This is a genomic window from Enhygromyxa salina, from assembly GCF_000737335.2.
In the GTDB taxonomy this organism is placed as follows: Bacteria; Myxococcota_A; Polyangia; order Nannocystales; family Nannocystaceae; genus Plesiocystis; species Plesiocystis salina_C.
In genome coordinates this window covers 1-115,343 of the sequence record NZ_JMCC02000014.1, presented here as the reverse complement: position 1 = coordinate 115,343, position 115,343 = coordinate 1, and the positions used below count along the sequence as shown (strand labels likewise).

General features: G+C 68.2%; 94 protein-coding genes (1 of these 94 running past the window's edge). 75 read left to right on the top strand and 19 right to left on the bottom strand.

Annotation, left to right across the window (positions count from 1 at the left end; translation table 11 throughout):
• Positions 1-49 carry the final stretch of an AgmX/PglI C-terminal domain-containing protein gene (locus DB30_RS07495; RefSeq protein WP_146658232.1) on the top strand. It extends 335 nt beyond the left edge of the window, so the window shows 49 of its 384 coding nt (coding positions 336-384); its start codon lies beyond the left edge, outside the window; its stop codon occupies positions 47-49.
• An 87-nt stretch (positions 50-136) separates the two neighbouring features.
• Here the strand turns inward: DB30_RS07495 and DB30_RS07490 are convergent, their stop codons facing one another.
• Entirely contained in the window at positions 137-1,129 is a 993-nt protein-coding gene (locus DB30_RS07490) for an NADP-dependent oxidoreductase (protein ID WP_146658231.1), read from the bottom strand.
• Between the two features lie 90 nt (positions 1,130-1,219).
• Here DB30_RS07490 and DB30_RS07485 point away from each other — a divergent pair, with 90 nt between their 5' ends.
• Both DB30_RS07485 and DB30_RS07480 read left to right on the top strand, forming a co-directional pair.
• Positions 1,220-2,959: a peptide-N-glycosidase F-related protein gene (locus DB30_RS07485; protein ID WP_052547295.1), complete on the top strand. Its 1,740-nt coding sequence runs from the start codon at positions 1,220-1,222 to the stop codon at positions 2,957-2,959.
• A 169-nt stretch (positions 2,960-3,128) separates the two neighbouring features.
• Positions 3,129-4,385 carry a hypothetical protein gene (locus DB30_RS07480; protein WP_146658230.1) on the top strand — a complete coding sequence of 419 codons (1,257 nt, stop codon included), beginning with the start codon at positions 3,129-3,131 and terminating at the stop codon, positions 4,383-4,385.
• A gap of 159 nt (positions 4,386-4,544) precedes the next feature.
• On the opposite strand, the gene DB30_RS07475 is transcribed toward DB30_RS07480, so the two are convergent.
• The 8 genes from DB30_RS07475 to DB30_RS07440 form a co-directional block, all read right to left on the bottom strand.
• Positions 4,545-5,729: a cystathionine gamma-synthase gene (locus tag DB30_RS07475; protein WP_052547293.1), complete on the bottom strand. Its 1,185-nt coding sequence runs from the start codon at positions 5,727-5,729 to the stop codon at positions 4,545-4,547.
• Positions 5,729-7,141 (bottom strand): cystathionine beta-synthase, encoded by a 1,413-nt coding sequence (locus DB30_RS07470; RefSeq protein ID WP_146658229.1) that lies wholly within the window; start codon positions 7,139-7,141, stop codon positions 5,729-5,731. Before DB30_RS07470 ends, DB30_RS07475 begins: the two co-directional genes overlap by 1 nt.
• A gap of 196 nt (positions 7,142-7,337) precedes the next feature.
• The gene (locus DB30_RS07465; protein ID WP_146658228.1) at positions 7,338-8,285 is read right to left on the bottom strand and encodes a hypothetical protein; all 948 of its coding nucleotides are present in this window, start codon (positions 8,283-8,285) and stop codon (positions 7,338-7,340) included.
• Between the two features lie 128 nt (positions 8,286-8,413).
• A complete protein-coding gene (locus DB30_RS07460) occupies positions 8,414-9,346 on the bottom strand; it encodes a UbiA-like polyprenyltransferase (protein WP_052547290.1) in 933 nt (310 codons plus the stop codon).
• A gap of 175 nt (positions 9,347-9,521) precedes the next feature.
• The gene (gene ung, locus DB30_RS07455; RefSeq protein WP_052547289.1) at positions 9,522-10,217 is read right to left on the bottom strand and encodes a uracil-DNA glycosylase; all 696 of its coding nucleotides are present in this window, start codon (positions 10,215-10,217) and stop codon (positions 9,522-9,524) included.
• Positions 10,218-11,156 (bottom strand): NAD-dependent epimerase/dehydratase family protein, encoded by a 939-nt coding sequence (locus DB30_RS07450; protein WP_052547288.1) that lies wholly within the window; start codon positions 11,154-11,156, stop codon positions 10,218-10,220. It lies immediately after the preceding gene.
• 52 nt (positions 11,157-11,208) lie between these two features.
• The gene (locus DB30_RS07445; RefSeq protein ID WP_240480184.1) at positions 11,209-12,102 is read right to left on the bottom strand and encodes a lysophospholipid acyltransferase family protein; all 894 of its coding nucleotides are present in this window, start codon (positions 12,100-12,102) and stop codon (positions 11,209-11,211) included.
• Complete coding sequence (locus DB30_RS07440; protein WP_052547286.1) at positions 12,095-12,601, bottom strand: Lrp/AsnC family transcriptional regulator; 507 nt, start codon at positions 12,599-12,601, stop codon at positions 12,095-12,097. Before DB30_RS07440 ends, DB30_RS07445 begins: the two co-directional genes overlap by 8 nt.
• A gap of 87 nt (positions 12,602-12,688) precedes the next feature.
• Between DB30_RS07440 and DB30_RS07435 the strand changes: the two genes are divergently transcribed.
• Genes DB30_RS07435 through holA form a run of 5 tightly spaced genes read left to right on the top strand, consistent with a single transcriptional unit; the run spans position 12,689 to position 18,394 of the window.
• Positions 12,689-13,948, top strand: coding sequence for a threonine/serine exporter family protein (locus DB30_RS07435; RefSeq protein ID WP_052547285.1), 1,260 nt, complete (start codon positions 12,689-12,691; stop codon positions 13,946-13,948).
• Between the two features lie 57 nt (positions 13,949-14,005).
• The gene (locus tag DB30_RS07430) at positions 14,006-15,193 is read left to right on the top strand and encodes a hypothetical protein (protein WP_052547284.1); all 1,188 of its coding nucleotides are present in this window, start codon (positions 14,006-14,008) and stop codon (positions 15,191-15,193) included.
• Between the two features lie 4 nt (positions 15,194-15,197).
• Complete coding sequence (locus DB30_RS07425) at positions 15,198-15,923, top strand: DUF434 domain-containing protein (RefSeq protein ID WP_052547283.1); 726 nt, start codon at positions 15,198-15,200, stop codon at positions 15,921-15,923.
• A 12-nt stretch (positions 15,924-15,935) separates the two neighbouring features.
• A complete protein-coding gene (locus DB30_RS07420; protein WP_052547282.1) occupies positions 15,936-17,291 on the top strand; it encodes a class I SAM-dependent RNA methyltransferase in 1,356 nt (451 codons plus the stop codon).
• Positions 17,288-18,394, top strand: a complete 1,107-nt coding sequence (gene holA / locus DB30_RS07415; RefSeq protein WP_052547281.1) for a DNA polymerase III subunit delta — start codon at positions 17,288-17,290, stop codon at positions 18,392-18,394. Before DB30_RS07420 ends, holA begins: the two co-directional genes overlap by 4 nt.
• Positions 18,395-18,503: 109 nt before the next feature.
• Here holA and rpsT read toward each other — a convergent pair whose 3' ends face one another.
• Positions 18,504-18,785 carry a 30S ribosomal protein S20 gene (gene rpsT, locus DB30_RS07410; protein ID WP_052547280.1) on the bottom strand — a complete coding sequence of 94 codons (282 nt, stop codon included), beginning with the start codon at positions 18,783-18,785 and terminating at the stop codon, positions 18,504-18,506.
• A gap of 117 nt (positions 18,786-18,902) precedes the next feature.
• On the opposite strand from rpsT, the gene DB30_RS07405 reads away from it, so the two are divergent.
• Both DB30_RS07405 and DB30_RS07400 read left to right on the top strand, forming a co-directional pair.
• Entirely contained in the window at positions 18,903-19,832 is a 930-nt protein-coding gene (locus DB30_RS07405) for a peptidylprolyl isomerase (protein ID WP_240480183.1), read from the top strand.
• 459 nt (positions 19,833-20,291) lie between these two features.
• On the top strand, positions 20,292-22,820 hold the full coding sequence (locus tag DB30_RS07400) for a serine/threonine-protein kinase (protein ID WP_052547279.1): 2,529 nt from the start codon (positions 20,292-20,294) through the stop codon (positions 22,818-22,820).
• Positions 22,821-22,844: 24 nt separating this feature from the next.
• On the opposite strand, the gene DB30_RS07395 is transcribed toward DB30_RS07400, so the two are convergent.
• Together DB30_RS07395 and DB30_RS07390 are read right to left on the bottom strand one after the other, a co-directional pair.
• The gene (locus DB30_RS07395; protein WP_052547278.1) at positions 22,845-23,318 is read right to left on the bottom strand and encodes a hypothetical protein; all 474 of its coding nucleotides are present in this window, start codon (positions 23,316-23,318) and stop codon (positions 22,845-22,847) included.
• Positions 23,319-23,668: 350 nt separating this feature from the next.
• Entirely contained in the window at positions 23,669-27,463 is a 3,795-nt protein-coding gene (locus DB30_RS07390) for a hypothetical protein (RefSeq protein ID WP_052547277.1), read from the bottom strand.
• 342 nt (positions 27,464-27,805) lie between these two features.
• Between DB30_RS07390 and DB30_RS07385 the strand changes: the two genes are divergently transcribed.
• The 17 genes from DB30_RS07385 to DB30_RS07305 all read left to right on the top strand — a co-directional run bounded on the left by DB30_RS07385 (position 27,806) and on the right by DB30_RS07305 (position 46,167).
• The gene (locus DB30_RS07385) at positions 27,806-28,543 is read left to right on the top strand and encodes a YceD family protein (protein WP_052547276.1); all 738 of its coding nucleotides are present in this window, start codon (positions 27,806-27,808) and stop codon (positions 28,541-28,543) included.
• Positions 28,544-28,616: 73 nt separating this feature from the next.
• Positions 28,617-28,802, top strand: coding sequence for a 50S ribosomal protein L32 (rpmF, locus tag DB30_RS07380; RefSeq protein ID WP_052547275.1), 186 nt, complete (start codon positions 28,617-28,619; stop codon positions 28,800-28,802).
• Positions 28,803-29,298: 496 nt separating this feature from the next.
• Positions 29,299-30,381 carry a phosphate acyltransferase PlsX gene (plsX, locus tag DB30_RS07375; RefSeq protein WP_052547274.1) on the top strand — a complete coding sequence of 361 codons (1,083 nt, stop codon included), beginning with the start codon at positions 29,299-29,301 and terminating at the stop codon, positions 30,379-30,381.
• Positions 30,382-30,385: 4 nt separating this feature from the next.
• A complete protein-coding gene (gene fabD / locus DB30_RS07370; RefSeq protein ID WP_052547273.1) occupies positions 30,386-31,330 on the top strand; it encodes an ACP S-malonyltransferase in 945 nt (314 codons plus the stop codon).
• A gap of 272 nt (positions 31,331-31,602) precedes the next feature.
• Positions 31,603-32,394 carry a 3-oxoacyl-ACP reductase family protein gene (locus DB30_RS07365; RefSeq protein ID WP_052547310.1) on the top strand — a complete coding sequence of 264 codons (792 nt, stop codon included), beginning with the start codon at positions 31,603-31,605 and terminating at the stop codon, positions 32,392-32,394.
• Positions 32,395-32,444: 50 nt separating this feature from the next.
• On the top strand, positions 32,445-32,699 hold the full coding sequence (acpP, locus tag DB30_RS07360; RefSeq protein ID WP_052547272.1) for an acyl carrier protein: 255 nt from the start codon (positions 32,445-32,447) through the stop codon (positions 32,697-32,699).
• A gap of 133 nt (positions 32,700-32,832) precedes the next feature.
• Positions 32,833-34,074 carry a beta-ketoacyl-ACP synthase II gene (gene fabF, locus DB30_RS07355; protein ID WP_146658223.1) on the top strand — a complete coding sequence of 414 codons (1,242 nt, stop codon included), beginning with the start codon at positions 32,833-32,835 and terminating at the stop codon, positions 34,072-34,074.
• A 110-nt stretch (positions 34,075-34,184) separates the two neighbouring features.
• Positions 34,185-34,661 (top strand): ribose 5-phosphate isomerase B, encoded by a 477-nt coding sequence (gene rpiB / locus DB30_RS07350; protein WP_052547270.1) that lies wholly within the window; start codon positions 34,185-34,187, stop codon positions 34,659-34,661.
• Between the two features lie 6 nt (positions 34,662-34,667).
• On the top strand, positions 34,668-35,300 hold the full coding sequence (gene nrdR / locus DB30_RS07345; protein WP_052547269.1) for a transcriptional regulator NrdR: 633 nt from the start codon (positions 34,668-34,670) through the stop codon (positions 35,298-35,300).
• Between the two features lie 2 nt (positions 35,301-35,302).
• Positions 35,303-36,385, top strand: coding sequence for a bifunctional diaminohydroxyphosphoribosylaminopyrimidine deaminase/5-amino-6-(5-phosphoribosylamino)uracil reductase RibD (gene ribD / locus DB30_RS07340; protein WP_052547268.1), 1,083 nt, complete (start codon positions 35,303-35,305; stop codon positions 36,383-36,385).
• Between the two features lie 100 nt (positions 36,386-36,485).
• Positions 36,486-37,148 carry a riboflavin synthase gene (locus tag DB30_RS07335; protein WP_146658222.1) on the top strand — a complete coding sequence of 221 codons (663 nt, stop codon included), beginning with the start codon at positions 36,486-36,488 and terminating at the stop codon, positions 37,146-37,148.
• Positions 37,145-38,293: a 3,4-dihydroxy-2-butanone-4-phosphate synthase gene (ribB, locus tag DB30_RS07330; protein WP_052547266.1), complete on the top strand. Its 1,149-nt coding sequence runs from the start codon at positions 37,145-37,147 to the stop codon at positions 38,291-38,293. The genes DB30_RS07335 and ribB overlap by 4 nt, the downstream gene beginning before the upstream one ends.
• A gap of 253 nt (positions 38,294-38,546) precedes the next feature.
• A complete protein-coding gene (gene coaBC / locus DB30_RS07325) occupies positions 38,547-39,917 on the top strand; it encodes a bifunctional phosphopantothenoylcysteine decarboxylase/phosphopantothenate--cysteine ligase CoaBC (RefSeq protein WP_146658221.1) in 1,371 nt (456 codons plus the stop codon).
• On the top strand, positions 39,914-41,038 hold the full coding sequence (locus DB30_RS07320; RefSeq protein WP_240480182.1) for a uracil-DNA glycosylase: 1,125 nt from the start codon (positions 39,914-39,916) through the stop codon (positions 41,036-41,038). The genes coaBC and DB30_RS07320 overlap by 4 nt, the downstream gene beginning before the upstream one ends.
• 405 nt (positions 41,039-41,443) lie before the next feature.
• Positions 41,444-42,031: an HU family DNA-binding protein gene (locus DB30_RS07315; RefSeq protein WP_052547263.1), complete on the top strand. Its 588-nt coding sequence runs from the start codon at positions 41,444-41,446 to the stop codon at positions 42,029-42,031.
• Between the two features lie 183 nt (positions 42,032-42,214).
• Positions 42,215-45,007, top strand: coding sequence for an MMPL family transporter (locus DB30_RS07310; RefSeq protein WP_165703660.1), 2,793 nt, complete (start codon positions 42,215-42,217; stop codon positions 45,005-45,007).
• Positions 45,008-45,525: 518 nt separating this feature from the next.
• Complete coding sequence (locus DB30_RS07305; RefSeq protein WP_146658220.1) at positions 45,526-46,167, top strand: TetR/AcrR family transcriptional regulator; 642 nt, start codon at positions 45,526-45,528, stop codon at positions 46,165-46,167.
• 23 nt (positions 46,168-46,190) lie between these two features.
• On the opposite strand, the gene amrB is transcribed toward DB30_RS07305, so the two are convergent.
• The gene (amrB, locus tag DB30_RS07300; protein WP_052547259.1) at positions 46,191-47,426 is read right to left on the bottom strand and encodes an AmmeMemoRadiSam system protein B; all 1,236 of its coding nucleotides are present in this window, start codon (positions 47,424-47,426) and stop codon (positions 46,191-46,193) included.
• Positions 47,427-47,548: 122 nt separating this feature from the next.
• Between amrB and DB30_RS07295 the strand changes: the two genes are divergently transcribed.
• The 4 genes from DB30_RS07295 (at position 47,549) to DB30_RS07280 (ending at position 52,120) form a co-directional block, all read left to right on the top strand.
• The gene (locus tag DB30_RS07295) at positions 47,549-48,775 is read left to right on the top strand and encodes a hypothetical protein (RefSeq protein ID WP_052547258.1); all 1,227 of its coding nucleotides are present in this window, start codon (positions 47,549-47,551) and stop codon (positions 48,773-48,775) included.
• A 79-nt stretch (positions 48,776-48,854) separates the two neighbouring features.
• Positions 48,855-49,838 carry an LpxL/LpxP family acyltransferase gene (locus DB30_RS07290; RefSeq protein ID WP_165703659.1) on the top strand — a complete coding sequence of 328 codons (984 nt, stop codon included), beginning with the start codon at positions 48,855-48,857 and terminating at the stop codon, positions 49,836-49,838.
• The gene (locus DB30_RS07285; protein WP_052547256.1) at positions 49,816-51,366 is read left to right on the top strand and encodes an HAL/PAL/TAL family ammonia-lyase; all 1,551 of its coding nucleotides are present in this window, start codon (positions 49,816-49,818) and stop codon (positions 51,364-51,366) included. Before DB30_RS07290 ends, DB30_RS07285 begins: the two co-directional genes overlap by 23 nt.
• A gap of 34 nt (positions 51,367-51,400) precedes the next feature.
• Positions 51,401-52,120, top strand: coding sequence for an outer membrane lipoprotein carrier protein LolA (locus DB30_RS07280; RefSeq protein WP_146658218.1), 720 nt, complete (start codon positions 51,401-51,403; stop codon positions 52,118-52,120).
• A 3-nt stretch (positions 52,121-52,123) separates the two neighbouring features.
• Here the strand turns inward: DB30_RS07280 and DB30_RS07275 are convergent, their stop codons facing one another.
• Positions 52,124-54,040: a serine/threonine-protein kinase gene (locus DB30_RS07275; protein ID WP_205632928.1), complete on the bottom strand. Its 1,917-nt coding sequence runs from the start codon at positions 54,038-54,040 to the stop codon at positions 52,124-52,126.
• A 117-nt stretch (positions 54,041-54,157) separates the two neighbouring features.
• Between DB30_RS07275 and DB30_RS07270 the strand changes: the two genes are divergently transcribed.
• From DB30_RS07270 to recJ, 7 genes are all read left to right on the top strand, one after another.
• Entirely contained in the window at positions 54,158-56,095 is a 1,938-nt protein-coding gene (locus tag DB30_RS07270) for a Kelch repeat-containing protein (RefSeq protein ID WP_052547253.1), read from the top strand.
• A gap of 46 nt (positions 56,096-56,141) precedes the next feature.
• Positions 56,142-57,194: a tRNA preQ1(34) S-adenosylmethionine ribosyltransferase-isomerase QueA gene (queA, locus tag DB30_RS07265; RefSeq protein WP_052547309.1), complete on the top strand. Its 1,053-nt coding sequence runs from the start codon at positions 56,142-56,144 to the stop codon at positions 57,192-57,194.
• A gap of 47 nt (positions 57,195-57,241) precedes the next feature.
• A complete protein-coding gene (gene tgt / locus DB30_RS07260) occupies positions 57,242-58,507 on the top strand; it encodes a tRNA guanosine(34) transglycosylase Tgt (protein WP_052547252.1) in 1,266 nt (421 codons plus the stop codon).
• Positions 58,508-58,697: 190 nt separating this feature from the next.
• The gene (gene yajC / locus DB30_RS07255) at positions 58,698-59,159 is read left to right on the top strand and encodes a preprotein translocase subunit YajC (protein ID WP_146658215.1); all 462 of its coding nucleotides are present in this window, start codon (positions 58,698-58,700) and stop codon (positions 59,157-59,159) included.
• Between the two features lie 3 nt (positions 59,160-59,162).
• Positions 59,163-61,325, top strand: a complete 2,163-nt coding sequence (gene secD, locus DB30_RS07250) for a protein translocase subunit SecD (RefSeq protein WP_052547251.1) — start codon at positions 59,163-59,165, stop codon at positions 61,323-61,325.
• Positions 61,326-61,342: 17 nt separating this feature from the next.
• Positions 61,343-62,932, top strand: a complete 1,590-nt coding sequence (gene secF, locus DB30_RS07245) for a protein translocase subunit SecF (protein WP_052547250.1) — start codon at positions 61,343-61,345, stop codon at positions 62,930-62,932.
• A 131-nt stretch (positions 62,933-63,063) separates the two neighbouring features.
• A complete protein-coding gene (gene recJ, locus DB30_RS07240; RefSeq protein ID WP_052547249.1) occupies positions 63,064-64,860 on the top strand; it encodes a single-stranded-DNA-specific exonuclease RecJ in 1,797 nt (598 codons plus the stop codon).
• Positions 64,861-64,867: 7 nt separating this feature from the next.
• Here recJ and DB30_RS07235 read toward each other — a convergent pair whose 3' ends face one another.
• Positions 64,868-65,299, bottom strand: coding sequence for a hypothetical protein (locus tag DB30_RS07235; RefSeq protein WP_052547248.1), 432 nt, complete (start codon positions 65,297-65,299; stop codon positions 64,868-64,870).
• Between the two features lie 104 nt (positions 65,300-65,403).
• On the opposite strand from DB30_RS07235, the gene DB30_RS07230 reads away from it, so the two are divergent.
• On the top strand, positions 65,404-66,003 hold the full coding sequence (locus DB30_RS07230) for a hypothetical protein (RefSeq protein ID WP_146658214.1): 600 nt from the start codon (positions 65,404-65,406) through the stop codon (positions 66,001-66,003).
• Here DB30_RS07230 and DB30_RS07225 read toward each other — a convergent pair.
• Both DB30_RS07225 and DB30_RS07220 read right to left on the bottom strand, forming a co-directional pair.
• Positions 65,935-66,597, bottom strand: a complete 663-nt coding sequence (locus DB30_RS07225) for a hypothetical protein (protein ID WP_146658213.1) — start codon at positions 66,595-66,597, stop codon at positions 65,935-65,937. The two genes, DB30_RS07230 and DB30_RS07225, sit on opposite strands and share 69 nt — an antisense overlap.
• Entirely contained in the window at positions 66,594-67,244 is a 651-nt protein-coding gene (locus tag DB30_RS07220; RefSeq protein ID WP_146658212.1) for an RNA polymerase sigma factor, read from the bottom strand. The genes DB30_RS07225 and DB30_RS07220 overlap by 4 nt, the downstream gene beginning before the upstream one ends.
• A 389-nt stretch (positions 67,245-67,633) precedes the next feature.
• On the opposite strand from DB30_RS07220, the gene DB30_RS07215 reads away from it, so the two are divergent.
• From DB30_RS07215 to DB30_RS43030, 25 genes are all read left to right on the top strand, one after another.
• Positions 67,634-68,350, top strand: a complete 717-nt coding sequence (locus tag DB30_RS07215; RefSeq protein ID WP_052547244.1) for a ribosome maturation factor RimP — start codon at positions 67,634-67,636, stop codon at positions 68,348-68,350.
• Positions 68,351-68,387: 37 nt separating this feature from the next.
• Entirely contained in the window at positions 68,388-69,782 is a 1,395-nt protein-coding gene (gene nusA, locus DB30_RS07210; protein WP_052547243.1) for a transcription termination factor NusA, read from the top strand.
• Positions 69,783-70,391 carry a YlxR family protein gene (locus tag DB30_RS43035; RefSeq protein ID WP_052547242.1) on the top strand — a complete coding sequence of 203 codons (609 nt, stop codon included), beginning with the start codon at positions 69,783-69,785 and terminating at the stop codon, positions 70,389-70,391.
• The gene (gene infB / locus DB30_RS07200; protein WP_052547241.1) at positions 70,384-73,203 is read left to right on the top strand and encodes a translation initiation factor IF-2; all 2,820 of its coding nucleotides are present in this window, start codon (positions 70,384-70,386) and stop codon (positions 73,201-73,203) included. Before DB30_RS43035 ends, infB begins: the two co-directional genes overlap by 8 nt.
• Before the next feature lie 8 nt (positions 73,204-73,211).
• Positions 73,212-73,667: a 30S ribosome-binding factor RbfA gene (rbfA, locus tag DB30_RS07195; RefSeq protein WP_052547240.1), complete on the top strand. Its 456-nt coding sequence runs from the start codon at positions 73,212-73,214 to the stop codon at positions 73,665-73,667.
• Positions 73,660-74,766, top strand: coding sequence for a tRNA pseudouridine(55) synthase TruB (gene truB / locus DB30_RS07190; protein WP_052547239.1), 1,107 nt, complete (start codon positions 73,660-73,662; stop codon positions 74,764-74,766). Before rbfA ends, truB begins: the two co-directional genes overlap by 8 nt.
• A gap of 93 nt (positions 74,767-74,859) precedes the next feature.
• The gene (gene rpsO / locus DB30_RS07185) at positions 74,860-75,129 is read left to right on the top strand and encodes a 30S ribosomal protein S15 (RefSeq protein WP_052547238.1); all 270 of its coding nucleotides are present in this window, start codon (positions 74,860-74,862) and stop codon (positions 75,127-75,129) included.
• Positions 75,130-75,356: 227 nt separating this feature from the next.
• Positions 75,357-77,459: a polyribonucleotide nucleotidyltransferase gene (gene pnp / locus DB30_RS07180; RefSeq protein WP_052547237.1), complete on the top strand. Its 2,103-nt coding sequence runs from the start codon at positions 75,357-75,359 to the stop codon at positions 77,457-77,459.
• Positions 77,459-77,950: a dUTP diphosphatase gene (gene dut / locus DB30_RS07175; protein ID WP_052547236.1), complete on the top strand. Its 492-nt coding sequence runs from the start codon at positions 77,459-77,461 to the stop codon at positions 77,948-77,950. The genes pnp and dut overlap by 1 nt, the downstream gene beginning before the upstream one ends.
• Before the next feature lie 92 nt (positions 77,951-78,042).
• Positions 78,043-79,014, top strand: coding sequence for a phosphoribosylaminoimidazolesuccinocarboxamide synthase (locus DB30_RS07170; RefSeq protein ID WP_052547235.1), 972 nt, complete (start codon positions 78,043-78,045; stop codon positions 79,012-79,014).
• A 10-nt stretch (positions 79,015-79,024) separates the two neighbouring features.
• A complete protein-coding gene (gene purF / locus DB30_RS07165; protein WP_052547234.1) occupies positions 79,025-80,431 on the top strand; it encodes an amidophosphoribosyltransferase in 1,407 nt (468 codons plus the stop codon).
• Positions 80,432-80,547: 116 nt separating this feature from the next.
• Positions 80,548-81,676 (top strand): peptide chain release factor 2 gene (prfB, locus tag DB30_RS07160; protein WP_338082185.1). Its coding sequence is split into 2 segments (ribosomal slippage): positions 80,548-80,634 and positions 80,636-81,676, totalling 1,128 coding nucleotides; the frame shifts between segments, so codons are not numbered across the junction.
• Positions 81,677-81,684: 8 nt separating this feature from the next.
• Positions 81,685-83,922, top strand: coding sequence for an FtsX-like permease family protein (locus DB30_RS07155; RefSeq protein ID WP_146658209.1), 2,238 nt, complete (start codon positions 81,685-81,687; stop codon positions 83,920-83,922).
• A gap of 164 nt (positions 83,923-84,086) precedes the next feature.
• Positions 84,087-84,833, top strand: a complete 747-nt coding sequence (locus DB30_RS07150) for an ABC transporter ATP-binding protein (protein ID WP_420870640.1) — start codon at positions 84,087-84,089, stop codon at positions 84,831-84,833.
• A gap of 63 nt (positions 84,834-84,896) precedes the next feature.
• Positions 84,897-87,512 (top strand): outer membrane protein assembly factor BamA, encoded by a 2,616-nt coding sequence (gene bamA, locus DB30_RS07145; protein WP_205632927.1) that lies wholly within the window; start codon positions 84,897-84,899, stop codon positions 87,510-87,512.
• Positions 87,513-87,888: 376 nt separating this feature from the next.
• A complete protein-coding gene (locus tag DB30_RS07140; protein ID WP_165703657.1) occupies positions 87,889-88,461 on the top strand; it encodes an OmpH/Skp family outer membrane protein in 573 nt (190 codons plus the stop codon).
• Entirely contained in the window at positions 88,458-89,036 is a 579-nt protein-coding gene (locus DB30_RS07135; protein ID WP_052547229.1) for an OmpH/Skp family outer membrane protein, read from the top strand. The genes DB30_RS07140 and DB30_RS07135 overlap by 4 nt, the downstream gene beginning before the upstream one ends.
• Before the next feature lie 88 nt (positions 89,037-89,124).
• Entirely contained in the window at positions 89,125-89,577 is a 453-nt protein-coding gene (gene fabZ, locus DB30_RS07130) for a 3-hydroxyacyl-ACP dehydratase FabZ (RefSeq protein ID WP_052547228.1), read from the top strand.
• A 68-nt stretch (positions 89,578-89,645) separates the two neighbouring features.
• Positions 89,646-90,209, top strand: a complete 564-nt coding sequence (locus DB30_RS07125) for a hypothetical protein (RefSeq protein WP_146658207.1) — start codon at positions 89,646-89,648, stop codon at positions 90,207-90,209.
• Positions 90,210-90,902: 693 nt separating this feature from the next.
• Entirely contained in the window at positions 90,903-92,237 is a 1,335-nt protein-coding gene (locus DB30_RS07120) for a sigma 54-interacting transcriptional regulator (protein ID WP_052547225.1), read from the top strand.
• Between the two features lie 192 nt (positions 92,238-92,429).
• Positions 92,430-93,356 carry a diadenylate cyclase gene (locus DB30_RS07115; RefSeq protein ID WP_052547224.1) on the top strand — a complete coding sequence of 309 codons (927 nt, stop codon included), beginning with the start codon at positions 92,430-92,432 and terminating at the stop codon, positions 93,354-93,356.
• Positions 93,356-94,378 (top strand): CdaR family protein, encoded by a 1,023-nt coding sequence (locus DB30_RS07110; RefSeq protein ID WP_052547223.1) that lies wholly within the window; start codon positions 93,356-93,358, stop codon positions 94,376-94,378. The genes DB30_RS07115 and DB30_RS07110 overlap by 1 nt, the downstream gene beginning before the upstream one ends.
• A 41-nt stretch (positions 94,379-94,419) precedes the next feature.
• A complete protein-coding gene (gene glmM, locus DB30_RS07105; RefSeq protein WP_052547308.1) occupies positions 94,420-95,781 on the top strand; it encodes a phosphoglucosamine mutase in 1,362 nt (453 codons plus the stop codon).
• 32 nt (positions 95,782-95,813) lie between these two features.
• Positions 95,814-97,403 carry a bifunctional ADP-dependent NAD(P)H-hydrate dehydratase/NAD(P)H-hydrate epimerase gene (locus DB30_RS07100; protein WP_052547222.1) on the top strand — a complete coding sequence of 530 codons (1,590 nt, stop codon included), beginning with the start codon at positions 95,814-95,816 and terminating at the stop codon, positions 97,401-97,403.
• Positions 97,396-97,605, top strand: a complete 210-nt coding sequence (locus DB30_RS43030; RefSeq protein WP_165703656.1) for a pentapeptide repeat-containing protein — start codon at positions 97,396-97,398, stop codon at positions 97,603-97,605. The genes DB30_RS07100 and DB30_RS43030 overlap by 8 nt, the downstream gene beginning before the upstream one ends.
• On the opposite strand, the gene DB30_RS07090 is transcribed toward DB30_RS43030, so the two are convergent.
• Positions 97,563-99,236, bottom strand: a complete 1,674-nt coding sequence (locus DB30_RS07090; protein ID WP_146658206.1) for a hypothetical protein — start codon at positions 99,234-99,236, stop codon at positions 97,563-97,565. The two genes, DB30_RS43030 and DB30_RS07090, sit on opposite strands and share 43 nt — an antisense overlap.
• Positions 99,237-99,325: 89 nt before the next feature.
• On the opposite strand from DB30_RS07090, the gene DB30_RS07085 reads away from it, so the two are divergent.
• From DB30_RS07085 to DB30_RS07070, 4 genes are all read left to right on the top strand, one after another.
• The gene (locus DB30_RS07085) at positions 99,326-100,468 is read left to right on the top strand and encodes a tetratricopeptide repeat protein (RefSeq protein WP_146658205.1); all 1,143 of its coding nucleotides are present in this window, start codon (positions 99,326-99,328) and stop codon (positions 100,466-100,468) included.
• 101 nt (positions 100,469-100,569) lie between these two features.
• Positions 100,570-101,622 (top strand): ABC transporter ATP-binding protein, encoded by a 1,053-nt coding sequence (locus DB30_RS07080; RefSeq protein WP_052547219.1) that lies wholly within the window; start codon positions 100,570-100,572, stop codon positions 101,620-101,622.
• Entirely contained in the window at positions 101,619-103,856 is a 2,238-nt protein-coding gene (locus DB30_RS07075; RefSeq protein ID WP_052547218.1) for a Gldg family protein, read from the top strand. The genes DB30_RS07080 and DB30_RS07075 overlap by 4 nt, the downstream gene beginning before the upstream one ends.
• Positions 103,853-106,093: a hypothetical protein gene (locus DB30_RS07070; RefSeq protein WP_146658204.1), complete on the top strand. Its 2,241-nt coding sequence runs from the start codon at positions 103,853-103,855 to the stop codon at positions 106,091-106,093. Before DB30_RS07075 ends, DB30_RS07070 begins: the two co-directional genes overlap by 4 nt.
• A gap of 38 nt (positions 106,094-106,131) precedes the next feature.
• On the opposite strand, the gene DB30_RS07065 is transcribed toward DB30_RS07070, so the two are convergent.
• The gene (locus DB30_RS07065; protein WP_052547216.1) at positions 106,132-106,872 is read right to left on the bottom strand and encodes a hypothetical protein; all 741 of its coding nucleotides are present in this window, start codon (positions 106,870-106,872) and stop codon (positions 106,132-106,134) included.
• 100 nt (positions 106,873-106,972) lie between these two features.
• On the opposite strand from DB30_RS07065, the gene DB30_RS07060 reads away from it, so the two are divergent.
• The 7 genes from DB30_RS07060 to DB30_RS41275 form a co-directional block, all read left to right on the top strand.
• The gene (locus DB30_RS07060; RefSeq protein WP_146658203.1) at positions 106,973-108,850 is read left to right on the top strand and encodes an ABC transporter substrate-binding protein; all 1,878 of its coding nucleotides are present in this window, start codon (positions 106,973-106,975) and stop codon (positions 108,848-108,850) included.
• Positions 108,851-109,428: 578 nt separating this feature from the next.
• Positions 109,429-109,626, top strand: a complete 198-nt coding sequence (locus DB30_RS07055; protein ID WP_052547214.1) for a hypothetical protein — start codon at positions 109,429-109,431, stop codon at positions 109,624-109,626.
• Positions 109,627-109,797: 171 nt separating this feature from the next.
• Positions 109,798-110,811: a YicC family protein gene (locus DB30_RS07050; RefSeq protein WP_146658202.1), complete on the top strand. Its 1,014-nt coding sequence runs from the start codon at positions 109,798-109,800 to the stop codon at positions 110,809-110,811.
• A complete protein-coding gene (gene gmk / locus DB30_RS07045; protein ID WP_052547212.1) occupies positions 110,801-111,439 on the top strand; it encodes a guanylate kinase in 639 nt (212 codons plus the stop codon). Before DB30_RS07050 ends, gmk begins: the two co-directional genes overlap by 11 nt.
• The gene (locus tag DB30_RS07040) at positions 111,436-113,883 is read left to right on the top strand and encodes a RelA/SpoT family protein (RefSeq protein ID WP_052547211.1); all 2,448 of its coding nucleotides are present in this window, start codon (positions 111,436-111,438) and stop codon (positions 113,881-113,883) included. Before gmk ends, DB30_RS07040 begins: the two co-directional genes overlap by 4 nt.
• An 86-nt stretch (positions 113,884-113,969) precedes the next feature.
• On the top strand, positions 113,970-114,131 hold the full coding sequence (locus DB30_RS07035; RefSeq protein WP_153258250.1) for a hypothetical protein: 162 nt from the start codon (positions 113,970-113,972) through the stop codon (positions 114,129-114,131).
• A 211-nt stretch (positions 114,132-114,342) separates the two neighbouring features.
• A partial coding sequence (locus DB30_RS41275) for a protein kinase family protein (RefSeq protein ID WP_477181443.1) occupies positions 114,343-115,343 on the top strand: 1,001 nt, incomplete at its 3' end.

Here is a 115,343-nt window from a genome sequence, read left to right as displayed (position 1 = left end):
CTTCAGCTGGAAGTTCGAGGCGAAGCCCGCCGCCGCGCCGGCGAGCTGAGTTTGTTGGTGTGGGCCAGGTCGCTGGCTCACCGCAAGCGAACAGAGGGGGTGGCTTCGGCCGCCCTCTTTTTTTGATCCCTCGACGCTATTTGTGGTCGATGACGAGCTTGCCCCGGGCCTCGCCGCGCTCGCCGGCTGCGTGGGCCTGGGCGAGCTGCGCGAGACCCATGACGCCGAGCTCGTGATCGATGCGGACTTCGATTGTGCGGGCGTCGACGATCTGCGCGAGCTGTACGAGCCGCTTGTGATCCACGCGCGCGCTGACGAACTGGTAGCGGCGGCCGCGGGCGAGCTGACCCAGCAGCCGCATGGACGTGGGCGCGCCAAGCTTGATCGCGTTGACGAGGTTGAGCTCGGCGTCGGGGTCGGGCCCGGCCACGGTCACGAGCCGGCCGCCGCGACGCAGGACCGCGAACGAGCGGCGCTCGACCTCGCCGCCCACGCAGTCGATCACAGCGTCGAGCTGGTCCACCTGCGCCTCGAAGCGCTCGCTCCGGTAGTCGATCGGATCGGCGCCGAGCGAGCGCAGGTAGTCGAGGTTGCGCGCGCTGGCGGTCGCGCTGACCGCCACGCCGAGGTGCCGCAGGTACTGGACGACCAAGGCCCCGACCGCCCCGGCGCCGCCGTGGACCAGCGCCCGATCGCCGGCCCGCAGCTGCGCCGCCTCGCTGGCCTGGATCGCCGTCAACCCAACCAGCGGGACCGCTGCAGCTTCGAAGCCGTGCAGGCGTCGCGGCGCGAGGGCCAGGTTCTGCTCGGGCACGCAGATTCGATCGGCGTGGCTGCCGGGACCACGCAGCGGCGTCAGCCCAAACACCTCGTCACCCCGGGCGACGGTGGTTGCCTGGGATCCGCACTCGAGCACCACGCCGCAGAAGTCCCGGCCTGGGACGATCGGAAACGGCCGGCGCAAGACCTTGCGCAGGTTGCCTCGCCGCAGCTTCCAGTCGACGGGGTTGACCGCCGACGCGCGAACTTCGACCAGCACTTCGGTTGGGCCGGGGCGAGGCTCGGGCAGGTCCGTGCGCAGCTCGAGCACCTCGGGGCCGCCATACTGCGAATAGACCTGTGCGCGCATGCGAGCGACGACGTCCAAGACGCCGTCGATCTGAGTCTCACGGTGCCACGCTGCTCGTCAAACTGCTGGCGCTCCGCTATCGTCGCGAGCATGAGCTTGGTCCGGTTGCGTCCGTTGTTGTTGTTCGTGCCAATTGCGCTGGTGGGGTGTGGGGGCGGCGCAGCAACGGAGACGGGCCAGACGACCGAGACCACCGGCGATGGCGACGGTGATCCTGGTGACGGCGACGGTGACCCCGGTGACGGCGATGGCGACCCGGGCGACGGGGACGGCGACGGCGATGGAGATGGCGACGGTGGGCCCAGCCAGATCTGTGAGGACCTCGGGCTCCCGATCGACGTCCGGCTCGAGGGCACCGGATCCGGCTGGGGGGACGTCGCGGGCGACTTCAGCGTCGAGACCACGTTTGGCCCGTGGAGCATGGCGGACAGCTTCTCTGGGTGTGACAGCTACGTGTTTGTCAATCACCTGGCCAACGGCACCAGCGACTCCCTGCGCAACAGCTTCAACGCCGAGCTGTTCAGTCGCGCCCCGCACAACGTGCACTGGTTCTTCCTCAACAGCGACGCGGATCCAGCGGCAGGCGCCGAGATCTGGCAGACCAAGATCGGCCAGTCGCTCGCGTCGCTGGATCAGGCCGAGATCGATTTTTGGTCGGAGCGCGTGCACTTCGTGACCCAGGCGCCCAGCGCGATCACGGGCAGCCTGGGTCAGTTCTACGCCGCCAACCCGACCGCGATGGTCGCCGCGATCGATCGCTTTCAGCAGTGGGAGTACCCAAACTCGACGAGCGACACGGGCGGGGGCAGCTTCGCGCAGACGGCCCCGGTGCTGGCCTACACCCCGCGCTACTACAACTTCCGCCACGCCCAGGAGCTCGAGCTCGCGGCCCAGGCCGACGTCACCGAGGTCGCGCTGCTCGATCAGGTCGAGTTTCCGCCCGACGGACCGGGTGGCCAGGACGGACCCTTCGCCAACAATTTCAACAATCAGATCTGGACGGCGAGCTTCCCCGACGCCGCGGCCATGGACGGCTTCGACACCATGGAGATGGTCGTGACCGGCGAGTGCGGGCCGAGCCCCGGCGACGACTGCGGGCACTGGGACTACGAGGCGTTCGTGCATTGGTGCGACACCCAAGCCTGCGACGGTGAGGTCCGCGAGGTGTTCCGCTGGATCACGCCCTACGCCCGGGCGGGCGTGCGCAAGTGGGTGTTCGACACCACCCCCATGCTTGGCCTGGTGGCCGCCGGCGGGGATCAGCACTTCCGGTTTGGGATGCGCTGGAACATGAACCCCTCGACCTGGGACATGCGCTTTCGCCTGCGCAACACCGGTCGGCCGGGGGGCGCCAGCAAGACCCTGGTTCCGGCCTTCACCGGCAACAAGGGGTTCAACGACAACTACAACGACTGGCCCAGCGTCGAGTTCACGCCGCCAGCGAACGCGACCAAGGTGGAGTTTGTCGCGTTGATCTCGGGCCACGGCCAAGAGACCAGCAACTGCGCCGAGTGGTGCAACCATCAGCACGAGTTCACGGTCAACGGTGCGAGCAGCTACACGCGGGAGTTCTCGGGTGACGTCGCCAACCAGCGCTGCGGCGAGGCGGCTGACGAGGGCGTGGTCCCAGGCCAGTGGGGCAACTGGACGCCCGGGCGGGCAGGGTGGTGCCCAGGCCAGCCGGTCCAGCCGTGGATCGTCGACATCACCGACGACGTGACGCTTGGGCAGCCCAACACGCTCGACTATGTCGGCATGTTTGGCGGCGTGCCGGTCACGGGGAGCCGCGGGCGGATCTTGCTGAGCAGCTACGTCGTCTACTACGAGTGAACCAACTGCTTGGGGGTTGGGTGGGGCTTGGCTCCACTTCGCTGCACGCAACCCGCAGCGACGGGTGCCCGGGATGAGCGGCAGGTGCCCGCGTGGGGCCGCACGGGTCATCGATTGGCGGCCAAATCGATCGGTGCATGACGCTCGTGGTACGCCCATGTCACTCGCCATGACTTGCCTACGCTACGCCCCCCGTCCACTGTCGCTCCTCGCTGCGATCACCCTGCTCACCGCCTGCCCGGGCTCCGATGGCGATGACGCGGGCGACGGCGCCGAGGACACCGAGGACACCGAGGACACGGGCGAAGCGCAAGTCTGCGTCGATCCGGGCTCCGAGCTGCTGGCGAACGCCAAGCCGGCGCGGGTGCCGTTGCCGGGCGCGTCGGTGTTCACGTGCACGAACGGCTGGGGCACCGACGCACCGCAAAAAGACTCAAAGTGGACGCGCCAAGTCGGCGAGGCGATCGGGGAGTTTGGCTTCGCACCGGTCGCCCTCGCGGCGCACCCCGATGGCGGCGTCGTGGTCGCGGCCAACGCGGTGTTTGCCCGCTATGACGCGGACGGTGAGCCGATCTGGGAGGCCGAGCAAGCCACCACGATGCAGAGCCAGACCTACGTGGTCGCCGAGCCGGCCGGCACGATCGTCCTGGCCACCTATGACTGGAACACCGACGACATCGACGTGGTCCGCTACGACGCCAACGGCACAGAGATCGGGCCGATAGCGATCCCGTGGAACAGCCCGTACCCCAACATCTGGGGCCTGCGGACCTTTGGTCAGGATCTCGTGATCGGCGGCTTTGACGAAGACGCGAGCGGATCCTACGAGCAGACCCTGCTGCGACTCGACCCCGCGGGCGAGGTCGTGCTGCGCAAGTCGACCAACCAAGCCAACGGGCAGGTGCTGGCGGTCAACGACGCCGGCACCGCGGTGTTTGGCAGCTTCCCAGGGTTCTTGGTCTCGCTCGACAACGGCGCTGTGCTCGGGAACCTGAGCCCGAGCGCGGGCGGCCCGAACATGATCGTTGGCGCGGGCGACGACTTCTACATGGCCGGCAACGCGGCCGGTGATCTGACCGTTGGCCGCTACGCGGGCTCGGGCAGCGAGCAATGGCTGCAGACCTACGATCGGGCGACCGTGAACGATCAGGGCCGCGCGATCGCTGCCGGGGGCGGCGAGATCGTCGTCGTGGGCATGACCAACCTGCTCGACTCCAGCAACTCGTATTGGTTTGGCACGCAGCCGATCGTGATCGGGGTCGATGCCGACGGCAACGCGGTGTGGAGCGACCGAATCTCCGCGCACGGCGACGCGAGCGCGGTCGCGATTGGCAGCGCGGGTGAGGTCTACGTGGCAGGCATCGCCGAGAGCGACGGGCCCACGACCGACCAACCGTCACTGCTCCAGTGGCTCCGCCGGTACTGAGGTCTTCGTTTTACCCCCACATGCACCGTGGCACTTCGCCGACTGCAGCCGCTTCGCTCCTCGGGGCCGTTTGCTCGCGGGGGGCATGTGTGGCCCCCCTGGAAGCCCTGGAAGGGGTCCCCTCGAAGGGGGCTCTTCGGAGGGCTCCTCGGTTTGGCCTCAGGCGGCCGCTAGGGCGCGATCGAGATCTGCGAGCAGATCGTCGAGGTGCTCGATGCCCACGCTGACGCGCACGAAGCCGTCGGCGATCCCGAGCTTGTCGCGGTTCTCCTTGGGCACAGACGCGTGGGTCATGATCGCCGGGTGCTCGATCAGGCTCTCGACCCCGCCAAGGCTCTCGGCCAGGGTGAACACGCGGACGGTCTCCAAGAACCGGCGGGCCTGATCGAGCCCGCCGTTTAGGTAGAAGCTGACCATGCCGCCAAAGCCCGACATCTGCCGCGTCGCGAGCTCGTGCTGGGGGTGGCTGGCGAGCCCGGGATAGATCACCCGCTCGATCTTGGGGTGCGTCTCCAAGTACTTGGCGACCGCGATCGCGTTGCTGGCGTGCCGCTCCATGCGAAGCGCGAGGGTCTTGATCCCGCGCAGGGTCAAGTAGCAGTCCTGCGGCCCCGGGACCGCGCCGCACGAGTTTTGGATGAAGTGCAGCCGCTCGTGCATGTCGGCGCTGCGCATCGCTACCGCGCCACCGACCACGTCCGAGTGCCCGCCGATGTACTTGGTCGTCGAGTGCACGACCAAGTCCGCGCCGTGCTCGAAGGGCCGCTGAAACACCGGGGTCATGAAGGTGTTGTCGACCACCAGCAGCACGCCCCGGGCCTTGCACATCGCCGAGATCGCCGCGATGTCGCCAAGCTTGAGCATCGGGTTGGTCGGGGTCTCGAGCCAGACCATCTTGGTCTTGGGCTCGAACGCGGCCTCGATCGCGCTGAGATCCCGCGGGTCCACGTAGCTGAAGCGGTGGCCCCGGCGGCTCATGACCTTGTCGAACAGGCGAAAGGTCCCGCCGTAGATGTCGTCGCCCGCGATCACGTGGTCGCCCGCGTCGAGCAGCTGGATCACGGCGGTCGTGGCCGCGCAGCCCGAGGCGAACGCGAGCCCGTGGGTGCCACCCTCGAGCGCGGCGATCGAGCGCTCGAGCGCGAACCGGGTCGGGTTCTGGGTGCGGCTGTACTCGAACCCGGTGTGCTCGCCCGGAGACTTCTGCACGTAGGTCGAGGTCTGGAAGATCGGCGGCATCACGGCGCCCGTGACCGGCTCGCTGTGCTGGCCGCCGTGGATGACCAGGGTCTCGATCTTGGCCTCTGGTCCGCAGTGATCTTGGTCGCGCTTGTACTCGGCCATTAGGTGTCCTTGCCCTTTCGCATCGCGGCGGCGTCGCGCGCGAGGTAGTCGATCAGATCGATCTTGGTGAGCAGCCCTCGCAGGTTGTCGTTCTCGGTCACCAGCACGACCTTGGCGTCATTGAAGATCCGCTTGAGCAAGGTGATGCGGGTGTGCGGGGTGACGGTCGCGTAGTCGCTCTCGACCAGATCGGCGACCGGGGTGTCGAGGGCGTGGCCTTCGTGCTCGACCAAGAAATTCAGCAGGTCGATCTCGGCGACGATCCCAAAGTGGCGGCCCTTCTCGTCGAGCACGGGCAGCTGCGAGATGCCGTGCTCCTTGAGGGCGATCACGGCCTCGCGCACGGTCGCCGACGAGCTGATCGTGATGAGCTTCTGCGGCCGGCGCTTGAGGATGTGGGCGACGGTGCCCTCGTTCTCGTGCTCGTTGAGGAACCCGTTGCTGCGCATCCAGTCGTCGTTGAAGATCTTCGACAGGTACTTCTGGGCGTTGTCGGGCAACAGCACCAAGATCCGCTTGGGGGTCTGGAGGCTGCGCGCGTACTTGATCGCGCCCATGACCGCGGCGCCGCACGAGCCGCCGCAGAAGATGCCCTCGCGGCGGACCAGCTCGCGGGTCATCATGAAGCACTCGAGATCGTCGACCTGCACGATGTCGTCGAGGATGTCGAGGTTCATGGTCGAGGGCAGGAAGTCCTCGCCGATGCCCTCTACGTAGTACGAGAAGGCCTTGGTCATGCGCCCGGTCTTCACGTACTCGTAGTAGAGCGAGCCGACCGGATCGACGCCGACGATCTGCACGTCGGGGTTCTTCTCCTTGAAGTAGCGGCCGCAGCCCGACAGCGTGCCGCCGGTGCCCATGCCCGAGCAGAACACGTCGAACTGGCCCTGGGTCTGCTCCCAGATCTCGGGCCCGGTGCTGACGTAGTGGGCCTCGGGGTTGGCGGGGTTGTGATACTGGTTGGCGTAGAAGGCCCCGGGGGTCTCCTCGACCAGGCGCCGGGCGACCGAGTAGTACGAGCGCGGGTCGCTGGGCTCGACCGCGGTCGGGCAGATCACGACCTTGGCCCCGTAGGCCCGCAGCGCCGAGACCTTCTCTTGCGACATCTTGTCGGGCATCACGAAGATGCACTTGTAGCCACGGATCGCCGCGACCATCGCCAGGCCGGCGCCGGTGTTGCCCGAGGTCGCCTCGATGATCGTGCCGCCCGGGCCCAACATCCCGCGCTCTTCGGCGTCGCGGATGATGTTCAGGCCGACCCGGTCTTTCATGGACCCAGCCGGGTTCATGTACTCGACCTTGACGTAGATCTCGGACTCGATGTCCGCGGTGACCGCGTTGAGGCGGACGATCGGGGTGTTTCCGATCGCCTCGATGATCGACGGGACCGCGCCCGGCATGAGGCTTGCCATGGCCGGACCATAGACCGCGCGCGGTGCTGGGAAAAGGTCGGCGCCCGGTCAACGCGTGAGCGGGCTCGCGCGTGGCGTGTGACGGGGCGCGCGGCGCTGGTGGCAAGACTGGATCACGGTCACGCGCGGATCGAGACACCGATCGTCTGGTCGGGCCCTGGAGGAAACGGCGACGCCAGCACCAGCGTGGCCGCGCTCAGCGGCCCTGGGCTTCGGCGCGCTTGCGGGCCTTCTTCTCGCGGCGGCTCGTGCCGTCGAAGAACATCCCGGCCTGCAACCCGATGTACGGCCGCCACTTGCGTTCGTAGAACGCGTAGTGGGTGAGGTCCGACTGGACCCCCCCAAACGCGAAGCTGAAGGTCAGCGCGACCCGGTCGATCCGGCTTGTCGCGCTGAGCTCACCCATGACCACATGGTTGCGGGTGATCGTTGGTTGCTCGGCCGGGTCGTTCTGCGCCGTGGCGTGGAACACCGGCGGGATCGTCCAGTCGAAGCCATAGCCAAACGCGACGCCAATGATCCGGCTCTGAAATCCCAGGTAGCCCTGCGGAAACACGGCGAGCGGCTGGGCGTTGCGCGAGTTGGCGACGTTGCCACCCACGGCGACCGCGAGCCGGACCATCACGTACTTGAGAAACTGGGCCTGGTAGCCCAGGTCGAACATCATCGGCGCGAAGTGGTAGCGGATGACTTCGTCGGTCTCGGGGTGGGGCGCCTGGGTCAGACGAATGTGCTGCGCGTGGAGGGTGAACCGAAACCGGTGGGTTCGCGGCAGGTTGCGCACGCGGGGGTCGACCTCGCCGTGGCTGGTGTCGAACGCTCGATCCTTGGCGCGCTTGGCCACGATCGGCGGGGCGATGAAGCTGGCGGGGCCGGGGGCGATCGCAACGAACGGAGGCACGCTGAGCGCGAGCGGAGGCACGCTGAGCGCGAGGGGACCGGGCGATCCAAGCGACGCTTCGGTGTCCGCCTTCAGCAGCTCAGTGGCGTTGTCGAGCAGCGCGACGGGGCCCTCGGGAGCGGCGCTGATCGCTGCGGCGCGGGGCTCCGAGGCGCTCGCGGTCTGCGGCCCGAGCAAGGCGATCGTGAGCGCGGCCAGGGTGGCTCCAAACCCAGCTGCGATCCGGCTCGATCCGCGCGTCACCGACACAGCATCCGGGCACCCGCGGCCCCTGTCAAACCCGCGCGAGCGGTCAACGACCTTGACCCAGTCGGGGTCGGCGCGGCTGCACAAAGCGTGAAGCGAGCGCAGTCGTGCGGCCATGGACGAGGTCACCCAAGCAAGGGGACCACCAGCACGTCGACGATCATCGCCACGAAGTAGGCGATGCTGATCCAGCCGTTGAGGTCGAAGAAGGCCTTGTTGATGCGGCTCAGATCATGGGGGCGGACGATCCAGTGTTCGTAAGCCAAGATCGCGATAACGGCGATCAGCCCGACGAGGTGCGCGACGCCGAGCCCCGCGAGCAACTGTAGGGCCACGAGCGCGCTCGCGGTCAGCAGGTGCAGCACCCCCGAGACCCACAGGGCGCCGCGGACCCCGAACGCGACGGGGATCGAGTGCAGCCCGACCTGCGTGTCGTATTCGTGGTCCTGCAGGCTGTAGATCACGTCGAAGCCCGCCACCCAGGTGCCGACGGCGACCATCATCACGCCCGGGATCAAGAAGCCCTCGAGCCCGCCGGTGACGGCCACCCACGCGCCCGCCGGGCCAAGCGCCAAGGCGGCGCCCAAGATCAGGTGGGCCGCCCACGAGAACCGCTTGAACAGGCTGTAGCCGCAGATGATCAGCAGACACACGGGCGTGAACGCGAGCGCGACCGTGCCCAACGCCGCGGCGGCCCCAACAAACACCGCGGCCGCCACGATCGTCAGGGCCCAGGCCGCACCCAGGCTGATCTGGCCAGCCGGGAGCTCGCGCGAGGCCGTGCGTGGGTTCGCGGCGTCGATCTTGCGGTCGACGATCCGGTTGAAGCCCATCGCGGTCGTGCGGGCGCCCGTGAACGCGAGCACGATCCACGCGAGCTTGAGCCACGTCATCCCCACGCCGTCGCCAAGGCCCGCGTGCAAGCTGGCGCGGTGAGCCAGCACGCCTGCCGCGAGCGTGAAGGGCAGGCCGAAGATCGTGTGGCTGAGGCGAACTAGGCTGGCGTAGCGGACCAGCGTCGTCCACAGACCGGGCTTGTCGTCCGCGGGCTCGGGCATCGTGGCGAGCCTAACCGCCGCCGTGGGCCGGGTCGACCAGCGGCCCGGGTGACCCGCCAACCGGCCGGCGCCCATGGACTCGATGACATCGCTGCCGACGGTGAACCAGTCTACGAAAGCGTCCGCAAGCGGGCGAGAAGCCCTCGCCCGAGCTGAAAACAGTGGGGCGCCCGCGTCAGTCGGGGAGCGACCAGTCGATCGGCGGCTTGCCCCAGCCGCTGAGCGCGGCGTTGACCTTCGAGAACGGCTTGCTGCCAAAGAACCCGCTGCTGGCCGACAGCGGCGAGGGGTGGGCGGCGAGGATGACCTCGTGGTGGCCATGGCTAGCAGCGCGCTCGATCAGCGGGAGCTTCTTTTGCGCGGGCTTGCCCCACAGCACGAACACCAGCGGATCTTCACGGGCGGCGAGCACCTCGATCACCCGATCGCTGAAGGTCTCCCAGCCCTTCTTGCGGTGCGAGTTGGCCTTGTGGGCTTGGACCGTGAGCACGGTGTTGAGCAGCATCACCCCGCGCTCGGCCCAGGCTTGCAAGTACCCGTGGTCTGGCCCGTCGATGCCGACGTCGGTCTTCAGCTCTTTGTAGAGGTTGCGCAGCGAGGGCGGGATCTTGACCCCGCGCCGGACCGAGAAGCACAGCCCGTGGGCCTGATCGTTGTCGTGGTACGGATCCTGGCCCAGGATCATCACGCGGACCGACTCGAAGGGCGTGTGCTCGAACGCCGCGAACACCTCTTGCGCGGGCGGAAACACCTCTTGGGTGGCGCGGGCGGTGGCGACGAAGCTCTCGAGCTTGCGAAAGTAGGGCTTGGCCAGCTCGTCGCCGAGCACGGCGTGCCAGCTGGGAGGCAGTTCACCAAAGGCTTCGCTCATCTACAGACCTCGATCTTCTCGCAGGGTGTTGGCGTCGCGGAACGAAGACATCGTCGCGTGCTCGTCGTGGCTGTACTCGAACCCGGTGGCCTCGATGAAGGCGCTGTTGTCGACGACGACCGGGTGCTTGAGGTGGGCGATCGCGCCAGGCGGGAGCTTGGGCAGCCCAAACCGCCCGAGCGCGCGGGGCAAGAACGGCTCGGGCAGGTGCAGGGCCGAGCGATGGGTCGCCCGACACAGGACCGAGAGCGGTACGGGCGGCGGCCCGGCGACGTTGAACACCCCGGCGATCTCGGACTCCGCCGCGAGCACGATCGCCTTGGCGGCGTCGTCTTCGTGCATGACGTGAAACAGCGGATCGAAGCCAAGCGCCATCGGCACCCGCGGCCCCGCCAGGAAGCTCGCAAGCGTGCCGCGCCCGCTTGGGCCAAGCGCGTACACGATCCGCAGCACGGCCGTGCACATGTTCTTGCAAGACCACAGCGCGCGGCTGGCATACAGATCCGCGGCGACGAGATCCGCGAGCTCGGGGAAGGTCGAGACCGCCAGCGGTGGCTCGCTCTCGTTGCGGTACAGCGGCGCGTCGGCGGCCGCGCCGTAGATCGTGTGGCGTCCGACGAACACCGCCCTCTTGACGCCAAATTCTTCGCAGTAGCGAAACACCGCCTGGGTCCCGCGCAGGTTGACCCGGTAGCGCTGCTCGGCGCTGGCGTTGAAGTGGGTGACCGTGGCCATGTGAATGACCACGTCGGGCCGGTGCACGCGGAACACGTCGGCGGCCGGGCGCTTGCGAACGTCGGTCTGGAAGATCGTCACGCCCCGCGGCGCGCCCTGCCACGCGCGCACGTCGATCCCCAGGACCTCGTGGCCGCCGTCGACCAACCGCAGCGCGACGAGCTGCGCGTGGGCGCCTGCGATGCCGGTGATCAGGACCTTCACGAGGGTTGGATTAGGCCACGGATGAGCGGGCGAGGGAAGGGGCGGCAGCGCTCTAGGAGTCCGCCCCGTCCCACACGGGGCCCAGGTCCTCGACCAGATCCTCCGCCAGATCCGCGAGCCCCCGCGATCGCGACCCACGACCGACGGCGATCAAGTCTTCGACCCGCTCCTTCACCTGCGCGACGTATCCATTGATCACGTCGTCCGGCTCGTTGCCGGTGCCTTCGAACTTCATGGGCTCGCCGTAGTGCACCTCGCACTGCACGGGCAGCGGCACCGGCATCACATAGGGCGTGATCGGGACGTAGGGCGCGTTGAGCAGCTTGGCGAGGCCCTTGGCGTGGTAGATCGTGGGGATCGCCTCTTCGCCGCCAATGAACGCGATCGGCACGATCGGCACTCCGGTCTCGAGGGCGATCCGCATGAACCCAGTGCCGAAGCGAACCAGCTGGTAGCGATCGCGGTAGAGCTTGCCGGTCCCGCGGGCACCCTCGGGGAACACCATCAACAGGCGCCCGTCGAGTAAGAGCCGCTTGGCGTGCTCGGGCAGCCCCGGCAGCTGGCCCACGCGCGAGAACCACGGACCCATGAAGGGCATGCTCTGGGCGAATTTTTCGACCATGCCGTGGGCGAGCCGGGGCGGATCGCGATCGAAGAAGATCGAGGCGAGGATCATGCCGCCGTCGGTTGGCAGCCCCCCAGAGTGGTTGGACACGAGCATCGCCGCGCCCTTGGCCGGGACGTTCTCGACGCCGTGGGCCCGCACCCGAAAGTAGTGCTTGTGAGCCTGGCCGAGCACGGTCAGGAACAGACCCAGATGATCTTTGGAGATGCCGTAGGGATCCAAGCCCCAGCGGTTGAAGGGGAGCTCGAGCCGATCAATCCGGTCGCGCACCTCGGGGCTGATCGCTCGCCTCCACATGTAGCGCGGCAGTGTATCACTCATGCCGCCCACGGGCGGGCGGCGCGTGTTCGTGGCCGTAGTCGGGCAAGGTGGTGCTGCGGCGGTGCTGGAAGATCAGCGAGGTCTCGAGCTGGCCAAGCTCGGCCCGGCTGGCGATCTGGTCGGCGACCAGGCGGCGAAGGTGGTCCACGTCCCGCACGGCCACGTGGACCACCAGGTCGTGGGAGCCGGCGACGTCGTAGAGGTCCCGAACCTCGGGCTGCGCGGCGAGGTGGGACCACAGCGCCTGCATCAGCTCGCGCTGGTGTCGGACGATGCGGACGAACACCAGCGCCTCGAGGGTGATCCCTAGCGCCTTGGGATCCACGTCGGCGTGGAAGCCCCGAATGATCCCGTCTTGGGTCAGCCGCTTGACCCGCTCGAGGCAGCTGGACGGCGCGAGGCCGACCGACGCGGCCAGCTCCTTGTTGCTCTGCCGAGCATTGTTTTGCAGCGCCGCGAGAATCTCGTGGTCGATTCGGTCCAGGCTTCGAGTTTCCATGTGCATCCGATTTCAATTCGGTGGACGATGAGCATAACTCAGATAAATTCGACTCGGTTCGGCACCTGCCACGGATGATACGGAAAAATGCGCACATTGTCGCATAATCTTCGCCCGGAAACGCGGCATTCGCGTGCGTTTCTCGTCAGCGCGGCGAAGCACCTGCACCGACACGGGACGCCCGCCCATCGGCTCGAGGACACGCTGGTCGCCTGCGCGAAAGCGCTCGGCCTGCGCCTGCAGGTGTTGGCTACGCCGACCGCGATCGAGCTCGCGTTTGGCGGTCGGCGGGCCTACCTGATCCGCGCGGACGCGGGCGAGGCCGAGCTCGGTCGCTTGGTCGAGCTCGACGCCGTGATCTCCGAGGTCGCGTCGGGTCGGCTCGATCCGGTCGCCGGCCGGGTCGCGCTGCGCAAGGTCGCCGCGGCGCCGCCGATCTACGGTGGCGCCGCGGTGGTCGCCGCGTTTGGTCTGGCCTCGGCAGGGGCCGCCCGGTTCTTTGGGGGCAACCTCGCGGACGTGCTGATCTCGCTGGGCTTGGGGCTGGGGCTGGGTGGGCTGTCGCGCTTTGCGACCGCGCGGGCGGGGCTGGGCCGGGTGCTCACGCCGCTCGCCGCGTTCTTGGCCGCGCTCGCGTCGCTGCTGGCGGCGCGCTGGATCACCGGCGTCCACGAGCAGGTGACGATCCTGTCGGCGCTGATCGTGTTGGTGCCAGGGCTGAGCCTGACCTTGGCAATGACCGAGCTGGCGACCCGCCACTTGGTGTCTGGGACGGCGCGCCTGGCCGGTTCGCTGACCGTGTTCATGACCATGGCGTTCGGGGTCGCCGTGGCGCGGGCGATCGTGGAGGTGCTGCCGATCGGTGGCGTCCATGCGATCGCGCCGTGGCTGACCGACGCGCTCCCGGCGTGGACGCGCTTGGTCGCGCTGGGGCTGGCGCCGATCGGGTTTTGCGTGCTGTTCCAGGCCCGCCGCGCAGACATTCCGGCGATCGCGGCGACGGGGATCCTGGCGAGCGAGCTGGCTCGGTTTGCGGCTTCGGTGGTCGGCTCGGAGCTCGGCGCGTTCGCGGGGGCGTTCGCGGTCGCCCTGGCTGCCAACGGCTACGCGGCGTGGCGACGGCTCCCGGCGGCGGTGATCTTGCTGCCGTGCTTGTTGCTGTTGGTCCCCGGCGCGCTCGGGTTTCAGAGCGTGACCTCGTTCATGGCCGACGACGCGCTCGCCGGGATCGAAGCGGCGTTTCGGATGATCCTGGTCGCGGCCTCGCTCGTCGCCGGCGTGCTGGTCGCCAACACCGTCGTGCTGCCCCACGTCCGCCGGCCGGCGTCGGAGCACCGCGCGGCGTGAAGGTGCTACGGTCGGCGCAGTCGCGCAGCCGGGATGCAGGAACCTCGCAGCAAACGGGTGTCAGCCCTCTTGTGGGCCTCGCTGGTGGGGGCGCTGCCCGCTGGGGTCTGGGCCGGGCCGCCGGCTCCGAGCGGGGACTCGATCGGGGAAGCAGGGTCTGACGAGCCCGGCGAGTCCGCGCCGATGCTGCTGCTGGCCGCTGACGAGAGCGAGCTGGGGGCCGCGTCGCTGCGCGCCGTTCGAGTCGAGCTCAACGACGTCGAGGTCACGCTCGAGCGGATCGACCTGGATCCGGCGTGGGATCTGCCAACCAAGATCGCCGCGGGCGAGGCGTTGGTGCGCGCGCGTGCGGCCGTGGGCTTGGTGTGGCTCGAGCCTCGGCCCGACGGGCTGACGATCCACCTGGTCGTCGGCGACGGCGGCGTGCTGCTGCGTCCGGTGCTCGGGTTTGACGATCGTCTCGCGGCGATCGAGGCGGCCGCCGTGATCATTCGGCACCTCACCACCGATCTGATCGCCGGGCGACCGATCGGGTTGACGCGCGCCTCGGCCGGCACCGAGCGCGGCGACGCGCGCGAGGTGAAGGTCGATCTGGACCGGGCAGATCCCGTCGAGCCGCCCGACGTCGCCCCGCCGCCTCCGCTCACGCCCACGCAGCAGCTGCGCGCGCGCGGCCACGTGCGCCTGCAGGCCGCCTATATTGGGCAAGCGTGGGCCCGCGAGCGCGCCTGGGACAGCGGCGCCGAGCTCTCGCTGGGCTGGCGCTCCGCCCCTGGCGCGCACGTGGGTGCTGGGGTGGCGCTGATCCCCCGGTTCGAGCGCACGGTCAGCCACCCCACGGTCTCGGGGGTCATGACCTACCGGGTGGCCCGCTACCCGATCTCGCTGATCGCTGGCTACCAGCACGCGTGGGCGCGCTCGGGCGTGGCCCTCGACGCGCAGCTGCGGGTGGTCGCCGAGCTCCACCAGCGCCGCGCCACCGATCCGATCGGCGACATCAGCTTGCTGTTTGGCGGCTCGAAGCTGCGCGCGATCCCGGCGATCGAGCCGCGCGTGCAGCTGGACTATGTTCCGCTCGCGCAGCTGTCACTGTTCGTGGCGTTGGGCTTGCGCGTGGGCTTGGTCGATACCCGCTACTCGGTCAGCTACGCCGACGAGCTGGGGCAGCCGCTTGGCGAGACCGTGGTCTTGCAGCCAAACCTGGTCTCGCCGGTCGTGGCGGTTGGCCTGGCGGTGTACTTGTAGGGTCATGACCCGGGGGCCAGCGCACGACGACGCCGCGTTGTTCGGCGAGGCGCAGCTGCCAGCGCTGCGCACCGCGGTGGCCGAGTTCGCGTGGTTGCTCGAGCGTGGCTACCCCGAGACCGCGGCGCTCGAGCTCGTTGGCAATCGTCACGGCCTTCGAACCAGGCAGCGCACGGCGGTGCTGCGCAGCACTTGCACCGACGCCGCGCTCGCCGGGCGCAGCGACCGACGGATCGACGCCAAGGCGCTCGCCGGGCGGCCGCTTGCGATCGACGGCTTCAACGTCTTGATCTCGCTCGAGGTCGCGCTCGCTGGTGGGGTGCTGCTGCGCGGCCGCGACGGAGCGCTGCGCGATCTGGCCAGCGTCCACGGCAGCTATCGCCGCACCGCCCACACCCTCGCGGCGGCTGCGGCGATCGGCGAGCACCTCGCCGCGCTCGCGCCGGCCTCGGTCCAGTGGTGGCTCGATCGTCCCGTGTCCAACAGCGGTCGGCTCGCGCAGGCGCTGGCGGAGCTGGCCGCGAGCCACGGCTGGGCATGGGAGATCGAGCTCGACCATGATCCCGATCGTCGGTTAGCGAGCTTCGAGGGCGTCGTCGCGACGAGCGACGCGTGGATCCTCGAGCGCGCGCGCGCGCACTATGATCTGGCGGCCGCGGCCGTGGACCGGTGCTGCCCGAACGCGTGGGTGCTGGACCTCGGCCTTGCCGGCGCAGGGTCGCCGGGGTAGTACCGGCGCCTGGTGAGCAACACGACCCCCACGACCCCGTCTGGCACCACAATCGTCGAGATCCGCGATCTCGCTCATGGGGGCGAAGGCGTCGGCAAGGCGGCCGATGGCAGCGACGCCCGGGTGTGGTTCGTCGAGGGCGCGCTGCCGGGCGAGCGGGTCCGCGTTGGCGTCACGGGTGAGCACAAGCGCTGGCTGCGTGGCCACGTGGTCGAGCTGCTCGAGCGCTCGGCGCTGCGCGTGCAGCCGCCGTGTCCGGTCGCAGATCGCTGCGGCGGATGTACGTGGCAGCACGTCGATCCGGCCGCCCAAGCCCAGCTCAAGGCCGACATCGTGGCCAACCAGCTGCGCCGGCTGGAAGTGCCCACGCCGGTCGCGGTGCCGAGTCCGCAGGCGCTCGGGTATCGGCGACGCGCGCGGCTGCACTATCGGGTCACGGGGGCCGGTGGCGGCCAGGCGCTCGAGCTTGGCTTCTTTGGCCAGCGATCCCACGAGCTGGTCGACGCGGATCACTGCCCCGTGCTCGACCCCGCCCTCGACTGGGCGATGCAGCGCCTGCGCGAGTGGGCCAGCTGGCTGCCCGCGACCGGCAGCGTCCACGGAATTACCAACGGCGTGGAGGTGGTGCTTGGCCTGCCAGGTGTCCGCCCGCACCCGGAGCTCGACGCGGCGATCCGCGAGCTCATCGCCAGCTCCAGCGCGTCCGAGGACGGGCCAACCCTGGTCGGCGTCCAGCTGCGCGGGGGTCGTGAGCACGTGGGCGTGGGCCGGACCTGGCTCGAGCTCGACGGCAACGGCCCGATCCCGCCGGTCGCCCAAGGTCCGTTCACCTTCAGTCAGGCCCAGGCGCGGCAGAACGCCGCGCTGGTCGACCACGTGATGGCGATGGCCCAGCCGGCCGAGCGGCGCGTGCTCGAGCTGCACGCGGGCGTTGGCAATTTTTCACGGGCGCTGGCCCGCTCGGCCAAGCGGGTGTGGACGATCGACGGCGATCGCGAGGCAGTGGCCAACCTGCAGCGCACGGCCGAGCGCTGGGGCCTGCCGATCAACGTCAAGCGCGGCCAGGCCGAGAAGCTGCTCGGCAAGCTCGCCGCGGGCGGGCGCACCTACGAGATCGTCGTGTGTGATCCGCCGCGGGCGGGCATCGGTGTCCAGGCCGCGAAGGATCTGATCGCCGTTGCGAGCGAGCGCATTGTCTACGTGTCGTGCGATCCCGCCACGCTCGCCCGTGATCTGGCCGTGATGATCGGCGCTGGATCGCCGTTCGAGATCGCCGATCTGCGCGTGTTCGACATGATGCCCATGACCGCCGAGGTCGAGGTCGTCGTCACCCTGAAGCGGCGGGGGGCCAGGGGTGGGGCAGCGTGAGCGGCCTCGGGCAGCTCGGTGACGCGGTCGCCCGCGGGGAGCTGGCCCCGGTCTACTTGCTGTGGGGGGCAGACCAAACCTCGATCAGCTCGGCCGTCGCGGTCCTGCGCGAGGCCACGCTGCGCCCCGGTGGGGTCTCGACCGGCATGGAGGCGTTCAATCATGAGCAGTTCGACGCGCCCTATGTGCTGAGCGCGGCCGAGGTCCTCAACGCCTGCGGCCAGGTCCCCATGATGGGCGCGCGGCGGCTCGTGGAATTGTCTTCGCCAGAGGACTGGGGCCGCCACAAGCGGGCCGAAGATCTGGACGGTGACGTCAAGGCGCCGGAGTCCAAGCGCGACGACGCGATCGCGGCGCTGATCGAGTACTTCGACGCGCCCAACCCCAGCACCGTGTTGGTGGTGACCAGCTCGGGGATCAACGGGACCTCGAAGCTGGTCAAGGCGGCGAAGAAGGCCAAGCACGTGGTCGAGTGCCAGATGGCGCCAGCCGGTGAGGGCGAGGCCGCGAGCGAGCTGCTCGCCGAGGCCCAGCGCCGTCAACTCCCGCTCAGTCAGGCTGGCGCCCACGCGTTGGTCGGCGCGGTCGGGACCAGCTTGTCGGAGTTGATCCCCGCGCTCGAGCGGGCGGTGGCCTTCTCCAACGGCGCGCGGGTCGAGCGTGAGCACGTCGAGGCCGTGGTCGCTACCACCCGCGAGGCCAACGCCTTCGATCTAACCGATGCGATCGGCCGCTCCGATCACACCCAGGCCCTGGAGATCCTCGCGCGCATGTTCCACACGGGCGAGAAGGACTCGGGCCAGGCCATGAAGCTGCTCGGCTTGTTGCTGTGGCAGACGCGGCGGCTGTGCACGGTGAAGTTCGCCCGAGATCCCGCCGCGGCGCTCAACAGCAAGCCGTACGCCGTCCGCAAGCTTCAGGATCAGGCCAACAGCTTCGACGAGCAGCGCCTGCGGGCCGCGTACGCTGGCCTGGCGCGGCTCGACGCAGATCTCAAGGGCGGCTCGAAGCTGGCCTACGAGTCGCCGTACATCGCCCTGCAGCGGTGGGTCCTCGACACCTGCAGCGCGCTGCCGCTGGTCGACCCTCGCGGCGCTCGGTGACCGACATCCGCTCGGCCCGCGCCAGCTACAAACAGCAGCAGGCCCGATGCACAAACAGCAACGGCCCGCTGCGAACGCAGCAGGCCGTTGACGCGAAGCGAGTTCGGTCTCAGTCGGCGGTCGCGGTGGCGGCAGCCTTGGTGACCGCGAGGGTCAGGCGAGAGGTGTAGCGCGATGCCGTGTGACGGTGGATGACGCCCTTGGCGTTGGCCTTGCCGATCGCCCTGATCGCCACGGGGAGAGCGGTCTTGGCAGCCTCGACGTCGCCGTCGGCGATCGCCTTGCGGACCCGCTTGATATAGGTACGCATCGAGCTGACGTGCATCAGGTTGCGAGCTCGTCGCTTGATGCGCTGTCGGTTGCGTTTCTCAGCCTGCTTGTGGTTCGCCATGGTGTCTCGCTGACTCGATCTTGCTTCGCTGGCCGGCGTGGGCGCCGGAGGCCGCATGTTGTTGCCCGTAGCTTCGGGCTTGTCAAGCCGTCGGAGGCCGGTCAACCTGCGCCCCTGATGCCCCACCTTGGCGACTTTGGCGACCTCGGCGACTCGAGCATGGCTGTGGCCCAGTCGCCCGGGTCGTTGGTGGCGGTTCTCGTGCTCGCGCTCACGTCGGGTTGCGTGTTCATGCCTCCGCCCCCGTTGCCCGGCGAGGAGGACCTGCTGAGCAACGTGGTTGGCGAGCCTTCCGGGCGCGGCGGTGACTCGAGCTCCGATCGGTCGACCCTGCGCGACGGCCAGGACAGCGAGGCGCCCGGCCGGGCCGGCGATCTCTCGACCCGGTTCAAGCGCGGCCAAGAGCCCGAGGTCGGCATGACCCTCGACGAGATCCGGGCGTTCAACGCCGCCCAAGGCGATCCTGTCGACGGGCTGTTCTCGCTCGACGAGGCGCTCGCTGGGTTGCCGAGCGACGGGGAGCTGTGGGTCGAGTTCGTGACCGCGCGCGGGGTCATCGACTGCCGGCTGTTCGAAGACCTGACCCCGGTGAGCGTCGCCAACTTTGTCGGTCTCGCGCGCGGGCTCCGGCCATGGTTCGACAGCGACGCCGACACATGGGTGGAGGGGCAGCCGTACTACGACGGCACGACCTTCCACCGCGTGATCCCTGGCTTCATGATCCAAGGTGGCGACCCCACGGCGACCGGTCGCGGAAATCCTGGGTATGTGATCCCCGACGAGATTCACCCCGAGCTCGGCCACGATGGCGGGGCGCTGAGCATGGCCAACAAAGGGGCCAACACCGGCAGCGCACAGTTCTTCATCGTGCTCGAGCCGGCGGGGCACCTCGATGGTGACCACTCGGTGTTTGGCCGATGCACCAAGGCTGGGGTCGAGCTCGCCAACGAGCTCGCCAACGTCGCGGTCGGGGCCAACGACAAGCCAGTCGAGGACGAAGTCGTGCAGCAAGTTCGCATCGTTCGCCGACCGGCCCCGCGCGCGTAATCGTTGGGCCGGTGGTCCGCGGTGTTCGTCGTGGGGTCGCGAAATGCGCGCGGCCCAACTCTTGCTTGCCGATGGAACCAGACACATCGACGTGGTGCAACCATGCGGATGTTACCAAATGGGCATAGTTGAGAGTGGTATGATTATGTGCCGTATTTGATCCGGCAAATATGCAAGGTCATGTATTACTCACGTTTGAAAAAAGGAGATCTCATGTAGATCTCCGGGCAACTCGTGCTCGCGGGCGGTGGGTTTGCGGTGGCTCGCCTCGGTTTGTGAGGGGCATCTGGCACCAATCGGACGAGTCGCGCTGATCGCGATCGCGATCGACGCAGCGATCGCGATCGCGATCAGCGCCGGAATACGGAGGTGGCCCGAAACTGGGCCACTCAAAATTCATCCCCGTTCAGTTTACTTCCAGCGCAGGCTCCACTCATAATCGCCACACGAGCAATCGGGGTGGAGATTTTCAATGGCCATGATCCGCTGCGTCCCCACGCACGCGGCCCAGATACGGACGAGGACGCCAATATCGGCGATATCGGCGATATCGCCGATATCCTGGAGCCCGACGACTTGGCCATTGAACCCGTCGTGGAGTTTGGCCGCTACCAGCTGTTGCGCGTGATCGGTCGCGGCGGCATGGGGCAGGTGTTCGAGGCGTGGGACACCCAGCTCGAGCGTCGGGTCGCCATCAAAGTGCTGACGAACGGCCACTGTGATGACCTCGCCTTCCGCGAGGCCCGCTGCTTGGCTCGGGTCGCCCATCCAAACGTCGTCTCCGTTCACGACATTGGGCAGGTCGAGAGCCTGGCGTTCATCGCCATGGAGTTGGTGGACGGCCCCGACTTTGGCCGCTGGCTGCGTGCGCGCCCGCGTCGCTGGACCAGCGTGTTCGACTGCGTGATCGCGGCCGGACGTGGCCTCGTGGCCGTGCATCGGGCAGGCCTGGTCCACGGCGACGTCAAGCCTGGCAACGTGCTCGTTGGCGCAGATGGGCGGGTTCGGATCGCGGATTTCGGGCTCGCCCGGGTCGGATCCAGGGTCGCTAGCGCCGAGGTCGCCGCCGCGGTGCGCCGCGCCGCGGTGGAGGTCTCCGCCGAGCTAGAAGGTGAGCTGGAGGGGGAGCTGGAAGGTGAGCTGGAGGGCGCGCCGCCAGACCCAACGGGGCCCGGTGTGCGCAACATCTTCGCGCTCACGCCAGCCCAGGAACCTGGGGGCGGCACCAAGCCCTACATGGCCCCCGAGTGCCTCGCCGGGGTCCCACATGACCCGGCGCGCGCAGATCAATACAGCATGTGCGCGATGGCCTGGGAGGCGCTGTTTGGCGTGCGCCCCTACGCAGGCCGATGCGCCGCGACCATCCTGGGCTCGATCGCCGCCGGCCGGCTCGAGCGAGGCCGCGGCCGTCCGGTCGGCATGCCACGCGCGATCGAGGCCGCGCTGTTGCGTGGTCTGAGCGAAGTCCCCGAGCAACGCTGGCCCAGCGTCGAAGCGCTGCTCGAGGCGCTCGAGGCCAGCCGTCGTCTAGCTGCCGTGCCACGTGCCTTCCGTGGCCTGTTTCGCGGGCTGTTTCGCGGGCTCTCGGGGGGGCTCGTGGGCGGCGCGTTTGGGCTGGCGTTTGCCTGTGCCTTGATCGGCACGCTCAGCTTGCTCGGAACGAATTCGCCGTCGCCCGCCGCAGACCAGTGCACGGACGGGGCGAGCGCCATGGCCCGCGAGTGGGGGCCACGGCAGCGCGCGGCGCTCGAGCGGCGCCCAGAGCTGCGCTTCGCCAGCGCCTGGTTATCGGCCTGGACCACGAGCTGGTCGTCGCTGTGGGATCGCGCGTGCGCGGTCGATGACGCCGTGGCCAGCTGCTTGCAGCGACAGCGCGAGCGGCTCGGGGCGGTGGTGGGTCTGTTGGTCGCGCAGGACGACCCACGAGGGCAGATGTCACCCGCGATCGCGCGGGCGTTGCTGTCCGAGCTCCAACAGCCCTCTGTGTGCGTCAATCCAGCGCTTGGCGTGGCCGCATCCTCTTCGGGGGTGCTGGCGATCGCGCAGGTCGCCGAGTTCGCAAGCCTCGAGGCGCAGATTGAGCAGGCCGTGTTGGCGGGCCGCCAACACGACGCAGCCTTGATGCTCGCAACGTTCGAGGCGCGGGTTGAGCAGCTCGCCACCGGTGAGCGCGCCGACGAGCCCTTCATCGCCGCCGCGCGGGTCCGGGTCGCTCGCTGGCAGTCGCGCATGCTGATCGACGCTGGCGAGCATCAACGCGCCGCCCTGCGCCTGCGGGCGGCCCTGGCCGAAGCCAATCGGCTGGGCCTCGATTCGCTTCGCTTCCACGTGCTGCTCGAGCGGGTCCGGTTGGCGCAGGCGGTCGGCGACGACAGCCTCGATCACTTGGCGGCCGTGACCAGCTTGGCGCAGCGAGTGAACGTCGAGGCCGGCGCCCGCGCCGAGCTGGTGCTCGCACAGGCAAAGGCCGCCGAGTCATCGGGGCCTTCGCGTTCACTGCCAGAGTCGCGCGTCGTCGAAGCGCTGAAGAGCCTCGACGAGGCCCAGGTTGACGCGCCGCAGCTCAGGTTCGAGTTGATGTTGGTGCGCGCACGCGAACGCGCGCGCGAAGGTCGGTTCGACGAGGCGCTCCAGGACGTGGACGCAATGCTGGCGATCGCTGAAGGGCACAGGGGGGAAGCGCACAGGGGGTGGGCGGACCAGCTGCTGGTGCCGGCGCTGCTGTTGCGCGCACGGATCGGGGCCAGCACGGGTCGCTGCGATCTGGTGTCAGAGGCGCTCACGCGTCTCAGGGTCACGACACAGATGCATCGTGGCCCTGAGGCGCAGCTCGACAACACGGAGGTGGTCGCCGCCATCACGGAGGTCATCCACTTGTTCGAGTCGCCGCCCAGCCCGGCCTGCCGATCAACGCGGCAACTCGCCGAGGTGCTCGCCGCCAAGCTGACGACGACCAGGTCGCTGGATCATGAACATCAGGCGCCCTGAGCCTGATCCAACGTTGTCCAGCGCTCACTCTTGGTCGAAGCAGGTGACGGTGCCGTCCAGGTTGCTGACCCCGCTGTCGCACCAGTACGCGTCGCCGTAGCAGTAGATGTCAGTGGAGTCGAAGCACCCCTCCGCGTAGCAGCAGATCACCATGCTCTGTGGCTGTGGCTGAAAGCCGGCCGGACAGCTGTGATCGTCGCAGTAGCTCGGCACCTCGAACAGGCAGGTGACCTGGCCGCGCGTGTCGATCTCGGCGTGTCGGCACGAGTACTTCTGCAGGTCGTCAGGGCAGCCGGCAGTCCCGACCTCGACGCACTTCGCGCCTGAGCAGCAGACCTCGTCGTCCCACCAAGGGGCGTCGGGTCCCGTGAGCTCGCAGTAGAGCGGATACCCCACGGCGTTGACCTCCCCACACCGATCTGGCGCCTGGATGGTGCTCGTGGGGCCAGTGCCGAGGGTGAGGAACGCGAGGGAGGTGAGTATGAGTGATTTGATCATTTTCGAGTCGTCCTTTCCCGCTGATGCGGTTGACTCGATCTACAGGGACTCGGCCCGCGTATCGCGGCCTCGTTGACGATCGTCGCGGCCCCGATCTTGGCCCCAACACGACCGATCGAGCGCGACGAGAGATCCCGCGAGTGTCCCGCTACAGGCGGATGTTCTGGAGATCACCACGCATGTCACTGGCGACCGCGAACGGACGAGAGCCCGCATCCGGGCTCAGACGTGTTCGCCAGGACGGGGCGCCGCGACCGTTTCGCTGCAGGCGCACGCGCCAGCGCGAGGCGCCCAGCAGCTCGACGTGAAGTCGAGCCTGGGCACCCTCGCCCGAGCAGAGGACCGCTCGCTCAGATCGCCGCGCCGAGGTACGCGGCTTCGATCGCGTCGTTGCGCGCGGCTTCGTCGTTGGTGGACTTGTCCGGGCTGCCGCCCCGACGACCACGTTGCCGTTGCTTGCGAGGCGCGAGGGGCTTCGGCGCGAGCTTGATCTTCGCGCCGAACAGCCACAGGTAGCGCTGACCGTCCTCGTTGCCGCCGCCAACGATCCAAAACAGCGCGCGCCAGTGCAGGGCAGGGGGCTGGCCCTCGGCTTCGCGGCGCCAGGTGCCGAGCCCCGGGCCGACCATGTGCCCGACCCGATCGTCGGTCTCGCGTCGCGCATAGATGAACGGCAGGATCTGGGTCTTCGTCCCCCGCTCGGGCAGCCGCACGTCGTACCAAACGAAGCCGCCGATCGTGACGCGCCGCTTGGGGTTGTCGAAGTGCCACAGCAACGGGAACTGCACCGCGTTGTTGTGCTTTTCGTTGCGGTGCTGCAGGTACAGACCGGGCATCACCGCGGTCCAAGCCTCGCCCTTGGCCATGTTGTTGTCGCGGACGTAGAGCGGCAGCAGCCAGTGCAGGCGCCGCTGCTTGTAGCTGTCTTGCAGGAAGAACACTGGCGGCACGACGGCCGTGCTGACCTTGTGCGGGCGCTTGAACTGCCAGACCAGCAGCGTCGACTGCCACCAGCTCCGGTCCTCGTTGTGGCGACCGACGTACAGCGGGGGCAGCACCCACGTCGTGCTGATGTCCTTGTAGGGCTTGCCGTCTTGGCCCTTGCGGTAGCCCTTGTGGTAGGCGATCAGCGGCCACAAGAAAGTGGTGTGCTGCTCGTTGGTGACCTTGCGGTAGATCAACGGCGCGTACCAGCTCACCTGCTTGCCAGGCTTTTGCGCGACGCCGGCGAGCGGCGTGAAGAACTTCCAGCCGTCGGGGCTCTTGTCCCACAGGTACAGCGCCCCGGCCGAGTGGGTCGTGCGTCCGTGGCCGTCGTGGCCGTAGAAGAACAGCGGGAAGCTGCCCCACAGGGTGTAGCGATCCGCGGGGTCGTCGTCGGCCTGGAACCCGCCCTTTTGATAGCGGAACAGCAGCGGGACCACGCCGGTGAACCGGTAGTTCTTGCCGAGCCGGTGGATGTCGTAGAACAGCGGGACGGCGAGGCCGGCCTTGGTGAAGTCGTTCTTGCGGTGGACGCCGACCATGACCGGGAACGCCATCCAGACCCTGCGGTTGGCCTGCACGCGGTCGAACCAGATCGGTAGCGCGACGCTGGTGCGCGTGCGCTTGACCTTGTCCTCGAGGCTGACGATCAGCGGCGGGACCACCAGCAGCCGACGCTTGCTCGAGTCTTCCCAGTAGCTCAGCGGACCGAGCCCGGTGATCAGCTTGTCGCGCTGCAGCCGGTGATAGAACGGCCCGGCGACCAAGGTGTGGGTGTGGCGGGTGCGGTCGCGGGACCAGACGAAGAAGAAGCTCGCGTCGAGGTCGACGCCACCTGGCTGGCGCTGACCAAAGTACAGCGGCACGATCGCCAGGTTGTTGCGCGGGTTGTCGCCGCGGATCCGCCCCCGCCAGACCAGCGGCGACCAGATGTCGAGGTCGCGCTCGGGCCGACGGTCACGCAGGAACAGCGGGAACACGCTGGTCGTCGCGCCGACGAGCTTGCCGCTCGCGTCGCGGCGGTTCTCGTGGTGGATCAAGGGCAGCAAGCCGCCGCCGCTGCGCTGGATGCCGGCCTCGTCGGTTGACTCGCGCTTGAACCCGTAGGCCAGCGCGCCCAGCCACGCGGTGCCATCGGGCCCACGCAGCGCGCCGCCGAGCGGGCTCACGTGCAAGGTCCGGTCGCCACGCTCGCGCCGATAGTAAAGCGGGAACAGCACCGAGTCGCGCTGCTTCAGGGCGACCGAGCCGGGGCCCGCGTCGATCTGGCGCTGGACATCCCACGCGATCAGGCCAGCCCCGATCACCCGCGAGTCAGGTGACTTGGTCCGCACGAACAGCGGCGAGATCGTGCGTTGGGTCTGGGTCAGCTTGTCTTCGACGTGGCCGAACAACAGCCCGGGGATCACGGCGTAGCGGTAGCGCTCGTCGTTGGCGGCGAAGAACACTGGCGGCAGCCCAGCGCGAAAACCCTCGGCCCGCTTTTGCACGTACAAAGGCGGCACCACCCAGGTGTCGTGCTGGTTGGCGCTGTCGCGGTCGCGGTAGTGCCAAAACAGCGGCGTCACGACCTGATGGCTCTTGCTGCCGTCGCGGCCCGTGAACGTGAGCAGCGGCGGGATCCCAAACCGAGCGCGGTCGACGTCCTGCTCGACGCGCTTGCTGCGATAGACCAGCGGCCCAACGCCCCAGGCGCTGCGGCGCGCGATCGGATCGACGCTGCCGGTGCCCGCGGGATCGTTGTTGGCGAACCGCCAGAACAGGCCACCGAGCACGAACTGGCGACTGCGCAGCTGCGAGTGGTGGACGAAGCTCAGCAGCGGCAACGACCCGCCACCGCCGCCGCCTTCGGCCTTGTCGCGCCAGTACGAGAGCGCGAGCGTGTGAACGCTGAGCTTGGTCGGGCTGCGCTTCCAGACGGCGAGCGGGGCGATCACGTTGACGGAGGTCTTGGCGCGGCGGTCGACGAAGCGCCACCAGACCGGGGCTGCCCACGAGATCGCCTGCTGGGGATCCTGGAGGTGTCCGCCGAGCGGCGTGACCCAGGTGTTGCGGTCGCGGACCCGATCGCGGTGGTGCCAGAGCAACGGCGTCAACGCCATCAACTCACGCTCGGGGTTGCGATCGCGGAAGCTCAACAACAAGGGCAGCGCCCACGCGCTGCGGCCCCGCGCGACGTCGGTCCGACGGATCCACGGGATCGTCCACAGCTCCTTGCGGTTGCCGAACTCGCGGCTCTCCCAGTGCACAAAAGGAAGGATGGTCCGGTGGGTCAGGCCGTTCGCCAGGTTCTTGCCACCAAAGTAGAGCGGGCTGGCGTCGATCGTCTTGAGCCCGCGCTGGAACCTGAAGAAGATCGGCGCGAACACGAAGTGGCGGCGATCGTTGTCGACGGTGTCGTCGTCGAGGTTGCGGCTGCCGTACCAGGCCAAGAAGCCCGAGACTCCAAACACCTGATCGGGCGTCTTCTTGCGGAAGTGGACCGGGAACACGAACAGGTTCTTGACGTGGCGGTTGCCCCACCACCACACGAACGGAAACTGACCAAAGTTGAACTGCTCGCCGACGCGGCGGTAGCCCATCAACAAGGGCATCGCCGTCCACACCGTCTTGTGCTCCGAGAACCCGCCGAAGAACAGCACCAGCGGGTTCATCCACCGCTGCTTGCGGCGGCTCTTGGCGTAGTAGGCGATCGTCAGGCTCAGATCGACGTGCGCCAAGGTCTCGGGGTGACCGGGCTTGGGCTGGCGATGGAAGTACAGCGGCGGCAGCGTCAGCGCGGTGGTCTTGTGCGTGTTGTAGTCGCGCTCGAGCCAAAATGGCGGGATCGTTCGCTTGCTCTGCAGCTCGGGGACCGTGAGCTCGAGCGTGGCGGGATCGGTGCCGCGTCCGCGAGGTTGCTCGAGCAGGTCGTCGTCCTCGTCTTCTGCTTGCGGATCTTGCTGAGGATCTTGCTGGGGCTGGGTCGGCCTGACGGGGATCGTCGCGCCGGGGCCGGCGGCTGGCGGGGCGGCGAGCGGGACGAGCGATCCGCCCGTCGGGTTGAACGGCCCGGAGGCCGAGAGCGGGCCGCCGATGCTCAGCGGTCCGCGGGACCAGGGGGGCTCGCCAGCGCGGGCTTCGCCGGGCCACGCCACCGCGACGGCAGCGACGATCGCCACTACCAGCCCGAGCAGACGGGCTTCGAGAGTGCGGGGGGCCGCCAAAGTCGAGCCGGAATGGCCACTGGCGCGGAGGTCGGTTCGGGGGCGCTGGCTCATCGAGATGCGGGCCGCTCTGGACAGCGTTGGACGGGCAGGGCGCACCAACGGCGGCGATGGTGACGACTTGCACGACTGGCGGGGCCAGCGTGCGCTGCGATGTCCGGCTGAAGTCGCGCGAGGGTATGCGAAGCCTCGGGCCAGGGCCAGACGGGCGAGACTGGGCGCGGAAACCGCTGCGTCAGCAACCATCGCGCACCCCTTGTCGGGCGCGGACCCGTGTACTAGACACGCCCGTTCGAAATGGCCCCCCGAAAACACCAGCGAACCGGACGAGCGTCCGGTGATCCCCAGGACGGGCAGCCGGCAGCCGGCGTCGCGGCCCTGCGGATCGACCTCGAGCAACTCGAGCTCGGGCCGCAGCCGCTCGAGGCCCAGATCCCCGCAGCATGGATCGCCTCGGTGCTCGCCGAGACAGACGCGATCGTCTCAGAGACCGACGGCGGCGGGATCGCCCGGCTCGAGCTGATGTTGCAGACCGATCGCACCTTGCTCGTCCGCGGTCAGCTCGAGCTTCGCTACCTGGTCCCGTGCGCGCGCTGCCTCGAGCCCGCGCCCGTCGATGTTGGCGGCGAGCTCGGGGATCTGTGCGTGACTTTCGTCCCCGCGGACCGCGTGCGCAGCTGGGCAGAGTTCTCCGGCGAGCCCGGCCAAGAAGACGAGATCGAGCCGCTCGAGACCTCCGAACTCGACGAGATCGGCTACCAGGGCACCACGGTCGACCTGTGCGCGCTCGTGTCAGAGCAGCTCTTGCTGGCCTATCCAATGCGCGCGCTGTGTAGTCGCGGCGAGGCCTGTCGGGGCCTGTGCATGCGCTGTGGCACCGAACTCAATTCCACTGTGTCCGACAGCGAGGCCGCGGCCAGCTGTCCAAAATGTGGCCTGCGCCTGCTGCCAGACGGCAGCGCGGCCGACGACGAGACCCCGGATTCGCCATGGAAGCGGGCGTTAGCCAAGGTCAAGTCCGAAGAAGACCTGTGAGCCAACTCCGGCGCACGGGCTTTCATCTCTCCTCCAAACCATCCACACTCCGCCTCCACCTGGACTCCACGTCATGGCTGTACCGAAGAAACGCAAGTCCAAATCTCGTCGCGACATGCGTCGGGCCAATCACGATCGCCGGACTGCACCGGTGCTCTCGCCCTGTTCCAACTGTGGAGAGCTGATGCTGAGCCATCGGGTCTGCCCGGCCTGCGGGTTCTACAAGGGCCGCGAAGTCATCGCTGTCGAGCGGGATTAGTTTTTACCCCCCCGGGGCGGCTTCGCACTACGCGGTCACTCGCTGCGCTCGCTCCCAAGGGGGCAGTGTTTGCGTGGGTATGATTGGCCCCTTAGAAGGGGGCTTGGCTGGTTTTTACCCCCACAGGCGGCTTCGCACTACGCGGTCACTCGCTGCGCTCGCTCCCAAGGGGCGTTTGTATGCGGGGGTATGATTGGCCCCCTAGAAGGGGGCTTGGCTGGTTTTTACCCCCACAGGCGGCTTCGCACTACGCGGTCACTCGCTGCGCTCGCTCCCAAGGGGGCGTTTGTTTGCGGGGGCATGATTGGCCCCCTAGAAGGGGGCATGATTGGCCCCCTAGAAGGGGGCTTGGATCGTGTGCTGGCCGCTGGTTGTTACCCCCCACAGGCGGCTTCGCACTACGCGGTCACTCGCTGCGCTCGCGCCCAAGGGGCGTTTGCTTGCGGGGGGGCATTTGTTTGCAGGCATCTCGATTGGGTGACCGCGGGCGGGCGTCATGGGGCAGGGTCGACAGCTTCGCGTTGGGCTTGACGGGTTCGGATCGGACCGTCGGCCCGATCCCGAGATCGAGGCGGCGGTCCGAGCCGCCGAGGCTGGGATCGAGGTCGAGCTCGTCGGTGATCGAGCCGTCCTCGCGGCGAAGTTGTCCGAGCTGTCGACGCGCGCCGCGGGGATCCACCTCGCGCACGCGTCGACGCAGATCGAAATGGACGAGAGTCCGGCTCGGGCGGTTCGCGCCAAGCCCGACGCCTCGCTGTGTGTAGCGATCGATCGGCTCGCCGCGGGCCACGTCGACGCGGTGGTCTCGGCTGGCAACTCGGGGGCGCTGCTCGCGGCTGCGCTGATGCGGCTCGGTCGCGTCGCGGGGGTGGATCGTCCGGCGATCGCCACCAGCTTTCCCCGCGTGCCGGCTCACGCGGGGCATACGGTCCTGCTCGACGCGGGCGCCAACGTCCAGTGCAAGGTGATCAACTTGGTCCAGTTCGCGGTGATCGGCGCCGCGTTTTCACGGGTGCAAAGTGGGATCGATCGGCCCCGGGTGGGTGTGCTCGCAAACGGCACCGAGGTCGCCAAGGGCACGGCGCTCACCCGTGGGGTTCACGAGATCCTCTCGCACGATCTGGCCTCGCGGTCCGAGGCGTTCGAGTTCATCGGCTATGTCGAACCTGGCCAGCTGTTCGCGGACAGCTGCGATGTCGCGGTCACCGACGGGTGGACGGGGAACGTCGTGCTCAAGCTGGCCGAGGCGGCGATGCTCGCGTGGCCGACGATGTTGCGCGCCGAGCTGGCGGGCTCGGCGTCGGTGGACGCGGTCCAGGGTGAACGCCGGATCGCGGATGCGATCGAGCCCGCGCTGCAGGGTGTTGCGCGGCGTCTCGACCCGGAGGCTCACGGCGGCGCGCCGCTGCTTGGGGTCGACGGCGCCGTGATGATTTGCCACGGTGCTGCGACGTCGCGGGCGCTTCTCAACGCACTGCTCGCGGCCCAGCGCTTCGCCACAGGCGGCCTGACCCAGGCCGTGGCCAGCGCGATCCAAGGCCACGCCGAGCTGTTCGAACTGGCCCGCAACCTCCACTAGACCCATGAACACCGAGCAAGTCGTGAGCACCACTGCCTTCATGTTCCCCGGACAGGGCACCCAGACGCTCGGCATGGGCCGCGCGCTCGCACGCGAGTACCCCGAAGCGCGGCTCGTGTTCGAAGAGGCCGACGAGGCGCTGGGCGAGTCGCTGTCAAAGCTGTGCTTCGAGGGCCCCGAAGCTGATCTCCAGCAGACCGAACACACCCAGCCGGCGATCCTCACCACCTCGATCGCCGCCTTGCGGGTGCTCGAGGCCCGCACGGACATCCGGCCCAAGCTCGCGCTTGGCCACAGCCTGGGCGAGATCTCGGCGCTGGTCGCCGTCGGTAGCATTCGGTTTTGGACGGCCGTTCGTCTCGCTCGCCTGCGCGGCCAAGCGATGCAGGAGGCGGTGCCCACCGGCGGGTCGATGGCGGCGATCATCGGCCTGCCGATCGAGCAGGTCGAGGCCATGTGCCAGGAGGCCAGCATCAACGGCGAGATCGTCAGCCCGGCGAACTTGAACGGCGCCAACCAGATCGTGGTTGCCGGTCACCACGACGCGGTCGAGCGGATCTCGGATCTCGCCCACGACGCCGAAGGTCGCGCCATCTCGCTCAAGGTCAGCGCCCCGTTCCACTGCGCGCTGATGCAGCCCGCGGCCGAGCGGCTGACCGAGTGGCTCGAGAAGGTCGACATTGCGCCGATGCGGGCGCCGGTGATCAGCTGCGTCGACGCCGAGCCGATCAACGACACGGATCGGGTCCGTGGGTTGCTCGTGGCTCAAGTCACGCATCGGGTTCGCTGGGAGGAATCCGTGCGAAAGGCACTGCACATGGGCTGCGAACGCGCGGTCGAACTGGGCAACGGCAACGTGCTTCGGGGTCTGCTGCGGCGGATCGATCGTGGCTTCAAAGTCTACAGCCTCGGCGAGCCGGCCGACGTCGACAAGCTCCCGAAGTCTTGAGCCCGCTGGTTGGGCCAGGTGTTGGAGCCCCCGGTCGCGCTGTGTTGCGCAGGACCCCGTGCCTGCTCGCAGCGGTCGTGTGTGCTCGACGGGCTGCCCGAGTCATGCGCGAGGGTGTGGCCGGCTCCAGCAGGCGTTCGCGTTAGGCGAGCGAGCCGCTCTGCCGGAGCGGGTCGGGCTGTGACAGTGCGTGCGCGGTGCGTTGGAGGCGTTGCGCTTCGTCGCGGTTCGTGAGCTTCGAAGCGATCGAGGGCCTGGGCAGTGATGCATCGATGCGATACACGTCTGGCGCCGTGACGGCCCTACCGCCATCGCTATCCCTGACTGACCGCGTCGCGCTAGTGACGGGGGCCTCGCGTGGTATTGGCCGTGCGATCGCTGCAACCCTCGCCGCTCGCGGAGCGACCGTGGGTGTCAACTACGCGAGCAACGAGGCCGCGGCGGTCGCCCTGTGTGACGAGATCATCGCGGCCGGCGGCAAGGCGATCGCGGTCGGCTTCGACGTCGCCGACGAGGACGCCGTCGCAGCGGGGGTCAAGCGCGTCACCGACGAGCTCGGTGGGCTGCACATCCTCGTCAACAACGCCGGCATCTCGATCGACGGGCTGCTGATGCGAGCCAAGCAAGAAGATCTGCGGCGCACCCTCGCGGTCAACCTCGAGGGCGCCGTGTACTGCTGCAAGGCCGCCGCCCGGTACCTGCTCAAGGCCAAGGACGCTGGGCGCATCATCAACGTCTCGAGCGTCGTCGGCGAGACCGGCAACGGCGGGCAGTCGATGTACGCGGCGTCCAAAGCTGGGCTGCTGGGGCTGACCAAGTCGCTGGCCCAAGAGCTCGCCGGTCGTCGCGTCACCGTCAACGCCGTCAGCCCAGGCTTCATCGAGACCGACATGACCGACGCCGCGCTGCAGGGCGACGCCCGCGAGCAGCTGCTGGCCAAGATCCCCCTGCGCCGAATTGGCGCGGCGACCGAGGTCGCCGAGGCCGTCGCGTGGCTGGCCTCGCCGGCCGCCGCCTACGTCACCGGCCACGTGCTGCGTGTCAACGGCGGACTCGCAATGTGAATCCCAAACCCCGAAGCAACCACCTTCGACAACAACGAGCGAATCCAGACATGTCCGACGCAAGCCCCGACCCCATCCTCGACAAGATCAAAGGGATCATCGCCGAGCAGCTCGACGTCCCCGAAACCGACGTCTCCCCCGAGAAGAGCTTCACCGACGATCTCCAGGCCGACTCGCTCGCGATCGTCGAGCTGGTCCTCGCCCTGGAGGAAGAGTTCGGCATCAAGATCCCGGACGACAAGGTCGACAGCATCAAGACCGTCGGCGACGCCGTTCAGTACATCAAGCGGAACAACGACGGCTGAACGACCGATCGCGCGTCGCTACCGATCTCCCGTAGCGACGGCGCTGCGATCGTCAGTCAGTTAGTCATGGCGCACCCAGCTCTTGCGGGTGCCTGCCAAATTAGTCAGGGATAGCCAAGACAACGAGGCACACGTGGCAGAGCGCAAAGTAGCCGTCACTGGAACCGCCATGATCACCCCGCTCGGGCTCGACACCGAGCAAACCTGGGAGGCGGTGATCGCCGGCCGCAGCGGCGTGGGTCCAATCACCAAGTTCGACGCGAGCGATCTGCCCACGCGGATCGCAGCTGAAGTTCGTGATTTCGAGCCGACCAAGTACTTCTCCAAGAAGTACACCCGGCAGATGGACACCTTCATCCAGTACGCGGTCGCGGCCTCGTACATGGCACTGGAGGACGCTGGCCTGCACGAGGACCGGCCTCCGGCCGAGCGCACGGGGGTCTACGTTGGCTCGGGCCTCGGCGGGATCACGACGATTGAAGCCACGCACCTCGCCATGCGCGAGAAGGGCTGGCGTCACGGCATCAGCCCGTACTTCGTCCCGGCGCTGATCATCAACCTCGCGGGCGGGCAGATCTCGATCTTCCAGGGCTTCAAGGGCCCGCTCATGAGTCACGTGTCCGCGTGCTCCACCGCCGCGCACTCGATCGGCGAGGCCTACCTCGCGATCCGCTACGGCCGCGCCGACGTCATGATCGCCGGCGGCACCGAGTCGACGATCACCGCCTTGAGCGTGGGTGGCTTCGCGGCCGCCCGGGCGTTGAGCAAGAACAACGAAGAGCCGACCAAGGCGTCGCGACCGTTCACAAAGAGCCGCGATGGCTTCGTGATGGGCGAGGGCTGCGGGCTGTTGGTCCTCGAGGACATGGACCGCGCCAAGGCGCGCGGGGCCAAGATCATCGCCGAGATCGTGGGCTACGGGGCCAACTCCGACGCGCATCACGTGACCGCGCCAAGCCCCAACGGCGAGGGCGCGCAGGCGTGCATCCGCCTGACACTCGAGGACGCTGGCATCAGCGGCGACGCGATCGGCTACGTCAACGCGCACGGCACCTCGACCGGGGCCGACACGGTGGAGTCCCAGGCGATCCGCCAGGTGTTTGGGGCCCACGCCGACAAGCTGCAGGTCTCGTCGACCAAGTCCATGCACGCGCACCTGCTCGGGGCCGCGGGCTCTGTGGAGGGCGCGCTGTGCTGTCTCGCGCTCTCGCGCGGGGTGCTGCCGCCCACGATCAACCTCGACGACCCCGATCCGAGCTGCGACCTCGACTACATTCCGCATCAAGCCAGGCGGGTCGAGGTCGAATACGCGCTGTCGAACAGCTTTGGGTTTGGTGGCACGAACGCCTGCCTGCTGTTCAAGCGCACCCCCTGAGACTCCCAGCAGTGCGCGCGGCGGGCGATCGTTGGCTGCCCCGCGCTCGGCTGGAACACGGCCTGTAAATCGGGCCCGCGCCGGTCAACCGGATCGGGTACAAATCAGGCATGCGGTTCCACGTCGGGAGCGACCACGGCGGCGTCATGCTGCTCGATGTCCTGGTGGCAGAGCTCGCCCAGTGGGGCCTGCCGGTGCTCAGCCGCTCGGGTCCCGCCGTGGCCAGCGAGCGCGTCGACTATCCCAACATCGCCGTGCAGGTCTGCCAGCGGGTGCTGCAGGACCGACAGGGCCAAGCCGCGGACGTGTTTGGGCTGTTGGTGTGCGGGACCGGCCAAGGCATGGCGATGACCGCCAACAAGATCCCAGGCATTCGCGCGGGGGTGGTGGCCGACGTGTTCAGCGCCCAGATGGTTCGGGCCCACAACAACGCCAACGTGTTGTGTCTTGGCGAACGGGTGACCGGTGTCGGCCTGGCCAAGCTGCTGCTGCGCGGGTTCATCGACGCAACGTTCGAAGGTGGGCGCCACCTCAACCGGGTGGAGCTGATCGGATCGCTGACCCGGCCGGTTGGGGAGGGGAGCTGATCCACGGTGGAGTGCCCGGTCTGTGGCGGACGCAACACCAAGGTGGTCGACTCGCGCGACAGTCGCGACGGCGTCCGCAGGCGGCGGGTGTGCAACGAGTGTGGGCATCGCTTCACCACACGCGAGCGGATCGACGAGACCCTACCGATCGTGCTCAAGCGCACTGGTGAGCGCCAACCATTCGATCGCAGCAAGATCCGTCGCGGCTTGGACATCGCCTGTCGCAAGCGTGGCATCCCATCCGACGCGCTCGATCGCATCGTCACGCAGATCGAGACGTGGGCATCGACGCGAGGCGATCGTGAGCTCAGCTCCGAGGCGCTGGGCGAGCGGATCATGCATCATCTCTACGCGCTCGATCAGGTCGCGTATGTCCGGTTCGTCTCCGTGTACCGCAGCTTCGATACCATCGACGAGTTCGAGCACCTCCTGCGAGAGATGCAAAAGGCCGAGCGGGTCAACATCGAAGGGCAGCGGACCTTGTTTCCCGAGCTGGGATCGGACGCAGACGACGGCATGAGCGAGGCATCGACGCCGCTGCCCCACAGGCGCAAGTCACCGCAAAACCAAGCTGAAGACGCGGCATCCGGCGGCCTGCCGGCTGACAGCGCGGCCCCAGCGAGCGCTGGAGGGGACTGATCGTGAGCGACGTCCAGTGGATGCGCGAGGCGCTGCGCGTGGCCAACTCGGGGACCGGCGCGACCTACCCCAACCCGTGCGTGGGCGCCGTGGTCGTCAAGCGTGGTCGCGTGCTGGGCAAGGCGCGGTCGGACGTGACAGGGGGGGCGCACGCCGAAGTCCGCGCGCTGGCCATGGCTGGCCGCGCAGCCAAGGGGGCGACCCTGTACGTGACGCTCGAGCCTTGCAACCACCGCGGCCGCACGCCGCCTTGCGTCGACGCGATCCTTGGCGCCGGGGTCGCGCGCGTCGTCGTGGCGATCGAAGATCCTGCGCCACACGTGGCCGGCGCAGGGCTTCGTCGGTTGCAGGATCATGGCGTCACGGTCGAGCTCGGGCTGCTCGCCGAGCGGGCCCGCGAGGTCCACCGCCACTATCTGCACCACGTCGCCCGGGGCCGACCCTTCGTCACGCTCAAGTGCGCGACGTCGATCGACGGCTGCATCGCGACGGCGAGCGGCGACAGCAAGTGGATCACCGGTGCGCCCGCGCGCCGCAGCGGTCACCGTCTGCGGGCGCAGCACCACGCGATCGCTGTCGGCGCCGCGACGGTGCTGGCGGACGACCCGGGCCTCGACGTTCGGTTGGTGCGGGGGGTGAGCCCAGATCCGGTTGTGTTCGATCCCCGCCTGCGGGTGGCCAGCGCCGGGCGTCCGCTCCAGCTGCTGCGGCCTGGGGTCTTGTACCTGCACACCGAGCGGGCTTCCAAGCGCGCCCGCGCGGCGTTGGCCAAGGCGGGCGCCGAGGCGCTCGAGCTGCCCGCGACCGCTCGCGGTGGCGTCGACATCGAGGCCGCGCTCGACCGGCTCGGCGACCGGGGCGTGCGCTCGCTGATGGTCGAGGGTGGTGGCCGGTTGCTCGGTGCGTTCGTGGCCGCGCGCGCGTGGCAAGAGCTGTGGATGTATCGCGCGCCGCTCGTGCTTGGTGAAGGGCGTCCGGCGATCGCGGGCGTGGGGTGGACCAGCGTCGGCGACGCGCCGCGGCTCGAGCTCTTGCGTACGCGCACGCTCGGGGCCGACCAGCTGTGTGTCTACGCTCCACTGTAACTACGGCTGGAACTACGGCTGGAACTACGGCCGGAAACACCGCGTGTGAGCTGAGCCCGAACCGTGCTTTCTGCCCGCGCCGGGGTGCTATACCCCGCCGGTGTTCACCGGTTTGGTGCAGACCACTGGCTGTGTCCGCGAACTTGGCCACAGCCCCCAGAGCCGACGCGTCGTCATCGCGACCCAGCTCGCGCCAGCTGACCGCGTGATCGGGGCCAGCGTGTGCGTGTCTGGGGTCTGTCTGACCGTGACTGAGTCGAGCGAGGGGCAGTTCGCCGCGGACGTGGCGTTCGAGACCTTGGCGGTCACGACCCTCGGGGCGCTCGAGCCTGGGTCGGTCGTCAACCTCGAGCCTTCGCTGCGGCTTGGCGACGCGCTCGGTGGCCACCTCGTCAGCGGTCACGTCGACGGCGTCGGGCATCTGCGCAGCGTCGAGGCCCGCGGGGACGCCCGGGAGTGCTGGTTTTGGGCACCGGAGCCGCTGCGCCGCTACATCGCCGTCAAAGGATCGATCGTTGTCGATGGCGTCAGCCTCACGGTCAACCAGGTCGACGAGGTTGGATTCATGGTCGGGCTGATCCCCCACACGTTGGCGGTCACGACCCTCGGGCGCTCGATCGAGCAGCACCGTGACCAACCAAACCAGCCGGACCAGCCGGGGCACAGGGTCAACCTCGAGGTCGACATGCTCGCGCGCTACGTCGAGCGCCTCTTACAATTTTCCCAGTCATCGAACCCCTCCAGCGAACAGGTGCAGCCGTGATCAAGCAATCTCATCCTTTCGAGCGAGTCGAGCACGCGATCGATGTCGTGCGTCGCGGCGGCATGGTCATCATGGTCGATGACGAAGACCGCGAGAACGAGGGCGACCTCGTGATCGCAGCGCAGCACTGCGACGCCAACGCCGTCAACTTCATGACCAAGCATGGGCGCGGGCTGATCTGTCTGTCGCTGATGTCCGATCGGATCGAGCAGCTCGGCCTGCGAATGATGGTCCCGACCGATCCCGGCAGCATGGGCACCGCGTTCACGGTCTCGATCGAGGCCCGGCGCGGCGTGACCACGGGGATCTCGGCGGGTGATCGGGCCGAGACAATTCGGGTCGCGTGCGATCCCAAGTTCGGCGCGGAAGACATCGTCAGCCCCGGCCACATCTTCCCGCTGCGCGCCCAGGGGGGCGGGGTCTTGGTCCGCTCGGGTCACACCGAAGGTTCGGTCGATCTATCCCGCCTCGCCGGCTGCTCGGCGGCCGGGGTGATCTGCGAGATCATGCGCGACGACGGCGAGATGGCGCGCATGGATGACCTCGAGGCCTTCGGCCGCGAGCACGGCCTGCCGATCGTGTGCATCGCCGACTTGATCGAGTATCGGCTGCAGCGGGAGTCCTTGATCGAGGAGATCGCCGCCGCGCCGTTCGAGTCGCAGATCCTGGGCATCGCCGAGAGCGACGGCTGGACCATGCGCAGCTATCGATCGTTGGTCCGCCCCGTCAGTCGGTTCGTGACGCTCAGCAAGGGCGAGATCGACGACAGCGCGCCGGTCATGCTCCGCGCCCAGCGTGCCCAGCTGATCGGCGACGTGTTTGGGTTTGGCGACGACTCGGCGACGCGGATGCGATCGGCGCTGGCGCGGATCGACGAAGCGGGCCGCGGCGTGTTCTTGTATGTGCTCGGCGGTCCCGGTCACGAGGTCACCGAGGCGCTGGACCTGCAGGGTGTTCGGGGTCGCGCGCCGGCCTCGCCTGGGCTGCGGCCGCGCGAGTCGGGATTTCGGGAGTTCGGACTTGGCGCGCAGGTGCTCAAGCACATGGGCGTCAAGGCGATCCGCGTGCTGACAGACAACCCGCGCAAGATCGTCGGGCTCGAGGGCTTCGGGATCGAAGTCGTCGGCAGCGTCCCGCTTGGCTAGTACCCTGCCGCAGTGAATTTGATGGTTTGAGGCTAGTTCCTGACGCCCCTGGCTTTGTCGCTCGTCAGTCGAGTGTGCCCGACACACGGCAGTGTCGCAGCTCCTGGCGGTACGCCCGGTACAGCGTCGTCGCCGCTCCTCGCCCTTGGGCCTCCTCAGCTCCGGACCGAACCCGGAACGGACTCGGGGTGTGCGGCACCAACAGCTCGAGGGGCCCGAGCTGAACCCAGCCGGATCCCCTACACTGCGAACGATGACTTCGCTGCCCGCAGTGAACCAGTCTAAGGAGGCGTCCGCGAGCGCCCGAGCTGAAGCCACTCGGGTCGTGCTGATCGTGGCGGGTGGGATCGCGGCCTACAAGGCCCCGGATCTGGTTCGCAAATTGATCGCCGTGGGCTGTGAGGTGCAGGTCGTGACCACGCCGGCCGCGTCGGCGTTTTGTACCGAGCTCTCGCTTGCGACCGTGAGCGGTCGCCCTGTCCGTCAGAGCTTGCTCGACGCCGCCGAGGAGGGGCGGGTCGGTCACATCGAGATCGCCGACTGGGCCGAGCTCGTGTTGGTCGCGCCCGCCACCGCCGACATCATGGCCCGCGCGGCGGCGGGTGTCGCCAACGATCTCGCAACCACGATCCTGCTGGCTACGCGCGCGCCGGTGCTGTGGGCGCCCGCGATGAACTCGAACATGTGGTCGCACCCAGCGACGCAGGCCAACCTCGAGCTGTTGCGCGCGCGCGGAGCTGCGTTCGTGGGTCCAGATCGGGGCGAGCTCGCGTGCGGGTGGATCGGCGAGGGTCGCATGATCGATCCGCCGACGATCGCCGCGGCTGCGCGGGCGCTCGTCGATCGCCAACCCCACCCCGATCTTCGATCGCGCGCGAGCCAGGATGCGCGGACCAGCTGGGCCGGTCGCAAGCTGGTCGTCACCGCTGGGCCCACGCGTGCCTACCTCGATCCGGTCCGCTTCATCAGCAACGCGTCGACGGGGGCGATGGGGTTTGCGATCGCGCGCGCGGCCGCCGAGCGCGGCGCCGAGGTCGTGCTGGTCGCGGGGCCGGTCGCGCTAGAGACCCCGCCCGGGGTTCAACGGGTCGACGTCGAGACCGGCGCGCAGATGCTCGAAGCCTGCGAAGACACGCTTCAGGACGCAAACGTCGACCTCGTGGCGATGGTCGCCGCAGTCGCTGATCTGATCCCGGCTGAGCCTTCGCCGGGCAAGCTGGGAAAGGACCGCGTGCTCGAGTCGTTCTTGGCGATGCGCTGGCGGGCAGAGGTCGATATCCTGGCGACCTTGACCTCGCGCCACCAGCCTCGCACGCGGTTTTTGGGGTTCGCTGCCCAGACCGTGGATGCCTCAGCTCGCGCCAACGATGACGAACGGGTGAGCGCCGAGCTGCGCCGACTTGGGCAAGCGAAGCTCGAGCGCAAGGGCTGTGATGCGTTGTTCGTCAATCGCGTCGGGGTCCCGGGGGTCGGGTTTGGCAGCCCGACCAACGCGGGGCTCATGCTGTTCGCCGAGGGTGGCGAGCCCGTCGACGCTGGCGGCCCCCGGCCCAAGCTGGCGCTCGCCGAGTGGATGCTCGATCAGCTCGCGGCGCGTTGGTGGCCGGGCGAGGGGGGATCGTGAGCACCGCCGAGAGCGAGGTCGAGGCGCTCGCGCGGGCGTTTGCTCGCCACCTCGAGCACCTACGCGAGTTCCGAGGCGTCCACTACGTCGGCGCCGCCCACATGCCGGATACGACCGCGGACGACGATGATCGAGATCATGATCTCGAACTCGCCGCCGCCGACACGATCGCGCAGTCTCCCGCGCCGCCAGCACGTGAGGACTCGAGCCCGCCGCGATATCCGAGCCACGCAGAGCCACGCAGCGTCGCCCGGGACGCGGGGCCCAGCGTCGCCCGGGACCCAGGTCCTCACAGCGTGGCCCGAGACGCAGGTCCTCACAGCGTGGCCCGAGACGCGGGCCCCCACGTCCCGCGAGACATGGGCCCCAGCGTCCCGCGAGACATGGGGCATCCTGGTCCGGCCGCCGCTCGCGGTCCCGCGGCGCGAGCAGCCACGAGCGCGCGACCTAGCGCCGCCGCGCGGGGCGAAGAGTGGCCCGCGGCCAAGAAGCTCGCCTATCTGCGCGAGCGCAACGTTGGCGATTGCCATCGCTGCCCGCTGGCGGCCACCCGCCAAAATATCGTGTTCGGGGTCGGAGATCCCGAGGCCGAATTGATGTTCGTGGGTGAGGCCCCCGGTGCCGACGAGGACCGGCTTGGCGAACCCTTCGTCGGGGTCGCGGGGCAGCGCCTCGATCGCTGGCTCGCGCAGCTCGGGCTTGGGCGCGACCGCGTCTACATCGCCAATGTCCTCAAGTGTCGGCCGCCTGGAAACCGTGATCCTCACCCCATGGAGATCGATCGTTGCTCGCCGTTCTTGCACGCGCAGATCAGGGCGATCGAGCCCAAGGTCATCGTCGCGCTCGGTCGGTTCGCGGGGTGTCTGCTGCTTGGTGGCGACGCGCCGCTGTACAAGATGCGTGGGCAGCCCCAGCGGTACCGCGAGCCCAAGACGGGCGTCGAGATCCCCGTCGTGGTGACCTACCACCCGTCTTACGTGATCAGGACCGAGCGCAAGGCGAGCGGCGGTCGAGGACCACGGCCACAAACAGATCGTGGCGGCGCGATCAAGTCCGAAGACCAAAAAGTTCTCGATGATCTCGAGCGTGCGGTCTCACTCGCGCGTGCACAAAAGGTCTAGGAGCGGGTCAGCAAAGATCGCAGCTCGGGTTGCAAGCGCGGGCCAACGGCTGCGCCAAAAACCAAGCGAGGCCGCAACCCAAGCGGTTCACTGCGGGCAGCGAACAGTCTCGATCTGCGGAGCCGTCCGCACGCCTCGCCCGAGCCGAGAATGGGCATCGTCTGCAGAAGCGAGAAGCCACGCACGGGCTGAACACAATCAGTCCAGTCGCCGCCCGACCCGGCGACCGATACAACCGATACAGCGGACAAAATCTAGGTGCCCAACAAGCGAGGATGTTGACTCCCAGAGTCCTCGCCCCTAGAGTGGCGAGCCTCGTCCCGGTCGATCGCACGCGCCGCAAGTGGCATCGTGCGCGTTGACCCGACGACCTTTCGACGCCTCGCTCCCCGCTCTGTCACGCCCATGACGAAGGCTGAACTGATCGATCGAATTGCTCGTAGCGCTCGGAGCGGTGACCTGCCGCCCGAGGTCACCAAGAAGGTGATCGTCAAGATCCTCGACCTCGCGTTTGCCGAGCTGTCAGCCTACTTCGTACGGTCGCGCGTCACTCGATCGACCAGCCCGCGCTTCACCTACCCAAAGTTCGGGACCTTCACCAAGAAGCAGCGCTCGAGCCGTCGCGGCGTCAACCCGCGCACGCTCGAGCCGATGGACATCGAGGCGTGCGAGACGGTGGACTTCAAGCCAAGCGTCGAGCTCAAGCGCCAGCTCAACACGGTCAGCGCAACGACCAAGACTGGCGCGAAGGCCAAGACCGGTCGCAAGAAGAAGGCCGCGCGCTCGAGCACCAAGACCAAGGTGCAGAGCACGACCAAGACCAAGAAGAAGGCGACTACGAAGCGCAAGGCGGCCGGTGTGGGCGGGCGCAAGCTCGTCACCCGAGAAGAAGTCGAGCTCGAGTCAGTGTCGCCCAAGCCGTTGTTGCCCGACGCACCAATGCAAAAGATCGCGCGTCGCAAGTCGACCAAGCTCGACGACACTGGGAGCTGACGCAGGCCGTAGGGCGGCGCGCTCCATGCGTGCGTGCGTGCGTGCTTGCTTCAAGGCGAGCGTCGCCGCGCACGTGTGTTCACGCTGACGGGGTTGGAGCGCGCGCGTCATGGGGGCGGGTCTGAGCACCCCAGTGATGTCCAGCTCTTGCATTTACGGTCTGGTTGGCGCTAACAGATGCGGATGTCCCAGCGTGACCGACTCGATCGTCGGCGCGACAAGTTCTTCGTCGTGTTCGGACGCCTCGGTCTCCGGTGGCCGGTCACGGTCTCCGTAGTCTTGGCGTTGCTAACTGTCGTTGGGATGGTGTTCGCCAGCCAGCTGACGATCAAGACCTCCCGGGTCGGGCTCGTCGACGGTGACAATTGGTACCAGCGGCGGATCGTCAGCTTCTACCAAGAGTTCGGGCACCACGACTCGCCGGTGGCGATCATCGCCGGCGCCACGCCCGAGCAGCGGCGGGCGGTGGTCGACGCGTTCGCCGGCGCGCTCGAGCAGGACGAGATGTTTCACGGCCGGGTGCTCGCGCGGCTCGAGGCCAAGGACATCGCCGAGACACTCATGGTCCAGGCGCCGGGACAGCTCGCGAATTTTCGCCGAAGCCTGCCCGCCAACGCCGACCTCGCCGGGGCGCTCGAGCATGGCCTCGAAGGAATCCTGGGCCTGATCGAGATCCAGCTGCTCGCGGCCCTCGACGGTGAGGTCGAGGTCGACCGCGGCAAGGCCGACGCCCAGCTAAAGCAGCTCGCGGCGCTCGCAACGGCCCTCGACGCCAAGCTCGCCGCCGACGCTGGCGAAGGCCCGGGGGTCGACACCGAAGCGTTGCTGCAGGCGATGGTTCCACAGCACGACGCGGCGGGGGCGGGCGCAGCGACCCGCGCGTTCCCTGGCCCCGAACAGCTGCGCGCACGCGGCCTCGACGAGCAGGGCTACTTCGTTAGCAACGACGGACAGCGCCTGTTGGTCGTGGCGTTTCCCGCGTTCGTAGGCGACGAAGTCAGCGACTTCAGCCCAGCAGTGGAGCGCCTGCGCGCGCTGGCCCGCGCCCACGCGACCAGCGAGGTCTCGATTACGTTGACCGGCCTGCCGTTCCTGGTCGTCGACGAAGAGACGGCCCTGGCGAGCGGCATGGTCCGCGCCAGCGCGGCGGCTGGCGTGGGCATCTTCTTGCTGCTCTTGGTCGGGTTTCGCTCGTTCAAGCGGGCGACCGTGGCGCTGTTGCCGATCGGCGTCGGGACGCTGGTGAGCCTCGGCGCCATGTATCTGTTGTTCGACACCCTCGACCCGATCACCTCGAGCTTCGCCGCGGTGCTCATGGGGCTCGGGATCGATTTCTCCGTCCACCTGCTCGCCCGCTACGACGAAGATCTGCGCCAGGGCCGGACCCGCCGCGAGGCGTTGTTCTCGTCGCTGTCCAAGGCCGGGCCGGGGGTGGTGACCGGCGCCGTCACGACCGCGCTCGCGTTCTTGACCGTCTCGACCACGGAGTTCACTTCGTACGGGCGCATGGGGGTGATCACGGCGATCGGGTTGGTCGTTGCGCTGCTCGCCACGCTCTTGCTGTTGCCGGTCGTGCTTGGGCGCGGGGATCTGAGCGCCCACGAGACCCCACCGCGACCGCTGGGCGAGATTGGCTTCCTCGCCCGGGCCGCGCGCAGCTCCCCGCTGTTGATCGTGCTTGGCGCCCTGGTCCTGTCGCTCATGGGGATCGCGGCCACGCCCACCTACAACCCCGGGTTTTTGGAGTTTCTGCCCAAGTCCTGGGAGTCGACGAAGGGGCTTCAGACCCTCGAGAAGGACGGCGCGATGACGCCGTGGTTCGCGTGGGTCACCGCCAAGGATCTCGATCAGGCCCGGCGCCGGGCCGACAGCTTGCGCACGATGCCGAGCGTCGCCCGGGTCGACAGCCCGACCGACATGCTGCCGGAGCTGACTGACGAGCGGTTGGCCGCGCTGCGGGCCGACTTCGCTGGGCTCGATCGCAACCCCGACTGGAAGCAGTTGGGCGACCGCGAGCGCGATCCAGCCGCGCTCGCCAAGCAAGCGCTGGCGATCGTCGATGCCCTCGACGAGCTGGTGTACGCGGCCGATCAGGCTGGGCTCGACAGCAAGGCGAGCGCGCCGATCCTCGAGACCAAGCAGGCGTTCGCGCAGCTCGAGCAGCGGCTAGAGAGCACTCCGCGCGCGCAGGCTTCGGCGACCCTCGACGAGATTGAAGATCAGATGGCCGCGCTGCTTGGCCCCGCTTGGACCACGGCGCGAGCTGTGGCGGATCGCGGGTTTTGGGTGCCGGGTGATCTTCCCAAGCTGTTCGCCCTGCGCTTCGTGGCCCGCGACGGCAGCGAGCGCATCGCACTTTATGTGTATCCCGCGGGCGACGTGGCCTCGGGCGCCAATCACAACATCGCCGCGCGCCACTTCACCGAGGACCTCGAGTCGGTCGACCCAGAAGCGGCGGGGCAGGGCGTCTCGCTGTACCACCACAACGTGATGATCCTCGACGGCTTCAAGCGCGCCGCGTTCTTCTCGCTGTGCCTGGTGGTCGTGCTCTTGCTGCTCGACTTCGCCAACCTGCGCAAGTCGTTGCTGGCGCTGTTCCCCGTGCTGGTCGGGATGGGGTGGATGGTCGGCGTGTTTGCGCTCGTCGGGCTGCGGCTCAACGTCGCGACGATCGTCGTGCTGCCGCTGACGCTGGGGATCGGCATCGACGCGGGCGTACACATGATGCACCGCTGGGAGCTCAACGCGCGGACCCACGGCGGGCGCGCCCGGATTGACGAGGTCATCCGCGGGACGGGCAACGCGGTGGTGCTGTCGTCATTGACGACGATGGTCGGGTTCGCTGGCCTGTTGCTTGGCCGCCACCTCGGCATGGTTCAGCTCGGGGCGACCATGGTCATCGGCATCGGGTGCACGCTGGTCGCCAGCGTGTTGGTGCTCCCGGCCTTGCTGCTGCTGCTCGACAAGGCCGAGTGAGCTGTCGAGCGGGGCGGAGGCCCTCGCGTCGGCGGAGACTCAGGACGGGTTGCTAGAGTTCGACTTCGATCCAGAGTTGGGCTTGGAGCCGGAGTTGGGCTTGGATCCCGAGTTGGGTTTCTTGCTCGAGCTGGGGCTGGACGACCCCTTCGAGACGTTGACGGAGACGGAGCAGGCGGGCAGCACGAGGCTGGCGCCAAGGAGGACGGCAAGTATGTGGCTACGGTGCATGGGGGCCCTCAGATTCGGCTGACCGACGCTCGCCGGTTGCCGCTATTCACGAGATTGGACGCAGGCGAGAGCTTAGGCCACGTCTTCGCCACATGCTCGATATCGAACGGCGGTGATCTTCAGATCGTGGCCCCCCGCGTCAGGCCCTCGTGTGGGGTATGCGCAACGGTGATATCCAACATCTGCCGGGTAGAATTCTACATATTGATTTTGTTATTGGCACGGGGCCGCTCTTCCATTAGGTTGATTGACGTGTTCCGGGTTGCCGATTTTTGCGGAGGTAAAGCGTGACAAGACAGCGCAGTGACGACCACAGGAAACAGCAGATCCTCGCAGCGGCGACGCGATGCTTCGTGCGCCGGGGCTACGCCGCCACCCGCCTGTTGGACATCGCCCGCGAAGCCGGGCTGAGCAAGGGCGGCGTCTACTTCCACTATCGCGCCAAAGAGCAGCTGTTTCACGACATCCTCGAGAACCTGTCGAAGTCCTTGGAGGCGCGCTGGAGCTTCGACACGATCAGCGAGCAGTCCGCGGATCGCAGCGTCGGGCAGCTCGTCAAAGCCCACCTGCGGACCATGCAGGACGAGCCCGAAGAGGTTCAGCTGCACAACCTGTTGGTCGCCATGGCGGTCCAGGATCCGCTGTTTCGAGACAAGCTCGAGGAGATCACCCGGATCATGCGGGGCCTCTACGCCGGGGTGATCGAGCGCGGGATCACCGAAGGCGTGTTCTCACCAGGCGACCCCAACACGCTGGCGATCGCGGTGTTGGCCTACGTCCACGGTCTGGGCTCCTTCACCGTGCTCGACGCCGAGGGGCGGCTGCCCGTCCCGCCCGAGGCCGCCGCCGAGCACGTCGTTCGCATGCTCAAGCGCCACAGCAGCGCCAGCGCGGTCGAGTTCGCCGCGGAGCCCCACAAGCTCAACTGAGCCCAACCAAGCTCGAGTGGGGCTCAGCTCGTAATTCGAATCGTCGGGCATCCGATCCACCCAGGCTGTTCACCGGGGGCAGGGATGGCTTGGTAGTCGACGAGCGCGGCCCGATAGCGATCCGGGAGCAGGTCGGCGAGGGTGACCAAGCATGCGCTCCCGCTCGGACGGCTGGCGGCGGGGCGCTCCATGCATCGCTTCGCGAGTTGTTCGGGCTGGTTGTCGAGCAAGGCCGCGAGCACGTGGCGATCGTCGGCTTCTATCTGGTCGCGCGGCGGAAGCTGCTGATGCCCGTAGGCGGGCCCGACGTGGCTGAGCTCGGCGGTGGCCCACACCAAGACCTCGCCAGCGCGGGTCGACTCGCCGAGTAGATCGTCGAGCGCGGCGATCAGCTCATGGGCGGCATGCGCCCCGTCTTGGGTGGTCAAGCGGGTCTGACCGCACGCGATCGGCAACACGGGTGGACAGCGATCCCCCCACAGCGCCCGCAGCAGCAAGGTCACCCACTCGATCGGATCCGACAGGCGCAGGCGAGTCTGCTCGCGCAGCAACCAGGGGACGCGTTGGTCGAGCTTGGCGAGCAGCTCGAGGTCGCACGCGACGGTCCCGAGCGGGGTCGCCCAGTCCTTGTCGGCGCTGGCGTAGGGCAGCAGGCCAGGGGTGTGATCCGTAGCGAGGATGACGACCCGGCGGTAGTGCTCGGGCGCGGGCAGGCTCGAGAGCAGGCGTCGCAGGCCCGCGGCGATCGACGGTGGTGGTTGATGCGGGGTGACGACCGCGATCGGTGCCGGGAGCCAGGTCGGGGAGGGGGGCTCGCTGGCGTGCAGTGCCGCTCGGGGGCGCGCCGCTGGCGTCGCTTGAGGGAGCGCGTCGCTCAGCCACGCGCGCAGGTCCGCCGGATCTTCGGGGTACAGCAGGCCAGCCCGCCGTGGCGCACGGATCTCTTCGTCGACGAAGGCCTCGTGCGCTGCGGCCCAGGCGTCTCGAAACCGATCATCGTCCAGCAGCCCGGCGTCGCCGAGATCCTGGACGAACTGCTGGAGGTCCGAGAGCTCGACGCAGCCACGTCCACGCATGAGCAGCGACTGCCGAACCTGGGCCAAGCTGCGCTGCCCGTCGAGCGCGTCGAGCACGGGCTCGTGACTCGCGTCGATCGCAAACGGCTCGGCCAGCTCCAAGGGATCGCGCAGGACCAGCAGCTGTTCGTCGCCGCGCTGCATGCGAAGCCGCTCGAGTCGTCGCAGCTTGGGTCCGGCCATCGCCCGACGATGCCAGCAAGGCCAGCATCGCGTCCAATGGCTATTTTACCCCCAGCCCGCCCGATTCGCGTGCTCGGTTTTCGGACGCAGCCGCGGGTGCGGCCGCTTGGTACCATGCGCGGGTGCGGGCGCTGGCGCTGGTCGTGACGATCGTGATGGGCCCGGCGCCGCCGCAGCCATCGACGATCGCGGTGCACTGGCAGGTCCGGCCCGAGCGGTCGGAGCCGCCAGACGACGCGCTGCGGCTGAGCGTGCGCGAGTTGGTGGCTGCGCGCGACGCTCGGCCGGTCGCTGCGATCTCTGACCAGGCCCTCGAACGGGCCCGGGTCGCGGTCTCGCACGAGCTCCCCGCAGGGGTGCGCGAGCATCATCGGGCGCTGCGTCGCGACCTCGACGAGGCGGACGCGGCCTATCGCGAGGGGCGCTTCGAGCCCGCCCGTGCGGCGCTGGTGCGGGTCAACGACCTGCTCATGCAGACCCCCGAGCTGCCGGGCGCGGCGGCGAGCGCCCGCGAAGCGCAGTTGCTGGCGGCCAAGCTCGCGTGGGCGGACAGGCAGCCGGAGCTCGCCGAGATCGCGCTCGCCGAAGCCCTGCGGATCGACCCCGAGGCGCAGTTGTCGGTCCGCGAGGCCGCGCCCGAGCTCGTCGCCCGCTACCACGCGATCCAAGCCAAAATGTTGGCGGGTCGCGAGCTCGAGTGGATCGTGCCGCAGCTGTCGGATCGCGCTGGATCGACTCTGTTCGTCGAGATCGATGGGGTGCCGGGGCTGCGGCCGGTGCCGCCGGGTCCGCACTTCATGGTTGTCCGTCGCGACGGCCACGAGAGCGTCGCCGCGTGGCGAAGCGTCGGGCAAGCGTGGGAGTTGCCGGACGCGCCCGAGCGGATCTCTGCCAAGCCCGAGCTGACGATCCCGACCATCGAGGCGGTGTGCGAGGCGCTCGAGCTCGACGTCTTGCTGCTCGCCGAGCGCCGCGAGCAACAGATCGGGCTGCAGGCGCATCGCTGTGGGGTGGGGTTTGGCCCGCGCTGGGTGGGCCGACGCGAGGCGCTCGCGGACGGGATCCTCGTCGCGCTCGACGGGTCGTTCACCGCGTCGAGCTCGAGCCTGGCTGACGCGTGGCCGGATCGGATCGGCGCGACGGCGCCGACCCCAGACCCAGGCTCTGGCGCCGACCAAGCGCCGGGATCAGGACGACCGTGGCATCGGCGGGGATGGGTCTGGGGAACCGGGGCTGGGGTCGCGGTTGCGGTCGCAGGTGCCGTGGTGGCGGGGGTGTTGCTCGGCGGACGGAAGCCGCGGCCGGGCTCGCTGGAGATCGACGCGAACGAGTTCATCGGCGGGCGCTGAGCGGCGCGAGCGGCCGGCCCCGCAGCGCAGCGCGAGCCGCTTGGTGGACGGCGGCGGCTGGATGAACCATGGTCTCGCCGTGACCGAGCTCCGCGAAGCTTCGTCGCCGGGCGTCGGCGATCAGGCCCAAGCCCCGGCGGTGGCGAGCGAAGCGTGGCTGGCCCGGCGCGAGCGTGGCTCGCGAACGGGCATCCGCGCCCTGCTGCTGGTCACCCGCGTGCTCGGGCGTCGGGGCGGACGGGCCTTGCTGCGGGTGATCATCTTTTACTTCACGATCTTCGCCGGTCCCGCGCGCCGGGCGTCGCGTGGCTGGTACCAGCGGGCCGTCGGACGCTCGAGCTTCTGGACCGCGTACCGGCACCTGCTGCGCTTCGCCGAGGTCGCGCTGGATCGGGTGTTCTTGGTCCGTGGCGAGCTCGATCACTTCGAGATCGAACACCACGGGACCCACCTGATGCGCGAGGTGCTGGCCACCGGCCGCGGCGCGATCTTGCTGGGCGCCCACTTTGGCAGCTTCGAGGTCATGCGCGCGGCCGCAAGTGACGCGCAGCTGCCGATCAACATCCTCGCGCACAACGCCAACGCCCGGCTGATCGCGGCGTTCCTCGACGAGGTCAGCGGCGGGCGATCGCGCGTGCGTGTGATCGAGATCAACCCACAGGACAAGACCTATATCCTCGAGGTTAAGCAGCGGATCGACGAAGGCGAGCTGGTCGCGGTGCTCGGTGACCGCCTGGGCCTCAACGATCGCTCGACGACCGTGCCGTTCTTCGGCGCGCCCGCCCGGTTTCCCAGCGGACCGTACATCATGGCCAGCGTGCTGCGCTGCCCGGTGCTCATGGTGTTTGGAACCTTCGAGGCCCCGCGTCGCTACCTGCTGCGCTGCGAGCTGCTCGCGGAGCAGGTCGAGCTGCCGCGCGCGACCCGAGACCAGGCGATCACGCGCTACGCGGCCCAGTTTGCCCAGCGCCTCGAGCACTACGCTGGCGCCGCCCCCGACAATTGGTTCAACTTCTACGATTTTTGGAAGATGCCGACAGATGAGCACCAACCACAGCAGTGAGACGCCTGCCGTCGTTCGCGTTGGCGCGGGGCCGATCGGGGTCGATGAGATCGTCGCGGTCGCGACCCACGGCGCCCGGGTCGAGCTCGCGCCGGGGCTGCGCGAGCGCCTGAGCGTTGGCGCCACGGCGCTCGCGGATCGGCTTCGTGCCGGTGACCGGGTCTACGGCGTGACGACCGGGTTCGGCGAGTCGTGCGTGAGCGAGGTCCCCGGCGCCCACGTGCCAGAACTGCCGATCAACCTGCTGCGCTTCCACGGCTGCGGGACCGGCCAGATGTTCGACGAGGCCCAGGCCGCGGCGATCGTCGCGGCTCGGATCGCGTCGCTCGTGGGTGGCTGGTCGGCCGTGCGGCCCGTGTTGGTCGAGCGGCTGTGCGAGCTGCTCAACCACCGGGCGCTGCCGCGGATCCCCGCCGAGGGCTCGGTCGGCGCGAGCGGGGATCTGACCCCGCTGAGCTACATCGCCGCGCTGCTCGTGGGCGAGCGCGAGACCAGCTACCAAGGTCAGCTGCTGCCCGCGTCGGAGCTGTTGGGTCGCCTGGGCCTCGAGCCGCTGCGGCTCGCGCCCAAAGAGAGCCTGGCGGTCATGAACGGGACCTCGGTGATGACCGCCTTGACCTGCCTGGCGCTCGCGGGCGCCGAGCGACTGGCCCGGGTCAGCGCTTTGATCACCGCCACGGCCAGCGACGCGATGGCCGGCAACCCAGCCCACTTTGACGCGCGCATTTATGCGGCCAAGCCCCACCCTGGATCGATCCGCTACGCCCGCGTGATTCGGGACCACCTGGAGTACACGCCGGGGCCCGCGTTCGAGGGCCGCATCCAAGATCGCTACTCGATCCGCTGCGCGCCGCAGGTGGTCGGCGTGCTGCTAGACGCGCTGCCCTGGATGCGCCAGTGGCTGGTCGTCGAGCTCAACGGCGCCAACGACAACCCGCTGGTCGATCCCGGCTCGGGCGAGACCCTGCACGGCGGCAATTTCTATGGTGGGCACGCGTGCTTCGTCGCCGACGCGCTCAAGAACGTCGTCGCCAACCTCGCCGACTTGCACGACCGGCAGCTCGCTCTGCTGTGCAGCGGACACACAAACAACGGCCTCCCCGAGAATCTCAACGGTCGTCAAGGCCCAGACAGTGCGGCACATCACGGGTTCAAGGCCATGCAGATCGCCGCGTCTGCGCTCGCGGCCGAGGCCTTGAAGACCACCATCCCCGCGAGCGTCTTCAGCCGCAGCACCGAATGTCACAACCAGGACAAGGTCAGCATGGGCACGATCGCCGCTCGCGAGGCGCTGCGGATCGTGGAGCTGACCGAGCAGGTGTGCGCAATATTACTGTTGGCTGTGGCCCAGGCCGTCGATCTGCGCGAGCGGGCCGGCGGCCAATGTCGGCCGCAGAGCCTGGCGTTGCGCGACGCGGTGCGCGAGCGGGCGGCGTTTGTCGACGTCGATCGTCGGCAGGACCGCGACATCGCGGCTGTCTTGGACATGCTGCGTCACGATCGGGTCCCCGCGCTGGCGTTCACATGAACTTCGAAACCCCACGATTCACGGACTCATCAGCATGATCGCTTCCTCTAGGATTCTTGGCCGCCAACGGCCCACACCCGAGCTGAAGCTCGTTCGTCGCCTGTTGCTCTGCGCCGCGCTGCCGTGGCTCGCGGGCGGGGCCGCGGGGGTGGCCGCGGGCCTGCAGGCGCCGGTCGCCGAGGCCGCCACGCCCGTGAGCGTGGACGAGCTGCTCGCCGGGTTCGCCAAGATGCCGGGCCTCTACGCGGAGTTTCGCCAAGAGAGCCACTTTGGTCTGCTCGCCGAGCCCTTGATCGACACCGGGGTCCTCCACTTTGCGGACGGTCGGCTCGCCCGCCGGACGCTCGCGCCCACCCCCTCGGTGGTGATCATGGACGCGAAGGGGATCGAGTATGGCGACGGCACCAAGACCGAGCGGATCGAGCTCGACGGCAAGCCGGCGGTGCGGCAGTTCGTCGACGCGTTCACCAAGATCTTCGCCGGAGATCGCCGCGGGCTCGAGGCGCTGTATCGCATCGAGTTTCAGGCCGGCGAGGACCGCAGCTGGACGATGACGTTGGTGCCGAAGGTCTCGCCCATGGATCGGATCATCTCCAAAGTGGTGGTCAGCGGGACCCACCTCGAGATCGGCAAGATGCGGGTCGTCGAGCACGGCGGCGACGAGACCATCACCGTGTTCTCGAAGGTCGACACCAAGCGCAAGTACACCGCGGCCGAGCTGAGCCAGCTGTTCTCGGCCGCGATCGCTCCGTAGACCTCACAGCGCCACCTTGGTGGCGCGGCCGGCTCGGAGCTGGATGTTGCGCTCGAGCAGCATCCGGTCCTCGCCGCACACCGCCGCGGTGCAGCGGACCTGAAGCTTGTGTCGACCCTCGCGCACGGTCTTGTCGGTGAGCGGCGTGGTGCCGATCTTGGCGCCGTCGAGCCAGACCTCGGCCCACGAGACGGAGGGGGCGACGACGCTGAGCTGCGCGAGCGCGAGCGGGGCGAGGGTGATGACGATCGGGTCGGGGGGCAGGGCCCGAGGGTCGAGCGCGAGCGTCTTTGGGTGGTGACCGTCGTGCTCGACCACGAGCTCGCGGATGGCGTCGCCGCTCAACTGAACGAGGAATGGGGGGCCGGCGAGCGCCTGTCGATCGACCCAGACCCGGGCGTTGGCTGGGGTGATGCGCAGCGCGAGGGTGGTCGGGGACGGTGGGGGCGGATCGGGGACGAGCGCGGGCGCCGAGTCGCGTGGCAGGTCGGGCGTGACCCGATCGTGGGCGACGTCGGCTGGGGGTTGGGGGTCGGTCGGTTGGGGGTCGGTGGGTTTGAGCCCGTCGGGGCGGCCAGACGCAGCGGCTTGGTCCGTGGTCGACCGCTCCGAGCGGGCGACCGCGTAGCCGATCGCGCCCGCGAGCTGCACGATGAGCCCAACCGATCCAAGCACGACGACGACGGCCGGCCATGACCACAGCGCGGCTCGGCGACGGGGGGGCTCGCCGTCAGCATCCACCGCGAGCGGCACGGCCTGGCCAGGCTTGGCGTCGTTGGGTGGTGGACGGTTGGCCTGGCCAGACGTGGCGTCGTGGAGTGGCGGAGGGTCGACGGCCAAGGCGAGCGACACCGCGCGAGCGAGGCCAAGCTCGGGATCCGTCCCAAGCTCGGGGGTGGTGGTTGGGCGCAGGCGCGTGGCGAAGGTCTTGACGGCACCCGTGATCTGGGTCGCCGGGGTGTGCGAGCCGTCGCTGGGATCGTGGGCCTCGGTCTGCCAGTCGTCGGGGAACAGCTCGCGCAGGATCGCGGCGAGGTCCCGGGTCGCGAACACCGGCGCGAGCTCGGCGAGGATCGGCGCGAGCGCCCGCAAGAATCGGTCGGCGTCGGCGAACCGCGACTCCGGGTCGATCGCCAGCGCGCGCTCGAGCAGCGGGTGCAGCTGCGGGGGGACCTCGTCGAGCTCGGGGACCATCCACACCCCTTCGCTGGCGATCGCTCGCTCGCCGGTCACCAACTCGTAGAGCACACAGCCGACGCTGAACACGTCTGCGCGGGGATCCACCAGCTCCCCGCGGGCCTGCTCGGGCGCCATGTAGCCCGCCGATCCCATCGCCCCGACCGCCTCTGTGTTGGCGGGCTTGGCGATCCCAAAGTCGACGATCTGCACGCGACCGCTGCGATCGACCAGCACGTTGCGGGGCGTGACGTCGCGGTGCACGACCGGCTGCCGGTCACGTCCGGGGCTGTGCGCGTGCGCGAGGCCATCGAGGATCTCGCGCACGATGAACAGCGCGGCGTCGAGCGGCAGTGAGCGGTTCAGCTCGCGCAAGCGCTCACCGAGCAGCGAGAGCGAGGGCCCGTCGACCCAGCCCATCGCCGTGTACAAGGTGCCGTCGTCGGCCCGACCGAGCTCGTAGATCGGGGTGATGTTGGGGTGACTGAGGCCGACCGCGGTCTTGGCCTCTGCCGCAAACAGCTCGACGAAGCGGGGATCAGCGGCGAGATCGGGCCGGATCGTCTTGACCACGAGCAGCTTCTCGAACCCGAGCTCGCCAGGCAGCCGGGCGAGGTAGACCTCGCCCATGCCGCCGCGTGCCAGCAGGCGCAACAACTGATACTTGCCGAGCACGCGGCTGGCTTGGCTCGGATCACCCTCAGGACCGGATCCTGGGTTCGCGTTGGCGGACGAATCCAGCAAACGAGGCATGTTATCATGCGCCGACTGATGACGGCGTCGGCCCGAACTGTCCCAGATCGGGGGCGCGCACGAACAGGTGGAGCTCTCGAGAGCGTGGGGGCGGGTGCGGTGCAGGGCATGGGCGCAGGCGTCCTCGTGCTGTTGCTGGCGGGATCGGGCTGCAGTCGATCCGACTCGATCGATCTCGCGGCGATCCGCGGCTGCGGCCTGGACCAAGAGTTCTCGGGCTTGCGGGTTCGGGTGCTTGGCGACTTCCCGGCCAGTGGCGGCAGTGAGCTCCTGCTTGGGCCCGGCGAGCAAGGCTCGATCCCCGAGCTGCCGGCGGGCGCGACGGGGGTCGCCGCCGAGGGGCTGTTCGGCACCACGACCACGGCGATCGGTCGCAGCTGGGGCGTGGACGCCGAGCTCGGGCGCGGGCGCCTGCCTGGCTTCGACGACGCGCCGGTCCTGTCGGTGTTCTTCGCGGCCCCAGACTCGCTGTGCGAGGTCGACACCCAGCCAAGCGCGCGCGCGGAGTCTGCCGCCGCGGCGCACCCGTCTGGCGATGTGCTGGTGGTGGGCGGTCTCGACGGCGGTGGCGCGCTGCTCGACGAGGTCTTCCATGTCGATCTGCTGACCGGCGAAGGTCGGGCGCTTGCTGCCAGGTTGCCGCAGCCACGCCGCGGGCACAGCGTCCATGCGATCGACGGCCGACGGTTTGTCATCCTGGGGGGGGCCGGGCCCAACGCGGTGGCGCAGGACCGGGTGATCGTCGACGTCGCCGGGCCGGGGAGCGTGACCGTGGTCGACCCGCTCGAGGTCGACGGCGACGCCCTGGTCTCCAGCGATCACGCCACCGCGAGCTCACCGAATTCGGCGCGACAGGTCCTCGTCGCTGGTGGCTGCGACGTGGTCGACCCACAGGCTCGCTGCGATCCCGCGAGCGCGCTGGCGGCCACCCATTGGATCGATCCCGCCCAACCCAGCGCCACCGTGCAGCTCCCACCGCTGACGCAGCCACGGTTTGGCGCCCACGCTGCAGTGTCGCCCGACGGCGTGGCGTGGGTCGCCGGTGGGGTTGGCAGCGACGGGGACCGACTCGGCAGCGTCGAGCGCATGCGACCTGGCGAGGCGTGGACGATCGTGCACGAGCTGCCCGAACCAGGCAGTGTCCGGGGGCTCGCGCTGCTCGACGACGGGCTGGTCCTGCTCAGCGACGACGCCGGCTTGATCCATTGGTGGTCCGAAGCCGGCAGCGGGACCCTGGATCCAACCTCGAGGGCGCCGCCGCTCGCGCTCGTCTCGAGCGAGCGCCCGATGCTGGCGCTGCCTGGCGAGCGCGTGCTGGTTGACACTTGGCTGTTCACGCCGGGCACCGCCGCCGTCGATCCAGCCTCGGGCCGGGTCGAGCTGCCGCCGATCCCTCGGTATGGCGGTCAGCTGCTGAGCCTGCACGACGGCACGGCGCTGATCGTTGGTGGGTGGATCACCGGCACGCAAGAGCTCGCGGCGGCTCCGTTGCTGCGCCTGCGCCCGCGCCTCGATGGCCCGGACGAGTGGACCCCCGAGCTCGCGGGCCCGCAGAACGACGCGTTCGTCTCCAACGCGCCTGGGCGCGCGACCGTGATCGTTGGCGGCCTGCGCCTGAACGCGATCGCGGGGGAGTCCGACGCGCTGCCGCTCGTGCGTGCGCATGTCCGTGGGTTTCGCAGTCGCACGCTGCGGCTCGAGTTCAGCTTCGAGGCCGAGCCAGGCTCGACCGCGCACGTGATCCTGGGGCAGGGGAGCGAGACGCTGGTGGCGATCGCCCTGCAAGACCCGCTCGTGGTTCGCCGTCGGGGACCCGACGGCAGCACCGGGACGCTCGACTGCGGCCCCCCAGCAAGCGCGGCGGTGATCGGGCCGCTGGTGCTCGAACTCGGCGCCGATGGGCATCAGCTGCGGCTGGAGTCCGAGGCCGGCACGCTCGCCACCTGTGAGCTGCAGTGGCCGTCGAGCGCGGGCGTGAGCGTGGGCTTTGGCGCGTCGGGGGCCGAAGGGGCCCGGTTCTTCGGCCTGCGCCTGGCTCGGCGCTAGCGCTGGGTGTGCGAAGCGTCGACGCCGGGTATGGTCCGCCGCGGTGCTGTCTCCTCTCGACTTCGACTTCGAGCTGCCCAGCGACCAGATCGCCCAGCAGCCGCCCGCGCAGCGCAACGCGGCGCGCATGCTGGTGGTCCCTCGAGCGGGCGCGCCCGAGCACCACGGCGTGTCCGCGCTGCCCGATCTGCTCGCCGATCCACGCGGCCGCGCGCCGCTCGTCGTCGTCAACGACTCGAAGGTCGTGCCCGCGCGGATCTACGCCCGTCGCGACACTGGGAAGCGCTTCGAGCTGCTCGTCGTCGACCCCGCGGCGCTCGGCCCCGGCGCCCGCGTGCACGCGTGGATCCGCGGCGCCAAGCGGCTGCGGGTCGGGGAGCTGCTCCACGTCGACGGGGCCGCGTTGACGCTGCGCTATCAGGGCCGGCCAACCAACGAGCCCGACTCGCGCGCGTGTGTGCTCGAGATCGTGGAGGGCGAGCTGCTCGCGGGCCTCGAAGCTGGGGGGGAGCTGCCGTTGCCGCCCTACATCTCGCGACCCAACGGACCCTCGGCGGCGGATCTCGAGCGCTACCAGACCGTGTTCGCGCGCGACCGTGGATCCGTCGCGGCGCCCACGGCCGGCCTGCACTTCGACGACGCCTTGCTCGCCAGCATCGACCACGCCGCGATCACGCTGCACGTTGGCCCAGGCACCTTCTTGCCGCTCGAGGCCGAAGACGTCCGCGCGCACAAAGTCGGGGCCGAGCGCTACGAGATCACCGAGCAGGCCGCGGCGCGGATCGAGGCCGCCCGCGCGCAGGGCCGGCCGATCCTGGCGGTCGGCACCACGGTCACCCGGACGCTCGAGTCGGTCGCCGCGGCCAACGGTGGCCGGATCATCCCGGGCGCAGGCGCGACCGAGCTGGTGATCACCCCCGGCCACCGGTTCTTGGTTGTCGACCGCCTGCTCAGCAACTTTCACCTGCCGCGCTCGAGCCTGCTGATGCTCGTGTGCAGCTTCGCCGGGCGCGAGCGCGTGCTGGCGGCCTACGCCGAGGCCGTGCGCGCGGGCTATCGCTTCTATAGCTACGGCGACTGCATGCTCGTCGAGCGCTGATCCGCTCGGTAGCGATCCTCGCAAATCCGTGGCATTTCAGGCCGCGCGTGACCACCACGAGCGACCACCCCCCGCAGATCCGCTGCGACCCCGCCGAGGGCCTCGTGCCCTTCGCCGATCTCCTCGCCGAGCCGGGACCCCGCTCGCCCGGCGATCCGCAACCGGGCACCCTGCAGATCGTCGCCGAAGATCCAAGCGGACCCGCGCGATCGTGCCGGCTGTGGACCGGTCACGGGCCCGTCGAGACGCCGTGCTTCATGCCCGTGGGCACCTACGGGGCGGTCAAAGGCGTGCTGCCCGAGGAGCTGCGCGCCGTCGGATCCCAGGTGGTGCTGGCCAACGCCTACCACCTGACCCACCGCCCGGGGCCTGAGCGGGTGCGCGAGGTCGGTGGCATTCACGCCTTCATGCGCTGGCCCGGGCCGATCCTCACCGACTCTGGCGGCTATCAAGTCTTCAGCCTGCGCGGGCTGCAGAAGATCGACGACGCCGGGGTCGACTACCGGACCCACTTCGACGGGACGCCCGCGCGCATGAGCCCCCGCAGCGTGCTCGAGGGCGAGGCCGCGATCGGTCCAGACATCTGCATGATCTTGGATCACTGCCCCCCGGGCGACGGCGACGCCGCGATCGTGCGCGAGGCGATGGATCGCACGACCAAGTGGGCCCGCGAGGCCGCGCAGATGCGGCGCGACATCCTGCGTCCGGACCAGCTGTGCTTTGCGATCGTCCAGGGCGGCACGGATCTGGCGCTGCGGCGCGAGCACCTCGAGACCCTGTCGGCCCTCGACTTCGACGGCTTCGCGCTCGGTGGCCTCAGCGTGGGCGAGCCGATCCCGCTGATGCACGCGACGCTCGCGGAGATCGCTCCCCAGATGCCCCGGGACAAGCCGCGCTACGTGATGGGCATCGGCACCGCCGCCGATCTGCTCGCAGCGATCCGCGCCGGCGTCGACATGTTCGACTGCGTGATCCCGTCTCGCCACGCTCGAAACGGCCAGCTGATCAGCTTCTTGGGCCGCTTCAACATCCGCAACGGTCGGTTTCGGGACGACGATCGCCCCGTCGACCCGGGCTGCGGTTGCATGGTGTGCGCCCGGTTCTCGCGCTCGTACCTGCGCCACCTCCACGCCCACACCGACCCGCTCTACGTGCGTCTCGCCACGATGCACAACCTCTACTTCTTCCACGAGTGGGTCGCCGTGCTCCGTCGGGCGATCCGGGCGGGCACCTTCACCGCCGTCGCGGCCGCCCTCGAGCAGGTCCTCGAGGCCCAGGCGCAGCCCGGTGACGCGGCCCATGCTGACTGGTAACTATCTGAATTTGCTAAGCAATATACTTGGCGAGGGCCGCGGGCTCGGCGGCTGCTCGGGCCAGCGGACGCGCCGAGCCCTGATTGACCGCGGCGGGCGGCGCTGCTACTAGGCCGCCATCGTGAGGTGATCGCGTGTCGGCCGTCAGATGGCGACCGATAGCGCGTGATACTCCCAGCCACTTCCGGCCATGTTCGCTTCAACACCGATGCTGCTCGCCGAAGGCGCCATGGGTCCCCTTGGGGACTTCTTGCCCTTCATCCTCATGATCGGCGTCTTCTATTTCTTGGTGCTCCGTCCAATGAGCAAGCAAGAAAAGGAGCGCAAACAACGGTTGTCCGAGCTCAAGCGCGGTGATCGAGTTGTCCTCACCGGTGGTCTGATCGGCCGCATCAGCCGGGTCGACGAGGACATCGTGGTGGTGGAGATCGCCGACAAGGTCAAGGTTCGTGTGCTCAAGAAGGACGTCGCGGACTTCGAAGAGGCAGCGCTGAGCCAGGCCAAGAAAGATCGCGGCGACAAGGGCGACAAGGGTGCCAAGGCCAAGGACGACAAGGCCAAGGACGACAAAGACACCAAGGCCAAGGACGACGAAAAGGGCGCCCGGGCCAACGACGACGACGGCGGCGACGCGTCACGGAAGGCGGGCTGATTCATGCGCCGCTTCGTCAAGATCAAGGCGTTGTTCCTCGTGTTGCTGCTGACCGTGGCGACGCTCTCGGTGCTGCCCTCGTTCGCGCAGATCGCCAAGTTCGAGCTCCCGACGTGGATCACCGACACCTTCACCCGGCAGTTCAAGCTGGGTCTGGATCTCCAGGGTGGTCTGCACCTCGAGTACTCCGTCGCGGTCGACGAGGCGCTCGAGAACAAGCTCGATCAGATGGGAGGCGAGCTCGAGTCGGCCTTCAAGGACAAGAAAGACGTCGTCGTCACGACCGAGCGCGAGGGCAAGAACGCGCTGCTGGTCCGGTTTGAGAACCCCGAGGACATCAAGCTCGCGACCGAAGACGTCATGGCCGTCGTCGCTGGCTACCTCGAGCGGGCCGATGACGCCGATCTCGAGGCGCAGGGCGTGATCCGCATGACCGTGCCGGACTCGGTGATCGAGGAGGCCCAAAAGGCCGTCGTCGGTCAGGCAATCGACACCGTGCGGCGCCGCGTCGACGCGGTCGGCGTGGCCGAGCCCAACATCTATCCAAAGAACCGGCAGGTCGTGATCGAGCTGCCCGGCGTCAGCGACACCGCGACCGAGCTCCGCGCGGCCGCCAACGAGGCCGCCAACCAAATGATGACCCTGTTGACGGCCAACGGCGGCGTGCAGGTCCAGGGCATCGAGAACCGGGATGACCCGGGCGCGATCGACATGCGGGTGCCGGGCCAGGACGCCCGCGCCGTGATCGAGCAGACCTTCGGCGCCGACAAGCTGATCCCGCAAGAGGACGGCTCCACGCTGATCTTCGACGATCGGCTGGGCGAGGAGGTCGTGATCCTCCCGCCGGATCCCGGCGCCGCCCCCGATCCCGAGTCGGTCACGATCTCGTTGACCGAGGGCGCGCGCGACGAAGTGCTCGACAGCTCGTCCGACTTCCGGCGCCTGCTCAAGATCATCGAGCGCGCCGCGGTGCTCGAGATGCACATGGTCGACGACGAGCTCCTGTTTCGAGACACCGGCAAGCCCTACCTGCGCGCGCTGTTCGACGCTGGCTTCGTCACCTCGGGCATGGGGATCTCGGTTGCGATCGAGGACGACTACGGCAAGCCAGAGAAGGGCGCGCCGCTCGTCAAGGGGCCGGTCGCGTTCTACGCGCTGGAACGCGAGACGCTCGAGCGCTTCTTCAACAGCCTGCCCCCCGAGTGGCGGATCCCCAGCACCCACAAGGTCGCCTACGGCAAGCAGCCGTGGCCCGTGCGTCGCAACGAGGAGCCCGTCCAGCTGTGGCGCACCCACATCATCCGGGCCCGCGCCGACATCACCGGTGATCGGATCACGACCGCCAACGTCGGCTACAAGGCGGACACGGGCACGCCGCAGGTCGAGGTCAGCTTCGACAAGATCGGCGCCCGCGACTTCGATCGCATGAGCGGCGACAACGTTGGCCGCAAGATGGCGATCATCATGGACGACATGGTCGTCTCGGATCCGCTCTTCAACGAGCGGATCCCCAACGGCAACGTCGTCATCACCCTGGGATCACAGGCGGGCGACACGCTTCGGCAGCAGGCCAACGACCTGGTCAAGGTGCTCAAGAGCGGCTCGTTGCCGGCCCGGCTCAACAAGGAATTCGAGATCCGAGTTGGCGCTGATCTTGGCAAGGACTCGGTCACCCGCGGGTTCAAGGCGTTCCTGGTCGGGCTTGGGTTGGTGATCGTGTTCATGGCGATCTACTACCGGGTCGCGGGCACGATCGCCGTGTTCGCGCTGGTCATGAACATGGTGCTGGTGCTGGCGTTCATGGCCTTGTTTGGGGCCACGCTCACGCTGCCCGGCATCGCTGGGATCGTGCTCACGATCGGCATGGCGGTAGACGCCAACGTGATCATCTTCGAACGTGTGCGCGAGTTCCTGCGCGAGGGCTTCACCGCCCGCGCGGCGATCGAGGCCGGCTACGACCGCGCGTTCACGACCATCTTGGACTCGCAGCTGACCACGGCGATCGCCGGGTTGGTGCTGTGGCAGTACGGCTCAGGCCCGATTCGCGGGTTTGCGATCACGCTGCTGATCGGCATCGCAACTTCAATCTTCACTGGGGTGTTTGCGACCCGGGTGTTCTTCGACTGGCAGGCCAACCGACGCGGCTTTGACCGTGTCTCGATCTGAGAAAGGGGGGCATCAACATGGCCAACGAAAACGATCAAACCACCCCCGAGGGCGCCACCAGTGAGTCCCGTCGTCGCCGCCGCGGCCGCGGCTCTAGCTCTGGCTCCGGCTCCGGCTCCGGCTCCGGCGAGGGCTCCGGCCGCGTTCCGCCAACGGATCCGAGCAAGCTCAAATTTTTCCAGCTGATCCCCGAAGACACCCACATCGACTTCGTCGGTCGGACCAAGGTCGGCCTGATGATCTCGCTGGTCCTGGTGCTGCTCGCGCTTGGCACGATGGTGTTCAACACCGTGTCCAGCGGCAGCGCGCTCAACTTCGGCATCGACTTCCAGGGCGGATCCTCGGTTCGGCTCGCGCTCACCCAAGATGTGGACATCGAGGATCTGCGCGCGCTGCTCGACGAAGAAGGCTACTCGGGCAGCTCCGTCGTCGCGGTGCCAGACGCCGAGAACGAGGTGCTGATCCGCGTCAAAGAGGTCGTGGCGATCACCGAGGCGGAGCTCGAGGTCTGCCGCGACGCGCTCGTTGGGCTCGAGGGCACGCAGCTCTCACCCAAAGACGATGGCTTCGTGCATCCAAACGAGAGCTCGAAGATCTTCATGAAGTTCACGGCCCAGCCAAGCTACCCGGACATCGAGCGGCTGATGGGGGCGTCTGGTTGTCACGGCACGGCCTCGGCCGGAACCGGCAAGCCCAACGAATTTCCGGTCGAGTTCGCGCTCGTCGGCGTTGGCAACGACATCGCCAACACGATCAACGAGCGGCTCGGCGAGGGCGTCGTGCACCTGCCCGTCGTCGCGAGCGAGACGGTCGGCGCCAAGGTCGGCAGTCAGCTCAAGAAAGACGGCGTGCAGGCAATGCTGTACGCGATCGGCTTCATCTTCTTGTTCGTGATGATCCGCTTCGACCTGCGCTTCGCGCCGGGCGGCATCGTCGCGCTGGCCCACGACGCGATCATCGTGGTTGGGGCGTTCGCGCTGACCGGCAAAGAGTTCAACCTGACCTCGATCGCCGCCGTCCTCACGATCATCGGCTACTCGATCAACGACACGATCGTCGTGTTCGACCGGGTGCGCGAGCGCATCGCGCTCAACCGCGACGTGCCGATCCGCGAGACGACCAACTCCGCGCTGAACGAGACCCTCAGCCGCACGATCCTGACCTCGTCGACAACCCTGATCGTGGTGCTCTCGACCTGGATCCTGGGCAGCGGGCAGATCAAGGACTTCGCGTTCGCGCTGTTCGTGGGCCTGATCGCCGGGACCTACTCCTCGCTGTTCGTGGCCTCGCCCGTGTTCTTGTGGATCAACGAGAGGATGTACAAGGGCAAGGGCCACCTGATCACGGCCGACAAGGACAGCGAGCGCGGCACTGGGACGTTGCTGGGTCCGCAGATCGAGGGTTCCAGCGCCGGTCGGGACGACGCTGACGTCGTCGACACCGAGGCCGTCGAAGCCAACCCCAACGGCGATGATGGCGACGATGATGGCCGCGACGACGCTGGCGGTGACGACGGTGGCGACGACATCTCGGTGAAGGTCTCCGACGCCGACAAGCTCGTCGGTGAACGCAAGACTCGCCGCCGCCGCCGCCGGCCCAAAGACTGATCTGTCTTCAGCTCGGGCGAGGGCTTCTCGCCCGTGCAGACGCCTTCCTAGACTGGTTCACCGTGGGCAGCGAACTGTTCGGAAGCCCCCGAGCTGCGACTGGGTCACCTCGGGGGCATCGCTAGGAGCCCATGGACGAGCACGCGGCCGAGCACGACGATGAGGCCGACGCCGAGCCACGGGCGTGGGCGCTCGGCGAGCCAGCGCGCGTGCGCTTGCGGGGGACGCTCGCCGCGTACAGCGCGGCCGAGCTGCGCGAGCGAGCGGAGGCGCTGGGGGTCCACCCGGTGGTCGTCGGGCTCATGGTCGGGCGCGGCGTGGTGTCACTCGAGCAGCAGCGTGGCTTCCTCGCGCCGCGGCTGCGCGACCTCTCGCTGCCAACCGAGATGGCCGGCTTCGCGCAGGCCGTCGAGCTGTTGCTGACCGCCCGCCGCCGCGGCTGGCGGGTCGGCATGTTTGGCGATTACGACGTGGATGGCGTCACGACCACCACGATCTTGACGACCTTTCTCGAGTGCCTGGGCGTCGAGATCGTCCCCAAGGTAGCAAGCCGCGAGGGCGGCTACGGGTTTGGCCTCGAGCCCGCGCAGGCGCTGCACGAAGCGGGCGTCGACTTGGTCCTGACCGGCGACTGCGGGACGTCCGATCACGAGGCGCTCGCGTGGTTGCAGGCGCGCGACGTGCCAACGATCGTCATCGATCACCACCACGTCCCAACGACGATGCCGCCCGCGACCGCGCTGATCAATCCGCACCAGGCCGGCTGCGGGTTTCCCTTCAAGGGGCTGTGCAGCGCCGGTGTCGGGTTCTATCTGGCGGCGGGCATGCGCTCGGCGCTGGCGAAGGCCGAGCCCTCGAGCCGCGCCAACCTGCCGGACCCGCGGGCGTGGTTGGACCTCGTCGCGCTCGGGACCGTGTGCGACATGATGCCGCTGGTCGGTGACAACCGGGTGCTGGTGCGCGCGGGTCTCGAGGTGCTTGGCCAACGCCAGCGGCCGGGCGTGCGCGAGCTGCTGCGTCGGGCCCGGGTCGAGGCCGAGGTCAGCGTCGACGAGGGGCACCTCGGGTTCATGCTTGGCCCGCGGCTCAACGCGCCAGGCAGGCTGGGCAGCGCGGAACCTTCGCTCGAGCTGTTGCGCGCGCGCTCGGGTGCCGAGGCCCAGGCGCTCGCCGCCAAGGTCGAGATGTTCAACAGCCAGCGCCGGGATCTGCAAGAGCGGATCGTCGCCGAGGCGCTCGAGCTGCTCGCGGAAGATCCCAAGACACCCAGGCGCAGCGGAATCGTGGTCGCGCGCGAGAACTGGGCGCCGGGGATCGTCGGCATCGCGGCCGCGGGGATCGTCGAGCGCTTCGCCCGACCAACCTTGGTGATCGGCGTTGATCCAGGCAGCGGCGAGGCCCGCGGCTCGGCCCGCAGCGCTGGCGGGGTCGACGTCCGCGCGGCGCTCGAGGCATGCGCGGGGCTGCTGCGCCGGTTTGGCGGCCACAAGGCGGCCGCTGGGGTCAGCCTCGACGCGTCGGCGATCCCCGAGCTGACCGAACAATTTGATCGGGCCTGTGCCGCCCAGCTCGGCGAAGACGCCGGCAGCGATCCCCATGATGACCACGATGGTGAGCTCGCCCTCGAGGACATCGATCTCGGCTTGATCGGCGCGATCGAGTCGCTCGGTCCGTTTGGGGTCGGCTTCGCCCGCCCGCGCTACCTGTGCGCGGGGGCGACGGTGGTTGGACTTCGCGTGCTCAAAGAGCGCCACCTCGCGCTCACGCTCCGCCAAGGTCGGCACCAACGCGACGCGATCGCGTTTCGCAAGGCCGAGTTCGAGGTCGGGCGAGGGGACACGGTCGGCTGCCTGTTTACCCCCTCGCGCAACAGCTACCGGGGCAACGACCGCGTCCAGCTGATCATCGACAAGATCTGGCGGGCCTGAGCAGCGATCACGCGCCCGCGACGACGCCCACGCGGCGATAGCAGACCGGCTCGCAGTCTGGGCCATTGGGCTGCAGGGTCTCGTCGACGGTCAAGGGCACCAGCGCGCTGGGGATCAGCGCTTCTTGGGTGGACAGCGGGACCACCGTCACGCTGATCGTGGTGCCGCTGGCGTTCTCACCGGTGACCTCGAACCCGTTCGCGTCGCACTCGAGCCAGTCTGGCAGCGGCTCGGCGTCGGGATCATTGCTCAGGCAGGTCACCGTGAGGGTCTGGCCGCTCGGGTTGATCGTCAGCGAGTAGGCTTCGTTGACCACGATGTCGCCATAGCTGACCTCGAGCGTCGACTCGCAGTCGATCAAGGTGCAGGACTCCTCGCCGCAGCCAGCGGTCGCAACGAGCAGAGTCACCGCAGGGATCAGGCGAGCGAGGCGTGACATGGCCGCCGGAGCATATCCGGCCGTCGGGGCAGGATCGAGCCAGCGCGAGCGCCCCGCCGTCGCAAGATCTTGGCTGACCTGGATCCCCGGGTACACTCTGGCTCGTGTTTCGTCCCTGGTTGAGAGTCGCGCGACCCGACGACTGGACCGGGACCTTGGCACGGTTTGGCTTGTGGCCGCTGTACTTCGTGGCGCTCTTGGTCGTCGGGATCGTTCGGATCCCAACAGCGTGGTGGGTGATCGGTGCCAGCTCGGAGGCGGTGATCCGGATCGTCCTGGGCCTCGCGGTCATCTACGTGCTGGGCTGGGTGCGGATGATCGTGTGGGCGCTGGTGCCTGGCGCCGTGGTCCAGTACGGCCGGCGCCTGTGGTATCGGCATCGCGGTCGGCGGATTCGCGTGATGATCCCCAACATCAGCTCGATCGACGTCGAGCAGCGCCCGCCACCGATCGGCGAGGTGTTCGTGCTCGAGATCGGCGAGGCGACCCACGAGCTGTGCCCAGTCGACTGGGATGGCGCCGTGCGGATCTACGCGGTCGTCGCCCGACGGGTCCGGCGTACTCGGGATCGCGCGGCCCGCCGCGACGCCCGAGCCCGCCGTCGCAACGAGCGGGCGTCAGCCGGCACCAACAAGCTAGGCTCGCTCGACCTGCCGCCCGACCTTTCGCAGGCCCCGGCGGTGAACGAACACGCCGATCAATGAGGTCCCGAGCATCAGGCCGGCCGCGACCCCGAGGTGGCTGGGGACGACGTGGGCAGCGCCGGTCATCGGACATTGCCAGGTGATCGCCGTTAGCGCCGTGAGTGAGATCCCTGCCGAGATCCAGTAGACGGCCGTGGCCTTGCGGCGCTGCACGAACGCACCGCTGAGCAGCCCCATGAGCAGGACCATCGTCGCGTACACGGTGATCATCAGGCCGCAGCCACCGCCAAGGTGGAAGTGGACGTCGGCGCCCATCGCCTGGAAGTGGGGCACACCCAAGGTCGCGGCCAAGGTCAACCCAACGGCCCCGGCGGCGAGCCCGATCCGGACGCCGCGACTGGGGAACATCAGCCCCAACCCGATCGCCGGGAACACGATCAGGCACAGCACCCACAGCAGGCACTGCAAGACCAGCTGCCACCATGGCTGCGCGAGCAGATCCGGGCGCAGCCCCATCATCAGCATGGCGCCGCCCACAGCGAGGGTGACGATCGCCAGCGCGGGGAGGAAGTGCCGCCGACGTTGGCGCTGACCCGACTCGAGGTCCGCGACGATCAGCCTGGCGGCGTCGATGGTGTGGCGAGGTTCAGTCATTGCGACGCCCAGCAAAGCAATGAGTACAGCATCAACACGCTCGACGCTCCGGCGCCGAGCAGCCGGGCCAGCGCCTTGTAGCCGCGGTGGGCCCGGACGCGCGCGGCGCCCTCGCGGATCTCGAGTCGCTCGGCCACCTCGGCCATCGTCATCCCACGCAGCTTGTGGAGCTCGACCACCTCGCGCTGGCTGGCAGGCAGCAGGGCGATCGCTTCGCGAACTTGTTCGACGATCTCGGTCGCGCGTTCGTTCTCGAGCGCGAGCCCTTCGACTGACGCGGCCTCGTCGGCGAGCTCGTGGGTGGGTCGATCTTCCGAGGTCTCGAGGTCGACCCGTCGGCGGTCACGACGACCGCGCTGGCGCAGGTGATCCAGGGCGACATTGCGCGCGATCGCGAAGTACCAGCCCTGCACGGCGCCGTCTGGATCGCCGCCTTGCAGACAGAATCGATCCCGCGCCACGTGGGCCTTGAGGAAGGTCAGCTGCAAGAGGTCGTCGACCGTTGGCTCATCGCGCACCAGTTTCATTAAAAACCCACGCAGGCGGGGACTGAGCGCGGCGTGCAACTCCGAGAACGCTCGGGGGTCACCGTCGCCGTAGCGGTCCATCAAGGCGTGGAGTCCACGCCGGTCCGTTCCTCGCGTCACTCGACCTGCCTCCTCAATACGTGCGCTCGCGCTCGGTGTTTCGCAGGTTTGGTCGACCGGGGCCAGGGTTGCGCCCGCGCTCGCGGGCGGACCCGGGACCCGGAGTGTGGGTGCGGGGCCGGCCGAGGGTGGGCGCCGCCCAAATACGCACGAATTGGCCCGGGTCTGTGTGACTTAGGTCGCTTCTCTGGACCCTGGCTGGGCCCCCCAAATGGCCTGATCGTCGGGCTTGCTCGCGCGAAACGGCTGTGATACCGATTCGTCCACAACTCCGAACTCGGCAAAGGGCGGGGGCCATCCTCCGCTCTTTTTTCGTCCCGGCGCCGAAGCCCGATCTTTGGGCAGATGCCGCCAACCAATGACGAACGCCGGGCAAGGAACGGTTTCTCATGACCCCAGCCCACGACACCCACGACGCCAGCCGCTCCCCGGCGGACCCATCGCGTCCGCAGGATCGTGACGCAGAGCAGGACAGTGGGCGCGAGCACGGGCGCCACGCCGCCGCCGTCACCCTGGTCGAGCAGGCGATCGAGCCGGCGATCGAGGACATGGGCTACGAGCTGCTCTTGCTCGAGTGGGCCACGTCCGGCAAGCGCCGGATCCTGCGGGTGTTCCTCGATCATCCCGATGGGGTCTCCGTCGGGGACTGCTCGCGGATGAGTCGCATCATAGGCAACACCCTCGACGCGAGCGATCCGACTTCCGGCCCGGTGGGGGACGACGATGGGGCCACCAAGGTCGATCCGAGCCTCGTCAACCCGGCGTTGGCGGCGTTGCTCAGCCGGCCCTACAGCCTCGAGGTGTCGTCGCCTGGCGTCGATCGCCCGCTCACGCGCCTGCGCCACTTCGCCGCGCACATCGGTGGGCGGGTCAAGGTCGAGACCTGGGAGCCATTCAACCCCGACGACTCGGGCGGTGGGTCGGCCAGCGGGCAGACCGCCGAGCAGCGAAAATTTCACGGGCGAATCGCGGCGGTCGAACCAGATCCGACCGCGCCCGACCATCAGCGTCGCGGCGTCGTGGTGATCCAGGACGCCGATCGGCCCCGCGAGCTTCGCATTCCCTTACCCCGGATCCGCCGGGCCAACCTCGTGTGGGAGGGCTAACCCCCACCAGGTCGCTTTCGTTTCGAGGACAACGAACATGGAAGAGAACGTCAACCTCAGCACGGTCATCGACGCGGTCTGTCAGGAGAAGAACATCCAGCGGGATGTCTTGATCGACACGGTCGAACAAGCTGTGGCGACCGCGGCCAAGCGCGTGTTCGCCGATCGTGAGATCGAGGCCAGCTTCGACCTCGATACCGGCAACGTGAACCTGTTTCAGGTGCTCTACGTGGTCGACAAGGTCGAGCTCGCGATGCGCGAGATCAGCGTGGAGCAGGCCCGCCGGGCCGGGCTCGAGGCCGAGGTCGGCGATGAGCTGTTGTTTCAGATCTTCTATCTCGAAGAGGACCACAAGCAGGCCGAGGCGCAGGCCAAGCAGTACCCAGAGATCCCGGCGCTGCAAAAGGTCAACACCGCGTTCGGACGGATCGCCGCGCAGACCGCCAAGCAGGTGATCATCCAGCGGGTCCGCGAGGCCGAGCGCGAGAACCTCTACGATCGCTACAAGGACAAGAAGGGCGAGCTGATGACCGGGATCGTGCGCCGCTTCGAGCGGGGCTCGATCGTCGTCGAGGTCGACAACGGCCGCGCCGAGGCGATCCTGCCGTCCCGCGACCAGGTCCCGCGCGAGTCTCTGCGCCCCGGTGATCGCATCGTCGCGTACGTCAAGGACGTCGACAAATCGGCTCGCGGTCCGCAGATCATCTTGTCGCGGACCCACAAGGGCCTGGTCGAGAAGCTGTTCGAGCACGAGGTCCCCGAGATCTTCGAAGGCATCGTGCGGATCGAGGCTTGCGCCCGCGAGCCCGGCGCTCGCTCCAAAATCGCGGTGTCGAGCCGAGACCGCGACGTCGATCCGGTCGGCGCGTGCGTGGGTATGCGCGGCAGCCGGGTCCAAGCCGTGGTCCAGGAGCTGCGCGGCGAGAAGATCGACATCGTGCCCTTCGACGAGGATCCGGCCAGGTTCGTGTGCAACGCGATCCAGCCAGCCCAGGTCTCCCGGGTGCTGATCGACGCCGAGCGCCACACGATGGAGCTGGTCGTGCCCGACGACAAGCTCAGCCTCGCGATCGGCAAGAAGGGCCAGAACGTGCGCTTGGCCTCGCGCCTGACCGGCTGGCGGATCGACATCCACTCGCAGAGCAAGATCCGCGAGATGGAGCGACGCAGCCGGGCCGAGATGGCTGCGATCCCCGGCGTCGGCCGCGACCTCGCCGCGCACATGTTCGACTTGGGCTGGCGGTCGCTACGCGACCTCGCCGTCGCCAACATCGACGAGCTCGCGCAGATCGTCGGCAGTGCTGACGCCGCCGACGCCATCATCGACACCGCCAACGACGCGGCCAGCGGCAAGATCGAGCTCGAGGTCGTCTACGACATCGAAGAAGACGAAGACGACCTCGACGCGCCACCACCCGGAGGCGACGTCTGAATGTCGAGCAGGGGTGACCAGCACCGGGCTACGGCCCGGGCGGCCCGGGAGGCCGTGGACAGCGAGCCGCTGCTCGGTCCCGTGCGCATGTGCGCCGGGTGCCGCGTAAGGCGCGCGCAGTCCCAGCTGCTCCGCTTTGGCCTGCGCCCAGGCGCCGGCAGCGAACCTGCCCAGGTCATCCCCACGCTGAGCGCTGGGCGCTCCGGCTCCGGCTCCGGCTCCGGCTCCGGCCGCACCGCCTACCTGTGTCCCCGCCGCGAGTGCCTCGATCGCGCGGTGGGGCGCCGTGTGTTCACGCGGGCCTTCAGCAGCGCCAGCGGCCGGCGGGCCAAGAGCGGCGGCCAGCATGCTGGCCCCCAGATCTCCGGCGCCCCCAGCTGCGACACGATCAGCGCGGTCGGGCCCGCCGCGGCTGACGCCCTGTGGTCCGCCGCCTCCGACCTCCTCCGTCGTGAGATCGATCTGCTCGATCGCTGCGGGGAAAAGACTCACGCTCACCTCCGACGCCGGGGACTCGAACGCCTCTTGTTTGAACTATCATCCCAGCCCGCCCCCTCCGACCGCCGTTCCACCGCGAACCGCCAGGGAGGTACCCCCACACATGGCTAAGATCCGCATTTACGAGCTCGCCAAAGAGCTCGGCACCGAGAACAAAGACCTCGTCAACGAGGTTCGCTCGCTCGGCATCGAGATTAAGGGTGTGATGAGCACGCTGACCAACGACGAGGCCGATCGGGTTCGTCGTAGGCAACAGGGCGCTGGCGGTTCCGCCAGCTCCGCTGCGCCGCCTGCCGCCCCGACCTCCTCTTCCACCGTCACGACTCGCCCAGGGAGCGGTCGCAGCAAGCCTGCGTCCGGTTCGGCTTCGTCCGACGCGAGCTCGGCCCGACCGATCCGCCGTCGGGCCAAGGGTCCGCGTCCGGCGGTCAAGGAGCGCGAGAAAGAACAGGAGCGCGAGCGCGAGGTCGAAGAGGCCCAGCGTGTCGCCGCGCCCGTCGTCGCGCAGCCCATCGTTCGGCCGCGCCTGACCGAGGTTCGCCGGGCCGAGCCAAGCCCGGCGGCGGCGCCGAGCCAACCCAGCAGTCAGGCCGTCCAAGCCGAGTCAGCTGAGGAGCGACGCAGCCCGCCAGCGCCCGAGCCCGGCGACGATAGCCTCGACGACAGCGACGAGGCCAAGATCCCGCCGAAGGTCGGCGATCGCATCGAGCTGCCAAAGGGCACCCGTCGGTTCCGAACTGGGCTCGCCGCCAAGATCGAGCAGCAGGAGAAGGACGAGGAGATCCGCAAGGCCGAGGTCGTCGAAGACGAGCGCCGCGAAGCCGTGGAGGCCAAGCGTCTCGCCGTCGCCCAAGAGAAGGCCGCTGCTGCCGCCGAGGCTGCCAAGCCACCCCCCAGCGACGACGACGATCGTCGGGTCGTGCGCAACGCCGACGGCGTGATCGTGGCCGCCGCGTCCAAGCGATCCGAGCCAAAGATCCTCGGCTTCATCTCGCTGCCGTCCAGCCCGCGCCGCCAACAGGTGATCATCACCGAGGCGAACAAGGGCAAGACCGAGGGCCGCGCGACCGCTCGCAAGCGTCGCGAAGAGCGCTCACAGCAGCGTGGCCGCCGCCCGCGTTCGCGCGTGCGCCGTGACCGGGGCGGCCCCAAGCAAGTCTCGACCATCGAGATGAGCGACGCCAAGAAGCGCATCCGCGTCGACGAGGCGATTCAGATCTCCGACATGGCCCACCAGATGGGGGTCAAGGCATCCAAGCTGATCCGCACCTTGTGGGGCATGGGGATGCGCAACGTGACGATCAACAACGCGGTCGATGTCGAGACCGCGGAGCTGGTCGCGGCCGAGTTCGGCTACACGATCGAGAACGTCTCGTTCCAAGAGGACGAGTTCATCGGCGACTACGAAGACGAAGACGAGAGCCCGCTGCGGGCTCCGGTCGTCACGATCATGGGTCACGTCGATCACGGCAAGACCACGCTGCTCGACTACATCCGCAAGGCCAAGGTCGCCGAGGGCGAGGCCGGCGGGATCACCCAGCACATCGGCGCCTATCGGGTCGAGACCGCCCAAGGTCCGGTCGTGTTCATCGATACGCCCGGCCACCAGGCGTTCAGCGCCATGCGCTCGCGCGGCGCCGCGGTCACCGACATCGTCGCGCTGATCGTCGCCGCCGACGACGGCGTGATGCCAACGACCAAAGAGGCGATCGACCACGCCAAGGACGCCGACGTCCCGGTCGTCGTCGTGATCAACAAGATCGACAAGCCCGATGCCAACGCCGGGCGCGTCGAGCAGATGCTCATGAAAGAGGGCCTCGTCGGCGAGAATTACGGCGGCGAGACCACGATCGCGCACATCTCTGCCAAGACCGGCCAGGGCGTCGAGGAGCTGCTCGAGACCCTCGCGGTCCAAGCCGAGATCCTCGAGCTGCGCGCGCCGATCGACGGCCCCGCGGCCGGCACCGTGATCGAGTCGCGGGTCGACAAGGGTCGCGGCACCGTGGCGACTGTCCTGGTCCAGGCGGGTGAGCTGTGCAAGGGCGACATCGTCGTCGCCAACGAGTTCAGCGGAAAGGTCCGCGGCCTCTACACACCCGCGGGCAAGCGGGTCAAGAACGCGCTGCCGTCCACGCCCGTCGAGGTGCTTGGACTCGACGGGGCGCCGCCAGCCGGCGAGCGCTTCTACGTGGTCGAGAGCGAAAAAGACGCCCGTCAGATCGTCTCGCACCGCCGCGAGCAACGGCGTCGCAAAGAGAGCGTGCTCTCGGGCCCCTCGTTGCTCGAGCGGATCAAGAGCAAGAAGGTCCCGGTCCTCAAGATCGTCGTCAAAGCCGACGTGCAAGGCTCGGCCGAGGCGCTCAAGGAGACCCTCGAGGCCCTCTCCGTCGACAAGGTCCGGGTCGACGTCATCCACGCTGGCGTGGGCGGCATCAACGAGACCGACGTCAAGCTCGCCGCCGCGGCCGGCAACCCGCTGATCATTGGGTTCAACGTGAAGACCGTGGGCAAGGCCTCGCAGCTGGCTGACCACGAGAAGATCCCAATCGAGACCTTCTCGGTCATCTACGAGGCATCGGATCGCATCCGCGAGATGATGATCGATCTGCTCGAGCCCGAGTACCGCGAGGTCGCGCAGGGCGAGGCCGAGGTTCGGGCGCTGTTCCCGATCCCGCGTCTGGGTGTCGTCGCTGGTTGCCGCGTCATCAAGGGCAACGTCACGCGCAGCAGCCACGTCCGCGTGCGCCGGCAGGGCCGCGTCATCTACGAGGGGCGGATCGGCTCACTGCGGGTGTTCAAGGACGACGTCAAAGAGGTCAAGGAAGGCCAAGAGTGCGGCATCGTCGTTGACGGCTTCGCCGAGGTCGAACCCGACGACATCCTCGAGGCCTTCGAGCTCGAGACGATCCGACCGGAGCTATAGGACTCGCCATGGCCAACCGGCGCCAGCAACGAGTTGAACAGCTCCTGCGTCGAGAGATCGCGCAGCTGCTCTTGCGGGGGGAGCTGCGCGACCCTCGGCTCTCACCCGCGAGCGCGGTCAGCATCACGGGTGTCGACATCAGCGGTGATCTGTCGGTCGCGCGGATCTACGTCGACGTGCTCGCCGAGAGCCTGCGCAGCGCCGACGTGCTCGACGCGCTGGCAAGCGGGGCAGGGGTGATCCGCCACAAGATCGGCGAGCGCCTGGTGATGCGTCGGGTCCCCGAGCTCCGCTTCGAGGCCGACGAGAGCATCGCCCGCGGTGCCCGGGTCGAGCGGATCCTGTCCGAGCTGCGTGACACGGGGGCGCTCGAACCCGAAGGGGCGGCGAGCGCGAGCAAGCCCGATCCCGCGGCGGGCGAGATCGGTCGCACGGCGGCCAGTGACGCCCCCGAAGATGGCTAACCGCAAGCGGCGGCGGTCGACCGAGTTCGGCATCCTGTTGATCGACAAACCTCCCGGCCCAACATCTTTCGATGTGGTGGGCTGGGTCCGGTGGGCCTTGAACGAGCGCACCGTCGGCCACTGCGGGACCTTGGATCCGCCCGCGAGCGGTCTGCTCGTGGTCTGCGTCGGCGAGGCGACCAAGCTCGTCGAGCACCTGACCAACGACGACAAGCGCTACCGCGCCCGGTTTGCGCTGGGCCGGTCCACGACCACGGCCGACGCCGAGGGCGAGACCCTCGACACCGCCGAGGTGCCGCCAGGGGCCGAAGCCGAGGGCGCCGAGATCCTGCGTGCCTTGATCGGGGAGCTCGAGCTGCCGCCCCCGGCCTTCTCGGCGGTCAAGCTCGACGGCAAGCGCGCCCACGAGCTCGCGCGCGCCGGCAAGGATCTCGACCTGCCGGCACGCCCGATGGCGCTGCGCTCGATCGAGGTCCTTGGCCACGGGCGCGACGGGGAGGGGGCCTGGATCGAGGCCGAGCTCGAGGTCGCCAAGGGCACCTATGTGCGCTCGCTCGCAGAGGAGGTCGGCCGCCAGCTGGGCTTGCCCGCTCACCTCGCCACGCTGCGCCGGGTCGCCTCGGGCGGCCTGCAGGTTGACGATCCGCGGGTCGTGACGGGGCTCGTGCCGGTCCCGCTGCCCGAGATCGAGGGCCGCCCGCCCAAGTGGCGCGTCCAGTTTCCCAGCGACGGGGACGCCGGCGGCCCTGATTCGGATGATCAGCATGACCAGCGCGACCTCGTGGGCGCGCGTCTGCGCAGCTTCATGAGCGATCCGTGGGATCGACTGCCGTTCCCCGTCAGCCTGCTCCCAGATGCGGGCGCTCACGAACGCCTGATGACACGCATGATCCAGGGCCAGCGCCTGGCGGCCTCGCCAAGCAACTGCGCGGCGCTGGGGCTCGATGACGCAGAGGGCCTGTGCGTGCTCGTTCACCGGGCCGCAGGGCTCATGATGCTCGTCCGGTGCGAGCCGGCCGAGCGTGGCTCCGGCCGCCGCTTCGCGCCGTCGAGGGTCCTTCGCTTTCCGCCGCGGCCAGAGTCGACCTCGGGCCATTGACAGCAGCCCCTCTGATCAGGATGCTGCGCACCTTCGAACGAACAAAGTCGAACGACCAGAGCCGGGGTGGGTCCCCGGAAAAGAGAAACAAACATGTCCCTTTCAGCCGATCGCAAGGCCGACATCATCGGCAAATTCAAACGGCACGACGGTGATACTGCCTCCCCCGAGGTTCAGATCGCCCTCTTGACCGAGCGGATCATCCACTTGACCGAGCACTTCCGTACCCACGACAAGGACCACCATGGTCGCCGTGGCTTGCTCAAGCTCGTCGGCCAGCGCCGGCGACTGCTCGACTACCTGCGCGCGCGTGGGTACGACCGCTACAAAGCTCTGATCGAGGAGCTCAACATCCGCAAGTAGGTCCGCTGGACCGGCCTCGAACGCCGCTCGAACCTCTCGCCGACAGGCCCGCCTGTCGATCGATGGATGAGCGGCGCGCCGGTGTTTGGCGGGTCCGCTTGGATCCGACACCCAGCATCGACATTTGAGGTCGAGCGTGCGCTCGTACCTGCTCGCCGCGGCCAGGTCGCGCCCGCTCAGCGGTGCCCGAGTCTTTTTGATCTGCCTCGGCGTGGGAGCGAGTAGCAATGGAAGTCATACGTGAAATAGCGAAGATCGGCGACAAAGAGATCATTCTCGAGACCGGTAAGATCGCCAAACAAGCCAACTCGGTGGTGTTGACCCTTGGCGAGACGGTCGTCCTGGTCGCCGTGACCATGAGCCGCGAGCCCAAGAACTTGCCGTTCATGCCGCTGACCGTCGAGTTCCGTGACGCCAACGCGGCCGCCGGCAAGATCCCCGGGGGCTACTTCAAGCGTGAAGGTCGGCCGACCGAGAAAGAAATCCTCACCTGTCGGCTCAGCGATCGCCCGATCCGCCCGCTGTTCCCCAAGTCGTACCGCTACGACACCCAGGTGATCGGCAGCGTGCTCAGCAACGACCTGCAGAACGAGCCGGATGTGCTCGCAATGACGGGCGCCTCGGCGGGGTTGATGCTCAGCCCCGCGCCGTGGGCCGGGCCCGTCGCCGGGATCCGGGTCGCGCGTGTCGGCGGCAAGCTGATCGCGTTCCCAACCTTCGACGAGATCGAAGCCTCGGATCTGACCGTGATCGTCTCGTGCACCCGCGACGAGATCGTGATGGTCGAGGCTGGCGCCAAGCAAGTCAGCGAGAGCGACATGATCGACGCGCTGATGTTCGCCAAGGATCAGTCGCTGCCGTTGATCGAGGCCCAGGAGCGGCTGCAAAAGCGCGCCGGCAAGCCCAAGATCGAGTGGAAAGATCCCGAGATCGATCAAGAGTTTCGCACCAACGTCATGGACCGCGCCCGCGCGGACATGACCGCCGCGCTCGAGATCCTTGGCAAGCACGAGCGCCACAGCGCGATCGCGGCGGTCAAGGACAAGGTCGCCGCAGAGCTGGGCGACGCCGCCGCCGGCCGCGAAGAAGAAATCTCCAGCGCGATCGGCAAGCTCGAGAAGCAGCTGGTTCGCAAGTCCACGATCGCGGGTCGTCGCGTCGACGGACGCAAGACCACCGACATCCGCCCGATCTACATCGAGGTTCACCCGCTCACGCGCCCGCACGGCTCGGTGCTGTTCCAGCGCGGCGAGACCCAGGCGATCACCACGACCACGCTCGGGACCGAGCGCGACGCCCAGCGCCTCGACACGATCCGCGGCGACGTCAACAACACCTTCTTGCTGCACTACAACTTCCCGCCCTACTGCGTGGGTGAGGCCCGGCCCATGCGCGGCACCTCGCGCCGCGAGATCGGCCACGGGGCCCTGGCTCATCGGGCGCTCGAGGGCGTGCTGCCAGACAGCGAGACCTTCCCGTACACGATCCGCATCGTGTCGGACACCACCGAGTCCAACGGCTCGAGCTCGATGGCCGCCGTGTGCGGTGGCTGCCTGAGCATGATGGACGCTGGCGTGCCGATCACCGCGCCGGTCGCTGGCATCGCCATGGGCCTGATCCAAGAGGGCGATCAGTTCGCGGTCCTGTCGGACATCCTGGGCGACGAAGATCACCTTGGCGACATGGACTTCAAGTGCTGTGGCACCGCAGAGGGCATCACGGCGCTGCAGATGGACATGAAGATCCACGGTCTGCCCCGCGAGGTGCTCGAGCAGGCGCTCGAGCAAGCTCGGGTTGGCCGCCTGTACATCCTTGGCAAGATGCTCGAGCAGCTCGCCGAGCCGCGCCCGGACATCAGCCAGTACGCCCCGCGCGTCGAGACCGTGTGGGTCAAGATCGACAAGATCCGCTCGATCATCGGCCCCGGAGGCAAGGTCATCCGCGGGATCACCGAGCAGACCGGCGTGGTCATCAACATCAACGATGACGGCCGCGTGACCCTGGCCTCCGCCGACATGAAGGCGATCGATCGGGCCAAGGCGATCATCGAAGGGCTCACCTTCGAGGCCGAGCCAGGCCAGTACTACAACGGCGTCGTCAAGCGGATCGTCGACTTCGGCGCGTTCGTGGAGATCATGCCCGGGACCGATGGCCTCGTGCACATCTCCGAGCTCGAGAATCGCCGGATCGACAACGTCACCGACGTCCTGTCCGAGGGCGACGACTGCATCGTCAAGGTCGTCAACATCGACGACACCGGGCGGATCCGCCTGAGCCGCAAGCAGGCGTTCGGGGTCGACCCGGACGAGGTCCTCAACCTGCGGGGCTGATGTCCCACGCCCGGAAACAGGATCAGGATCAGCACGAGCCCGGACATCCGCCGCTGCAGCTGCGCCGCCTCGACGCGCGCGCGGTGCTGCCCAAGCGGATGACGGCGCTCGCGGCTGGTCTCGATCTCGCTGCCTGCCTGCCCGAGGGTGACGCCCTCGAGCTGGCGGTCGGCGCACGCGCGCTGGTGCCAACGGGCTGGGCGCTGGCGATCGCAAAAGGCTACGAGGGTCAGGTTCGGCCGCGGTCGGGTCTGGCGCTGCGGCATGGGCTGACCGTCCTCAACGCGCCCGGCACGATCGACGCCGACTACCGCGGCGAGCTTCGCGTGCTCTTGGTCAACTTGGGGACCGCGCCGATCCGCATCGAACACGCGACTCGGGTGGCCCAGCTGGTCATCGCGCCAGTCGCAACGGTCGAGGTCGTCGAGGTCGAGGAGCTGCCGCCAAATTCGAAGCGCGGCGCCGGCGGATTCGGCAGCACCGGATCCTGACCTGTCTTCGGCTTGGGTGAGCGTTCTGGCCGTTCTGGGCGGGTCTGCCCTGGTCTGGGCCGCCCTCGCGATTTGAGCTAGCGTCCGCAGCGATGCCACTGTCCCGCGAGACCCTTGCCCGCGCGCTCGCCGAGGATCTGGTCCTCGATGAGCTTCCCGACAGCTTCAACGTGCTCGGTGAACGCTACAGCGGCAAGGTCCGCGAGAACTTCACCAGCGCCGGTGAGCGGCTCATCATTGTCAGCGATCGGGTCAGCGCGTTCGACTGCGTGCTCGGGACCATCCCGTTCAAGGGCCAAGTGCTCAACCAGCTCGCCGCGTATTGGTTCGAGATCACGGGTGACCTGTTCCCCAACCACTTGATCTCGATCCCCGACGCGCAGGCCGTGCGCGCGGTCGAGTGCGAGCCGTTCATGGTCGAGATGGTCGTGCGCGGCTACCTGACCGGCTCGAGCTCGACCAGCATCTGGCGGGCCTACGAGCGCGGCGATCGAAGCTTCTGCGGACACGAGCTCGCCAACGGCATGGTCCGCCATCAAAAATTGCCCGCCAACATCGTCACGCCCACGACCAAGGCGGCCAAGGGCGAGCACGACGAGAACCGCAGCAAGGCCCAGCTCGTCGAGGACGGTGTCATCACTCTGCCCTTGTTCGAGAAGCTCGAGCAGCAGTGTCTGAGCTTGTTCGCGCATGGCCAGCGGCTCGCCGCCGAGCGCGGCCTGATCCTCGTCGACACCAAGTACGAGCTGGGTCGCCGGCCCGACGGCGAGATCGTGTTGATCGACGAGATCCACACCCCCGACAGCTCACGCTACTGGTACGCCGATGGCTACGACGACGCGATGGCGGCCGGCGAGAGCCCGCGCGCGCTCGACAAGGAGTACGTGCGCACCTGGCTGGTCGCGCAGGGCTTCAACGGCGACGGCAAGCCCCCTGCGCTGCCAGACGAGGTCCGGATCGAGGCCGCCGCGCGCTACATCGAAACCTACGAGCGGATGACCGGCCGAGCCTTCGAGCCCGACATGGACCCGCCCGTTCAGCGCCTCGCTGCCAAGCTGCTATAGGTCCACCTCCATGTGTGGCGTGTTTGGCATCTTCAACCATTCCGAGGCGGCGAACTTGGCCTACCTCGGGCTTCATGCGTTGCAGCATCGCGGCCAGGAGTCGGCCGGCGTGGTCAGCAACGAACGCGGCACGCTCCACGCCGTGCGGCAGATGGGCTACGTCGCCGACGTGTTCGATCAGGGCCGGCTCGCCCAGCTGCCGGGTCGGCTCGCCGTTGGCCACGTGCGCTACACGACCGCCGGCGGATCGCTGCCCAAGAACATCCAGCCGCTGACGGTCGAGTACCGCCATGGATCGGTGGCGATCGCCCACAACGGCAACCTCGTCAACGCCAACCAGCTGCGCGAGGAGCTCGAGGCCGAGGGCTCGATCTTCCACACCAATTCGGACACGGAGGTCGTGCTTCAGCTGATGGCGCGCAGCGCCGATCGTGACTGGGTCGAGAATTTGTTCACCGCCCTGGTCCGCCTGCGCGGCGCCTACAGCTTGGTGATGACCGCGGGCGAGCGCTTGGTCGCCGCTCGCGATCCCCACGGGTTCCGGCCGCTGATCCTCGGGCGGGTCAAGGGCGACCACCCGCATCCGCACTACGGCAAGAACGCCTGGGTCGTGGCTTCGGAGACCTGCGCCTTCGATCTGATCGACGCCGAGAAGGTCCGCGACATCGAACCTGGCGAGGTCCTCGTCATCGACGGCGAGGGGCTCCGCAGCAGCCGGCTCAAGCAGCAACCCAAGCGCTTTTGCGTGTTCGAGCACGTGTACTTCGCCCGCCCCGACAGCGTGCTCGACGACGTCGCGGTCTACGAGGCCCGGGTCGATATGGGCCGCGCGCTCGCGCGTGAGCAGCCGGCCGACGCCGACGTCGTGATCCCCGTGCCAGACTCGGGGGTGGTCGCGGCCATGGGCTACGCCAAGGAAGCTGGGATCCCGTTCGAGATGGGGTTGATCCGCAACCACTACGTGGGGCGCACCTTCATCGAGCCCAAGGACTCGATCCGGCACTTTGGCGTCAAGCTCAAGCTCAACGCCGTCGCGCAGCTGCTGCGTGGCAAGCGAGTCGTCGTCGTCGACGACTCGATCGTGCGCGGCACGACGTCGCGCAAGATCGTCAAGATGATCCGGGCCGCCGGCGCCACCGAGGTCCACGTGCGAATCTCGTCGCCGCCGGTCACCGGCCCGTGTCACTACGGCATCGACACACCCACGCGCGCCGAGCTGATCGCGTCGGGCCACAGCATCGAGGAGACCGCGCGCTTCATCGAAGCCGACAGCTTGGGCTACCTCAGCCCAGCGGGCCTGTTGGCGGCGGTGGGGGAGGACGGCGAGGAAAATTTCTGCTCGGCCTGCTTCACGGGCCGGTATCCGGTGCCGCTGGAGACCACCGGGCGGCGACAGCTCCGCTTGATCGAGGTGTGATTTTGGAGCGCGCCGTCTCCCGCTCCAACCGGGTCCCCGGGACCGGGTTGCTGCGGGGCGCGCCTCGTCGGCGCGTCGTTGCACCGGCCGTCCAGACCGGCTAGTTTGCGTCCGCCATGACCGACGCCGCCGCGACCATCCCCGAGCACGCAAAGGTGACGGAGCTCGTGTCTCGCCTCGAAGACCGGATTGGCGAGCTGCGGAGGCATCTTTGACTACCACACCAAGATCGAAAAATTAGAAGAGTTCGAGGTCGCCACGGCCGACCCGAGCTTCTGGGCGGACAATGATCGCGCGCAGAAGCTGCTGCGCGAGCAGGCCACCCTCAAGAAGATCGTCGGAGAGATCGACGGCGCGCAGCAGGTGTTCGACGACGGCCGCGAGCTGTACGAGCTAGGCCGCGAAGAGTCGGACCGCGACAGCATCCTCGAGGCATGGGTTGGGCTCGAGCGCGCCGACGAGCTGCTCGCCAAGCTCGAGTTTCGCCGCATGCTGGGCGGCGCCCATGATCAAGACAGCGCGCTGCTGTCGATCAACGCGGGCGCTGGCGGCGTCGACAGCCAAGACTGGGCAGAGATGCTGCTGCGCATGTACCAGCGCTGGGGCGAGCGCCACGGGTTTGGGGTCAGCGTGCTCGACATTCAAGAGGGCGAGCAGGCCGGCATCCGCGGGGCGGAGCTCTCGATCGAGGGCGAGTACGCCTACGGGTGGCTGCGATCCGAGATCGGCGTGCACCGGCTGGTTCGGATCTCCCCCTTCGACTCGCAGGCCCGGCGCCAGACCAGCTTTGCCAGCGTCATGGTGCTCCCCGATCTCGGCGAGAGCGACGACCTGGACATCGAGGTCAACCCCGCTGATCTGCGCGTCGACAAGTACCGGGCCTCGGGCGCGGGTGGCCAGCACGTCAACAAGACCGAGTCGGCCGTCCGCCTGACCCACGGCCCCACGGGCATCGTCGTCGCGTGTCAGCTCGAGCGCTCGCAGCACAAGAACATGGCAACGGCGATGCGCATGCTCAAGGCCCGGCTGTGGGAGGTCGAGCAGAAAAAGCGCGAGCAAGAGATCAGCGCGCTCGAGGGCGACAAGAAGAGCATCGAGTGGGGCAGCCAGATCCGGTCCTACGTCATCCACCCCTATCAGCAGGTCAACGACCACCGGACCGAGCTCAAGCAGTCCAACGTCAGCGCCGTGCTCGATGGTGACCTCGATCCCTTCATGGAGGCGTTCTTGCTCATGCAAGGGTGAGGGTGACCATGGCCTCCGCTCCCTGGACTCACGCGCTCGAGTGGCGCATCGCCTGGCGACACCTGCGGGCTGGCGAACAGCACCCTCGCTGGGTCGACATGCTGACGCTGGTCAGCGTGTTCTTGCTGTTGGTTGGCGCGGGCTTCGTCGGCTGGGCGGCCCACCTCGGGCCCTCGCCGCTGCCCGGTGAGCAGATGTTCTCGGCCGCGGTCTCGACTGCCCAGCAGCGCCAGTTTGGCGTGTTCGGGGGCGCGAGCATCGCCCTGGGTGTGATGTTGCTGGTGCTGGCGGTGCTGGCCCGGTTCTTCAACCTGTTGGCCACGATCATCACAGAGTCCGTGCTGCTCGGGTGCATGGCGCTGGTCGTCGTGTTGTCGCTCATGAGCGGGCTCGAGGCCGACCTACGCGACAAGATCCTCAATCAAAAGGCCCACCTGCGGGTGTCGGGCAGCGACGGCAATCGGTTCACGGACTACGAGTCGCTCGTCAACGCGCTCGACGAGCTGCCCGAGGTCGCAGGCGCCAGCCCCTACCTCGAGGCCGAGGTCATGGTCCGCAGCGGCATCAACCGGCAGGGGGCGGTGCTGCTCGGGGTCGAGCCCGAGCGCTTGATGTTGGTCTCGAACCTGGCAGAGATCATGCGCGAGGGCAGCTTCGACGCGCTCGCGCACCCCGAGACCATCGCCGAACCGGATCCCTTCTCGACCAGCGATCCCGAGACACCCTGGCGGCTGCGACACCTCGACAAGGCCGAGGTCCAGCTGGGTGAGAAATTGGGTGACAAGTTGGGTGAGAAGGTTGGGCTCACCGGCTCGCTCACGCCAGTCAAGATCGACCGAGCGCTCCCCGATGTCGACGACGACGACGACGACGACGACGACGACCCAGATCCGCGTGCGGGATCCGGTGCGATCGGTGGGCTCAACGCCGGGCGGCTGCCACCGCCAGCAGAGCTGTTTGGTGGGCCTGGCGGCCCTGGCCCGTTTGGGCCAAGTGGGCTGCCGAAGCCATTTCGCGGCGATGATGGCGGAGACGATGGGTGGGAGGATCCCGTCGAGGTGCTCAACCTCGACAGCGCCCCCGCCAACAAGCGCGGCAACAACCTGGCACCCGCGCCGGCTGCCCCCGCGGGGGTCGACGCCGGCGACGATGAGGTCGAGGACAGCGGTGCCGACGACGGCTGGGAAGATCCCGTCGAGGTCCTGGAGATCGAAGACGGCCCGGCCCACAACGAAGAGCAACCCGAAGGTCCGCCCGCAGATCCGCTCGCAGATCCGGGGCCAACACCCGAGTCCGAGTCCGAGTCCGAGTCCGAGTCGCGCCAAGAGGGCGTCGTGGATCCGATCCTGATCGGCCGCGAGCTCGCCAACGAGCTCGCCGTTGGGGTCGGAGCGCGTGTGCAGCTGATCACGCCGGTCGGTCGCTTGACCCCGGCGGGCCGGGTCCCGGGGATCCTCGCCGCCAAGGTTGGCGGGGTGTTCCACTCGGGCATGTACGAGTACGACCGCAAGAACGTCTACACCCCGCTGCCGGTCGCGCAGGCGTTCTTGCGCACGGGTGACCGGGTCTCGGGCATCGAGGTCAAGCTCCACGAGATCGACCGGGTCGACGCGGGCAAGCTCGCCGTCGAGCTCGAGCTGCGCGCGCTCGGACGCTCGGCCCCGCTGCTGCGCCGGACCGTGACGCGGCTCGTCAACAGCATCTCGGACGAGGCCCTGCGCGAGCAAGTGGCGGCCAGCCAGGGCATTTCACTTGGCGAGTCCGAGCTGATCGTAGAGAGCTGGAAGGAGCTCAACCGCAACCTGTTCTCGGCCATGTTCCTCGAGAAGATCGCCATGTTCGTGGCGCTGATGTTCGTGGTCCTGGTCGCGAGCTTCGGGATCTTGGCCTCGAACTTGATGAGCGTGCTCGAGAAGTCCAAGGAGATCGCCATCCTCAAGGCCATGGGCAGCCCCGATCATCTGATCCAGCGGGTGTTCGTGGCCGAGGGCTTGTGCCTGGGTGTACTCGGCGCGATGGGGGGGATCAGCGTGGGCCTCGCCCTGTGCTGGGCCCTGGATCGCTTCGGCTTCCCCTTCAACGAAAACGTCTACTACATCGAGCGGCTCCCCGTCGTCGTCAACCCGGTCGAGGTCGGGGTCGTCGGGGTCGCTGCGCTGGTGATCGTGTTCTTGTCCAGCCTGTATCCGGCGCGTGTGGCTTCACGCATGCGGCCCGTCGACGGGTTGCGGCACCAGGAGAAGTAAACTCTCATGCGCTGGGGTGTAAGCGCGCGGTCCTACCGGCGGCCTCATCGGTCGACTCCCCAGCGTTGACACCCCCGGAACCCGGCTCTAGGGTTGGCCCCGTTTCGCGTCCCGAGATGCCTTCCACCGCTAAAAACGCGCCCGTGCTCGTGCAAGTGCGCGACATGTACAAGAGCTTTCGGCATGGGTCGCGCAAGCTCGACGTACTGCGTGGCGTCAACCTGACTGTCCGCGCGGGTGAGATGGTCACGATCATCGGCGCTTCGGGTGCTGGCAAGTCCACGCTGCTGCACTGCTTGGGCACCCTCGATCTGCCGAGCTCGGGCGAGATTTTATTTCAGCCCGTCGGCGGCGGCACGCCAACCGACATCACGCGGCTGCCCCCGCCCGACCTCGCGGAGTTCCGCAATCGCACGATCGGGTTCGTGTTTCAGTTTCATCATCTGCTCCCCGAGTTTTCGGCGCTCGAGAACGCGATGATGCCGGCCCTGATCGCCCGCACGCCCACCCGCGTTGCGCGGCAGCAGGCCGAAGAGATGCTCGACGCGGTGGGCATGAGCCACCGGCTCGCGCACCGGCCCGGCGAGCTGTCGGGCGGCGAGCAGCAGCGGGTCGCGATCGCGCGGGCGCTGGCCATGCGGCCGCGGCTGCTGTTGGCCGACGAGCCAACCGGCAACCTCGACACGCGGACCAGCGCCGAGGTTCACGAGCTGCTGTTCCGACTCAACCAAGAGCACGATCTGAGCATGCTGATCGTGACCCACAACATGGAGCTCGCGCAGCAGATGCCGCGCGTGGTCCGAATGGCCGACGGCCGCATCCTCGAGGGCGACGGCCAAGACGCCGAGACGCCTCTGCAACCCGCTGCCGCTAGCGCAGTCCCTGCGGCCGCTGGCGCGGCCCCCGAGTGAGCTGTGATCTGTAGGGTTGGTCAGTCTGGCGGCGCGAGCCGGGCCCGCGTAGTGGCGCTGGGCTTGTGGACGCTGGCGCGGAGCGGGCGGGCGCTGGCGCTGGGCGTGCGGCCGCTGGCGCTGGGGGTCGTGGCCTTCGTCATGGCCTTCATGGTGCTGCTCCCGCAGCTCGCGCTCGCCAACAACCCGCCCGGATTTGGTGGGTCCTCGTCGATCGAGCCGGTCCTGCGGCCCGCGCTGCTCGCGTTCGAAGGCGTCGAAGACGACGTCTGGAATCAGCCGATCGCCGAGATCAGGTTCCGCGGAAATCGGCGGGTCGAGTCGGACGCGATGTTGCTCGAGCTCGACAGCAACGTCGGCGAGCTGGTCACCCCCGACAAGCTCGCCCGCGACCTCAAGGCACTGTGGGCGCTCGGCTACTTCGAAGATGTCTACGTCGAGGGCGAGCTCGCGGCTGCCGGCGCGGTCCTGACCTACGTGGTCAAGGAGCGCCCAACCATCCGCAAGCTGATCGTAGAGGGCAACTCCAAGGTCAAGCTCGACGACATCAACGAGATCTTGAATCTCGAGGGCAACTCCGTGCTCGAGCTCGGGGCGGTCAAGGCCAACGTCGAGATGATCAAGGCCCTGTACACCCAAAACGGGTTCTTCTTGGCCGAGATCGACTACGCGGTGCGGCCGGTCGAGGGCCAGCCCGGCAAGGTCGACGTGGTGTTCGTCGTCAACGAGGCCGAAGAGGTCATCGTTCGCAGCATCACGTTCGTTGGCAACACCGCGCTGACCGACGACGATCTGCGCAAGGTCATGATCACCCGGATCGGCGGCTACCTGACGATCGTCAGCAAGAAGTCGGGCGGCGTGTTCAATCGCGAGGCGTTCGTCGCCGACTACGCCAACCTGCGGGCGTACTACGCCGACGTTGGCTACTTCGACGCCGACTTCGAAGACGTCGAGATGGCGCTCAGCCCAGATCGCCGCTTCGTGCACCTCACGCTCGCTGTCGACGAGGGCCCGCAGTACCGGATCGGCGCGATCACGGGCCGCGAGCAGACCCGCGCTGGTGAGGACCCGCTGTTTCCGCCCGCGATCTTGGCGGAGTCGATCGACCCGCTGCTGCGCACGGGTGACGTGGCCTCGGCCGGCAGCTTGCAGCTGATCCAGCAAGACATCGAGCGGCGCTACAAGGACAAGGGCTACGCCTACGTCAACGTCCTGCCGAACTATCAACAGGACCGCGAGAAGCTGCTGCTCTACGTCGACTACCAGATCGACAAGGGCCCGCTGGTCTACATCGAGCGCGTCAACATCTTTGGCAACGACCGCACGGCCGACAAGGTCATCCGCCGCGAGATCGTGCTGACCGAGGGCGACCTCTACTCCGAGAGCGCCAAAGAGGCCACGCAGCTGCGGGTGCTGCGGCTCGGCTACTTCGAGGACGTGCAGCTCTCGACCTCGCGGGGGACCGCGGACGACCGCATCGTCGTCAACGTCGAGGTCGTGGAGAAGTTGACCGGCACCTTCCAGATCGGCGCCGGCTTCTCGACGATCGAGAACTTCGTGCTTCAGGCGCAGATCCAGTACGACAACTTCTTGGGCCGCGGCACCACGGTGACCCTGGTCGCGCAGCTGTCCAGCCTGCGCCGGCTGTTCAACTTCAGCTACTCCACGCGCTACTTCCTCGACAGCAACTGGTGGTTCATCATCAACGTGTTCAACACGTCGAACGTGTACCCCACGTTCACGCGTGGCAGCACGGGGTTCGCGGTGTCCTGGGGGTATCCAATCCCCAAGGTCCGGGGCCTGACCGCGTTCATTGGCTACAACCTGGAGTACGTTCAGGTCGGGTTTGGTGCGGTGGGTGCGGTCGGCGGCATCTTTGCGCCCGGGGCCACGACCGCGCTGCCCGAGCAGTCGCTGATCAACAACTTGTTCGCCAACGGCCTGACCTCGGCCGTGACCGCGCGGCTGGTCTACGATACCCGCGACAACGTGCTGTTTCCGACCTCGGGCATGTTCCACCAGCTCAAGGGCGAGTTCGCCAGCAAGTACTTCGGGTCGGACAACGAGTACAACCGCTACACCTTTGACGCTCGCTTCTACGTGCCGGTCATCAAGACCGAGCGCAGCTTCCGAGCCTGGGTGGTGTTCCGATCGAACTTCCAGATCGGCTACATCCAGAGCCCGACCGATGGCGGCGTCCCGGTGTTCGAGCGCTACTTCCCCGGCGGCATCTACGGGCACGGCTCGCTGCGCGGCTATCGCCTGCGATCGTTGGGCCCGCGGATCTTGGTCCAGAGCTCGCCCAACCCGTCGGCGGCGCTGTTTCCGTTCGAGGTCGGCGGCAACCTGCTGGCCGCCCTCAACCTCGAGCTCGAGTTCATGGTCGTGCCGCCCGCCAACATCAAGGCCGTCGTATTTGCGGACATCGGCAACGCGTTCAACACCGAGGCGCAGTACTGCCAGGAGCCAAACCCCGAGCAGCTCCCGAAGGCCGATCCCTGCACCTCGTTCGCGCTCCAGAGTCTGCGCTACAGCATGGGCTTTGGGTTCCGCTGGCAGTCGCCGATCGGCCCGCTCCGGTTCGAGTGGGGCTTCCCCCTGGATCGCCTGGGCGGCACGTCGCTGCTGGCGCCAGAGGATCCAGTCGTGTTCGAGTTCAACGTCGGAACCGGCTTCTAGCTCACTGTTTTCAGCTCGGGCGAGGGCTTCTCGCCCGCTTGCGGACGCCTTCCCAGACAGGTTCACCTTGGGCAGCGAACTTCCCCGACTGCCGCCGCCGCGTCTGGTCTACTCACATCGATCTGCCCCAAGGCCGCGCTCAGAGCCCCCTTGTAGGGGGCCACACATACGACCGCGCACAAACAGCCCCGAGGAGCGAAGCGACCAGACGCGCCAGCGGCTGCAGTCGGCGAAGCCTAAGGTGCATGCGGGGGTCTAATCATGCGGGGTCCAAACGAGTTTGCACCGGGCCAGTGTGAATCGGGTCGCAACAGGCCCCGTCCCACGCCCCGTCGGCTTGCCCGAGACCAAGACGCCAGGTATGTCCGACTCAATCATGCGCTCGCCACTCCGCTCATTGCTGCTCGCTAGCGCAGTGTTCGCCGCCCCGCTCGCTGTCCCCATGGTGGCACTTGGCGTGGGCATGACGCCTGACCTGGCCCACGCGGCCGTCCCAGAGACCAAGCGGATCGCTATCGTCGATCTTCAGCGGGTCCTGATGGAGACGACGCAGGGCAAGGACTCCAAGAAAGATCTCGAGAAGGCCGTCGCCAAGAGCAGCGCCAAGCTCGAGCGCAAGGCTGCAGACCTGCAAAAGCAGTACGAAGATCTGCAAGCCAAGGCCACGATGTTGTCCGAGAGCGAGCTGATGCGGCGTCAGCAGGACCTGATGGTCGCCGAGCAAGAGCTGCAAGAGCTCTACGCGGGCGCCCAAGAGGACTTGGCCAAGAAAGAGGGCCTGCTCATGGAGAAGATCTACAAGAACGCGTCGGCGATCGTGCAGTCGATGGCGGCCGAAGAGGGCGTTCAGATCGTCTTGGTCCGCTCGGAGCTGACGGTGCTCTACGCCAACCCCCAGCTGGACATCACCAACAAGGTGATCGTCGCCTACGACAAGAAATTCAAATGACCAAGCCAAGCAAATTGCCATTGGGTTCGAAGCTGGGTCGGCTGTCTCAGCTCGCTCTGTTGTCCGTCGCCATGTTCGGCACGACCTTGGCCGTGAGCGCGGTCGAGCCAACCGCCAAGGCCGCCAGCGTGCCCGAGATCGGCAAGGTCGCCGTCGTCGACATGCAGCGGATCCTCAACGAGACCGCGGCGGGCAAGAAAGCCCGCAAGGATCTCGAGACCAGCTCGCTGGCCAAGCAAAAGAAGCTCGACAAGCGCCGCGAGAAGCTCGAGGCCGACCAAGCCAAGATCGGCAGTCTGAAGGGCGACGCGCAGCAGCAGGCCGCAGAGAAGCTGCAGCGCGACTACTACGAGCTCCAGAGCATGTACATGACGCTCCAGCAGGAGCTGGCCGAGCAAGAGGGTCGCACGCTCGAAAAGATGTACGCGAACTGCCAGATCCTGGCCAAGGAGCTGGCCAAAGACTTCAGCTTGGACCTCGTGCTGATCCGCGATCAGTCCACGGTGCTGTACGTCGCGAACGGCGTCGACCTCACCGATGAGGTCATCAAGCGCTACGACAAGCAATACAAGTAGGCGACGGCCGACTGCGCAAGAGCCGATGGTGGGATGCCGTCGGCTTTTTCGTTATGCTCGGCCGCTCCTCACCTGCGCCGTATCGCCAATGGCCCTCGACATCATCCAGATCCAAGAGATGCTCCCGCATCGGTACCCGTTCTTGTTCATTGATCGGGTGTTGAGCTGGGAGGCAGAGCAGTCGATCCACGCGCGCAAGCTGGTCTCGATGAGCGACCCGATCTTGCAGGGGCACTTTCCGGGTCATCCGATCCTGCCCGGCGTGGTCCAGGTAGAAGCCATGGCCCAGGCGGCCGCGCTGCTGGCCCAGGTCTCTGGTGCGTTTGATCCAGCCACGCAGCTGTGTCTGTTCATGGGGATTCAGGAGGCCAAATTCCGCGCGCCGATCGTGCCGGGGGACGTGCTCGACATTCACGTCGAGTCGCACCGCTTGGGGCGCATCGGTAAGTTCTCGGGCCGGATCGAGGTCGAGGGGGCGGTCCGCAGCAGCGCCAAATTTACCGCGATCATCGAGACGCGCCCCGACCCGGAGGCCGCCTGATGTGGCGGGCCCTGACCGTCTGTCTGGTGGCCACGGTTGTGGCCGGGTGTGGCGGGCACGCTCGCTCTTTGGTTCGCTCCAGCGGAGATCTCGGCAAGTCGGTGCGTCGCGGCGATCGCGACAGGATCGACGAGCATGTGCTGCCCGCCACGCGCTCTCGGATCGACTACGCGGTCCTGCTCGAGGACGCGTCCGGTTGGGGGGAGCGGTTGGGGCGTCCAACCGGCGCGCGACCCGAGGCGTTGCTCTATCTGGCCAACGACGAGGTCGTAGAGGCAGTTTGGACCGACAAGGGGTGGCGCTTCGCCAGCGATCCAACTGAGTACTTTGGGCAGTCAACGCCTCGCGAGGCGTTGCGAAGCTTGGTGCGTGCGAGCCGCGAGGGCAGGTGGGACGTCATGCTCGACCTGGCGCCACGCCGGTACCGAATGGGTCTCTCGGAGCAAGACCTCACCTTGGCGTGGACAGAGGGTCCGCAGGCGCCGGCCCTGAACGAAGCCCGAGATCGCCTCGCCGAGCGGCTCGCTGGCACGATCCGAGCGGACGCGCATCAGGCCATCTTGGACCTTGGCGATGGCGAGTTCGCTCGGCTCGAACGCGAAAAAGATCGCTGGGTCGTCGTCGATTTCTAGCTGATCTCATCTAGATGCGGCGATCCATGGCCGCGTCGTGCGGTTCGGCGAAGGGGTCCCGCCTGAGCCGAAAATGGCTACATTGTGGGTGGAGGTGCTCAACTGGAGCACCGGTTGCTAAGTTTGGATGCTGCATTAGCCTCGATTCGTAGGCCGATGTTGATTCGCGAAACCCCCACCCTGACACCACTGTCCCGGTTTGACGCAACCGGGACGGCAAAGGGCATGGATCCTGGGTGCCAAGAATTTGGGTGGGAACGCCAAGTAGGCGAGAATTACGGTCATCTCAGCCAACAAGGCGCGCATGCGCGCTTGGATTATGAGTTGCATTATTTGTCAGCGCGGTCACACCCGACCGACACAGAGAGGACGGCACCATGGCACACTCAGTGAGCATTCACCGCCCCCGTAAACGCAAACCCGCCCGCTTCGTCGAGGAGCGGCCTGTTCTTCAGCTCCCGCTCCGCGCGCCAGAATGGCAGGAGCCCCCCAACCGCGAGCGAGTCGAGCCCGACGCTGATCGGGGAGTCGCGGTGATCGACTTCTTCATCTGAGTCCGATTCGACACAGGCGCTGTACGAGCTGCCAGCGGGCGCGAGTCGCCATGGGTTCCAAAGGGACGGCCAACGCCGTCCCTTTTGCATTGGTTGGTCGGCGCGCCAGTCGGGGCGCGCCAATGATAGCGTTCGTGACGTGGCGCGAACCAACGAGCAGGTCCCTTCGACGGTGGCTGTGGACGACGGACCGGAGCTCGCGCACCACGGCTACCGCCTGCTGATCCTCTCGGGTGAGCTGCGAGGCCGCGAGGTCGAGATCGTCAAACCCGTGGTCACGATGGGTCGCTCCCGTCAGTGCGAGGTGGTCTTGCCGGACGTCTCGGTGAGTCGTGTGCACGCCGAGATCCGCCGCGAGGGTGATCGCTACCGACTGCTCGACCGCGAGTCGTCCGCTGGAACGTTCCTTGGTGGCTCGCGGATCAAGGACGCGTTCCTGCGTCCAGGCGACGAGCTGCGACTCGGCGCGCTCGAGCTGCGCTTTGTCCCCCGCGATCGTCAGCCCGAGCTGTTGCCGAGCGAAGCCGAGCGATTTGGCCCGGTGCTTGGACGCAGCCTCGCCATGCGCCGGGTGTTCGCGGTGCTCGAGCGAGTCGCCGATCGGGACGTGCCCGTGCTGCTGCGCGGCGACACGGGCACCGGAAAGGACTTGGTCGCGCGGGCGATCCACGAGGCCTCGAGCCGGCGCGAGCAGCCCTTCGTCATCGTCGACTGTGGCGCGCTCGCGGCAGACCAGATTGAAGCCGAGCTGTTTGGGGTGCGCGACGATCCCACGCGTCGCGGTGCGTTCGCGCTCGCTGATCGGGGCACGCTCTTGCTCGATGAAGTTGGCGAGCTCCCCGCCGATCTTCAGCCAAAGCTGCTGCGCGTGCTCGAGACCGGGCGCTTTCGCCAGGTTGGCGGCAGCGAGGAGCTCGCCGTCGATGTCCGCGTGCTCGCGGCGAGCAATCGAGAGCTGCTGACGCCGGGTGACGAGGACGGGTTTCGTGAAGACCTCTACTTCCGCCTCGCGGTCGTGAGCTGCGAGCTCCCGCCGCTGCGTGAGCGACGTGACGACATCTCGATGCTGATCGAGACCTTCTCTCGCCGGTTGCCACCTGGCATGTGGCGTCCACCCGGGCCCGAGGCGATGGCGCGGCTGATTGGCTACGACTGGCCGGGGAACGTTCGCGAGCTGCGAAACGTGGTCGAGCGCAGCGCCTACTTGTCGCCGGATGGCGTCATCGATCTCATGGCGTCGGACCGCCGCGGCGAGCCGGACGCGCGCGTGGTGTCCTTCGATCCCACCTTGACCTTCCGAGAGCAAAAAGAGCGGGCGGTCGAGCGCTTCGAGGAGGCCTATCTGCGCTGGTTGCTCGAGCGTGCGGGCGGCAACATCTCTCGCGGCGCCCGCGAGGCCGACATGGATCGCAAGTACTTGCACAAGCTCCTGCGTCGCTATGGTATCGACGCCAAGCAATTTGCCAATCGCTAGCAGCCCGTGGTGTAATGCATCGTGTCGCCTCGCGCCGGAATTTTCGTCGAGGGCGCGGAGCCAAAACGCCGCTGTGGTGGGCCCACTGCAAGTTTTGGCGACAAAGCCCTCGGCGAAAAGGCCAAGCGAGGCGGCGCGAGGCATTGCACCACGGGCTGCTAGGGAGCCAGCGGGAGGCCGGAGGATGCAGGCTTGACCCTCGCGGATCTGTTCTCGGCGCTGACTTGGCGCGACGTCGTCGACTTCGTGCTGTTGTTCGCGCTCGCGTACGCGGTGCTGCGTCTGCTCAAGGGCACGCGGGCGCTGCCGGTGTTGATCCTGGTGGCGCTGTTGGCCGCCGCCGGGTTCGTCGCGCGCGAGCTCGAGATCGTCGGTGTGGGGGTGCTGCTCAAGTACTTCCTCGAGTACATCATCATCATCCTGATCGTGGTGTTTCATCAGGAGCTGCGGCGCCTGTTGGTGCGCGTCGGGCAGCGCTTGATGCCACAGGCGCGGCGGGAGGCGGCCGAGACCGCGGTCGAGACCTTGGTTGGCTCGTGCGAGCGGCTGAGCAAGGCGAGGGTCGGGGCGCTGTTCATTCTCGAGGGTGAGCTCGACGTGTTGGAGGGGTGCACCGACGTCGGCAAGCGCATCGACGCGCCGCTTCATGCCGAGACGCTGGTTGCGCTGACGCTCCCGCACTCGCTGAACACCGCGCACGACGGCGCGATCTTGATCCGCGAATTTCGGATCGAGCGGGCCGGCGTCGTGTGTCCGCTGTCGACTCGAGATCTCGATCCGCGGTTTGGGACCCGACATCGCGGGGCGATCGGCGTGAGCGAGGACTGCGACGCGCTGGTGATCGCGCTGTCCGAGGAGCGCGGTGACATCCGCGTGGTCGAGGGCGGCGTGATCAGCGAGCCGGTCGACTCGATCGGACTCGCAGAGCGGATCTACGCGTGGATCGATCGCCCGGCACCCACGGCTGCGGCCGTGGCGGCCGGAGCCGCTGCGGCCTCGTCGAGTCGCTTGGACATGCGGGTGGAGCCCATTGGTTCGGAGCGAGCGTCTGACTCGGACGCCGAGCCGGTCTCCGATGTGGGCGCGAGCACCAGCGCGGGCGCCGGGAGGATCGGTTGATGTCCGACGACGCCCAAACCAGTTGGGTCCGGCGCGGGGGCACCCTCGCGATCGAGGTCGCTACCAAGAACTGGGGCACCAAGATCATGGCGTTTTTTCTGGCGCTGATCGTGTTCATCGTGACGCGCGACGAGGTCACGCGGAGCTTCACGATCCCGCTGCGTGTCATCGAGGATCCCGATCGGGTGTTGCTGACGACACCGCCCAAGACAGTGGAGCTGCAGCTGCGAGGCCCGTGGGTCAACGTCAACCGGATCGCGGCGGTGGAGCTGGGCACGGCGACCTTGGATCTGCGCGAGGTCAGCCCAGGCCCGATGGAGCTCGATCCAGCCTCGATCGTGATGCCGCCCGGCGTGGTGCTCGACACGCTCGAGTACGATCACGTCGATCTTCGGTTCGAGGCGGTCATCGAGCGCAAGCTAGCGATCGTTCCGATCGTGGTCGGCGAGGTCGGCCCCGACCATCGCTTGGTCGGCACCCGGGTGGAACCGGACAGCTGGATCGTGCGCGCGCCTGCCTCGGATCTAGCGGGCATCGAGCAGCTGCGCACGACGACCTTGGACATCAGCGGCGCGACGAGCAGCGTGCAGACCCAGCTCGTGCTCGAGGCACCGCCAGTCCGGCTCAATTTTCTAGGCGTGCCGACCGGGGATCTACCCACGGTGCGGGTCGTCGCGGAGGTCGCGGATGTGATCGGCGAGATCGAGCTCGAGGTCGAGACCAGCGAGGCGCTGCGCGAGGCGCTGCCCGAGCTCGCGCCCAGTGTCCTGCCTGGCGCCGAGCGAGTGAGTGTGCGGGGACCTCGCGCGGTGCTGGGCACGCTCACGGGGCTCGAGCACGCGCTGCGCCCCACGATCGAGGTCGAGACGTCGAGCCAGCGTGGCGCCCCAATCTCCGTGACGGTGCGCTTCGAGTGGTCCCCCGACGTCCCGACCGCCGCGGCCGAGCAGCTCTCGATCGTGCCGCCGCTGATCCGCCTGCGCCTGTCCCCGCAGGGCGTCGAGCTGTCGGACCCCAACTGAGCGGGTCGACACCCTTGCACGAGTTCCGCTATCACTGCGGCGTGGCCAAGCAACGCAAGCTGTTCGGTACCGACGGGATCCGCGGTCGCGCGAACGTCCACCCCATGACTCCAGACGTGGCGATGCGGTTTGGGATGGCCGTCGCTGCGCACTTTGGACGCGAGGGCAAGGTCGTTGTCGGAAAGGACACGCGGCGCAGCGGCTACATGCTGGAGACCGCGCTCGCGTCGGGGCTGTGCGCGCTGGGGGTCGACGTGATGTTGACCGGGCCGCTGCCGACGCCAGGGGTCGCGTACCTGGCCAAGTCGATGCGCGCCGACGCAGGGGTGGTGATCTCGGCCAGCCACAACCCGTTCGAGGACAACGGGTTCAAGCTGTTCGCCAACGATGGGTTCAAGCTGCCCGACGCGGTCGAGAGTCACATCGAGTCGTTGATGGAGCGGGGCGCCGTGGATGATCGCTTGGCCCACGGCGAGAACATCGGCAAGGCGTTTCGGCTCGAGGACGCGGGCGGCCGCTACATCACCCACGTCAAGCACGTGCTGCCGCAAGAGTTTGGGCTCGACGGGTTGCGCGTGGTCGTCGACTGCGCGCACGGGGCCGCCTACAAGATCGCACCGAAGATCTTCGAGGAGCTCGGGGCCGACGTCGTGCGGATCGGCGTCGAGCCCGACGGCACCAACATCAACGCTGGGTTCGGCGCGATGCACCCCGAGCAGCTGTCGCACGCGGTCCGGAGCTACCGGGCGGACTTTGGTGTGGCGCTCGACGGCGACGCGGATCGGGCGGTCGTGTGTGACAACCGCGGGCAGATCGTCGACGGTGACGCGCTGCTGGCGATCATCGGGCGCGATCTGGCGGCGCGCGGTCAGCTGACCGGCGACGCCGTGGTTGCGACGGTCATGTCGAACATCGGGCTCGAGCGCAGCCTCGCGCAGGTTGGCGTGAAGTTGGTGCGTACGCCTGTTGGAGATCGCTATGTCGTCGAGGCCATGCGCGAGCGCGGCTGCAACCTTGGCGGGGAGCAGTCGGGTCACTTGATCTGCCTCGAGCACGCGACGACCGGCGACGGCTTGGTCGCGGCGCTGAAGGTGCTCACCGTGATGGTGCGCGAGCAGAAGACGCTGGCAGAGCTGGCGGCGGTGATGACCCGATACCCGCAGGTCTCGCGCAGCTACCCGGTGGTCCGCAAGATCCCGCTCGCGCAGCTCGAGCGGGCCAACCGGGCGATCGCGGCGGTCGAGCAGCGGCTCGGTGATGAGGGCCGCGTGGTCGTGCGCTACTCGGGGACCGAGTCAAAGCTGCGCGTGATGGTCGAGGGGACCGACGAACGGGCGCTGACGCAGGCGGTGGAGGAGATCGCAGAAGTTGCGATTGCCGAGATCTCTGCCCACGTCAATTGAGATGTCCGTTCACGAGTGGTGTCGGAGAAACGATGACCTCAACACAGACCCACGTGCGAGCGTCGGCACCCGCCGCGCTGTGGACGGCGAGCACGGCTGCGGCTGCGGATCGCTACACGATCGATGTGCTGGGCATGCCGTCGTCGGTGCTGATCGAGCGCGCGGCGCTGTGCGTGAGCGCGGAGGTCGAGCGGCTGGCGGAGGCAGCAGGGGCCGCGCAGATCCTGATCTTGGTCGGGCCAGGCAACAACGGCGGCGACGGTCTGGCTGTTGCGCGTCAGCTGCATGGGCGCGGGCGCGAGGTGATCGCGGTGGTGGTGGGCGAGCGACACAACGCAGCCGTGGCGGCCCAGCTGGCCCTGGCGCGCGCGCACGGCGTCAAGATCGTCACGCAGCTACCCAAGCCGTCAGCTCGGGCGACGATCATCGTGGACGCGCTGCTTGGAACCGGCAGCCGCGGGGCGCCGCGGGGGGCCGTGGGCGAGGCGCTGCAGTGGTTGGGGGAGCTGGTCGAAGAACTTGGCCGCGAGCGTGTCCACGTGGTGGCGGTCGACCTCCCGAGCGGCGTCGATGTCGACTCGGGGGCAGTGGCGGGGGCCGTCGCGACTGCGGCGCTCACCGTCACGTTTCAACGCAGCAAGCCGGGTCTGCACCTGACCCCAGCCAGGGATCACATCGGTGAATTGGTGGTCGCCGAGATTGGCTTGGTCGCGAAGGTCGAAGCAGCCGAGCAGCGCGAGCCCGTCGAACTCATTGATCTCATCGAGCCGGGGTGGGTGGCCGCTCGTCTCGCGCGGCTGCCGAGCGCGGCGCACAAGGGACGGCGAGGTCACGTTGGTGTGATCGGCGGCGGAGGAGGGACGCCCGGCGCGGCGATCTTGGCCGCGACGGCGGCGATGCGCAGCGGGGCAGGGCTGGCCACGCTCGCGCCGAACGACGCTGACCTCCGCCGGGCGCTGATCGAGCTGCGCCCCGAGCTGATGCTCGCCGATCCAGACGATGCGTGGGTGATCCCGCAAGCTGACGCGCTCGTGGTCGGGCCGGGCCTGGTCGACCCCGATCAACGGGCGCTCGATCACCTGCATCACACGGACGCGCGACCCATGGTCTGGGACGCGAGCGGGCTCGACGAGTACGCAGGCGAGCCCGGCGCGGGTCCGCGAGTCGTGACGCCGCACCCCGGCGAGGCCGCCCGCATGCTCGCGCGCCTCGATCCGGGAGCTGGCTGGGACAACGCCCGGGTTCAAGCCGATCGACGCTTGGCGGCGCAGCGGCTCGCGGCGTTGACCGGCGCGGTCGTGGTGCTCAAAGGCGAGGGCACCTTGGTCAGCCAAGCCACATCGTCGCAGATGCGCTTGGCGATCTGTACGCGCGGGGGCCCTGCGTTGGCGACCGCAGGATCCGGCGACGTTCTCGCAGGCGTGATCGCGGCGCTGCTCGCCCGCGGTCTCGATTCATGGTCGGCGGCTTGCGTGGGCGTGGACCTGCACGCGGGCGCGGGCGACCGCCTGCGCGAGGACGGCACCCTCGCGATGGACATCGCCGAGATGCTGCCGACGGCGTTCAGCGAGGCGGCAGCGGGCCACAGCAGCATGCGCTGGCCGGCGTGGGTGCGTGGCTGAACCGGAAACCGCCCAGTTCAGCAGGGCCCAGTTCAGCAGGGCCCAGTTCAGCAGGGCCCAGTTCAGTAGGGCCCAGTTCAGTAGGGCCCAGTTCAGTAGGGCCCAGTTCAGTAGGGAAAGTTCAGGCCGAATGCCCGAACACCGAAGGCCACATACCGATCAGGGCCCGAGCTCGCCCGCAGGCGGCCCGCTGTCGAGATAGCGCTTGGGCTTGCTCGGCTCGGAGCACTGGGTTGCCCACGGCGTGGTGTCGATCGCGGACTGCGAGACAGACACGCAGACCGTTGTCGCGGGCGACGAGTACGCGTGCGAGTAGGGTTGCGGCGACTTGCAGCCGTCATCCGCACACACGATTGGGTCGGCGTCGGTGTCGAAGCCGAGCGTGGTGCCGCTGGCGACCGGCTGGATCCGACGCAGATCGAGGTGGCTGCCCTTGTCGTTGGCCTCGAGCAGCCACAGGGTCTCGTCGCCGCGGGGCAAGAAGCTGGCCCGCTCGTACGACAGATTCTTGGGGCCGCTGCCGGGGCCGCGCGCGGACAGGTCGTAGTCGCCGCGGACGACCGCCCAGGGCAAGGGGGGATGATCGTCCTGGTCGAGCTCGTAGCGGCGCGGCGGCACCGCTTGCAGCCGCCACTGCTGATCGCTGCCGGTCAGCGGCGTGAACACCTGGGTGTCACCCTGGTAGGCGTACACCGCCTCGTGCCCGCCTTCTTCGGCCTCGAAGTACATCGTGCCGTCGGATGCGAACCCTGCGAGCACGTGTCGCGTGGCGCTGGCGGGCCGGATCATGCAGGACTTTTGGTCGTCGAGGTTGCGCAGCGCGAGGTCCCCCCGCGTGGTGATGTAGGCCAGGTGTTTGCCGCCGGGCGAGACCGGGCTCAGGCCAGGCACGTCCTCGAGGGCGTTGAGCGAGGTGACGACCTCGCCGCTGAAGTTGGCGACGTGGTCGAGATCAGACACGGCGAACACGAGGGTCCGCGCGCCCGCTCCCGCACCTGTGGTTGCGATCACCTGGACGTCGGTTGGGACCTCGGCGTGGGGCTCGGTCGAGCCATCGATCTGCGCGGGTGAGGGGCCCTCGGTGATCATCACGCGCCGAAACTCGTCGCCGCTGGTGAGGTGCAGCGGATCTCCAACTTCGCCACCCGCGAGGATGTCGACGCGCCGCGCTGGGGCGACGCGCACGAGGTAGAGATCCTCGCGGCCTTCGTCGAGGCGCTCGCGCGCGACGATGTGGCGGTGACCCATCGCCACGACCCGCAGATCGTGACCTGCGCCAAGCTGAAACTGCTGGGCGGTCTCGGCTTCGGAGAGCTCGCCGACATACACAGCCCACAGCTCGCTGTCTGGTTCGGGGCCGGTCTTGCCGCCCATCGCGCGGCTTCGGTAGATCAGCCAGTCGCCGCCGCGCAGCGAGCCCACGATCTCGTCGATATTGCCGGGTACACCGAAGTCGGGCGCGATCTGGGGGCCCGACGCCGAGGTGTCGAGCTTGGGCGCGTCGAGATCGATCCGAAACGCGCCGGACCCAACCCGATACGTCAGCCAGCGGCCCGAGGCCGTGAGCATGAGCTGGTCGGGTGGGGCCCTGAGGGTCAGCGATTGGACCTCGAGCTCGGCGAAGCCGCAGTCCGCGTGGGCGCAGGTGCGGACGACCTCGACGTGGGCGCCGTCGCTGACGGCGATCACCGTGGGCCCTTGCCGCGCCAAGCTGCGCGTCTGGGTGCCGGTCAGGTCGATCTTGCCGCAAGGCTCGAGGTCGCAGGCGCCAAGCGAGCCCGCGATGGCGACCGCTGCTAGCCCTTGCAAGAACCCGACGCCTCTCTTACCCACGCAACGACGGTACAACAAAAGCTCGTGAGTGTGGCAACCTTCGACGGCTGCCAGTGTCCGGCCCCGAAGATGCCCCGAAGATGTCGTTGATGACCGCAAGGATCGCCTCCTCGAGTTTTTTTGCCTGTCTGTCCCTGTGTGTGGGCATGGGCCTGGTCGCGGGTTGCGGCAAGGACGCCGGAACAGCCGACGCCGGCCAGGCCGAAGCCGGCAAAAACGACGCCGGGGCCAAGCCCGATCAACCGGCCCCGCCGGCGTTGACCCAAGCCGAGCTCGAAGCGCTCTACGTGGCCAGCAAAGACCGCTTCGAAGCCACGATCGATCTGCCCGACGCGGCGTTCCGCGAGATCCAGGCGGACCTGATGCGGGTCGCGACCGAGGCCGAAGATGTTCACCTGCGGGCCAACGCGAGCTTGCTGCTTGGGGGCATCCACGAGGCTCGCAATGATCAGCGCTCGGCGATCTCGTTTTATCGCCAGGCGATCGAGCTGATCCCCGAAGAGGCTGCGCCCCACATCGTGCTCGCGTTGGCGCTGTCCAAAGATCAAAAATGGCCCGAGGCGATCGCCGAGCAGTGGATCGTCGTCGAGATGATCCCCGACGACCTCGTTGGCTGGCTGCTGCTCGGCGAGTTCTTGGTCAAGGGTGGCGATCTCGAGGAGGCCGCGCAGGTCTATGGAGCCTACGAGCTGCGTCGCAAGGGGCTACTCGATGGTCTGACGCTCAAGCACGATGGCGAATACGTCAAGGACGAGGCCGAGCGAGCAGCGTGCGCCGAGGCCCTGGCCCCCGCGGTCGACAACGGCACCGCGCTCGCCTTGCTGTACGTGCTCGACTCGGAGACCTCGCCGGTCGTCCGCGAGCGCGTGGCCGCGATCATGGGCGAGCAGCGCCTGATCGGATACAAAAAATTGCTCGAGGCCAAGCTCGCCACGGAGCCGGTGGCCGAGGTCAAGCAGGCGATCGAGTGGGCGCTGGCAGAGATCGAGCGCGACCCGGTCGAGACCGCGCCGGGCCCCATCCCCGAGACGATCGCCAAGCAGGTCGAAGCAGAGGCCGCAGCGCAGGCGGCCGCAGACCAAGCCGCGGCCGGCGAGGGCGAGGGCGAGGGCGAGGGCGAGGCTGATGCTGGCGCCGCCGCACAGGCTGGCGACGCAGCCGGAGCGAAGCCGGGGGACCCTGGCGCCGCCGACAGTGCGGCGGATCCCGCGACTGGCGCTGACCCCAAATGACACCAGAGTCCGCTGCCCACGGCCCTCGCCCGAGCTGAAAACACAAGCGCGCAGGCATTGGGGCTGAGGCTGCTTCGCGGTACACCTCCGCGAAGCGAGCCATGCCCGCACGTCCCCCCGCTTCACTCGAGGTCAGCAACCTGACCTTTCACTACCCGGGTTCCGAAGACCCGGCGCTGCATGGCGTCGGGTTTCGGGTGTCACCGGGCGAGCGGGTCGGTCTGCTTGGACCCAACGGAGCGGGCAAGAGCACGCTGATGCGCATCTGTTGCGGCTACCTGCCGGTCCCGCGTGGGCGTGACACGATCGTGCGCGTGGCCGACTACTCGGTCGCGACGCAGTCGCTGGCGGTCCGCGAGCTCGTTGGCTACTTGCTCGAGCAGGTCCCGCTCTACCAGGAGCTGCGCGTCCGCGAGCACCTGGAGTTTCGGGCCAGGATCAAGCGCGTGCCCCGGCGTGAGCGCGCGGCGGAGATCGAGCGGGTCGTCGGGCTGTCGGGTCTCGAGGGCATGGCCGAGACCCCGATCGCGCGGCTCAGCCGTGGCTATCGCCAGCGCGTGGGCATCGCAGATGCGTTGCTGGGATCGCCGCCCTTGGTCGTGCTCGATGAGCCGACCGTGGGTCTCGATCCCAACCAGGTCCAGGGGATCCGCACGATGCTCAAGAATCTGGGAGGCAATCAAACCCTGATCTTCAGCTCGCACATCTTGGCCGAGGTCGAGGCGCTGTGTGATCGGGTCATCATCTTGTCGCGCGGCCAGGTCGTGGCCGACGAGACCGTGAACACGGCGTTGGCGACCGACACGCTGTTCGTCGAGTGGTCGGGGGCCGACGGCGCCGCGATCCGGGCCTGCATCGAGGCGGCCTGGGCGTCGCTTGGGCGCGAGGATCCGCCCCAACTGGAGATCTCCCCCCGCGATCCTCGGGCGGCCCGGCCCAGCCCGCGCGAAGGCCAAGCGAAAGCGGGGACGCTCGGAAGCGTGGCGCTGCGTGCGGCCGTCACCAGCGACGGGGTCGCGATGGACGACCTGGCCGCCGCGATCGGTCGCGCGAGCCTCGAGGCCAACTTGCCGCTGGTCCGGCTCGAGCCTGGCCGTCGCCGGCTCGAAGAGCGCTTCGCCGTGGTCACCGGCTTCAGGGAGGGGGGCGGATGAACGCGCTGCTGCAGCAGGTCGGGCACTGGCTCCGCGGGACCTTGGCGATCACGGGCCGCGAGCTGTTGTCGCTGTTCGTGACCCCGCTCGCGTACCTGGTTGGGACCTTGTTCCTGCTCAACCAGGGCTGGAATTTTTCCGTGCTGTTGTCGGTGCTCAACCAGCCACTGGCGGCGCGCGGTCCGGTGATGCAGTTCTTCTTCGGCGGCAGCATCTTCATCTTCTGGCTGCCGGTGGTGTTCATCTGCTCCGCGGTGAGCATGCGCTTGATCGCCGAGGAACGGCGCCAGGGTACGCTCGAGGCGCTGCTGACGGCGCCGCTGCAGCCCTCGCAGGTGGTGATCGGCAAGTACCTGGGCGCGCTCGGGTTCTACGTGGCGCTGTGGTTGCCAACCGGGAGCTTCTACCTGCTCTTGCGAGGCGCCTCGGGGCCGACGATGGCCCCCGATCTGGGGCCGATCCTGAGCGGCTACCTGGGCACGTTCTTGGTCGGCGCCAGCTTCCTCGCGGTTGGGTTGGTGTTCTCGGCCTTCGCGCGCAGCCAGCTGGCGGCCGCGATCGGAACCTTCGTGAGCTGCACGATCGTGCTGCTCGCCGGGCTGCTGACCGACCAAGTCGACGTCTTCTTGGCCAAGATCCTCAGCTGGACCTCGCTGCTCGGGATGATGCAGGAGCTCGCCCAGGGCATCGTCGATGGTCGCTGGGTGTGGCTGCACCTCGCGGTCGTGATCGCGGCGATCTCGGTCGCGATCACGGCGATCAATCCGCGTCGCGACTGGCAGTCGGTCGTGCAGAGCGCCCTGGTGTGTGTCGCGGCGGGGCACCTCGCGGTGTTCGCCGGGCGCCACGCCGAGCGCGATGACTGGACGGCGGGTCAGGTCTACACGCTCTCGGATCGGGCCAAGGATGTCCTCGATCAGCTCGTCGGACCGGTCGACGTGGTCATCGTGGTGCCCGCGACGATCGGAAACGGCCGACCCAACCCGGTGCGCGGCGAGCTGCGCGAGGTGCTCACGCGCATGGGCGGCGCCGCGAAGCAGGGCGTGCTGCGGGTCAGCACGGTCGATCCCGACGTCGATCGGCAGGAGGCCGAGCGACTGATCGAGGACTTTGGCCTGAGCGGGCGCGAGCTGCCCGAGGGCGTGGTGTTGATCCGCGCGGGGCAGGGCAGCGGGCTCCGCCGCGCGCACCTGTTGCCCAACGAGCTGGTGACCTACGCGACCGGGCCCGAGGTCCAAGCCAACGGTCCGCGCGTGAAGTCGTTCCGCGGCGAAGAGGCGCTGCTCGGTAAATTCCTCGAGGTCTCGGATCCGCTGTCGATCGCGGTCTGCTACACGCAGGGGCACGGCGAGCCCGCGTTCGACGATCTCGAGCCCTTCAATGGCTACGCGCACCTGCGCGACCTCCTGCGTGACGCCAACCTCGAGACCAAGCTGGCCGACCTCGGCGACGACGCGGCGCTCGCCGAGTGCGACGTGCTGTTGATCGCCGGCCCAACCGGCGTGTTCGCGGCCGACGAGGTCGCGGCGATCCGGCGCTTCGCCGCGCGCGGAAAAGACCTGCTGATCTTGGCTGGGGCCAAGTACGTGCCGGGCAAGCCGATGCTGGCGGATCATGGCCTCGAGCCGCTGACCGCCGAGTACGGGATCCACTTCGGCGATCGTCTGGTCGTCGACCCACACGAGGTCCCTGGCGGGACCAGCAAGGTCGGGTTCACGGTCGTCGAGGGCTGGGCCGATCACGCGGCGGTGCGCAGCTTGGTGCTGCAGCCGGTCGCGCTGTTCGAGGTCCGCGAGCTGTGGGTCGACGGCGACGCTGTGGCCTTGGCGTCGTGCTCCGAGCAAGGGTGGGCGGAGTCTGGCTTGCTCGAGTTTCAGCTCAGCGGGAAGCTCGACCCCAGCGACGACGGTGACCGACGCGGGCCCATCCCGGTCGCGGCGGCGGGCGTGCGCGGTGACTCGCGGCTGGTCGTGGTCGCTTCGGATCACTTCGCGCTCAACGCTTGGCTGCGTGAAGACGTGGCCTACTCGCACAACCGCGATCTGATCTTGAACTTGATCGGGTGGCTGACCCAGCGCGAGGTGTTGATGGGCATCCGCCCGCGCGATCGCGAGCACGTCAAGCTGGTGCTGTTGCCCGAGCAGCTGCAGCGGATGACCTGGATGTGCCTGTTTGGGCTGCCGGGCTTTGCGATCGGTCTGGGCCTGCTCGTGTTGTGGAGGCGACGTCAGTGAGCGCCAACCGCAAGCCCTCGGCCGAGCACGACGTCGTGGTCGCGCGTCCGCGCAGCAAGTCGCGACGACGCGTGCGACAGCTCGGCCCGATCCGACCGCGTCCGGGGACCCTCGTCGCGCTCACGCTGGCTGGCCTCGCGATCGCCTTGGCGTGGGCGGACCCGTTCGCCAAGCCCGACGACGGCGCGCTGCTGGTCAACAATCGGCTCGGGGGTCGGCGGGTGTTTCCAACCTTGGTCGACGCCGATCCAAGCAAGGCCACGATCGAGCTGCAGGCAGCCGACGGGCCGGTGGTGCGGGTGGTCCCAACCCCCAACGGCGGCCACCAACTCATGCACGGGGACGAGGTGCTCGGCCCGGTCGCGGACGAGGACTTCGAGGGCCTGTGGTCATCGTTGCGCCTGGCGACCGCGCGGCGCTCGACCGGCAAGGTCAAGGGCGTGGGGCAGGGCGGGGTGATCCGCATCAGCCTCCCGGGGGAAAACCTCAAGCTCGAGCTCGGCAGCGCGGCGACGGGCGGCGGCGTGTACGGATCCTTCGAGGTCAACGGTGACACCTGGGTCGTGGAGACCGAGATGCTGACCCTGGTCGAGCAGCCGCCCAAGAGCTGGCTGTCGAAGCGGCTGCTGCCGGTCGACGTCGAGCGGGTGACGGGCCTCGCGTGGGGTGACGAGCTGATCTTGGGCCGCAGCGACGACGGGTTCTGGCGGGTGCGCGAGGGCGGAACCCCGGCGCTGTTGGCCACCGAGGCCGTCGAATTTCGGATCCGCAGGTTGCTGCGGGCCCAGCTCGATCCCTTCGTCGAGCGCGACGCGGTCGCCTCGGAGTCGCTGCGACCGTGGCTGGTCGTGACCACGCTCGACGGCAGCTCGCGCGCACTGCATCTGGGCGGCGCGTGCCCGGGTGATCCAAGCAAGCGCCTCGTCGATCGCGGGCCGGGCCTGCTCGGGTGCGTACCGGCCGAGTTGCTCGAGCGCTGGCCGCTGCTGTCGCCGGTGGCCGGGATGCTCGAGCCGCGACTGGTTCCCCACGACTATGGGCGAATCGTCGGGATCGATCTCGACGAGCCCGCCGCGCGCAAGCTGATGCGGCGCGGCGGCGAGTGGTTCTACACGGGCGAAGGCGAGACCGGGGTCGAGGCGATCCCAGAGGAAGAAGTGCGGCGCTGGTATCAGGCGCTGGGCCGGCTCGAGGTCGCGCTGCTGGCTGTCGAGTCGGGCGAGCCGGAGCTCGGGCCCGACGACGAGCCGCCGCCCGCGTTCGAGTGGTCGCCGGACTGGGTGCTGGTCGTGCACGCCGACACCGGCGAAGACCTGCGCGTCACGTGTGACCTGTCGGGTGGCGGCGCGCCGCTGTGTGTGCGCGATGACGGCCCGATGCTGCGGCTGTTGGGCGAGCTCCCGATCAACATGGTGTTCGACGCCGAGACCTTCGCCGCGCGCCGGCTGACGGAGATCAACCCCGGCGAGATCCGCGAGCTCGAGATCTTGCCGCCGCCAGACGTCGAGTCGCTCACAGTCCGGCAGAGCGTCCACGCCGACATGGGCGCGTGGCAGCTCGACGCGCCGCCGCACGTCGACGACAGCGGGGCGATCGACGACGTGCGGCTGGAGAACGTGCTGTGGGCGCTGCGTCAGCTCCGCGCCGAGGCCTGGGTCGAGGCGCCAGCGATGCCGCCGCTACGCCGGATCGTGGCCGAGATCGTGCCAGAACGAGGTCTGCGCCGCACCGTCACGGTCACCGTGTTTCCCGACTGCGTGGTCGAGGTCGAGGGCCACCGCCCCGCGTTCGTCAACAAGGCGTCCTGCGCGGCGCTGAATGAAGATCTGTTCTTCGATGATCCGCTGCGGTTTTGGCTCGAGCGATCTCGGGGCGTCGAGGTCAGCGAGGTCGGCAAGGAGCAGCGGGTGTTCTTGCGCAGGCGCGACCAAGAGTTCGTCACCAGCGACGATCAGCCCCTGCACGACGAGGCCCTCGAGCAGCGCCTGCGTGGCTGGATCGACTGGCGCTCCGATGGGATCCGTGCCGGACAGCCCGATGGTGAGGCCGCGTGGATGCTGGATGTGCGCCGCGACTTTGGCCCGCCAGCGCAGGTCGAGATCGGCGATGGTTGGGCGCGGCTGCGGGGCGCCGACTGGTACTACGTGGAGCGACCCGCGGGCGCGGCCGTCAACGAGTTCGCGCCCGGTGAAGCGTCGCGTGACGACTTCGATCCGGGCGCGATTGAGCTCGATTGAGTGTCCTCGACCCCGCGGGGTCGAGAACCCGACGGCGATCAGCCGCCGTCTTTTTTCTTCTTGACCGCTTCGGCTTCCTTCTGCATGCGGGCCTGCATCTCGGCGTTTTGCGCCTCGGTGGCCGCGACCGTCTGCGGATGCCAGTCGGAGTTTGGCGGGTAGATCCAGATCAGCTCGCCGCCGGACTCTGGATCGGGGTTGGGCGCCTTGTACGAGTGGAACTCGAGCAGGCCGTTGTCGTGGGCGAACCCCGAGTTCGAGAAGCGCTTGAACTCACCCGTGATCGTGTACTGCTTGCCAAGCTCGACGATGACGAGCGGCTGGTCTTCCCACTGCTTGAGCGTGTCCGTGTCCCACTCGGGGATGGGGAAGTGATAGTTCACGACCATCATCGCCCGCTTCTTGCCCTTCTCGTCCGGGCTGTCCGAGATCCAAAAGTGCGGCTGCTTGCCGGGCGGGCACAGCTGACCCTCGGGGCACTCGGGCGGGACATAGATCTCTTGCACGTAGCCCTTGACGACGACTTTCTGGCCGGCTTCGCCTTCCTTCAGGCGATCGTCGATGTCCTTGCGCAGGCCGAAGATCGAGTAGGCGCCGTCAGGGTCGCCTTCCCACTTCACGGGCGCACGGGCCTCGTCGAAGTCGGGCGCTGGGGGCAGCTCGACTTTGATATTGGGGAGCTCCTCCTCTTTTGGCGCCGTATCCTCGACTTTTTCGGCGCAGCCGAAAGTGAGGGGGGCGACGAGAGTGGCGAGAACGAAGGTGTTGCGGAACTTCATCGAGGGGCTGCCTCCGTCCCGACGGTGGTGGTCGGGCACCGGGAATCGCTGGCGGATTTGCCGCGTGGGCCCGTGTATCATGCCCTGGAGCTAAAAGTCCATGTGCAACACGCCGCAACACGCATCACTCGACTTGCGTCGGCGGTCCGAGTTCAGCAGCCTCGGGGTGATGAGGCTCGGGCTCGGGTGTGCACGTCGCGGCGTTCGTCGCCCCGCGGAGTTCGGCTTGCGGGTCGCGCTCGCGGCTGCGCTCGCGTTCACGGGCGCCTGCGGGGCTGAATCGGGCACGAACGAAAGCCGGGCAGGGGAGCCGGGCGCGGCCGGATCTGCTGGGCTCGGGCGGGCCGACGGAGCGGCGGACGATCCCGCGGACACTGCGCTGACCGAGGCCATAGCGATCGCGCTGCCGCAGCTGCCGCGGCGGCTCGATCCTCACGACGACCTCGAGCCGTGGGCGATGCGCATCGCAGAGGATCTGGTGTTCGAAGGGCTCGTTCGTCGCACGGGCGATCGCTACCCGTGGGCGGCGCCCGCGATCGCGGATCAGTGCGAGGTCGATCGTGAGTACGCCGTCGCCTCGATCACGTGTCACGTGCCGGCCGGGATCCGGTTCCACGACGGGACCGAGCTCACGATGGCGGACGTGGAGTACTCGCTGACGTACTGGCTCGACCGACGCCGCGTGTGGATCCGCCAGCGCCACGGGCTGACCAATTTCACGAGCGTGGAGATCGTCGATGGGCCTCGGGGCTCGGGCGAGCGGGACCCGGGCCGCTGGGTTCGGATCGGGCTCGCCAAGCGTGATCCCTTGGCACTCGAGGCGCTCGCGGCGATCAAGATCGTCCCGCGGGAGCTCCACCGCGGGCGCGAGGCAAATTTCGCGCAGCACCCGATCGGCACCGGGCCCATGGCGATCACCGTGCTTGGGCAGGATCGGGTCGTGGCCGAGCGCTTCGCCGACTACCACGATCCCGAGCGCCGCTCGGTCGCGCCGAAGATCGTGTTTCGGGCGATCGCCGACGGTGCTCATGCGCTCACGGCCCTGCGTCGCGGCGAGGTCCACCTGCTGCCCGAGCTGTCGCCCGTCCACGTCCCCGTCGAGCTCGGCAAGCCAGGGATGTCGGGCCGCTTCGCCGCCTGGATCGTCAGCCCTCCGCAGTACGATCTGCTGCTGTGGAACGTCGCTAGCGGGGTGCAGGCGAACGCCCCGCTGCGCGGGGTGATGCATGACGCGCTGCCGATCTCCGCGATCGCTCGTGAGGTCTACGGTGCCCCGGGGTTGGCAGCGGCCGCGCCGATCGATCTGCATGATCCGACCCCGATCGATCTCGAGGCGCTCGAGGACATCAAGCTTGGCGAGCCGGTCCGCGGCGGGCTGCTGGTCATGCCGTCACTCGACGACGACATCACGGCGCTGGTGGGCGCCGCGGCCGGCCTCGACGCGCTCGAGTGGCCCTTGGAGCAAGGCATCCGGCGTCGCCCCGGCGGATCGCTGCGCCTCAGCGTGACCTGGGACGCCCGCAGCGGTCGGCCGGCTGCGATCGTCGCGCGAATCGCCGCGGCCTGGGAGTCGATCGGGGTGGTCACCCCCGAGGCGACCGCCGGCTGGAACTACGTGCTGGTGTTGCTGGGCAAGGGCGAGTTCAAGACCGCCTTGCTGCACTTTGGCGGGCACAGCGACGAGGATCTCTACGAGCTGTTTCACAGCCGCGGCGCCATTAATTTTTCTGGCGTCGCGGACGAGGACCTCGATCGTGCGCTGTCGGACTACCGGGGCGCCCCGGACCGGGCCGCGCGTGATCTGGCCAAGCAGCGGATCTCGGAGCGCCTCGCGCAGCTGCGAGTCGTGTCGATCCTGCACGCCCCGACCCACGTGATGCTGGCCTCTCGGCGCCTGACCGGGATCGAGTTCGTCGACGACATCCCGCGCCTCGATCGCCTGGGCCTGCTCGCCGGCGACATCGAGTGGGGGACCTAAACGACCCCACCTAGAGGGCCACAACCGGACACGTAAATGGAGAGGCACCCACCCAACTCCAGGTGCCCAGACGAGAGCCCCCTTCGAGGGGGCCAATCATGCCCCCGCGAACAAACGGCCCCTTGGGAGCGAGCGAAGCGAGTGACCACGAAGTGCGAAGGCGCCTGCGGAGGTCACAACCGGACACGTAAATGGAGAGGCACCCACCCAACTCCAGGTGCCCAGACGAGAGCCCCCTTCGAGGGGGCCAATCATGCCCCTGCGAACAAACGGCCCGTTGGGAGCGAGCGAAGCGAGTGACCGCGAAGTGCGAAGGCGGCTGCGGGGGTCTAAAAAGCACACTGAACGCCCAAACCCTGAACAGCTGGGGAATTCGTACAGTAGTCCGCAAAACTTGTCGTTTTCTTTCGGACGTGCCGCGGCCCTCGTACAAGCGAGGAGCAGCGAACGCCCGCGACGATCGAACGCCAGGGAAGACCCACCCGTCCACCGACCCAGGTGGAGCACTCGAGCGGCGCGCGGCATGACCCGACAGCTCCAGCCTTCGCTGGGCTGCCGCGAGCGAGAGGTACAAACCGATGACCAGCGTGATCCTGTTGTTTTCCCTTCTGACCCCCAACCACCTCCAGGACTACGCCAGCGAATTGCTGGTGCCGGACACCACGGAGCCACACTGTGACGTGATCGATCGGATGCTCGCCAAGTACGACGCCGAGTACGAGATCGAGCTCGCGGTCGAGGCCGCGACGCGGGTGTTCTCTTCCTCCACTCGGTAGTTGAGCCGATCTCCCCACGTCCGGCGATGCCGGCTCGCGCTCGGCCTGTGGCCTGAGCGCGGGTCGGCATCGGCAGTTTCAGCTCAGGCGAGGGCTTCTCGGCCGCTTGCAGACACCTTCGTGGGCTGGTTCACCCTCCGGCAGCGGCCCGTTCACAAGCTGGACCCGCGCGTGGATCGGCCCGTCGCCAGCTTGCCGGCTGCTCGCAAAACCAGCACCCTGTTCAGCGTGCCGATCCTCAGCATGACCGGGTTCGGCGTGTCCGACTGCGCATGGACCGAGCGAGGCGTGCGTGTCCACGTCGAGCTGCGCTCGGTCAACGCCCGCTACCTCGAGCTCAAGCTCCGCCAGCCGTTTGGGGTGGCCGTCGAGCATCGGATGCGTCGCAACGTGGAAGCTCGACTCGGACGCGGGCGCGTCGACGTCTCGGTTCGCGTCGAGGGTGCGGGCGAGGTCGTCGAGGATCCCCTGGCGAGCCTTGGCATCGAGCGCCAGCAGGTCGCCGCGCTGGTCCGTGCGCTGAGCTCGTTGGGCGAGGAGGCGGCTCACGCATCGTTCGAGCTCTCGCCCCCAACGTCCTTGGATTTACTGCGGTTTTTGGCGACGAGCCAAGCATCATCACGGGCGGGGTCGGGGGCGAGCGACGAGGCCCCGGCGTTCCTCGACGAGCTCGTCGACGAGGCGTTGGCCAAGTTGGTAGCGATGCGCAGCGTCGAGGGGGAGTCGCTCGCGGCGACGCTCGCTGCGCTGTACGACGAACTCGAAGCCCAGATCGCCCAGGTCGCCCAAACCGTCGAGCCCGAGGGGGAGCGGTTGCTGGTCCAACTCACATCCCGCTGCGAGGACCTGCTCGGGCGTGTCGCCACGAGCCAAGTCGGAGGGTCGACCGTCGCCGCGCAGGTCGATCGAGATCGCCTCGCGCAGGAGCTCGCGGTGTTGGTCCTGCGCGGCGATGTCAGCGAAGAGCTGGCCCGGATCGCCAGTCACCTCGAGCAGGCGCGCTCTGTGTTGGCGGCCGCGCCCGAGGTCGGCCAGGGCAAGACCCTGGATTTCCTCAGTCAAGAATTGCTCCGCGAGGTCACGACGATCGGGAGTAAAATCACCAGCCACGGTGGCAGCGCGGTCGTGATCAACGCCAAGCGCACCATCGAGCGAATTCGTGAGCAGGTTCAGAATGTCGAGTGAGCGCCCCCGTGGTCTGTTGTTGGTCGTTAGCTCGCCCTCCGGGGCTGGCAAGACCACCCTGTGCAACCGGCTCCGCGAAGAGTTTCCCAGCATCGGTTTTTCGGTCAGCTACACGACCCGCAAGCCGCGGCCCGGCGAGACCGACGGCGTCGAGTACCACTTCGTCAGCGGCGAGCGCTTCCAAGAGATGATCGCCGACGACGAGTTCGCCGAGTACGCGATGGTCCACGGCAACATGTACGGGACCGCTGCTGGCCTGGTGTCGACGGCGCTCGCGAACGGTCGCGACATCTTGTTCGACATCGACTTTCAGGGTGGTCGACAGCTGCGCCGCAGCTTCCCCGAAGAGGTCGTGTTGGTGTTCATCCTGCCGCCGTCGCTGCGCGAGCTCGAGCGCCGACTCCGCCGGCGTGCGACGGACTCGGACGAGGTGATTGCACAGCGGCTCAAAGTGGCTCGGTCCGAGCTCGCGCACTACGATGAGTACGACTACTTGATCGTGAACGACGAGCTAGATCGGGCCTACGACGCCCTGCGGGCGGTCTACGTGGGTGCGCTGCACCGGCGCCAGCGTCAGGCTGCGGTCGCCCAGCAGCTGATCGAGGGTCAGGAGGAGCTACCCTGGTGAGCGCCCCGCCAGCACCACACGCCAAAGCCAAGCCGGAGACCGACGAGGCGGCGCTCGCGACGGGCGAGCCGGATCCGGCCCAGTCCGATCCGCACCTCGATCGACTGGATCCCTTCGAGGCGTCGAGCGGCGAGTACATGATCGGCGGGGATCCGCTGGTCGGGCAGGGCGCGGCCGAGGTCCTGCTCGCGCGCGAGTTCCAGCACCTCGCCACCGAGGTCCGGCGGCGGCTCGACGTCGAGACCTTCGAGCAGGTGCGCGAGGCCTTCGAGCTGGCAGAGAGCTGTCACGCCGGCCAGATGCGCAAGAGCGGCGATCCGTACCTGGTTCACCCGCTGCGGGTCGCCCGAATGATCGCGGGCCTCGGGCTCGACGGGCCCAGCGTGGTCGCTGGCATCCTTCACGACACCGTCGAAGACTCGGAGCTGACGGTGTTCGATCTGACCGAGCGCTTCGGTCGCGAGATCGCGCTGCTGGTCGACGGTGTCACGAAGCTCGGCAAGGTCCCGTACCTGTCGCGCCGCGAGAACCAGGCCGTCAGCTTCCGCAAGCTGTTGGTGGCCATGAGCCGCGACATTCGGGTGTTGGTGGTCAAGCTGTGCGACCGCGTGGACAACATGCGCACGCTGGACGCGATGCCGCCGTCCAACCAGCGCCGCATCGCGCAAGAGACCGCCGACATCTACGCGCCGCTGGCCCGGTTGCTTGGCATCGACTGGATCCGCCGCGAGCTGGCTGATCTGTCGTTTCGCTACCTCGAGCCGGTCGCCGCCAAAGAGATCCGCGCGCAGATGGTCGCGATGCTCACGGCCGAGCCCATGCACATCGATCGTGGCCTCGAGCTGCTGCGCGACGCGTTTGCCGGGGACTCGAGCGATCTGGTCGGGGTCAGGCCGGCCGGCCCTGGCAACTTGCGCAGCGGCGACGTCGAGCTGCGCCCGTGGCGGCGCGAGCTGTTTGGCGCGGTCGAGTTTCGCGCCAGCGTGCTCACCCCCCAAGAAGTGCATGAGCTGCGCAACCGCGGTCGGTCCGTGGAGAAGTTGCGTGACATGGTCACGTACCAGGTGATCACCGCGGATCGGGACGCTTGCTACTTGGCGCTTGGTCACATTCACGCGCGCTTCAAGCCGATCCCGGGGTCGATCCGCGACTACATCGCGCTGCCGCGGGCCAACCGCTATCAGGGCCTGCACTCGCAGGTGCTCGATCGCGACGCGGTCCGCCTGTACCTGGAGATCCGCTCGCGCGAGATGGACGCGGTGGCCGAGCGGGGGGTGGTCGTCGATCTCCAGCGCGGGCTGCAGGCGAGCGAGCTTGGCTGGCTGCGCGAGCTGATGGGCTGGCAGGCCCAGGTCGAAGATCCCACCGAGTTCATCGAGGCCGTCAAGCGCGAGCTGTTCGCGGACCAGGTGTTCGTGTTCACGCCCGACGGCGATCTCAAGACCTTTCCCAAGGGCGGCACGCCGATCGACTTTGCGTTCGCCGTCCACACCGACGTGGGGCTGCACGCCGCGGGCGCTCGGGTCAACGGGCAGGTCGTGCCGCTGCGCTATCGCCTGCGCCAGGGTGACACGGTCGAGATCCTCACGGACCCCAAGGTCGAGCCGCGCGATGAGTGGCTCGACATCGTGGCGACCTCGCGCGCGAAGGCCCGGATCAAGCAGTTCTTGCGTCAGCGCGCGCGTTCGCTGGCGATTGAGACCGGCCGCTCGCTGCTGCGCCAGCGGCTCGAGACCCGCAGCATCGATCTCGGTGAGCTCGAGACGGCGGGCGGGCTCGAAGCCAAGCTCGAGGGGTTGGGGATCGGCCAAGAGCGGGGGGTCGATCGCCTGTATGAGCTGATCGGCGACGGCGACATGCGGATCGGGCAGGTGGTCCGCGCGCTCGACCCCGAGCCGGCCTCGAGCGAGAGCATGCTGGGCCGGCTGTTTCGACCGTTTCGCCGCCGTCCCGACGAGGCCCGAGAACCGCGCGCGGGCGAGGCTGGCGGGGCGCCGATCGAGATCGACGAGTCCCGGATCGAGGGCGGCTTCATCCAGCTGGCCAGCTGTTGCTCCCCGTTGCCAGGCGATCCCATGACAGGCTTCCGAATTCCGAGTCGGGGCATTGTCGCGCATGTTCAGGGCTGCCCGGTCGCGGTCGACGAGCTGCACGAGCGGGCGTTCTTGGCGTGGGGTGCTGGATTCGAGACGGAGCGGCCGGTGACCGTGCGCGTTCGCACGGCGAACACCGTGGGGCTGCTGGCCGAGATGAGCCGGGCGTTCTCGGCGACCGGGCTGAACATCAAGCAGGCGAATTGCCGCGCCTACGAGGACGGCCGCTTCGCCCTCAATACCTTTCATGCGACGGTGGGCTCGCTCGAGCAGCTCGAGACCCTGTTGGATCACCTGCGCGAGGTCAACGGTGTGATCAGCGTCGAACGGGTGTTTTCGGAGCCCGATTGACAAGCGGCCGGCCCACGGTTATCTGACCGTCCCTCGCCGAAGGGCGTTGCGAGGCGCCCACGGTTGAGCGAGAAAGCGAGCACGACATGGCCTCCGATACCAATATCCTCCGACGCAAGCGCAAGCGCCGTCACAAGAACGCCGGGCATGACCGCAAGGTCAAGCAAAGCCGCAAGAGCACGCTCTCGGCTGCCGAGCTGTTCGCTGCTTGTGGCGAGCCGGGTCAGTCCGCGCCCAAGACCGACTGAGCGCCAAGCTCAAACGCCAGCAAGAACCAGATCCGGGGAGCCCAGCGCTCGCCCGGATTTTTGCTTTGGAGCGGAGATCTGTCTTCCGCTCGGGCGAGGGCTTCTCGCCCGTAGAGCGCCGAATGAAACCGGAGTTCCTTGATCCGGCGTGGGGCCAGCGCGTAGTGTGCTCAGGCAAACCACCGGTGTGATCATCGGTGTGGACCAAGCAATGACGACACCTTCGCCTGAGCTCTCCCCGGGAATCGTGATCGACGGCCACACCATTGGTTCGAAGATCCGCGTGCGATCGGGCGCCGCCACCTACCTCGCCACGGATCCGCAAGGCGGCGATGTTCACCTCACCGTCTACGCGCCGGAGTGCTTCTCTTCAACGCTGATCCGTGAGCGATCCTTGCGAGAGCTCCGCCAGCTCGAGGGCGTCGACGTGCCCGAGATCGTCAAGGTGCTCGGTTCGGGCAAGCTCGAAGATGGTGGGGTGTACGAGGTCAACGAGCCCGTCACCGGCGAGGCGCTCGAGACCGCGGGGCAGCTCGCCACCGACGTGATGGGGGCGACCGTGGCCGGGGTTGGCCGGGCGTTGTTGGCTGCCCAAAAGGTGGGCGTCATCCATCGCAACCTCGGGACCAACGTGGTGTTCAGCACTGCGAACGGGCTCAAGGTGCTGGGCTTCGCGGTTGGCGAGCCGCAAGGTGGCGCGGCGCATGGGGCGATCAACTCGATCGCGCCCGAGCAGGTCACCGGCAAGGTCGTCGATCAACGCACGCTCATCTACAACCTCGCCGCCATGGCGCATCAGCTGTTGAGCGGCCAGCCGTTGTTTGACGGGACCCCGCAAGAGAAGCTCGATCTGCACGCCAACCGCGAGGCCGCCAGCGTCGATCCGATGCTCAAGCGGGCCCTGAGCAAGGACGCCCGCATGCGCCCGATGATGCTCAAGCAATTTCTGAGTGAGTTCAGCAAGCTCTCGGGGGAGACGTCGGGTTCGTCGAAGCCGGCGCCCGCTGCAGGGCCAGCGGCCAAGCCGTCGACGCGCGGATGGACGATGTTCATGGAGGCGCAAGAGGCTGCGCCGGGAGCCAGCCCGGCGCCCGCTCCCGCTCCTGCGGCTTCTGCTGCGATGGTCACTCCAAGCGCGCCCGCGCCCAGCCCCGTCGCACCCAGTCCGATTGCGCCAGCCCCGGCCCCGGCCGCCCCAGCACCGGCACCCGC

Coding starts and splice junctions, on each gene's coding strand:
- DB30_RS07490 (WP_146658231.1), bottom strand. CDS start 1,129: ATGCGCGCACAGGTCTATTCGCAGTATGGCGGCCCCGAGGTGCTCGAG.
- DB30_RS07485 (WP_052547295.1), top strand. CDS start 1,220: ATGAGCTTGGTCCGGTTGCGTCCGTTGTTGTTGTTCGTGCCAATTGCG.
- DB30_RS07480 (WP_146658230.1), top strand. CDS start 3,129: ATGACTTGCCTACGCTACGCCCCCCGTCCACTGTCGCTCCTCGCTGCG.
- DB30_RS07475 (WP_052547293.1), bottom strand. CDS start 5,729: ATGGCCGAGTACAAGCGCGACCAAGATCACTGCGGACCAGAGGCCAAG.
- DB30_RS07470 (WP_146658229.1), bottom strand. CDS start 7,141: ATGGCAAGCCTCATGCCGGGCGCGGTCCCGTCGATCATCGAGGCGATC.
- DB30_RS07460 (WP_052547290.1), bottom strand. CDS start 9,346: ATGCCCGAGCCCGCGGACGACAAGCCCGGTCTGTGGACGACGCTGGTC.
- ung (WP_052547289.1), bottom strand. CDS start 10,217: ATGAGCGAAGCCTTTGGTGAACTGCCTCCCAGCTGGCACGCCGTGCTC.
- DB30_RS07445 (WP_240480184.1), bottom strand. CDS start 12,102: ATGAGTGATACACTGCCGCGCTACATGTGGAGGCGAGCGATCAGCCCC.
- DB30_RS07440 (WP_052547286.1), bottom strand. CDS start 12,601: ATGGAAACTCGAAGCCTGGACCGAATCGACCACGAGATTCTCGCGGCG.
- DB30_RS07435 (WP_052547285.1), top strand. CDS start 12,689: ATGCGCACATTGTCGCATAATCTTCGCCCGGAAACGCGGCATTCGCGT.
- DB30_RS07425 (WP_052547283.1), top strand. CDS start 15,198: ATGACCCGGGGGCCAGCGCACGACGACGCCGCGTTGTTCGGCGAGGCG.
- rpsT (WP_052547280.1), bottom strand. CDS start 18,785: ATGGCGAACCACAAGCAGGCTGAGAAACGCAACCGACAGCGCATCAAG.
- DB30_RS07405 (WP_240480183.1), top strand. CDS start 18,903: ATGCCCCACCTTGGCGACTTTGGCGACCTCGGCGACTCGAGCATGGCT.
- DB30_RS07395 (WP_052547278.1), bottom strand. CDS start 23,318: ATGATCAAATCACTCATACTCACCTCCCTCGCGTTCCTCACCCTCGGC.
- DB30_RS07385 (WP_052547276.1), top strand. CDS start 27,806: ATGGCCCCCCGAAAACACCAGCGAACCGGACGAGCGTCCGGTGATCCC.
- rpmF (WP_052547275.1), top strand. CDS start 28,617: ATGGCTGTACCGAAGAAACGCAAGTCCAAATCTCGTCGCGACATGCGT.
- plsX (WP_052547274.1), top strand. CDS start 29,299: ATGGGGCAGGGTCGACAGCTTCGCGTTGGGCTTGACGGGTTCGGATCG.
- fabD (WP_052547273.1), top strand. CDS start 30,386: ATGAACACCGAGCAAGTCGTGAGCACCACTGCCTTCATGTTCCCCGGA.
- DB30_RS07365 (WP_052547310.1), top strand. CDS start 31,603: ATGCGATACACGTCTGGCGCCGTGACGGCCCTACCGCCATCGCTATCC.
- acpP (WP_052547272.1), top strand. CDS start 32,445: ATGTCCGACGCAAGCCCCGACCCCATCCTCGACAAGATCAAAGGGATC.
- rpiB (WP_052547270.1), top strand. CDS start 34,185: ATGCGGTTCCACGTCGGGAGCGACCACGGCGGCGTCATGCTGCTCGAT.
- coaBC (WP_146658221.1), top strand. CDS start 38,547: ATGACTTCGCTGCCCGCAGTGAACCAGTCTAAGGAGGCGTCCGCGAGC.
- DB30_RS07315 (WP_052547263.1), top strand. CDS start 41,444: ATGACGAAGGCTGAACTGATCGATCGAATTGCTCGTAGCGCTCGGAGC.
- DB30_RS07310 (WP_165703660.1), top strand. CDS start 42,215: ATGTCCCAGCGTGACCGACTCGATCGTCGGCGCGACAAGTTCTTCGTC.
- amrB (WP_052547259.1), bottom strand. CDS start 47,426: ATGGCCGGACCCAAGCTGCGACGACTCGAGCGGCTTCGCATGCAGCGC.
- DB30_RS07285 (WP_052547256.1), top strand. CDS start 49,816: ATGAGCACCAACCACAGCAGTGAGACGCCTGCCGTCGTTCGCGTTGGC.
- DB30_RS07280 (WP_146658218.1), top strand. CDS start 51,401: ATGATCGCTTCCTCTAGGATTCTTGGCCGCCAACGGCCCACACCCGAG.
- DB30_RS07270 (WP_052547253.1), top strand. CDS start 54,158: ATGGGCGCAGGCGTCCTCGTGCTGTTGCTGGCGGGATCGGGCTGCAGT.
- yajC (WP_146658215.1), top strand. CDS start 58,698: ATGTTCGCTTCAACACCGATGCTGCTCGCCGAAGGCGCCATGGGTCCC.
- secD (WP_052547251.1), top strand. CDS start 59,163: ATGCGCCGCTTCGTCAAGATCAAGGCGTTGTTCCTCGTGTTGCTGCTG.
- secF (WP_052547250.1), top strand. CDS start 61,343: ATGGCCAACGAAAACGATCAAACCACCCCCGAGGGCGCCACCAGTGAG.
- recJ (WP_052547249.1), top strand. CDS start 63,064: ATGGACGAGCACGCGGCCGAGCACGACGATGAGGCCGACGCCGAGCCA.
- DB30_RS07235 (WP_052547248.1), bottom strand. CDS start 65,299: ATGTCACGCCTCGCTCGCCTGATCCCTGCGGTGACTCTGCTCGTTGCG.
- DB30_RS07225 (WP_146658213.1), bottom strand. CDS start 66,597: ATGACTGAACCTCGCCACACCATCGACGCCGCCAGGCTGATCGTCGCG.
- DB30_RS07215 (WP_052547244.1), top strand. CDS start 67,634: ATGACCCCAGCCCACGACACCCACGACGCCAGCCGCTCCCCGGCGGAC.
- nusA (WP_052547243.1), top strand. CDS start 68,388: ATGGAAGAGAACGTCAACCTCAGCACGGTCATCGACGCGGTCTGTCAG.
- DB30_RS43035 (WP_052547242.1), top strand. CDS start 69,783: ATGTCGAGCAGGGGTGACCAGCACCGGGCTACGGCCCGGGCGGCCCGG.
- infB (WP_052547241.1), top strand. CDS start 70,384: ATGGCTAAGATCCGCATTTACGAGCTCGCCAAAGAGCTCGGCACCGAG.
- rbfA (WP_052547240.1), top strand. CDS start 73,212: ATGGCCAACCGGCGCCAGCAACGAGTTGAACAGCTCCTGCGTCGAGAG.
- truB (WP_052547239.1), top strand. CDS start 73,660: ATGGCTAACCGCAAGCGGCGGCGGTCGACCGAGTTCGGCATCCTGTTG.
- rpsO (WP_052547238.1), top strand. CDS start 74,860: ATGTCCCTTTCAGCCGATCGCAAGGCCGACATCATCGGCAAATTCAAA.
- pnp (WP_052547237.1), top strand. CDS start 75,357: ATGGAAGTCATACGTGAAATAGCGAAGATCGGCGACAAAGAGATCATT.
- dut (WP_052547236.1), top strand. CDS start 77,459: ATGTCCCACGCCCGGAAACAGGATCAGGATCAGCACGAGCCCGGACAT.
- DB30_RS07170 (WP_052547235.1), top strand. CDS start 78,043: ATGCCACTGTCCCGCGAGACCCTTGCCCGCGCGCTCGCCGAGGATCTG.
- purF (WP_052547234.1), top strand. CDS start 79,025: ATGTGTGGCGTGTTTGGCATCTTCAACCATTCCGAGGCGGCGAACTTG.
- DB30_RS07155 (WP_146658209.1), top strand. CDS start 81,685: ATGGCCTCCGCTCCCTGGACTCACGCGCTCGAGTGGCGCATCGCCTGG.
- DB30_RS07150 (WP_420870640.1), top strand. CDS start 84,087: ATGTACAAGAGCTTTCGGCATGGGTCGCGCAAGCTCGACGTACTGCGT.
- DB30_RS07140 (WP_165703657.1), top strand. CDS start 87,889: ATGCGCTCGCCACTCCGCTCATTGCTGCTCGCTAGCGCAGTGTTCGCC.
- DB30_RS07135 (WP_052547229.1), top strand. CDS start 88,458: ATGACCAAGCCAAGCAAATTGCCATTGGGTTCGAAGCTGGGTCGGCTG.
- fabZ (WP_052547228.1), top strand. CDS start 89,125: ATGGCCCTCGACATCATCCAGATCCAAGAGATGCTCCCGCATCGGTAC.
- DB30_RS07110 (WP_052547223.1), top strand. CDS start 93,356: ATGTCCGACGACGCCCAAACCAGTTGGGTCCGGCGCGGGGGCACCCTC.
- DB30_RS07100 (WP_052547222.1), top strand. CDS start 95,814: ATGACCTCAACACAGACCCACGTGCGAGCGTCGGCACCCGCCGCGCTG.
- DB30_RS07085 (WP_146658205.1), top strand. CDS start 99,326: ATGACCGCAAGGATCGCCTCCTCGAGTTTTTTTGCCTGTCTGTCCCTG.
- DB30_RS07080 (WP_052547219.1), top strand. CDS start 100,570: ATGCCCGCACGTCCCCCCGCTTCACTCGAGGTCAGCAACCTGACCTTT.
- DB30_RS07075 (WP_052547218.1), top strand. CDS start 101,619: ATGAACGCGCTGCTGCAGCAGGTCGGGCACTGGCTCCGCGGGACCTTG.
- DB30_RS07065 (WP_052547216.1), bottom strand. CDS start 106,872: ATGAAGTTCCGCAACACCTTCGTTCTCGCCACTCTCGTCGCCCCCCTC.
- DB30_RS07060 (WP_146658203.1), top strand. CDS start 106,973: ATGTGCAACACGCCGCAACACGCATCACTCGACTTGCGTCGGCGGTCC.
- DB30_RS07055 (WP_052547214.1), top strand. CDS start 109,429: ATGACCAGCGTGATCCTGTTGTTTTCCCTTCTGACCCCCAACCACCTC.
- gmk (WP_052547212.1), top strand. CDS start 110,801: ATGTCGAGTGAGCGCCCCCGTGGTCTGTTGTTGGTCGTTAGCTCGCCC.
- DB30_RS07035 (WP_153258250.1), top strand. CDS start 113,970: ATGGCCTCCGATACCAATATCCTCCGACGCAAGCGCAAGCGCCGTCAC.